Source organism: Facklamia lactis (assembly GCF_015863205.1).
Lineage (GTDB): Bacteria > Bacillota > Bacilli > Lactobacillales > Aerococcaceae > Facklamia > Facklamia lactis.
Map to the genome: position 1 here is coordinate 115,343 of NZ_JACBXQ010000004.1, position 115,343 is coordinate 230,685.

A 115,343-nucleotide genomic window follows, 5' to 3' on the forward strand; every position below is an offset into this window, starting at 1 on the left:
CATCCGCTCCATGCTTATCCGCTAATTCCAAAGCGGTTTGTTCTACTCTTAAAACATGATTAAAACGCCAATCTGAAAGATTATGTCTTAAACGGTCAATTAATTCTTCACGAGAAATATTAATAATATTCCTTTGATATACTATGTTTTTCATGCTTCACCTACTTACACTTTAGCGTTGTACAAGCGATGCTTATAAATATATTCTTCGACTGTCTGAGGAACTTGATACCGAATTGATTGATCCAAATAAACTCTTAAACGCACCTCACTAGATGAAATATCAATCAGAGGACTGTCCACCCAAATAATTGGATAGTTATGTAAATAAGGAGGTTCTCCTGGGCGCTGAACACCTACAAATTGAACCATTCGTACCAATTCATTAATACCACGCCAACTTGGGAGATCATTCGCGGAGTCCCCACCTATAATAAAGAAAAAATCAGATTCTGGATAATTTTCAATGAAATAACGCATCGTATCGATGGTATAGTTTTTTCCTCCTCGATTAACTTCATAAGGCTGTAACTTAAATAATCGATTACCGGCAATCGCTTTTTGGACCATTTGAATACGATGCTGAGAAGCAATTGTTTGCTTGCCAGGCGCATGAGGTGGCTTAGCCGTTGGCATAAACCAAACTTCATCTAAATCTAATTGTGTCCCTACTTGTTCTGCCATGATTAAATGGCCTAAATGAGGCGGATTAAACGTCCCTCCCAAAATGCCAATCCGATGGCGACCAATCACTGAAGGCTCCTTTACTTCTTGCGTCATCGTAAAACATGCCATACCATCGCTGAAATTAACAGAAGTTTTTTCTGTGATCATCATCCGTTGGAGGTGCTCCTTTCTACTTCAATTCTGCTAGTTCCGCACTGATTCTCTGATATTTTGTCTTACTAGATGGTCTATAAAGAACAGCAGTATTACCAATCGTTTGAACAATTACCGCATTAATTTTTTCAGCTATTTGTTGAGCTGCTTGATCGATTTCTTCATCAGAATTTTGTAAAATATTAAATTTCACTATTTCTCTCTTTTCAATTGCTGACTCAATTTGTTCAATAAACACTTGTGTGATACCGAGTTTCCCGACCTGAAATAAAGCTTTCTCTTTTTGTGCGATCTTACGTAGAAATTTCATTTGTTGCTTACTTAAATCTTCCATTCTCTAACTATTCTCCTTAAATCATTGATTTTCTAATCGATACTCCAACACCTTTTGGCAACCAAACCCTTAGATTGACCTTGTGGTTTGCAGTCAACCAGCCAAGACCAGAAATAGCTAAATCTTGATTCTCCTCTAAATTTAAGTCTTTTGGGTAGAGTTCAGGAAAAGTAGGTTGTTGATCTTTATAAGGTGGACTCAGCAAGCCGCCTTGATGTTTATCATAAAATTCATCTGCCACCTCTAACTTTGTTCGGTGGAGATAGGCTTCATTTGAAAGATAAAAAGTAAAGGCCGTCTTTTGCCCTGAAACAAAATCAATCCTTGCGACACCTCCAACAAAAAGTGTTTGACCAGAATTCATCTGAAAGGTTCGTGGCTTAATCGGCTTACTTGGCAGCAAAACTTTCATTCCCTTCCGGTCAAGAAAGTGAGCCAATTGATTATCCCGAATAATCCCAGGTGTATCAACGATTCCCGTCGTATCTGTTAAAGGAATATGAATTAAATCTAAAGTAGTCCCAGGAACATTAGACGTCGTAATAATCTCTTTCTCTCCACCATAATGCTGGATTAACTGATTAATTAGAGTGGATTTCCCAACATTAGTCACTCCAACTATATAGACATTTTTATGGCGAACTTCCTGGTCAATCATTTCTATTAGTGGCTCCAAACTATTTCTTTTATTTGCTGATAATAAGAATATTTCTGCTGGTTTTAAACCCATTTGATACAGAATTTCCTTGAGCCAATGTATGATTTTCGACGGCTTAACTGATTTTGGTAATAAATCCATTTTATTAGCTACCACTATAAAAGGTTGATTGCCAATGAATCGTGATAATCCTGCGATAATACTACCTTCTACATCAAAGATATCTACAACCATGACTACAAACGCTTCATCTTCTGCAATTGTTGAAAGCTTCTCTAAGAATAGATCATCCGATAAGGAAAGATCTCCAATCTCATTATAATTTCTTAAACGAAAACAACGTTGACAATAAAATTGTCCCTGCTCCAACCCTTTCGTAAAAGCAGTCAAAGGTAAATATCCTAACTTACTGCTATCAGCGGATTGAATAGGAATTCCACATCCTATACACTGATAAGTTGTTTCATCGATTTCTTGACTCAATACTTTCTCCCCAATCTGACTTACGGTCAATTCCAATTATTTTCAAAGCTATTTTTTCAATATTGCGGTTAATGATTGTATAGATACTATCATGTTCAACAATCGGTTTAACCAAGATCACTTTTAATCCCAATCGTTTTGCTCCTATCACATCCGTCATGATTTGATCTCCTATAACCACAACCTCATCACGTTCTAACTCCATATACTCCATTGCTAACTTGAAATTACGACGAGAAGGCTTGAATGCTCCTGCTTTATATGGAATATCAAGGGGTTCAACCACTCTCTCTACCCGATGATTATAGTTATTAGATAATATAAAAATTTGAATCCCTGCCTGTATGAACTCTTGGGCCCAATTTTCTAACTCTTTAGTATGATCCAACTGATCCCATGCAATGAGAGTATTATCAAGATCTACAATCATCCCTTTAATATTACGTCTCTTAAGATCTTCAGGATGAATTAAATAAATAGAATTAATGAGATAGGTAGGTGTTAAAAATTTTTTCATCTGCTCTCCTTATTCCTTCTCACTCTCTAAATGAATGTAAGTGAGTAATCATATTGATATTATAGCATAAGTCTCTTAAACAATAGATGAATAGGAATCAATTTCTTGTAGAATAAAATAAAATTCTTGACAAAAGAAAACACAGCTCCTAAGAACTGTGTTTTTTACTTACAACTTAACCTAATAAATCATATATCTCAATTGCTACAAGATCTACATTATCAAATCTAAAAACAGTTCCTGTTGCTGACTCTGTCATTTCAAATGCGTCCTCACTAGGCAAATAAACGACTTGACATTTCTCAACACCATCCAGCTCAAAACGACGTACTTCCGGTTCATCAGTAGCCTTTGTCATTGTTTCTAGACGCTGTATAATACCTGTTATAACTGAAGCTTTCATTTTAGTACTCCCCTATCTCCATACAAAACCAAATGCAAATGTTATACAAGGTATAGTAACAAAATGAGGTGAAATTGCAAGAATAAAGTCTCTATACTGTGACTACCACCATAACTTTATTAGTGCTTGGGTTCCAGCATCCTCTAAGCCTGCATCAGCAAGCTCTTGATAAAGTTCTAAAGCTAATTTAGTTCCTGGTAAGTCAATTTTATATTCTTGAGCCGCCTCTAAGGCGATCCCTAAATCTTTTATAAAGTGTTTCACAAAAAAACCAGGGCTGTAATCTTCCTTTAGAATCCGAGGACCATAATTTGATAAAGACCAATTGTTAGCAGCACCTCCAGAAAGGGTATCAATCACTTTATTAAGATCTAAACCACTGGCTTTAGCATATCGCAAAGTCTCTGTCATTCCTGTCATAGTTCCAGCAATCATAATTTGATTCGCAGCCTTAGCATGTTGACCCGCCCCAGCACTTCCATGATAAAAAATATTGCTAGCAAAACAGTCTAAAATTGGACGCACACTTTCAAGCCCTATGGCTTCCCCCCCAATCATAGCAGTTAAGCGACCTTCACGAGCACCTAGATCCCCTCCTGAGACTGGTGCATCCAGAACGATTACTCCCCGTTCTTTTCCTTGCTTAGCTAGCTCAATGGCGAGTGAGGGCCGGCTAGTGGTCAAATCCACAAAAACCTGTCCAGGCTTGCTACCTTCAAAAAGACCAGATTGCCCTAAATAAACTTTTTCTACATCTTCTGGATAACCTACAATTGTTAACACATAATCACTTTCAAACGCAAGTTCTTGAGGGGTATCCATCCATTTGGCGCCTTCTGCAATCAGACTTTCTGCTTTTGATCGTGTACGATTGTAAACATTCAGATGATAGCCAGCTTTTATCAGATGCTTCGCCATTGAATGTCCCATTACCCCTAGACCTATAAAGCCCACACTTATATTTTCAGACATTATTCTTTCACTCCAATCATTATTTCTCTAATAATCTTCTTCATTCGTAAGAAAACCCCATCAAATAATCTTCGGTCATAGCCTGAGAATTCTTCAATCGTTTGATAATAATAAGACTCTACATCATCTGCAAATTTTTCAGAAGAAATTGCATATAAATTATCAGTATCAATTTCTCCAATTCGACCACTCTCTTGATCCTTCATAAAATCTCGACAAGCATCGATTAGAGGATAGTCATCATTAAATAAGACTCCAAAGCTTTTTTGGCACATAATCGTTTCTAAATAGTCATTACGTTTAGCAATAATTGGGCACCGATTAACAATTGCTTCAAGGTAAGTTAACCCTTGAGACTCTGATTCGCTTGCATTTAAATATAAATCTGCTAATTGATAATATTGACTCACCTTCTCATGTTCAACAAATCCAACAAAATCTATCTCTAACTGATGACGCGCATTATATAATTCTAACTCTTCTCGTTCTGGCCCATCCCCCGCTACAATCAAACGTAATTTGGGATCTCGTTTCTTAAGTTCAGCATAAGATTGAACCACTTCAATCAAATTTTTTTCTTTTGACAGCCGAGACAAGGATAACAATACTTTCTCATCAGGTTGAATTTTCAATTGCTCTCTTAGAGAATCACTTTTTTCTGGCTGATACGGCGGAATCTTAACTCCTGTTGAAATTACACGGATAGGCACTGTAATTCCATAATTTTCCAAAGTTTCTTTAGTCAATTGACTAGGAGCAATGATACCATTACTTAAATTACAATAATACCTCGAAATCATGCGGACATGCTTAGCCTGAACTAACAATCCATCTAAGATATAATGCGTATAATTTTCATACATTGTATGGTACGTATGAATATTGGGGATCTTCAAACGATTAGCGACATACTTACCAGCCAGCCCCATTGAAAATTCAGTGTGAGTGTGAATAATATCCAAGTCCATGGATCGAGCAATTTTTAAACAGCGGTCAAATCCTTTATAAGCAATTCTACGATCAGAAAAGCTTAAAAAAGGAATACTTGAGACCCTTACAACATCTGCTTCAGCACGCGCATTAGGATCCGTTGTGGTAAAAATAATAACCTCATGCCCTTTAGCTCTTAGTTCTTCAGTCAAAACTTTAATGGACGTTGAAACTCCACTTAATTGGGGAAAATATGTATCCGTAAACATTCCTATTCTCATAAATACACTCTTTTCTATTGATGATCAGTCATGCATTCACTTCTAATTATAAATAAAATTTTTAGGCTTGCCACCCTAATTTTACGGATAATTCATCACAATAAAAGAGGCTTTAGTCCTAAAGTATTTCTCCAGGACTAAAGCCAAAATCTTTTATCTACTAATATATTCATTCACCAAATCGACTACCTGACTTGAATTAGCACATTCAGTAGTAGCTCTATCAGCTAATTCTTTCATTGCTTTAGTATCTAATTCTGAAATTAATTTTCGGGTTTTCAAAATGCTAGAAGCAGACATTGAGAATTCATCCAATCCTATACCTAACAATAACGGTACAGCTGTTTGATCCCCAGCCATTTCACCACACATCCCTGCCCATTTACCTTCTTTATGAGCGGATTCAACCACAAATTTTACTAAGCGCAAAATGGATGGATGATACGGCTGATACAAATAAGATACTTTTTCGTTCATTCGATCTGCTGCCATCGTGTATTGAATTAAATCATTCGTTCCTATTGAGAAAAAGTCGACTTCTTTTGCTAACTGATCAGCATTTATTGCAGCTGCTGGAATTTCAATCATAATTCCTACCTGAATATCATCTGCCACATCTTGACCATCTGACAAAAGATCTTTCTTTACTTCTTCAAAAATTGATTTAGCTTGTTGAAATTCCTCAAGCGTTGCAATCATCGGAAACATGATTCTCAATTTTCCATGAATAGAAGCCCGTAATAAGGCACGTAATTGAGTCTTAAACATTTCAATCTGATCTAAAGAAACCCTTATTGCCCGGTAACCTAAGAAAGGGTTCATCTCTTCAGGTAATTGTAAATAAGGAAGATGTTTATCTCCACCGATATCCATCGTTCTTACCACGACACCTTTATTCTCCATCGCCATCAATACTTCTTTATAAGCTTGATATTGATCTTCTTCCGTTGGAAAATCACTTGCATCCATATAAAGGAACTCTGTTCGATATAAGCCGATGCCGTCTGCTCCATTTGCTAGAGCGCCTTTAACATCTTTAGGCGTTCCAATATTAGCCGCTAACTCTATTTCTACTCCATCTTTAGAAACGGATGAAGAATCGATTAACTGTTCAAGATCCTTACGATAAGTTTGATAGTCTTTTAACTTTTGACGATACTCGGCTAATTCTTCTGCTGTTGGTTCAAGGATAATAATGCCTTCTATTGCATCGACAATTATCATCTGTCCATTCTCAACATTCTGAGTAATCGAATCCGTTCCAACAATCGCTGGAATTTCAAGAGAACGCGCCATAATAGCAGAGTGAGACGTTCTCCCACCAATATTCGTTACAAAGGCTTTCACATAATCCCTATTCAATTGAGCTGTATCACTCGGTGTTAAATCACGAGCCACTAAAATAACTTCTTCATCAATGGTTGAAGGACTAGCTAATGTAACTCCGAGCAAAGCTGCCAGTATTCGCTGAGATACATCCCGAATATCTGATGCTCTTTCCTGCATATATGGATTATCTTCCATCGCTTCAAACATACCAACAAACATATCAGACACTTGAGTTAGTGCTGCTTCTGCATTGAATTTTTCTTCTTGAATTACTTGATTAATTTGGGCTAGAAATTCTGGATCCGATAAAACCAATAAATGTGCATCAAAAACTTGCGCCTCTGCCTCACCCAGTTGAACAAGAGCCACTTGGCGAATTTTTTCAATTTCGCCTTTTGCTTGTTCAACTGCAGCTGACAAACGCGCTTGTTCATGATCAGTGTCCGTAACAGACACTTTTTCGAAAGATAGGTCTGGATCCACTAATAAATATACGGGTGCTATCGCAATCCCATCACTAGCCGCAATGCCAGTTAATTTATCAGTCATTATTCAGATAACCCCTCATTTTTCATTGTCTCTTTAACAGCTTCAATCGCTTCTTTTTCATCGGCGCCTTCAGCAGTGATCGTCACATCCGCTCCTTGGCCTACACCCAGTGACATCACACCCATAATCGATTTAAGATTAACAGATTTACCTTTGTATTCTAAATTGATTTCTGATGAAAATTTGCTAGCTGACTGAACTAATAAAGTTGCAGGGCGAGCATGAATACCTGTTTCTGCAATAATTCGAAAATCTTTTTTCTCCATAATGTATCGTCTCCTTATTTAACATTCTCTTTGAGTCTTGAGTGACCCATAACTCAAATAAAATAGCTCTTGACTCACTGATTGGTAAGCCATATTAAACGCTATCATCATTATACACAAAAAAACTAATGAATGCGATACAAAACGTCCTATCCTTTTTGAACTTAAAATTCATCGTTAGGATTTTTCTTAATAGTTTTGGGTTTCATTTTGTTCAAGCACTCAAACCATTGCCTTATCTTCTCTACCGTTTCAAAATGTTTTATTTCGCACCCCAAAGTTTTCTTACCTTAACCTTTCATGAAAAGGTTAAGACTTTACAATTACATCAATTGCATTAATTCTATTTCAGGATGTTTATCTTTGAACCAATTTTCTGCAAACTGATTTTCAAACAAAAAGACCGGATTGTCAAAGCGATCTTTTGCTAAAAGATTACGACTAGAGGACATTTTAGGATCTAAATCTTTCTCATCAATCCATCTCGCAATTTTTGATCCCATCGGTGTCATTTCAACTTCTGCATTATATTCATGTAACAAACGATATTGAAAAACCTCAAATTGTAATTGTCCTACCGCTCCAATAATATACTCTTCAGTATGGAATGTTTTATATAACTGGATGGCTCCTTCTTGAACTAACTGTTGAATTCCCTTATGGAAAGATTTCTGCTTCATAATATTTTTAGGCGCTACCTTCATAAATAATTCAGGTGTAAACTGCGGCAGTTCTGGAAACTGCACCTTACGATTCCCATCATAAATCGTATCCCCTATTTGAAAATTACCCGTATCATATAATCCGATTATATCTCCAGGATAAGCATCTTGAACTTCTTCACGAGCATCCGCTAAAAATTGAGTCGTATGAGCCATTCTAATCGTTTTACCTGTTCGATTCAAAACGACATTCATTCCTTTTACAAATCTTCCTGAAACAATTCGAACAAAAGCGATGCGATCACGATGGGCAGGATTCATGTTGGCTTGAATCTTAAAAATAAACCCTGTAAATTGTTCATCGACTGGGTCAATTTTAGTATTATCTACCGTAACAACAGTAGAGGGTGCAGGAGCTAGATCCACAAATGCATCTAGAAAAGTTTGAACGCCAAACCCTGTCAAGGCTGATCCAAAGAAAACAGGAGTCAATTTCCCTGAATTAATAGCTTCTCGGTCAAACTCATTTCCAGCTTCATGTAATAACTGAGCATCTTCAATCGCTTGAGTATAAATCGAAGATTCTTTGAATTCATGATTTCCATTCGCTTGACCTTCTTGATCTAGCGGAATAAAAAGATCCTCTTCTTCACTCTTGCGAATCTCTACACGCTGATTATAGAGATCATATAATCCTAATAAAGTTTTCCCCATGCCCATTGGCCAATTCATCGGGTAGGCATCAATCCCTAGAACTTCTTCTAATTCTGCAACAAGATCTAATGGTTCTCGTCCGTCGCGGTCTAATTTATTCATAAAGGTAAAAATTGGAATCCCTCTGCGACTCACTACTTCAAATAATTTTTTGGTTTGAGGCTCTATCCCTTTTCCGGTATCCACTACCATCACAGCCGCATCAACAGCCATCAAAGTACGGTAAGTATCCTCAGAAAAGTCCTCGTGCCCAGGCGTATCTAAAATATTAACTTGAAAACCATCATAATCCACTTGCATGACTGAAGAGGTTACCGAAATTCCCCTTTGCTTCTCGATCTCCATCCAATCAGATTTAGCAAACTTATTAGATTTCTTCCCTTTCGCCTTTACCGTCCCTGCTTCTCGTATTGCTCCTGAAAAAAGCAATAGCTGCTCTGTAATAGTCGTCTTACCAGCATCCGGATGCGAAATGATCGCAAAAGTTCGTCTTCTCTTTACTTCTTCTTCTATCTTCTTATCCATCTTTAACTCCTTTTGCTTTGAAATAAATAAGACAAATGAACGAAAGCTAAATAGCTTTCGTTCTTCATCAATTATTCGCTATCCTTGAGCCCGTTTAAAGTCAACCAACTTATCATCTTTAACTTTTGCACCAGACTCATTTTGAATCACTTCTTGAATAAGACGTTGCAATTCTTGTTTTTCTTCTTCTGATAATTGATTCTCTGGCCCCATTGATTTAGCTTTAGCCTGTTCGACCTCAAGATCTTTATCTTTTTCATAGTGATCGACTTGATCCATGAATCGATTTACTTGCTTACTCGGAAAAACAGACTCAAAGTTTGTCTGAGAAATAAACTCCTCATATTCTTGAACCATGCCTAACATTTGATTCTGCATCTTGACAAACCGCTCTTTCAAATCAACACCTGTTGTCACTAGTTCACGGCTATATTGGCTCAAATTCTCTTTATATTGAGCTACTTGTTCATTCGTTCGAGCTAAGATCTTCTCAGCTTCTTCTTCTGAATCAGAGATAATTTCATTTCCCGTCTTACGCGCATCCACTAATCCATCTTTCAAAGCTGATTCAATACTTTGATAATAATGTAATTTTTCTTCCATCGCTTGAAGTTTTTGCTCTAAAGTATTTTGTTTAGACTCAAGCTCTTTTATTTGTTGGTCTTTGTATTCTACTAATTGATTAACTTGCTTACGGTTATAACCAAAAATGTTAACAGACACTTCACTGATTCTCTCCATAAGATCACCTCTACTTTCTTACACATCAATTAATCTTACCAAAAATTAATGCGTTTGAATAGTATCTCCTTCAAGAATCATTTACTTCATTGGCGTCTCTAAATAAGTTTCAATCAAATCCTTAGTAGCAATAACTGAAGTGATATGAGTTCGTTCATAAGCATGGCTTGCATCAATCCCCGCACCAAATAGTCCATGACGAACATCCGCTCCAGCACGCATAGCAGCCGAAGCATCACTTCCATAGTAAGGATAAATATCCACCTTATAAGGAATATTTTTTTCTTCACATAAAGTCACTAATAAATTACGTAATCCTAAATGATATGGACCCGAAGCATCTTTAGCACAGATTGATACTGTATATTCATCCGATGTCTGGTCATCTCCTAAAGCTCCCATATCAACCGCAATATATTCTTCTACTTCATCTGCTATATTAGAATTTCCTCCATAACCAATTTCTTCATTATTAGAAATATAGAAATGAGTAGTATGAGCGAGTGGTAAGTCCCCTGCTACTATTCTTTCAATAGCTTCCATTAAAAGCACCACACTGACTTTATCATCAAGATGGCGAGATTTAATATAACCTGACTCTGTAATTTCTGCTCTTGGAGCAAAAGAAATAAAGTCCCCTACTTTAATTCCTAATTTTTCAACATCTTCAGCAGAAAAGACCGGATAGTCGATGCGTATCTCCATGTTCGTTTGATTTCTCTCAGCTGTATCCACATCACGATAAACATGAACACTCGTTTGATGCATTAAAATCGTGCCATCAAACACTTTGCCAGAACTAGCAGAATGAATTTGACAATAAGTTCCTTCAACTGCATTAAATTTAAACCCTCCAATCAGGTCTAATTTTAAACGACCATCCGGTTTAATCGCACGAACCATTGCCCCCAAAGTATCCACATGAGCAGTTAAGAAACGCTGACGTTCCTGATTTTGACCTGGTAACGTTATCATTAATCCACCTTTAGGTGTCAACTTATACTGGATATTCTTTTGATCAAGCTTATCCATGATGTTCTGCATGATTTCGACAGTATTCCCTGTTGGAGAAGCTATTTCGGTTAATTCTTTAATTTTTTCTAATAAAACTTTGCCTTCTTGATCTAACTGATAATTTATTTCTACCATATTCTCACTCCTTATATCATGCACCCTATACACCTAGTCTTTAAAAATTCTCACTTAGTGTAAGCGCTTATTATTACTATACAAATTGTTCTGTAAATACTCAAATAGAATTTGATAAGAATTCTATTTGTTTCTCTTCATTTTTCTTATTTTTATCAAAAAGTACTAATTTCTGAAGAAGCTATTGAGCATACTTTTTTAAAAATAAGAAATAAAAATACGGGCGATCGAAAAATAAATAAAGACAGAGGTCAAGTCACTTAAGGTTGAAATAAAAGGACCACTAGCAACTGCAGGATCAAAACCAAATTTCACCATTAATTTAGGTATTAAAGAACCTGCTATATTTGCTACAACAATAGCGCTTGCCATCGCAATTCCAATAATCAATCCTAAGAAGAAATTACCTTTCCATATTCCAGCAACTAGTGCGATTGTGGTTCCTACAACTAATCCCGTCACCACTCCTGTTAATAATTCAAAAGAAAAGGATGAAAAGAACTCATCGTCTTCATTCTTATTAGTGAGTTTTCTAATAGCGACCGCTAATGATTGAGTTCCCGCATTCCCAGCTGTTCCTGTAATTAAAGTTACAAAACTGGATAAGACGGGTGCCGATGAAATAAGTCCTTCAAATTGGCTAATCAAAGTAGCCGTTCCCATTCCTAAAAACAATAGTGTCACTAACCATGGCAATCGGCTTTTAGAAGCATCAAATGGACTATCATGCGTTTCATTAACATCAACTGCCGCTAACCCAGAGTAATCACTATCTGCTTCCTCTTGCATAACATCCAACACATCGTCAACGGTTATAATTCCTAGCAACTCATGATCAAATCCTACGACTGGCAAGGCTAACAAGTCATAGTCTTGAACCATTTTTGCTACTTCAACTTGGTCATCATTCACTTGTACCGAAATTACCTTCGGATTCAGCAACTCACTAATTAACCGATTGTCATCATAAATAATAAGATCTCTTAGGGAGAGAACCCCTTTTAATCGTTTATTCTCATCTATCACATATACATAATAAATTGTTTCCGCTTGTGCAGCCGCTTCCTTTAAATGTTCATAGGCTTGTTTGATTGTATAATCTTCTTGAATGGCCACAAACTCAGTTGTCATAATCGCTCCGGCTGTTTCATCTAAATAATTAATCAATTGGGAAATTTCCCGAGCGGATTTTGGGGGCATTAAATGCATATAGAGGCTAACCTTTTCTCTATTATCAATATTATTTAAAACGTCTACCGCATTATCTGCATACATTTCACCGAGAACAGCTGCTGCATAGACATTCTCCATTTCAAGGAAATATTCTTCACTCAAATGTAAATCATCACCTTCTAAAGCATCAAAAACATCTGCCACCTCACTTGGTGCCATATATTGATAGACTTTATTACGTTCATCGGCATCGAACTCTGCAAATATCTTTGCTTGGTCATAATTGTGAAGAGCCTGAAATTCTGTTCGGAACCGAGTCATTCTATTATTGTGTAACATTTCCTTAAAACTGGATACACTTTCTTCAAAGGTTCTCTCAAATACTTCCATTTCGCATACCCCCTAATTATATTGTTGTTCTGTTATCCATTCTTGCATATCGTCTGGCAGCGAAGCTTTAAAGATAAGACTCTCTTCTGTAAAAGGGTGTTTAAACCTTAGTTCTCCACAGTGCAAAGCTTGACGATTAACAATGGATGAATGGGGCCCCCCATATAAATCGTCACCAATTAAAGGACCTCCCTTATAGCTTAAATGAACCCTAATCTGATGGGTTCGCCCTGTGTGTAAACGCAACCTTAAATGAGAGCCTGAAGCAAATTGTTCAAGGCACCAAAATTCTGTTTTGGCATATTTTCCGGTTTCATGAACTCGGCGACTGATCAGCGAATCCTCTGCTCTTGCAATTGCTGCTTCAATCACACCATGATCTTCCCAGTCAATTCTTGAAGACAAAGCATTATAAAACTTATATACCTTTTGATTGCGAACCTGTCGGTCCATTAAAGCATGAGCTAAGCGGTGTTTTGCAATAATCATCAAGCCCGATGTATCTCGATCTAGACGTGTCACAATATGAATCACTTGATCTTGATAACCTCTCTGTTGATAGTATCCTCTAACTCGATTAGCCATCGAAGAACTAGGGTTTTGCATCGAAGGAATCGAAACCACCCCAACAGGCTTATTCAAAATCAATAAATCCTTATCTTCAAAAACAATATTTATCGGTTCCAAAGAAGGTTTTACTGAATCATGGCCATATTCAATCGGAGCGATTAATTTTATATGATCTCCCTTACGAACCGTAAAACGAGTAGCTGTTGGAATATGATTCAGCATAATTTGACCTGAATACTTGATATCACGCATAAAAGCTCTAGGTAACCCTTGTCTCGACAAAAAATCTTTAATCGTCATTTCTTCCTCTTGATCATAATACCAATTTAATTCCACTCAAAATCCCTACTCTTTATATTTATTCTTTATGCTCTAACTTATTTCCCAAAAAAGCTTCTTCTACTCGATCCCAATAATGACGATGACGAAAACTAGCAAATTGAATTCGTTTTTTTGATAACTGCAAACGAATAGAGCGAACCGTTTGGTCTGACCAGAATAAATTGTCAATCGTTAAATCAACCGGTTCTTCTTGGTGCGCTAATTCTAAGTCAAACCACTCATCAGGTGGTAACACGATTGGTGAAGATAAGGTTCGATAGATGCGGTTATTCACCGAAGCCATCTCTGTCATCTGTATAGCATCCAAACATGGGTGAATCACGGCACCTCCCAACGACTTGTTCATTCCTGTTGAACCCGTTGGTGTTGCTACACAAAGCCCATCACCGCGAAAGGTCTCAAAAAAACGATCATTAATATTCACATGGCATACCATGGTTTTGCGGTGAGAACGTAAAGTACATTCATTCAATGCTAGATACGTTTTTTTCGATCCGTCCATCATATTTATTTGAACATCCAAAAGAGGATAAGAAACAGATTCTTCTTCATTAGCTAAGATACTAGCCACAACTTGCTTGATTTCATGCCCCATCCAGTCCGTGTAGAAACCCAAGTGTCCTGTATGAATCCCAATAAATTGGCTAAACTCTATTTGCTTCTGAAAATGGTGAAAAGCTGACAAAAGCGTTCCGTCTCCACCAATTGAAACAATATAATCTGCTATTTCTCCCTCTTCTATTACCTGCAATCCCACAAGATCTAGTTCCAACAATAAATCTTTAGCAATTTTTGTAGATATGTCCTGATCATTTGCAAAAATGGCTATTTTTTTCATCTCATCACCCATCCTTTTAAATCCTTAAGAAGAATTTACTTCGAATCAAACAGTCGAGTAGCTTCACGAATTTCCTCACGGATTGCGCTCATTTCACCATCTAATAAAAATGCTGCTTCTGACGCTGTTTGAAGTCTCAACAAAATCTCTTCTGGATATTTTCCGTCGTATTTATAATTTAAAGAATGTTCAATGGTTGCCCAAAAATTCATGGCCAAAGTTCTAATCTGCACTTCCACAATCACATTGGTAATTCCAGAGGCTCGTTCAACAGGGTATTCAATTACTAAGTGATAAGAACGATAACCACTTGGTTTATGATTTTTTATATAATCGCGAATCAAGATGACCTTAAAATCCTTTCGATTCAACAATAACTCTGCTACTTCATAAATATCTTCTACAAATTGACACATAATCCGAATTCCTGCAATATCTTGGACTCCTACTAAGAAGTCTTCAGGTGCAATTTTTCGAACATCCATTTTTTCTAGAATACTTTCCTTGGTCTTTACTCGACCTGTGACAAATTCAATCGGCGCGTGCTGATCGATGTCTTGGAATTCTTTCCTAATATTTTTCAATTTCACTTTTAACTCTTCAACAGCTTGCTCATAAGGCGCTAAGAACAAGTCCCAATCTTCGATGAAATCATCCTTGATCATTGGCTTATCCTCCCTTTTTAACACTTTTTCACACAGCTAACATTTTATCACAAACAAAAGAATAATCGTATGCTAAATATTCTATTTGCATTTTTTCTCCATTTATAGGAGACTATATGTTTGAGTGGAATAATTGTCATACTTCAAGCAAATTATTATTAGCATGTCTCTATTTGTGGTAGGATAATATTGAGTAAAAATATGTACAATCACTATATAAAGGAGGGATAGTAATGGGACGATACCTAATTGACTATCAAATTAATGGTCAAGCAAAATTTTTTGATTTTTTTTTATTTGTCAATCCGTTGGGACGTAAATGTTACTATTCTGAACAAGAAATTGCTCAAGCAAAAGAACTCATCTCTTCAAGAGTAGAAATTAATATCCTCTGTATCCACAATGAATATATATTAAATGATTTTATGGCAAGGATGGGCATCCATCAGTCAAACTTGACCTTAAGAAATGAAATTTATACGATGCTTTATCGTGCTTCACTTGCGTTCAAAGCCGCGAGTATGCAGGGGAAAAAACGCGGCAGGCGTTTCCTTACTGATTTTCAGCAAAAAATTCAAACTGATTTGCATCTTTTTGATAATGATTTTATTATTGATGTTGCTGAAGAAGCAAAATTAGATATCGATCTTTTTATCGACGATCTCCAATCTGATTATGTAAGAGATCTCTACTTAAATGACCTAAAAATTGCTCATAGCATGGGCGTCAAAATCACTCCATCCTTAGTAATCTTTGATTCTATGCAAGACCGAGATGGAATTATTGTCGAAGGCAGCTTTACTTATGATGAAATCCTAGATTTACTAGATGAAATGTTAGAAAATCAATGCCAAAAATTGCACCATAAAAAACAAGCATCTCCCGTTGAACTTAATATCATCCGAAAAAAATAATTTTTCTAAACTCAGTCATTTTCTCGCTAAAAATGGCTGAGTTTTTGACTTTTGAATTCTTTCTCCCCATAAAAAAAGAACAGACAGGGTTATCCCCATCTATTCTTATCCATCTTTATAATTATGCTAAAGCCTTTTTGGCTTCATCAACTAACGCCTCAAATGCTGCTGTATCATTAACCGCAATATCTGCCAACATTTTACGATTTACTTCTACACCTGCTTTTTTCAAACCATTCATCAATACAGAATAGCTCATACCGTTTTGACGAGCAGCTGCATTAATACGAGTAATCCATAGGCGACGGAAATTACGTTTAGTTTGACGACGGTCCCGATAAGCATACATATAAGATTTCATTACTTGTTGCTTAGCAGTTTTAAATAATTTTGATTTTGCTCCGTAATAACCTTTGGCTAATTTTAATGTACGTTTACGACGTTGACGAGTTACATATCCACCTTTTACACGTGCCATATTTTTCTTCCTCCCTTATTCCCTATAAGCTTGCTATTTGTTGCTTAATACGTTTCATATCTGATGCAGAAACTAAGCCTGATTTGCTTAATTGACGTCTTTGTTTCTTAGTTTTCCCGTGAAAACGGTGAGATGTAAATGCGTGAGATCTTTTCAATTTTCCAGAAGCTGTCTTTTTAACACGTTTAGCTAATCCACGGTGAGTTTTTTGTTTTGGCATAATAATCCTCCTAGTTTTAATCTTAATTATTTTGCATCTGATAAAGGTGCTAGCATAATAAACATACTGCGACCTTCCATCTTAGGTTTAGATTCGACTGTCGCTACCTCTTTTGTATCTTCAATAAAGTCTTCTAGAACATCACGTCCTAGATCCTTATGAGTAATCGACCGACCTCTAAAACGGATGCTCGCTTTCACTTTATCGCCTTTTTCTAAAAATTTAATTGCTTGACGTAATTTCGTTTGATAATCATGATCATCAATTGAAGGACTCAGCCGTACCTCTTTAACGTTCATGACTTTTGTGTTCTTACGCTGTTCTTTTTCTTTCTTCTGCATCTCGTAACGATATTTCCCATAATCCATAATCCGAGCTACCGGTGGTTTGGCTTGTGGCGATACGAGGACCAGGTCTAAATCAAAAGACTCAGCAATTGTTAAGGCATCCTGCAGCGATTTCACTCCAATTTGTTCTCCATTATCACCAATCACACGCAATTCTTTTGCGCGGATCTCTCCATTAATCAATGCTTCTTTAGCGATATGAGTCCACCTCCATAGTATTTATGAGTTCCAAGTATAAACAAAAACAGCCCATCTATTATAGACGCGCCACCTCTTAATTCTATGAGCACACTAAAAATGAGCTCGATAAAACTATTAGCCCTGCACACTAATGCCCGGCGAGAAACGGTCGTCTCTACTTGTTATCTCAACTCATAAACAATAACACATCAAAAAAATAATTTCAAGCATAATTTTTTATCATTTTTTAAGACTTTCTTTTTCAGAAAATGTTATAATACAGAAGATGCAAATCTCATTAATAATATAGGAGTTTTTCAATGTTAAGAAAGCCTTTCTTTTTGTTACTATCTAGTAGCTTACTTTTAGTAGCATGTGACAATTCTCAGCCTGAAACATCCGAACAACATTCTCAAGAACCTGATCAACAGCTCGAAAACAACAACCAATCACAAGATGATCAACTTGTGAATCTAAGTCCTGTTCAACAGGTTTCCGAAATTGATTTAGATGTACTGTTAGCTGATTCTCAAGAATCTGAAAGCAACTCCTTTACTGTTAGTGATGAAACACAAAATAATCAATCAGGGATAGATTATAGTCAATATGCAAGTATTGACGAAGTTATTCAGGACCTCATTCGTGAGTATAAATTTCCCTCCGATCAATTAGGAATCATGTATTCAAATTTCGTTACCGACGAAAACTTTGAACTCAATCCTGATTGGATCATTCATGCTGCTTCTACTAATAAAGTGGGGTCAGCTGCCATGTTCATCGATCTCATTGAATCTGGAGAACTGTCATGGGACAGTCAAATTCCCTTTTCCGAGGACTACTATGAGGAAGGAGCGGGTAATATCACTAATAATCCATTCGAATCTTCCTATAGTTTAGAAGATCTTATTTATAATTCAATCGTCTTTTCAGATAATACTGCTTGGAATACACTGATCAATTACTATTCTAATAATTACGGCAGTTTCCAACATGCACTCATTGAAAAATCGGGAATTAGTCAGGTTTCAGATGAAATTTATAATCTCAATTACGGATCCCCTCGATCTCTAAACGAAATACTGAAACAAGTCGCCACGGATCCTAAATATGAAAAATTAGTAGCCTATATGGGAATGGCCCAACCCAATATACGCTTTCGTCTCCATGTTGACGAAGGAATGGCCACTAAATATGGGCAATATGAAGAAGGCTACCATGACACAGGCATTTATTTCGAGAATGGAGAACCCGTCTATACCCTTGTTTTAATGTCACGTAGCTTAGGCATGATCGACTCCTTTATGGGAGACTTAAATCTACGAGTAAATGAATGGTATCATTATCAAGAGAGCAAGAACAGTTAAATCAAAAACAACCGCCAATTAATTTATTTGGCGGTTGTTTTTGATATTTCTTCTAACATATTAGGCGTGATGACAACAATGGCTAAAAACATATAGCCCATCTGTACCCAGAAAACCCCTACATCCATTAAACCATGAAAAAGGACGGTGGCAAAGGTTGCTACTACTAATCCTATTTCAGGCCTAATATCTTGACGCAAAAGATGATGACTTAAAATTCTAAAATAATGAGTAAATGCCATTATCAAAATGATCAGACCCACTAAACCATAATTCGCCATCGTATCAATCAGCAATTGGTGGGCATGCATCTTCCCTCGGTCAGCAAATAAATAATAAAAATTAACAAAAGTAAAAGGGCCTCTCCCAACAATCGGACTTGTTATAAATAACTTCCACCCAATTTCCCAAATAGCAAAACGATCTGAAAAGCCATAAGCTAGCGTGGTAAAACGAGGGAGTAGATCAGGCTTGATAACAAGCATAGCAATAGCCATTGCCATAATGAAACCCAAAATCCAAGCAATTTTAGGTTTCAGGAAAAACACCATAGTGACCATTCCCACAACGACGGTTGGGATCGACCACCTTGATCCAGTTAAAATTAAAGCTAATAAATTCATAAAAATGGCTAACAAAGAAAGTAACTTGACTCTCTTTGAATCATATTTATATAACAGATAAATAGCGATCACAATGACCATCGCAATAAACAAGCCATAATAATTGGGATTAAACAGCGTTGCTTCCGCGCGTGTCTGTGGATTATGATATTTAAAAATATACAACAAATCATAACCTTGACTCAAAACATCTTTTGTATACTTGAAATAGGATAATAAAGCCAAAGGAATACTCCCCCAGACAAATATTTTCAAGTTTAATAAATACTGGCGAACCGTGACATACCTTTTATAATATAAAAATAAGAGAGCATACAAAAAGATCACGATCGCTATCATCGCCCCCATATAATTTCTAAAGGATATCGCGATGACAAAAGTATAAAAAGCAAAAATTGATAACCAACCTAATTCTTGAACGTCTTCTTTTAAGCTACTTCTATGCCGATAAGCCAATATAATCATCACGATCAAAGTAACAGGGCCACAGATATAGACCGGCAACAAAATGGACAGGCTGATGATTGAAAATAAAGTCATCTCATCCCCATCTTCTCGAAAAAAATTTAAGGCTCGTTTCATTTGCCAACTCCCAAAAATCAAATAATAATATTTATTAATGCTAAAAGATAGATGATTCTCTTTTACCATACAATTGTGGTCATTCAGTAAGTTTAGTGCTAACGATACAATAATACTTTATAGATAAAAATTCAAGTATCCTTCAAAACCCTTTATTTTCATTATGAATTTATTGCGTCTCATTATTGCCCCTTTTTTAATAAAAGCAAAGATTTTTATACTATATTGTGTTAAAATATTTTAGCGGATAAAACACGTGTAAAGTTTAATCTTAAATTTTATTTTCGTTAATTATCACACCAGATCAGCTGGCTGACTTAGGAGAAAATTATGGAAAACTTATTTAATAAACAACAAAGACGACAATTAGAATTAATCAAATTTCTCTATCAAAATCAAGAATGGCTTTCATTCAAACAGATTCAAAAAGTTATTGATTGTTCATCTCCTATTATTAAAGAAGATTTAAACCATTTCAATAATAAATTTTCTGAATTTTTAAAAATCCACATTACCAGTAATGGTGCACTTGCATGCTTTGAACCCAATATTTCTTTTGAACATTTGTTTGCTCATTACATGTCTGAAGCTACCCCATTTCGGTTGCTTGAATATATTTTCTACTATCCTCGTCAAACAATTGAAGAACTCGCAGAAGTCCTATACACCAGCTCTTCTACTATTTATCGAATGATACAAACGATTAAATCGGAGCTGGAAAAAAATTATGCTATTTCAATCACTACTAATCCCGTTACCCTTATCGGAAATGAAGTGAAAATTCGTAACTTTTACGCCGAATTTTTCAATTTTTCAGCCTTGGTAACTGAGTGGCCATTTTTTCATCTAGAAAGAAATATTATTAACCAATTTATTTCTGTACCCATGAATTTGATCAACTCTCAATATTCTTTTGCTCAAAAACGCCAAATAGCCATTCTGGTAACCGTTAATATTACTCGAATTCAACAAGGAAATTTCGTTTCAGATAAACTCATCTTTCCTGATCGGCACCACCTTTATCAAGCACTCATTAAAAATAAACACTTTGCGAAAACACTCGCTGATTACGAGGAAAGATTCGACCTAACGCTGGACGAGAGAACGATTATGCAAATTTTCTATAATTACTTACATGTTGGAGTGGCTCTGTCATATGAAGAATTACAAAACGAAGAACGTTTCGCTAACTCTTATCAATCACTTCAGAAACTAACGCAAGATTTATCTAAAGATTTTGACTTAACATTAGAACAATCAGATCTCCTAATTTTATCTTTACACAATGCAGCTAGAATGCAAGGGTATACCTTAGGTTATTATCCTCTTCTGATTGATATGAAATCACGTTTTAAAAACAGTGCGGCCGCTATTTATCCCATTTTCTTTAAACAAGTAGAACAATATCTCGTCCGTTATCTAGAAGTTTCTGGCATTGAACCCCAAAAAAGGCTGATCAATTATCTGGTCTATGTTTTATATACTCATTGGCCCTCTTTATTTAACAACTTTATCCAAAAAACTTCTAAGCCCAAATTGCTAATTTTAAGCAAATATGATTTCTTCCATGAACATTTAATTCGAGATATCATTGAAGTGCATTTTGGTAATATGGTCCAAATCGTCTCTTATAAATCGAAAGAGCTTAATCATAATGACCTCGAAAATGTTGATGCAGATATTATTATCACAAATTTTACAGTAGATAAAATAAAAAATAAAAAAGTCATCTGCTATCACAATTTTCCTTCCCTTACCGTTATGGAAAACATTCAAAAAGCAATCCTTCAATATCGCTATAACATTTACAATGATTTAGATCTTTTTTAACAAGATCATAGGCAAGCACTATTCATGCTTGCCTACGATATTTTCTTTCTTTTTTATCTCCTCTAATAAAGCTTGACATCCACGATAAACATCCTGATAAGTTTGTTCAAAATCTCCCGTATACCAAGGATCCGCAATATCGCTTTCTTCTCCAGCAAAAGATAATAATTTAGCAATTTTTGCCTTACTTCTCCCCTGGTCAAACCGCTTGAAATTTCTCATATTGGACGCATCCATCCCAATGATATAATCAAACGATAAATCACTTTCTTGCAAAGGACGACTATATATCCCTTCAACGCCAATCCCTTCCCTAGCTAATCGTTCTTTCGTTCCGGGATGGACAGGATTTCCAGCTTCCTCATCAGAAGTTCCAGCTGAATCAACATAAAAATGTTCCTCTATCTCTTCCTCCTTAAGCAAGTTGCGAAAAACAGCTTCAGCCATTGGAGAACGACAAATGTTACCTAAACAGAAAAATAAAACTTTTACCATTTTTTCCCTCCTTCTTTATTTTCCATTCTAACAGACTCTTAAAATTATGAATATTCTATGGACTTTTTGAAAATTTGCTAAAGAGATTGGAAAATCCTTAATGATTCGTTATAATAAAGAATAGTTTATTAGGCAAAGGCTTTATTTGCCTAAAATTTTTATGTAGATATCAAAAGGGGGCCAATTAAATGGCGAAGCCAACAGGCTTAAAGCTTAAATGGAAAAATCAACTATGCCTTATACTAGTCCTTTGCTTGAGTTTAACTTATCCTCTCACTGCTATGGCGCAAGTTGATGAAGAAAACTTATCTAAATCTCCAAATCTTTCATTAGATGTTAATGAAATGGTAGAATATGAACCACTCCCTATGCCAGAGGATTATCCAAATGATCTCAGTAAGTTTTTTGACGAAAACGTCGATGCCAGATCCTTTGTAGTGGTCGACGGTGAAACTAATCGCATTTTGGCAGAGAGGCAATCCAATGTTCCATACCCTATTGCTTCGATGTCAAAAATCATGTCTGCCTATCTTGTTCTTAAAGCTATTGATGAAGGTAAAATAGATTGGGATACCGAAATCGAAGCTCCCGCTGAAATAACAGATGTTCTTTCAGATAATTTAGAACTTTCAAGTGCATTTCTTGTAGCTGGTGAAAAATACACAGTCAAAGATCTCTTATATGGAGTAATGATGGTATCAGGAAATGATGCAACTTCTGTCCTAATGTGGCACTTATACGGCTCTGAACAAGAAGGAACCCAGGCTATTATTGATCAGCTCCACCAATGGGGATTTATGGACTTCAAATTCTATACAACTTCAGGAGTTCCAAATTTATACTTACCTGAAGACTGGTGGATGCCCGGTTCTAATAAGACCAATGAAAATACTATGTCTGCTCAAGATATCGCCTTGGTTGCTCAAAATATTATTACTGAGTACCCTGAAATTTTAGAAATCACTTCTGAAATGGAGTATATTTTTAAAAAAGGAACCGATCAGGAAATGACTTTCACAAATTCTAATCAACTTTTACCAGGTCAAGCTCATGGGAGAGACGGCATTAATGGACTTAAATCTGGCTCTACCGATGCTGCTGGTAAAAACTTTGTGGCTACTGGTGAAGAGAATGGACGCGAAATCATAGCCGTTGCCATGGGAGTCTTTCCCAGGGAAGATGGAGTAGAAACTACCTCCTATTGGGATATCGAAATTCTATTAGATGGCTTACTAGAATATCCAGATTTATATAAAAACGAAGTACTTCCTACCAACACTAAACCCACTCAAGAGCAGCGACAAGCTGAGATGTTGTCTGAAGAAGCTTCTGAATCTGGGGATGAAACACAAGATGAGAGCCAAGATGAAACAAATAAAAATACTAATCAACGAAATAATCCAATCACCAATTTCTTTGGTCGCATTTTTAAGTGGTTCAATTAAACAACAAACACAAAAACTTCCAGTTAAACTGGAAGTTTTTATTTTACTTTATTATTGAATTCTACTCTTTCGATTAATATCCTTTTTTAAATCATTAATAAATTGTTCTAAAGAAAGAGAATCAGTACTATCTTCACTATAGCGACGAACATTAACGTTTCCAGACTCAACTTCTTGGTCACCGATAACTAATTGATACGGTACTTTAGATGTCTGTGCTGAACGAATCTTATAACCTAATTTTTCATTTCTTAAATCCATCTCTGCTCTAATGCCATGAGATCTTAATTCTTGATAAATTTCTTCTACTTTATCCCCATGCGCCTCTATATTAACCGGTATTAAAACAACCTGCACAGGAGCCAGCCATGTTGGAAATGCACCTTTGTATTCTTCTATTAGAAATGCTACAAAGCGTTCCATCGTTGAAACAACCCCTCGGTGAATCACGACTGGACGATGATCATTCTGACCGTCTTCTCCCACAAAAGTTAGGTCAAAACGCTCCGGCAATAAGAAATCTAATTGAACAGTAGACATTGTTTCTTCCAAGCCAATCGCTGTTTTAAACTGCACATCTACCTTAGGGCCATAAAAAGCAGCCTCTCCATCAGCTTCAAAATACTCTAATCCAAGCTCATCCATTGCCTCTTTAAGCATTCTTTGAGCTTTTTCCCACATTTCATCATCGTCAAAGTATTTTTCAGTATCGTTAGGATCGCGATATGATAAACGGTAGCGATAATCTGTAATTCCGAAATCTTCATACACTTCTGCTATTAAGTTAAGTACACGCTTAAATTCATCCTTAATCTGGTCAGGTCTTACAAAAATATGAGCATCATTAAGTGTCATCTCGCGAACCCTCTGTAAGCCTGATAAAGCCCCGGACTTTTCATAACGGTGCATCATACCGAGCTCAGCAATTCGAATCGGTAATTCACGATAAGAGTGAATCTCGTCTTTATAGATCAACATGTGGTGCGGACAATTCATAGGCCGCAATACTAACATTTCACCGTCTCCCATATCCATCGGAGGAAACATATCATCTTGGTAATGGTCCCAATGTCCAGAAGTTTTATAAAGATCATGTTTTGCCATGATCGGAGTATACACGTGCTGATAACCTAAATCAATTTCTTTGTCCACAATATAGCGTTCGATCACTCGTCGAATAGTCGCCCCATTTGGTAACCAAAAAGGAAGTCCTGAACCTGCTTCTTGACTTATCATAAAGATTCCAAGTTCTTTCCCCAGTTTACGATGGTCTCTTTCCTTTGCTTCTTCTCTTAAACGTAAAAACTCATCTAATTCAGCTTGTTTGAAAAAAGCTGTTCCGTAGACCCTTTGCATCATTTTATTGTTGGAATTACCTCTCCAATACGCTCCAGCCAATGATAATAATTTAAAAACCTTGATCTTACCAGTAGATGGGAGATGTATACCACGGCATAAATCTGTAAAATCTTCTTGAGTATATACTGTAATGGTCTCATTTGCTGGCAAATCGTTGATCAGTTCTTGCTTATAAGGATCATCCTTGAAGATTTCTAACGCTTCCTCCCGCGAGACCACTCGTCTTTCAATCGGATAATTAGCAGCAATTATTTTTTTCATTTCTTTTTCAATTTTAGGTAAATCTTCTTCTGTTACTTGTTCTTCTTTATCAGTATCGTAATAAAAGCCTGTTTCAATCGCTGGCCCCACTCCAAAATGAATACCAGGATATAATCGAGTCATTGCATGAGCCATTAAATGGGCAGCGGAATGACGCATAATTTCCAAAGCTTCTTCACTTTTATCAGTAATAATTTCAATTGTTCCATCTTCTTCAATAGGGCGATTATGATCAATTAATTCGCCATTTAACTTTCCAGCTAAAGTTGCTTTTGCAAGAGACTTTGAAATGGACTCTGCAATTTGATCAGGGGTCACCCCTACTGAATACTCTCTCACATTCCCATCAGGCATCGTCAATTTTATCATGATTTTTCCTCCTTAAAAATACAAAAAATCCCATTGATCACAGGTTGTAATCAATGGGACGTCATCATTTACGTGGTTCCACCCAATTTTATTATTGACAAACAATAATCTCAACGAGTTAACGCCTCAAACGTCTCAACTTACTACACATAAAGTGTTTAGGAAGAGAATAACAAAAAGTGGTAATAAGCAATTATCATCAAGACTTTCCACCATACAGTCTCTCTCTATAGATGAGGGAATTGTTATTGTGCTCTTTTCTATACTAATATTTTCAATTCTAATTCTTATTTAATCATCAATCAATCTAAAAAGCAAGTTTTACTTACCAAAATTCCAAACTCTAACTAATCCAACAAAAGTTACTAAAATTGCTAAAATCATTGGAAATAGTAAGGCTACTTGAGCCTCTTTGAAATAATATAAGAAAGCCACTACTATCTGGATCAACAACGCAATAAATAAAACCGTCACAATAAAACGTCTTTCACTCACCAAAACTTCTGGATCAAATTTTCTATTATTCATCTTCTCCTCCTCATTGGCGATTAGCCAACCGTCGATTCTGCCCACTTAAAGTTTTTTCTTTAGCAAGATAACGGACTCTTTCCATAATTCGTTTCGCTTTCATTGGTTCATCAGCATCTCGGATTGAGGACAGATGCATTTCTAATTCCCGCATTGAAAAATTAGATGTAAAAAAAGTCGGTAAAGATTCCTTCATACGATGTTCTAAAATAACACCTAATACATCATCTCGTAACCAAGCAGAATTAGATTCAGCCCCAATATCGTCTATAATCAAGACTGAAACCTGTTTAATTTTAGAAACGGTATCAAACAAGCGACTATCTTGGCCAATTAATGACTTTAATTCCGATGCAAAAGTTGGGTAATGAATCATTGTCACAGCAATTCCCATAGCAGCTAGACCATTAGCCAAGGCCCCTAATAAATAGGTTTTGCCCACACCAAAAGGGCCCGAAATATACATGCCTCGTGCATATTGAAGTTTAATCTGAACCGCTTCTAAAAATTCAGAAATCTCCTCCATTAATTGTCGTCTCTCAATGGTTGAAAGATCATATTGATCCAATTGAGCCTGCTTAACATCTTCAGACATCATCCGATTGTCAATAAGAGACTGATAATGACGGATTTTTTCACTTTCTAAATATTCCTGTGTTGGAACATAGGTGACATCGATGTAGTTATAATTAATAAAAAGTTCGGGTTTAAAACCTGGATTTTGCCCTAATTCGCCCCTATCAATCGCTTCTTTCTCTCGCATAAACTCATTAAGCTTCGACATACTATTCGAAATCATTTCAACAGACAAACTGTCTTGGTGATCATGAATGAATTGTTGAATAGCAGGGTACGCCAAAATCTGCCGATTCATTTCTTTACTGGTGCCTGCTTGAGGTAACCTTTTCTCAATTTTTTTTAGGATTGACCCCAATGTTTGCATGCTAATTCACATCCTTTTTCAATACTTGTCTAAGTCTTTGACGTAAAGCATCTTCACTCTGCGGATCAGCCTGTTGGTCTTTCTCAGCCAAACTTTCTATCTGATCTGTCCGTTCTCCTTCAGAAGTAGACTGTTCTTTTAGCCAAGAAGGGATCGTTTCCTGTCTCCGTGACTTAGCTTTTGTCTGTGACCATGAACTTTTCTGCTGAATTTGCTTATTACGCATTTCACTTTGTTTTTCTTTCATTTGTTTTTGAGTTAATAAATAGTCTAAGGCTTGGGCTGGGTCCTTAATATTTTGTTGTTGCCATTCATTAGCCGTACGACTAGAAAAGCCCTTCTCAAAAGTAGGTCTTCTCCGAAAAACAATCAGGTAATAAATCAACATATTCAGTACAGCATCCGATAACTTCGAGCGTTGAGATAAATCCCTCAAATAAAACTGTTCCTCACTCGTCACAAACCCTCCCGTACTCTCCTTCATTTGTTGCAAAAAGTTAGCCGGTTCTAATCCTTCACAAATGATCACAATATCCAGTTCTTCATTCGTAAAATGAGGATATTGGTTAGATAATTCTTCTTTACGAAGAGTGTCTGCGTCATGTGACTGATTTGATTCTAGCTGCTGGGGTTCAACCCCTTGCTTTCTAGGAGAAAAATACTGATATTTTTGGGCATATGTACGCAAATTCCCTATATCAATCTGTCCAGTTAGCGCATTTTGTGCTAACTTTGTGACTTGGGCCATTGCCTGTTCATCTAATTGAAAATAATGACCTATCATTGCAACCTGTTCTAGAATTCCATGACTCATGGTATTGATGTCCACATTATCCGACTGAAGAATTTGAAAATAAAGATCAAAATTAAAATCAATCGTTTCTAGATCCACCATTTCTTGATTTGGATTTACTGACTCTTTAAATTGAATGCCTTCAATCGCTTCCATCAATTCCTGTCGACGAACGGACAAATTCATATCACTATAAACCGCTGTAAATGGCTGGCTTATCTCACTTAGATGACTTAGGTCTAATTCCTCTTGTCGCCAATTTTTAATTAAGGAATAATAGGCTTCATCTCCAATTTGATAGAATAAAACGGTCGACAATTGTGGATGTTTAAAAAATCCCTCTGCCGTTAATGGAGCCTGTATATCATAAATCAAGGTCTGCCTTTGATAACTTTCATGAGAAGCTTTGTCGCGATAGGTTTTAATTAAACCCACAGCTTCAAGTTGTTGACGCGCCTCATCGATATCCTTAATTCCAATATTCATCGCTAATACAAGTCGAGAGTGCATCTGTCTATAGCTCCAATAGCCCTCCTCAAGTGGTTGATTAATCAACGTTAAATATAAACCTAAACTTTCTGTTCCCACAATCGGTTGATATAATTGAGTTAAGATCTGTAATTGGACTGTTGTTAAAACATGACAAATTCTAACTTGAAAAGGCTGGTAAGGATTAATCTGTACTGTCATCTTTGTCTGACTTTGATTTAGTTATATAACTGGTCGGGTTTTTCTGATCTAAAGCCTCTAGCTCCTTAATAAACATCTCTCTCGATTGAAACTCTCGATAAACACTTGCAAATCGAATATAAGCAACCTCATCTAGTTCCATTAGCAAAGGCATCACAAACTCTCCAATTTGTTTACTCGGTATTTCTTGGTCACAGGTTTCTCTCATTTGGCTCTCAACCTTAGATACTAATTCTTCCATCTGCTCTCTGGAGATAGGTCTCTTTTCAGCCGCACGTACAATTCCTCGTAGAAGCTTATCTCGATTAAATTCCTCACGTGTTCCATCTCGCTTTACAACTAATAATGGCGTTCTTTCTATTCGCTCATAAGTATTAAAGCGAAAGCCACACGCTATGCATTCACGTCGACGACGAATTGAAGTCCCATCCTCAGCAGGTCTCGAATCAACAACTTTTGATTGTTGCCGATGACATTTTGGACATTCCATCAAAGTCCCTCCTCTCCATTACGTTCCTTAAAATCATTAAGTAAACTTATTATAACTTATTTAATACTTTCTGTAATGCATCGTCTACTTGTTCATGCATTTGTTGGATTGTTGTTTCGCTCGATATCACTCGATCTGCCCATTTCACTTTGTCTTCAATCGGCCATTGACTATGAATTCGATCTTTGGCTAACGCTTCCGATAAAAGATCACGAGACATCAAACGTTTCAATTGCAAACGATGTGACGCATAAATTAACCAAACTTCATCATAATCCGCACTTTTCTCTGTTTCATACAAAAGTGGAACTTCTATAAAAATAATAGGTTCCGCATACAGTTGTATTTGTTTTTCTAATTCATTGAAAATGAGTGGGTGCATGATTTCATTCAATTGATTTAGCAACTGCTTATCAGAAAAAACTTTTTCGGCCAATTTTTTCCGATGAAGTTCTCCACTATCATCCAGAATTTCAGAGCCAAAATTCACTACCAAGGCTTCTAAACCTGGACTCCCAGGCTTTACAACTTTTCTTGCTATCTGATCTGTATCGATTACTTGATAGCCTTTACTGCGAAGATATTTAGCAACTGTCGACTTTCCAGTTGCAATACCACCGGTCAGGGCAATTCTATATGGCATCATTCTTTCCCCTAATTATTATTTTATTGGTTGACAATTTGGACAAAAATGCGTCCCCCGCTGTCCTAACTTTATTTTTTTGATTGTAACACCACAAAGTTCACAAGGTTGACCAGCACGACCGTACACTTTTAAGTTTTGCTGAAACTTACCAGCTTCACCTAATGAATTGCGATAGGTGCGAATAGATGATCCACCTGCTGCTACAGCTTCTTCAATCACCTTCATAATTGCTAGATGCAAAATATTAATTTCAGATTCTGATAATTGATTTGCAAACGTGCTAGGATGTATTCTTGCTCGAAAAAGAACTTCATCAACATAAATATTTCCTAAACCAGCTACCACCTTCTGCTCTAACAGAACAGTTTTTATGGGACGTTTGATTTTTGAAAGCTTCTTTGCAAATTCTTGAAGATGAAACTCTTCTACAATAGGCTCTGGTCCTAATTGTTTTTGTTCAAAAAATTCTTGTAATTGATTCTTGGCTACAATTTCCATTCGGCCAAATTTACGCACATCTTCATAATCTAACTGACTTCCATCCGTCAATATAAATCGTACATGTGTATGTTTGTTTCGAGTATAATTTGTTAGTTTTTCTGAAGAAAAATAACAATATTTCCCTTCCATCCGTAAATGAGAAATCAAGAAAAGGTCTGATAAATAAAAGATCAAATACTTTCCTCTACGTCCAATTTCTAATATTGTCTGACCCTTTAATTGAGCTACGAACTCTTCACATTCAATAGGGCTTTCGGCTCCTACAATTCTTGGCCAATCAATCAAAACATCACGAATTGTTTTACCTTTTACTAATTGATTTAATCCCATCATCACGGAGTTAACCTCTGGTAATTCTGGCACTTAATCCCTCCTAATCATTCTCCATTATACTTTATTCGAATCGTTCCTGCATATAGCAAGAAGAGACGAGAGTTCTCCCCTCGTCAATCTAAATAATTTTTTATTTAAAGAATGGGTCCTACCTTTGCCTAACGATTATGATGTCTTCTAATAAGGATTAAAAGGAAAAAGATCACTAATGATACTATCGACAAAAGACTTCCGATTATTAGCCCTTTTGGAATAAAAGTCATTTCTATCTCATGGTAGCCTGCTTCAATTGGAAAGGCTAATAATGAATCCCACACAACCTGAGTCTCAACTTTTTGACCATCTACCTTCACTTGCCAACCTTTATCAAATGGGATTGAGGTGAAGACCCACGGACTTTCTTCTATCTTAATACTTCCCCGAACATAATTAGACCCCCAACTTTGCAATTCCAAACCTTCTTGCTTTCTAGCTTTTACAAGTTTTTCAAACTCTTTTTGATTAAACCTTACTACTTTTAAGTTTGTCAAATTAAACTGGCGGTCGGCCTTAATATCAATTTTAAACTCAAGTTCTTGTCCTTGCTCTTGATAAGCAATATTAAAGAATTGATCTGATCCAAACTTTGAACGGTAATCAAACTCTTCACCATTTAAGTATAATTCTACTTCGGATTCATGAGTCGATAAACTTTGTGGAATTGTAATAAAGTAGGCATCATCTGTATCAGCTGTTAAGGTAATTCTCATGCTACTTTCTTTACTTGGATCTTCTCTAGAAAAAATTTGATCTCCATTTTCCGTAAGTCCCTGCTTTAAATTACTCACTTCTTTTTTGATCGGTACTTCCTCAAAGAGAAAATCTTTACTTCCAGTCAGAGCTTGCCCTATCGCATTTTGATTTAAAATAGGCATATTATCGAGTAAAGTCAGATCCATTGCTGCATCACTAATTCCAAATGCAATTGGTAAAGTATGTTGTACCTGATATAAAGAGAAACGATCGGTCGCTCCCACTAAATTGTCTGGCTGAATAACGTCTTTCCTTGTCACATCCGTTGGGAAAATATAAGTTTCATCCATTTCTTTCTGATTATCAGTAGAAAAAGATTCATTATTAACAAAATATTTCACACCTAATAAGGCATCTGTTAAAGGAGTCCCATAGTAATAAACAGAAGCATCGATTCCTGAGTTCCCTAAACGCTCATACAAATCCCGAGTGGTTCCTTCTAAACTGGAAGAAAAATTGGTTAAACCTGGATAATTAAACGTCATAGGATCATTTTTAGAACGATAGAATGTTTTTGAAATGCGATAAAAATCATCCTGACTAGGCCGAATTTCGTCTATTGCCTGATCAATCACACTTAGCGCATTCTCAAATTTAAACGCATTATTGTGATTAATATCTTCCTGAGAATAATAAGCATTCACTCCTAGTTCAGTGAATGTCAAGAAGATAAGCAATATCCCCTTTAGAACTGACCCCTTCACAAAATAAAGAATGAGACACACTAAGCCAAAACATAAGGCCGACAATTGTTGCTGTTCTGCTGATAGAAAAGTATAGTCTTTAGCTATTACGATAGCGTGAATCATAAACATCAGACTTAAGCCAATAAAGACATCGTGACTTTTAATCAATCGTTTTTGTAATCCTTGGAAAGCTAAAACCAAAAGAAAGAAAATGACAATCCATGAAAAACGATAGAAAAAGCCTGCAGGATTCTGTCCCATATGCCAAATTTTACTTGTAAATTCATGTGTAATTGAAAAGAAAAAGATCAGAAGTATAACTAATGACGCTACTTTATGACTGCGTTTTATCTTATCAGATATAAAATAAATAAAAGTTCCAAAAGCAGCTAGTGATCCCATATAAAGATTTGGTAAATTAGGGCCTGACGACCAAGACTGGTTATCAAAAGCACCAATCATATATTTAGAGAAAATATCCAACGGATTAATTTGCAGCTCCCAATCAAATGAAAGAGTAGATTCTAATGCTGCTTTGGAATTTAGCAAATTGTAAATGTTAGGTAACATCAAGAAGGCAGATAAGCCAATCCCTAAAAGAGAATACCCTCCTAGCCTCATTACTTTACCTGTCAAAGACTGGATTGAATGATTTTGTGAATGAATAAATAAATAATAAAAAGTATACATAAATATAAATAAGCAAATCATATAGCCCATATAATATTGGATAACCATCGTAATGGCCAGAAGAAGGATATACTTAATAGGACTTTTTCCGTCTAGCAATTCCTCTAGAGCCACTAATAATAAAGGCATTAACCATAGCGCATCCATAAAAATAGGGGCCATTTGATAAGAAACTGCGAACCCATTTAAGGCATAAGCAGAAGATAAAGCAATCGTTAAATAGGGGGATTCCTGACCATTATGTCTCTTTACGAGATAGTAAGCCATGGCCAAACCCATTGCGCCATATCTCAACCAAACAGAAATGAATACTGCATAGGAAATATGATCAACAGGAACAAGCAGATAAATAAGATTAAAAGGGCTCATCAAATAATAGGCCCAAGCCCCTACCATATTACCACCTAATGATTTTGTAAAAGAATAGAAAAAACTGCCCCAATCACCTGATCGAATAGTATTCCGCATAAAAATATACAGGTCCACAAATTGTTGATTAAAATCGATAGCTAAAAAAGATTTCGTCCCAAAAGGATAAAAATCATTAAAGAACCATGCTACTAACATAATTAATAAAGGAGCCAACCCACTCCACAGTAAAATTGAAAATTTATTTTTTCTCACTAGTCATCCACCTCGATATTGCTTTCTTCAATTATGTAATGAGGACGTCCTTTCACTTCATAAAAGATCTTTCCAATATACTCACCTAGGACGCCTATTGAAACTAATTGGACCCCTCCAAATAAAACAACAGTAAAAATTGTCGTAAAGTAACCCGAAACAGCTGTTGCAGGACTAATAATATAAGAGATAAAAAGCCAAAGAACATATAACAAAGCAATCGCAATACACACAAGGCCTAATGCAAATATCATTCGAAGAGGTTGATTTGAAAAAGACAAAATACCATCTAAAGCATAGTTTAGCGATTTTTTAAATGACCACTTGGTCTGCCCCGCTTCTCTTAACTCATTATCATATTCAATCACAGTACTCTTAAATCCAATCCAGGAAAAAAGTCCTTTTGAAAAGCGATTATATTCCTGCAAAGACGTTATAGCCTCAATAGCTTTACGTGATAGCAAACGAAAATCAGAAACCCCATCTGTTAGTTGAACTTCCATTAAATCATTCGCTACACGATAAAATAAACCGGCAAACAAATTAGTGGAACGTTTCTCTCCTCTTCTTGTCCGTTTGGCATTAACAATGTCATAACCTTCCTGGAATTTATCTAACATTTCTTTGATTAACCTGGGTGGATTTTGTAGATCACCATCCATTATAATAACAGCCTCACCCGTTGCATGCTCAAAACCAGCCAACATGCCCGATTCCTTCCCAAAATTTCGACTAAAAGAAATATATTTCACTCTTAAATCATTCTGAGCAATTGATCGCATATGCTCTAAGGTTCGATCACTCGATCCATCATTAATATACAGGAGCTCAAATTGATAATCCTTTAGCTTATCAAGCTCTTTGGTTAGTGTATTGTGAGTTTTAACAATCATCTCTTCCTCATTATAGAATGGGATTAAAATTGTGATTTTCATTCCCTCGCTCCTTACATTTCACTGATTTTAAGCTTCAAAATATATTTTTCTAGTTATAAAGTTAAAGGCCATTACCACAATACCTACAAGAACTTTAGATAGCATTACTTCTAGATGCATCCAATCAACAAAAATCGCCAAGCCCAGTAATGTGATCAATAAACCGGCCACACTTAAAATAAAAAAGGCAATGAATTCCTTGTGCCTCTCCTCATTTCCAAACTTACTTTTAAAAACAAATTTCATACTCATATAATAATTGTAAAATGTTGCTATCACAAACGCAATGGTAGCAGCAATCATATGATTAATATTTAAATGATAATTTAATACATATAAGATGACCATATCCAATAAAGTGGCGGTCCCTCCAACAAAAACAAAGCGAATAACCTGTGCTAATATTCTTTTCATAGTGTCCATCCTTAATTAATTTTCCATACAGGGCATATTATATAATAATTTAAGTTTAGATTCATCCTTGTATACTTTTACTCTTTTCAAAATGAGTTCGTTATAAACGATGCTCCAAAGCTCTATTGTCATATATAGTATGCTAAACTTCCTAAATAAAGCATCAGAAAATCCGCCCTATCCTAGAAAGTTTTTCCGTTTATTTCAGAATAAGCTAAAATCTCTTTAAAATAGACAAAAATTCTCTTAGAAAAAGCTCCCCTGCCTATTGAGCAAAAAATCAGAAAAGCAGATATCCCCATCTGCTTTTCTGATTTTCAATGAATTCTAGCCCTATTTTAATTCATACCAATTCTTACCACTTGCGCAATCAACCTTTAAAGGAATAGAAAGTTGAGCAGCCCCCTCCATTACTTCTGGAACCAATTGAGTCAATCTCTCCATTTCTTCCTTTGGCCCCTCTAGAATCAATTCATCATGCACTTGTAAAATAATTCGTGATTCCAATCCTTCTTTTTCAAGATTCTTCTGTAAATTGATCATTGCAATTTTGATAATATCCGCTGCTGTCCCTTGAATCGGGGAATTCATAGCAGTTCTTTCAGCAAAAGATCGAATGTTAAAATTTGAAGCACTAATATCAGGTAAATAACGTCGGCGATTAAACAAGGTTTTTACGTACCCATTTTCTTTGGCTTCTGCCACAATCTCTTCCATATACTGTGCAATCCCTGGAAACTCTTCAAAATATCGATCGATAAAAGCTTTAGCCTCTTTTCGAGGTATATTTAAATTCTGAGATAAACCATAATCAGAAATACCGTAAACAATGCCAAAATTTACAGCCTTGGCTTGACGTCGATAATCAGCTGAAACTGGTTGATCTTCTGGCAGGTGAAAAACCCTTTTAGCTGTAGCAGAATGAATATCTTCACCGTTTATAAAGGCCGCTTTCATATGCTCATCATTGGATATATGGGCTAATACCCTTAATTCAATTTGCGAATAATCAGCACCAAACATCAACCAATCTTCTTGACTAGGCACAAATGCTTGACGAATCAATCGCCCCTCTTCTATACGAATTGGAATATTCTGCAAATTAGGATCCGTTGAAGAAAGTCGCCCAGTTTGAGTAAGTGTCTGCACAAAACGGGAATGAATTTTACCATCTTCCTTTATATAAGGAGGCAAACCGGCAAGATAAGTTGACTGAAGCTTAGCAATTTGACGATAGTCAAGAATAGCTTGCACAATCGGATGCTTAGCCAATAACTTTTCAAGAACATCGGCTGCTGTCGAATAACCTGTTTTTGTTTTCTTCAGAACAGGTAGCTCTAGTTTTTCAAACAGGATAACTCCAAGTTGTTTGGGAGAATTAATATTAAACTTCTCTCCAGCCATCTTGTATATTTCATCTTCCATCTCTTTTATACGAGAAAGAACTTGATCATTTTTTTCCTCAAGTGTTGTTTGATTTACCTTAACTCCTATAATTTCTAATTGAGCTAAACACTTAGCAAGAGGTAACTCCATCTCATAATAAAGATCCGTCATCACTACCTCATCTAATTTAAGCAGTATTGGTTCCTTCGCAAGATAAAGTGCTTGTAACTTTTTAGCAAGATGTTGATGAAAAACACCTAACTCCTCTGGCACCTTCTTTTTGACTCCCTTGCCATAAACTGCTTCATCATAACTAACAGAAACAGAAAGATCCAATAGATTAACAATATCTGCAAGTTCCTGAGCATTATGAGTATCTACTAAGTAAGTCGCAATCAAGATATCCATATCGAGTCCTTCAAGTTGGCAATCATATCTTGATGCAATCACTGCCTCACGTTTATAATCGTAAAAGATTTTTAATGCCTGAGGATTAGCTAACCATTTTTTAAAAATTGAACTCTGAAAGGCAATGTCTTTCTCCATAATATACACTTTTTCAGTTAAAGGATCCGCCCAAGCTACTGCCTGAATTTCAGCAATATGATAATTATCTACCAATGTTTCCGAATAATAAACAGCATAATCAGGTAAGACTTCGCTCGTAATCTCATCTGTCTGTTGCAACGCTACAATCTCATAATCTGCAAACTGCTTATCATCCTCAGTTTGACTCGTTACATTTAATGAATCCCCTTGGATCTGTTTCAAAAAGCTATTAAATTCCATATGGCGATAGAAATCAACCAGCGCTTCTATATTTTTTTCTTTCCAAACTAGATCATCCATGGCAATTTCGATCGGTGCATCTTGTAAAATTTGCGCCAAATCTTTACTCATATAAGCTTCTTCTTTATCGTTAATAATATTTTCTTTCATTTTTGAAGCTTTTAATTCATCTAAACGATCATACATATTTTCTAAAGAACCAAACTGCTTTAATAATTTAACGGCAGTTTTTTCACCTATACGAGTAATACCAGGGTAATTATCTGAAGAATCTCCCATCATTCCTTTCATATCCACAATTTGATTAGGAGTAATTCCCCACTTCTCTTTAATCACTAAAGGAGTATAAGCTTCTAGATCAGAAACCCCTTTGCGCGTAATATATACCGTCACATGATCACTAGCTAATTGAGTTAAATCTTTATCACCAGAGATAATCACTACTTTATCATCGGCATCTGCTTGAAAAGCCAGCGTTCCAATGATATCGTCAGCTTCGTAATTAATTAAATCATAGTGTTTAATCCCATATGCATCTAATAACACTCGAAAATACGGCATTTGTTCCTTAAACTCACTCGGGGCTTTTTGCCTACCCGCTTTATAATGATCATACTTTTCTGTACGAAAGGTTACATCACTTTTATCAAAAGCAACTAACACATGACTTGGCTCAAACTCCTGTAAAACATTATCTAACATACGATTAAATGAAAAAAGAGCATTCGTATGTAAGCCTGCTTTATTCTTGAATCGTTCAATATCTAAAATAGAATAAAAAGAACGAAAAGCCAAACTGGAGCCGTCAATTAACATTATTGTACGATTAGACATTATTTTTCCTACTTTCTATACAAATAGGCCAACACACAGGTTGGCCTTAGATTGATATTCTATAAAGTGGTTAAATTCAAAGAGCCGTATGCATCTTCAAACTGTCTTGCTAGGTTGTCTATATCTCCTGCACCCATAAATAATAAAACTTCATCCTGATACTCCATCAAAGGAGAAAGATGATCGGTAGAGATAATTTCAACCTTCTCATTAATCATTTTTGCTAGATCTTGGATGCTAATTTCTCCTTCTGTTTCACGAGCTGAACGAAAAATGTCCACCAAATGAACATGGTCAGCTAAAGATAAAGAATCTGCAAATTCTTGCAGTAAAGCAACCGTTCGACTAAAAGTATGAGGCTGAAAAATTGCAACAACCCGACGATTTGGATATTTTTGTTTAGCAGCATCAATCGTCGCCTTAATTTCACTTGGATGGTGAGCATAGTCATCAATCAAAATTAAATTTTGGACTTGTTTAACGGAGAAACGACGCTTAACTCCTTGGAAAGTGGCAATATGTTTGGCAATATCTTCAGCCTTAAACCCTTCTAAAAAGAGTAAACCAATAACTGCCAATGAGTTTAAGATATTATGTTCCCCATAGGATGGAAGGTGGAAAGAGCCAAATCTTTGCCCCTTAATATAAACTTCAAACTTAGACCCATCTTCATTTCGTTGTATGTCATTGGCATAAATATCATATTGATCATTCAGCCCATAATAATAAATCGGAACAGATGCCGTAATATTTTTTAAATAAGGATCTTCACCGCATGCAATAATCGCTTTCTTTGCCTGTTGGCTAAATGATTGAAAAGCGCCAAAAACATCTTCTATAGAACGATAATAATCAGGATGATCAAAGTCTACATTTGTAATAATGGCATAATCTGGTTTATAAGCAAGAAAATGGCGACGATACTCACATGCTTCTAAGGCAAAATACTCCGCTGTTTCATCCCCTTTTCCAGTTCCATCACCAATTAAATAACTAAGTGGCGCAAGATTTTTTAGGGTATGGGACAGTAATCCAGTGGTGGAAGTTTTTCCATGTGATCCTGTAACCGCAATACTAGTATAATCATTAATTAATTCCCCTAAGAAGTCGTGATAACGGTAAATAGGTAAATTCAGCTCTCGTGCTCGCACCAACTCTGGATGATCATCACCAAAAGCATTTCCTGCAATAATTGTTTGCCCTTCACGAATATTATCTGCAGAAAATTCTAATAGGTCAATTTGGTTATTCTCTAGTTCTTGTTGAGTAAAAAAGTATTTCCCTACATCGCTTCCTTGTACTTTATATCCTTCACCAAATAATATCAAAGCGAGTGCAGACATTCCCGAACCTTTGATTCCTACAAAATGGTAAATAGTATCTTTACTAATCAATATACTTCCCCCTTATTCGAACAGCAAAAATGATTCTTTATCCTTGATTAGACGCAATAATACTTCACGATTAACTTGAAGTTTTTTCTCTTCATCACGATATTGTGCCTGGATTCGTCCAACCGTTTCTAAGGAATGATCAATATTATCCAATCTTTCATCTATTTCACGGTTTTCTTGGCTTCTTAAAAGTTCCTGATGATGACTGAGACTTCTCGGCAATGAATCATTATAACTCTTTTGACGTTCTAAATCTAGTTTAGAACGCTCATTTAAACGTTCGATTAATTTTTCTTCCTGCAAGAGATGTTCATTATTCTTTTTTGTTTTTAAAAAAGGAATCTGCTCCTCATTTGTTACTTTCAGAGTTGGATCCGCTTCTTCCGAAGAAATTCTTTGGTCCCTTTCCTCAGCTTGGTTTTTAATAAAATTCCTACCCGCTTGTGGATGTTTACGATGAATGGCGGGTTCTTCTAACGATCGATCCACAACCGATCGCCTGGTCATTCCTTGTCTAAAATCGCGTTTGACTTTGCTCTTCTTATTCTGATAAAAAACAGGCCCTTGATAATCTCCATCCTTGATCATTCATATGCCTCCTATTTTGGCAAATTTACACGTAAAGCGTCTTTACTTCTTCCAAGGTTTGTCCGATTTCTGCCTTAGTAGTCAATTCCCAAATGCCTGGATAATTTTCTAGTTCTTCTAACCCTAATTCTCTCGTAGAACAAATCATACCGTTTGATTGAACTCCTCGAAGTTCACCTGGCCATATGATTAATCCTGATGGCATCACGGCTCCTGGCTTCGCCACTAAGACCTTTTGTCCTTGAGCTATATTGGCCGCACCACAAACAATTTGCAATACCTCATCTTGTGAGATGCGAGTCTTGGTAATATGCAGATGATCAGAATCTTCGTGTGGAACACACTCTTCTACTAACCCCACTACAAACTTTGTTCGATTATCCACACTAATCACATAATCGAAAGCGTTCGCTTCTAAAAGCTGATTAAGTTGTGTCACCTGGTCAGAAGTCAGCAATACAAGACCGTTGCCATCTGGAACAAAATATTCAGAAATCCTATGAATATTCAATCCCACAATTTCTCCATTTGTCTTATCTTTAATTTCTGTTATTGGACCTCTACTTTCTGATATCAAGTGAGCTCCATCAGCATTGGCACAAGTTAAAAGTAAAACATCGCCAATACCCTCTGGATTATAAAAAGCTAACCAATTTCTCATATTCTCATTATCTCCTATGCCTGAATAATTGTCTCGTATGTCGTTTGATCAAAATTTATGACTAAATGTTGTAAAAACTCTTTTGCTGCTTCGTAATCCTCAACTTTGAAAAGCGTCTGATGCCCATGAATATATCTCGCTGGAACACCAATAACAGCACTTGGTATTCCATCATTCATGGTATGGGCAGCGCCTGCATCTGTCCCACCCTTAGAAAAGAAATATTGATAAGGAATATTATAACTAGAAGCAGTATCTTGGATGTATTCTCTTAAGCCATTATGAGTAATCATTCCGGGATCCTGCACTCTCAATAAGAACCCTCTACCTAATTGTCCCTCACTGGTGGTTTCTTTTTCTGTATCATTGGCAGGTGAACAATCCACTGCAATAAATACATCTGGTTGAAATTGGTGCACCGCACCTCGCACCCCTCGAAGACCAACCTCTTCTTGAACAGTGGCTCCTATAACGAGTTCATTAGGTAAATCTTTGCCTTGAATCTCCCGTAATGTTTCGATCACAACTGCACAGCCATAACGATTATCCCATGCTTTACAAATAATCGAATCTTCGTTAGCAGTCCGGACCGTTTCGACTGCTGGCACCACAGGATCTCCCGGTCTAACCCCATACTCTTCAGCCTCTTCTTTACTATTAAATCCTGCATCAAAAAGAACAGAGTCAGCCGATAAAGAGTCTTTTTGATTCCCATCTCGCAATAAGTGAGGAGGGACTGCTCCCGAAACAACCGGGTAATCTCCGGCTTTAGTCTGTAAAGTAAAACGTTGAGCAGAAATCACATAGGGATTCCAACCTCCAATTGGGGTCACTCGCATCAATCCCCGATCAGTCACTTCCCGAACAATAAAACCCACTTCGTCCATATGAGCAGCGATCATTAGACGTGGAGCATGATTTTGCGAGCTCTTTTTAATACCAAAAATATTTCCAAGTCTGGATTGGTGAATTTCATCTACTAATTCTGTCATCTGGTCTTTCATATACTCTCGTATGCGACGTTCATGACCAGAAATACCCTGTAGTTCTGTTAATTCTTTAATTAATTGATACGTACTCTCATTCATAGTAATTGTGGCTTGGCCACATCCCCCCTCATCCCACTTTAATCTAATTGTTATCTCTATATATTTTGGCATAAATAGGCTTTAAAAGCAATTCAGTAGCGGAAGGCAGCTTTCTATGCTTAATTCTTCTTTTATGTTATGATTCGTTTACAATTAGTAGCTTAAATACGGGAGGATATATATGTCAAATAAGCAAAACAGCAATTTAATTGGAGCACTTGTTCTTGTATCAGGAATGATTATTGGTGCGGCAGGAGCAATTTTTTATAAAGAAAACAGACCGATGAATGCAGGCAAGATTCTGGAAAATGTTAAACAAATTTTCGCTACTGAAGGTGAAATTATAGGTTCATGGATTGATTATGATGCCGTTGAATATACTGGTTTTGATTCACAGCCACTGGTCTATGTCGGTGGGATTACGCGAATGGAAAAAGGAAAACCTGTACATTACTCATTTTCTGCCGACATCTATACAGGCGAAATTTTGAACACATACACGACACATTAGCATTTTTTATAATAAATGATTGACCGAACATTTCTAGACGTTATAATTTGTAATCGCTTACCGATTAATGACCTCTTCCCTGTTCGGCTATTTTGTGATGGTAAAATAATCGTCTTATAAATAAGAGTTGACCAATATTCTCTATTTGATAAAATAAAGCTTATTGACTAAAGAGAAAGGAGCGAGTGAATGTATCATAATACAGATGAATGGCAAATGACCCCCCTAGATGGGAACACAGGACAAGCCTACATGGGTGTGAGTCAGAATGAGAAAGTTTTCTTCAAAAGAAATACCTCTCCTTTTATTGCCGCACTCGCTGCTGAAGGCATTACTCCTAAACTAAAGTGGACTCAAAGAACCTATTCTGGGGATGTTTTGACTGCTCAAGAATGGAAAGATGGTTACTTGCTGACTAAAGAAGACATGGGAAGTGAAGCTGTAATTCAACTGATTCGTTCAATTCATGATAATCACTCTCTTTTAAATTTATTAAAGCGAGCGGATGCAGAAGAATTTTCGCCAAAAGAATTACTGAATTTATATTATAAGGATCTACCGATTTCTCTACAAAATCATCAATATTTCAGCAAGGTCGCTCAACGACTAGCTGAAACAATTGATAACGATTTTATGACTGTCACTTATGTGATATGCCATGGAGATTTAAATCACAATAATTTTTTAATGTCTGCTAACAATCATCTTTACCTAGTAGACTGGGATAATGTTAAGATTGCTGATCCTTTATATGATATTTGTTTTCTACTTTGCCGCTATTTCCCACCTAGCGAATGGATCTACTGGTTTAATGCCTATCAATTTAAGCAAACCGACTCATTTTATAAGCGAGTCAAATGGTATAGTATCTTGGCTTGTCTCAATCTTATTAAGCAATATTTTAGTGAAGATCGAAATTACCAATTAAATGAGACTGTCTTGTTACTTAAAAATATCTATGAAAAATAAGGAGTCATTATGCGATTACGAAATAAACCCTGGGCACCGGATAAACTTGCCTCTTACCCTCAATATATCTCAAATAATCCTCAAGAATTGAAAGGTAAATGGCAAACCCGATTTGAAAAAAAACAAGATATTTTTATTGAAATCGGTTCAGGAAAAGGCCAGTTTATTGTAGGCATGGCCGAAAAATATCCTGACTTTAATTTTATCGCCATCGAACTTCAAACCAGTGTCATTGTTTCGATTTTAGAAAAGCAAATCGACAAAAAACTACCTAATCTTCAGTTAATCAATGGGCACGGTGGAGATCTATTGGACTTTTTTGCTCCTGGCGAAATTAGTCGAATTTATTTAAATTTTTCAGATCCCTGGCCTAAAACGCGGCATACCAAACGCCGTTTAACATCACCTGATTTTTTAGAACTTTACCGAAACATTCTGCCGGACGATGGTGAAATCCATTTTAAAACTGATAACATGGGGCTTTTTGAATATTCTCTAGCTTCACTCAGCCAATTCGGTTACGTTTTTCGCCAAGTCTGGCTAGACTTACATCAAAGTAATTTTACGGATAATATTGAAACTGAGTATGAACAAAAATTCTCAGCTAAAGGTCAAACAATCTACCGACTTGAAGCTTATTGGCCCAATAATAAAACACAGCACTGAATATAATCAGCGCTGTGTTTTATTATCGAAATTTTATTTTTGACTTAAGAGCTTTTCGAACTCACACAATCTCTCTTCAAAAACGTCTAAAGTCGCTTCTATATATTCCGATTTCGTCATATCTAATCCAGCATCTTTCATGGTATTAATTGGGTACTTCGAAGAGCCAGATTTTAAGAAATCAAGATAATCATGCAAAGCTTTACTATCTCCTTGATATATTTTCTCTGCGAAAAAAGTAGCTGCTGAAAAACCAGTCGCATATTGAAATACATAATAATTATAGTAAAAATGGGGTATACGAGTCCACTCTAGCGAAATTTCAGAATTCGAATTCACCGTGTCTCCATAGTATTTAGCATTTAAAGAGCGATACTGATCTGAAAGATACTGCTGTGTAAGAGGAGTTCCTTGAGCATCTGACTGATGAATCAAATGTTCAAATTCTGCAAATTGGCTTTGACGGAAAACAGTTCCTTTCACACCATCTAAAAAATGATTTAAAATGAATAAGCGCTGATCTGGAGCATCATACTTGTCTAGCAAATAATAGGTCAATAAGTTTTCATTCGTTGTCGAGGCAATCTCTGCTAAAAAGATTGGATAGTTTCCGTAAACATAATCTTGTTGCTGATGACTTAAATAAGAATGGGCACTATGACCAAGTTCATGTACTAATGTATATAAATGATTAATACTGTCTTGCCAGTTCATTAAGATATACGGTTTAGAATCATAAGTTCCAGATGAATAGGCTCCTGATCTTTTCCCTACATTTTCATATAAATCGATCCATCTCTCCGCAAAAGCCTCTTGAATAATGCCAAGATACGCTTCCCCCATTGGTCTCAACGCTTCTAACACGATCGTCTGTGCCTCATCGTAAGTTATTTTAATCGACTCTTCTCCTAATAGGGGCGTATACATATCGAACATTTCGAGCTGGTCTACTTCTAATAAATCTTTACGCATCTTGACATAGCGATGAAGTAAATTCAATCGTGAATGCACAGCTTCCAGAAGCGTATCATAAACTGATTCAGGAATATTATTCTCAAACAATGCAGCATGACGAGCTGATTCAAAATGCCGCACTTTCGCTAAATAATTATGGAGTTTAACTTGTCCTGATATTAAACTAGCAAAGGTATTTTTAAATTGGTCATATACTGTGTAGTAAGCTTTAAAGGTTTCCTGTCTTACACGACGATCTGTACTTTCAAGCATCTTACCAAAAATAGAATGGCTCAACTTAACTTCTTGACCGTTTTCATCTTGAATAGTGGGAAAAGACAAATCAGCGTTATTTAATAAGCTAAAAGTTTTGCTTGCTGTTTCAAAAGCATCATTTGCTTGTGCTAAGAGCAATTCTTCTGACTGACTTAAAACATGTGGACGAAAGCGTAGAATATTATCCAAGAAATGACGATATGGCTCTAATTCGCTATTTTCTGCTAAAAATTGATCCATCTTTTCCTCTGAAATTGATAATATTTCAGGCTCAAGAAACGCAATATTTTGGCTAAGTTGACTATATAAGAGTCTAGTTCTTGCTTCCAAACTCTGAGCAGCTGAATCAGTCTGATCTTGATCGTAAATCAGATGCGTATAGACATAAAGATGAGCCACTTTTCGCTCAACTTCAAAATAGAAGTTAAGCGCTTCTAGTAACTGTTGACTACTTTGAGCTAAAGTACCCTCATATGTTTTGACCTTTGTCACTTCTTCTTGAATTTTTTGAAATTCACGCTCAAATTCTTCCAAACTTGCAAACATCGTAGATAAATCCCATGTATATTTTTCTGCTATTTCTGATCGTTGTTTCACTTTTTGACTGGTCATCCCAAAACTCCTCCCGATAGATAATAATATAATTTTATCATATAGCTTATCTTTTTATCATTAAAAAGTCTTATATTCATGATCCGTTAACACTTTGTTGCTTGTATACTTCCCATAAACACCGACAAACATAATCAGCAGAAACTTCTAGTAAAGGCATGTCCCTCCAAGTCATTAATTTTCGGTTCATAAGTCCCAAAATATAGATTTTAAAATCATCAAAATTATTAGCCATTAACCCTCTTCGATCATACTCAAATTTCCAAACCCAAGCCCAAATATACCAAGCAGGTTCTTGAAAAAAAATTATACGCCAACGTTTTTTTAAGCACCATTGAGGTATTTGGTCTAAGTAAATATTCTTTTGATACAAATTAATTAGATATTTTCTATAGGAAGGGTTTTTACTAATTAATGAACTTCTAGCTGCCTTTTTTTTATATTTTTTCCCAATAAAATGCTGTAGTTTTACAAAATTTAAATACTGAGGCTCTTTTAATAATGATATCCAATCTTCCCCCATTTCTACAGCAAAGCCGGTTGTATAATAATTTTCATTGTAGTAGATCACAGGGAAGTTATAATAAATAACCATCTCTTTTCTCGTAATGTCTAAGCATACGATATAAAAATGCCAACTTGAATTATATTGTAAATTTCTCCAAATCCATTCTGATTCCTGGTGATCTAAAAAATATTGGTGATCAATCAACCAAAAAACATTCCCTGTCCACTTCCGATAAGCTCTCTGTCGAGTCTGTAAACAACTTGCGGAAATAATTGACCGCTGATATTCTAAAATTACAGGCTGTTGTTGATTCGTAATATATACATCGACAATCTGATTAATCTTTGGAATAGGGTACTCCATTTGTACAGATGAATAAAATTGTTGACTCATTTTACATAACAATAGCTTTCCCTTTCGATGCTCCTTACTTTCTCCCTTATTCGCTATTTTAAGCTGTTTATCTCGTCCAAGCTCCACATTCTTTTGAGGCAAATGCCTGAAAAAATTCCTACCATTTTTCTTAATAATTAGACTCATTCTTTGCCCGCATTGAGGACAATAGTAACAATTTCCCAAATTTGCTTCACTAGCATAAATTAAAACTCCCTCTAGATCTAATGCCGCATACATAAAAAATCCCCCTTATAAGTAATTAAACTTACTTCAGGAGATTGCGTTATTTATTAACTTAAAATTGACTTCCAAAAAAGCTGATTGCATCTTCTTCCCTTAATAGCTGACCATGCTCAATCAACACTGAGGAAGTAACTGGTACGGTTTCCCCATATTCGAATAAAGAGAAAAGCTTATTGATAGTTTGATATTCTCGAGCAAAGGATTCTAGATTATGAAGAACAAGATAATAATGATGGTTCATCATATATAGATCTGATTGGATTGCCAAATCTGCGATTTCACGGGCTAAATGTAAAAAATCTTCGAGCTGACCAAAGATCACCACTTCTTCTGTTTCTTCTTCAGTATCAACAGTGTTTTCTTCAGGTGCATATTCTGGATTAAACAGATTTAAAACAGAATCAATCGTTTCTTTTTCATCTACTCCGGCTGCTTCACTGTTTGAGTCCGTTGTGGCCTCGGCATTCTCTTTCTCAGCCTGCTTGGCTAATTTCCGTTCTCTCAAACGTTTGGTTAATTCATCTTCCCAAATTTCATCCATCTCTTCTAAATTAGCTCGACTTATATATAACTCTAGACCTTCACTATTAGGAATCACTTGAAATGTAACGGCTTCAGTATCGTGGAAGTGTCTATCAACATCAACTTCTTCCAAAATTGAATAGAAAAACTTTTCAATTCTTGATTGATCACCAATCAAATCAAGAAAGTCAATTCCTCTTTCTTCAAGATCCTCAGTATCAATCAACACTTTAATTAAGTCATCATTAATATGTTCCATTTCCATAGTCGGTCACCTCCACCTACTACTATTATACTACTAATTACTAGGCTTACCAATACTTATGATAAGTGTTTACCATCATAGCAAAAATAAAGGTTCCTTTCAAGTTAGCAATATGTAGCTTAGCAGACCTTCCCTTTATATTCAAGTTTTAAATGCTACGGTTAGTTTATAAAAAAAAGAGTCCTAAACGGACTCTTTTGAATAGACAGTTTCTTAATTATTCATTAACCAAAGCACGAGCCTTTTGAAGCTCAAGAGCTCTAACTTCTCGTGGTAAGAATCGACGAATTTCGTCTTCATTATATCCGATTTGTAGACGTTTTTCATCAATAATAATTGGTCGACGAAATAACCCTGGTTGTTCTTGAACCAGTTGATAAAACTCGTTCAGCGGTAAATCACTCAATTCTACATCTAATTCTGAATAAGCTTTAGAACGAGTCGAAACAATATCTTCCGTTCCTTCTTCAGTCATACGAAGAATGTCCTTAATTTCTTGTAGTGATAAAGGTTCTGTAAAAATATTACGTTCTTCATAAGGAATGTTATTTTCTTCTAGCCACGCTCTCGCTTTTCTACATGACGTACAACTTGGAGTTACATACAATGTTACCATAAAAGATCTTCCTCTCTTGCATAAACATGTTTCTCACTATTCTGTAACTGTCATTCTTAAATAATTGTGATCCACAATTCAATATAAAAGTGTTACACTATAATTATCAAAATAATTTCACAATGCACAATCACTTTTACAATTAAAATTATATCATCAAAATTTCGATAACACAAGACAAATTCAATCAATACAGCATTTATTAGAAAATATTATAATAAAATTCTTTAAATATTTTTAAATAGTTTGTGAATTTTTATCTAGTTATCTTCTCTAAATATGCTTAAGGCGCTGAAATAGGGTATAATAATTGAAAGTGATTTAGTGAAATACAATATATGAACATAGAAAGAGGTCAATCAATGAAAGAAGCAATTTTTTCTGGAGTCCAACCCACTGGAATTCCTACTATCGGTAACTATATTGGAGCAATGAAGAGCTTCGTCAACTTGCAAGATACATTTCAGGCAACATACTGTGTCGTTAACCAACATGCTATCACAGTCCCTCAGGATCCTCAAACTCTTCGTCAACAAACGAAACAATTAGCTGCATTATATCTTGCCATTGGCATAGATCCTAAAAAATCTACTATTTTTGTTCAATCAGATGTTCCTGCTCATGCTCAGGCCGCTTGGTTAATAACTTGTCAAATTGGCTTAGGCGAATTAGAAAGAATGACTCAGTTCAAAGATAAAGCTACTAAGCAAGAAGCTGTTACTGCAGGTCTCCTATGCTATCCCGCGTTAATGGTGGCAGATATTATTCTCTATAAAGCTAAATTTGTCCCTGTAGGCGATGACCAGAAACAACATTTAGAACTAACACGTAACTTTGTGGATCGTTTTAATAATCGCTTTGGAGAAAATATTTTAATAAAGCCTGAAGCAATCTATCCTAAATCAGGTGCACGCATAATGAGTTTACAAGACCCCACTTGCAAAATGTCAAAATCAGATAAAAATGAAAAAGCATTTATCCTATTACTAGATCAACCTCAACAAATTATAAAAAAAGTAAAGTCAGCAGTTACTGACTCCATTGGATTAGTTAACTATGATAAAGAAAAACAACCAGCTATCAGTAATTTATTAGAGATATATTCAATTTTCAGTGACCGATCAATTGAAGAGCTAGTGAATGAGTATCACGATGCTGGCTACGGTCGCTTCAAATCAGATCTTGCCGATCAAATTGTTTCAATCCTTGAACCTATCCAAGAACGCTATCAAGCCTTACTAAACAGCACTGAACTAGATGATATCCTATTAAAAGGTGCCAATGAAGCCAACGAAATTGCTTCCGCTACGCTCAGTCAAATGGAAGAAATAATGGGAATTGCCTACCGTTAAAAATAAGCAACAGAAGTTTAACTTCTGTTGCTTATTTTTCTTGACATTCCTCACAGACACCATAAAAACTAACATCAATCGATTCTAAGCTAAAGTCAGTTCTTTTCTTTGCTCTTGTAAATAAGTGATCAACTTGCTCAACTTCAAAATCAACTATTTTCCCGCAACTTTTACAAATTAAATGTGCATGTTGACGGTCAATAAAATCATAACGTTTAGTCGCATTTTCAAAAATTAATTCATGTACATAACCAAATTCCACAAATGTCTTAAGATTATTATAAACGGTTGCTAAGCTCATTCCAGAAAAATCTTCTTTTATATCATCATAAATCATTTCAGCAGTTGGATGTGTAGGATGAGATATAAGATATGTCAAAATTGCTCTTCTCTGTGGGGTGATTCTTACCTTATTCGACTGAATCTCAGATAAAATATGATCCACTTTATCTTGTATTTCTTGATCTCGTTTCATTTTGCACCCCTCTTTCTTTTTTAAAATTATACCAAAGCTGCCACTTATTTAAAACCATTATCAATGAAAGACACCTAGGTTCGCTTTATTTCATTCTAAATACTTGAATTATTTTGAAGATTACTTAATATATAATTAAAAACTACTTTGAGGAGCATACTTATGAAAATCGGTGCGCGAGTTCTTAAAACAGGACTTGCAATAACTTTGTCCATATATATCGCAAATTTTATACTGCCCACAGGCTACGGGACACTTGCTGCTATTGGAGCAAGCTTATCAACTAAGCCTTCGATTAAAACCTCCTTTGAAACTTTGGTATCGCGAATTATTTCTAATATTATCGGAGGCATCATCGCTGTTGCAATGATGTATGCTTTAAACACTTCACCGATCACCATTGGGATTACATGCGTTGTCACTATTGCCGTCCTCAACGCTCTCAATATGAGTAATGTTATTCCATTATCAGTGGTAAATATTACCGTCATTATGTTAGGTAAAACTGAAAATTATTATAGTTATGCCTTAATAAGAATCTTAGAAACAACCATCGGAGTTGTCGTGGCCTTTATAGTTAATTGGCTGATTTTCCCACCAAAATATGATCGTACTTTTTTTTCCGTTCTTGAAAGCACCACTCTTGAAGTTTTAATGCTTCTGAGAGCAGCCTTGAGAAAAAATACTGAGTTCTCAACTCTCAACACCGATCTTCAATGGGCACGAGCTCGCATTGATAAATTTAAAGAACTTTTTCAGCTTTTGCGACAAGAGTGGCTTTTCACTCCCAAGCAGAGAATAGCTACAAGCCGGAAACTAGTTGTTTATCGCGAAATGGGACGAGCCACTAGCCTTGCCATTGAACTTTTGGATGCTCTTCATCGTAATTCTCAAGTTTATAATGACTTTCCACTAGAAATGCGCAGCCGTTTTCGAAGAAGAATTGAAACGCTCATGTCAGCTCATGAACAGATACTTCTAAAATTTTACGGTAAAGTTGGAATAGATGAAGTAAATTATATGTCAATGAAGCTAGAACATCGTGACGAATATATTCAAATGTTTTTTGATCATGTTCGTACTGATACTGGCATTGATACTGAAAGCTTTATTAGAGGCGGAAATAGTATCATAGAGATATTAGCAGCAAGTATCCATTACGAAGAACAATTAAATAGGCTCAATCATATTGTCCGACTCTATAAAAAACGACATGACCATGAAGAAATTCCTTTTCAACATTATGATGAAACTAATTAAAATAGCAGACAGAATTGATCAGATATTTTCGAGTTTCAAAAGATTAGTACTTTTAAATCCGAAAAACCAATCAAATTCTGTCTGCAGTTCTTTTAAAAAATAACAACTGGCATACCATAATCAATTAATTCATAGACTTGCCCCATAATACTTGGGGGGGTATTAATGCATCCTAAAGATCCACTATAGCGATAAGCCTCGCCTCCGAAACTTCCCTGCCAGTTAGCATCATGGATTCCTTGAGCTTGATCATCAAAGGCTATCCAGTAGGAAACAGGTTGCTGATATTCTCGATCATAACGAGGATTATACCCCACTAAGACAGAAGGACTCTCTTTATTCCATACTTGATAAGCACCTGGAATCGTATCTGTTCCGGTTTGGCCACTTACAATTGGTGTTTCTAAAACGAGTTGATGATCATGATAGATTAGCATCATCTGATTAGTTAAATCTACTTCTACATAGTGGGATCCAAACTCATCCTCTTCTTCATATCCTGCCCCAATAATTGTAGGCTCTCTTATTATTTCAACCCCATTTTTAATGTCTTCTAAGATATTTTTAGCTTCCTGATGAGAATCGATATACCACCCAAAAGTTCCTGGTTGAACTGTTACTTGTCCTTGATAGGTGGATTGAAATTCATGGGTTTGGTAACGGCCCGCGTATTGCGGATTAATTTCTTCATCTATATATTTTTCAATTTGGTCAAGACTTATCGTTAGTTCACTATTCTCGTCTATATTTATCCATGACACAATTTTTTCAGTTGGAATCTCTAAAGAGTTATCGGCAAATGCTAAAGTCAATTTTGTCTCTAACATTTTATCAATTTTTGTCATCTGTTCTTGTAATTTTGGGCTTTTTTCTGTCAATTTAGGTTGTATATAAGCATTTTCTAAATCTAAAGTCGAAGTTTTATCGGCAAGCGATTTAGAAATCCCCCTAGCTAAGGACTTAGCGTTAACTTGTTTTCCATAAATTTCGGGCTTGATTTTAAAACTCTCACCCTCTTTCACAATTTGAGCATCCTGACTTGAATCTCTTTTCTCCATATCAATCCCTAAATGATTGACAACTTGTTCTAAAGCTAAGAGATCACATTCAATCTTTTCTTCAAAATCATCCATAACATTGGTCTTCTTGAAATAATACAATGGCCATGCCAACGAATTTTGCCTCATAATTGCTTCTTGAACATTTGCCTTAATATTTAATACTTTGGGATTCAATTTACTCATTTCAACTTCCATTATTTCTTCATCTTGCTCAAAAAGTGTTAATTTTTGTTGCTTTAAATATTCTTGAACCCTTAAATCAGCTACTTCTCCATTCATTTGACTTGCCAAAACAGGTCCTATATATGTTCGAGGCATTAAAATATCTTGATAAACAAGAACTCCAATAAAATAGAAAACGATAATAAAAAATAGACTTCCAATCAAAAATTGACTTTTATACTTTTTTCTAACTGTATAGTCATGTTTTTCTACCATGAAAGTTCACCTTCTATTCTATTTTAAAATTTTTTCAAAATATTTTATGTGCAGTCTCCGCTTTTGTTTATTATACCTAATTTATGAGTTGACTACTAGCTAACATTTTATAATCATATTATACTATTAAAAATACTTTTATTTCGAGTATTAAACTAATTTAAGCACATTTTTTCAAATATAGAAAGCACAAGGATCTATAAAGTGTAATGACCCCCTAAATCCTTATTAGGATTTAGAGGGTCACTTCATCTAACCTTATGCTTTCTCAATTTTTATTCTTGGAGTCCTTCAGGTTTTGTCGCATGCTCTTCAAAAGCAAATTTTAAAACTGGCTTACGTGACGCTGCCGCTTCATCTAAACGACGAACTGGTGTATTATGTGGTGCTGACTGTACTAATTCTGGATTCTCAACAGCTTCTTGAGCAATCTTAATCAATACATCTGCTACATAATCTAAATCACGTTTAGATTCTGTTTCAGTCGGTTCAACCATTAAACACTCTTCAACAATTAATGGGAAGTAAGTTGTTGGAGCGTGTACTCCGTAATCTAACATACGTTTCCCAACATCCTTTGCATTAACCCCATACTCTTTCTTGTGACGAGTTAAATTCAATACAAAGTCATTTTTATTAAATGATTCAAATGGCGCATCAAAATGATCTTTAACTAATACGCGCAAGTAGTTAGCATTTAATACCGCATCTTCAGATGCACGACGAAGTCCATCTGGTCCCATAGCACGAATATAAGAATATGCACGCACATTAACCCCAAAGTTACCATAATTTCCTTTAACACGTCCAAAAGATTTTTCAGGCATTACAAAAACATACTTGTCTCCTTCTTTTGCAACGTTTGGTCCTGGTAAGAATGGAGCAAGTTTTTCCACAACTCCAATTGGTCCTGAACCTGGCCCCCCCCCACCATGAGGTCCTGTAAAGGTTTTATGTAAGTTTAAGTGACAAGCGTCAAATCCCATGGCTCCTGGAGATGTGATGCCCATAATCGCATTCAGGTTAGCACCATCATAATATGCTAGTCCTCCTGCTTCGTGGACGATATCTACAATTTCCTTAGCATCTCGCTCAAATAGTCCTGCAGTAGAAGGATTAGTAATCATAATTCCAGCTGTATCTGGACCTACTGCTGCTCTAACAGCTTCTACATCAATAATTCCTTCTGGTGTAGATGGTAATTCAATTGTTTCAAATCCAGCTACCATAGCTGTTGCAGGGTTAGTACCATGAGCAGAATCTGGAATTAAAATCACTCGGCGTTGCTCTAATTCGCCAATTGATTCAAAATACGCTTTGAAAGCTAATATAGCAGCTAATTCACCTTGCGCACCTGCCGCTGGTTGTAAAGTAATCGTATCCAATTGAGTAATCTCTTGCAAACTTTCTTGCAATTCATACATTAATTGTAAAGCTCCTTGAGCTGTTTCAGGATCTTGTAAAGGATGAATATTAGCAAAACCATCCATTGCAGCAATATTCTCATTCACTTTTGGATTATACTTCATAGTACATGACCCTAAAGGATACGGTCCTGATTCAACACCGAAGTTACGGTTTGATAACTGAGTATAATGACGTAAAATTTGTAATTCTGATACTTCTGGAAGTCTCGCTGGTTCTTTTCGAGAATATTCTCCTAGTTCTGCATCCAAGTCATATTCTTCTACTTCAGATTTTGGCATATCATAGCCTGTATGCCCTTGCGATGATATTTCAAAAATTAATTTATCATAGTCTTGTAAAATCATTATTTAGCCACCTCCGCTAATGCAGATACAAAGCTATCCATTTCAGCTTTTGTACGCTTTTCAGTTGCACATAATAAATAAACATTCTCTTGACCGAAGGCCTTTGAAGCATCATACCCGCCAACAAAACCTTTCTCATGAAGGGCCTTGTTAACTTCTGTAATATCTTTATCCAATTTCACTACAAATTCATTGAAGAATGGTTTAGTATTTAATACTTCAAAGCCTTTATCTTGTAATTGCTTAGCTAAATAATGAGCATTGTTTATATTGGCTTGTGCAAGTTCTTTAACTCCTTCTTTACCATACGCTGTCATCGCAATCGATGAAGCTAAAGCATATAATGCTTGGTTTGAAGAATAGTTTGATGTTGCTTTTTCACGACGAATGTGTTGCTCACGCGTTGATAATGTCATTACAAAACCACGCTTGCCTTCTTCATCAACCGTTTCACCGACAATACGAGAAGGGATTTTACGCATTAATTTATCGGTAACAGCGAAGTATCCACAGTGCGGTCCTCCAAATGACATTGGAATTCCAAATGGTTGTACATCGCCGACTGTAATATCTGCACCTAATACACCTGGTTTTTCTAATTTACCTAGTGCAAGCGGATTAGCTACCACAATTAAAAGTGTTTTACTTCCTTCTAGTTCCGCTTTAATCGCTTTAATATCTTCAACCGAACCAAAGAAGTTAGGATATTGAACGACCACAGCTGCTACTTCTTTATCCAATTTCGCTTTTAGATCTTCTATATCTGTGATATCATTCTTAATTGCAACTTCTTCCGTAGCATAACCTTTACCAAAACCATATGTAGTCACGGTTTCAATGGCTTGAGGATGTACACCCTTAGAAATCAATACTTTATTAGATTTTTTCACATGTGAAAAGGCAAGGTTTGTAGCTTCAGCAACCGCATTATACCCATCATATAAACCACAGTTTGCTAGATCCATACCCGTCATTTCCGCAATCATTGTTTGCCATTCAAATAACGCCTGTAATTCTCCTTGTGAAACTTCAGGTTGATATGGCACGTATGCTGTTAAAAATTCTTGTCGCATAATCAAATGATTTACAATTGTCGGAATATGGTGATCATAAGTACCGGCACCAAGGAAATATGGTTTTTGGCTAGCTGTTGTATTTTTAGCTGCCATTGAGCTTGTCTCTTTTAATAATTCGTATTCTGATAAAGCTTCTGGTAAATTCATAGTTCCTTCGCGACGTACATTTTCTGGAACGTCACTAAAGATATCCATGATATCTTTAACGCCAATTTTTTCTAACATCTCTTGGCGATCTTGATCAGTATTGGGTAAATATCTAAAATTTGCCATAATCTGCTCCTTATATCTATAATTTCTTTAATAGAATCATTGAAATCGATATCATTCTTAGTGAAAGATTAGAGCGACCCAAAGGCCACTCTAATCTCTAAGTAGAATGTATTTAAGTAATCTTATTCAGCCGGCTCTTCAGTTAAGAATGCAGAAGTATCAATATCTTCTTCAGCTTCTAACTCAAAGAACCATCCTTTACCTTGTGCATCTTCGTTCACTGATTCCGGAGCATCTTCTAATTCTTCATTGATTGCTACTACTTTACCAGCAAATGGAGCATTAACTTCAGAAACTGATTTTACAGATTCAACTGTAACAATTTCTTCATCTGCATCGAACTCATCATCTACTTCTGGTAATTCAACGTGAACAATATCACCTAATTGTTCAGCTGCGAACGCAGTGATTCCAATACGCGCACGATTTGGTGCTACGATTTCAAGATATTCATGTTCCTCTGTGAAAAATACATCTGCCATTAAAAAAACCCCTTTTCATATAATTTTTATGTTTTTATTTTAACAAAATTCTCAGAAAAATGAAAGTACTTTCATTAATTAGTTAGCTTTGTGAACTGCTAGCCAATCTTTTTTTGTTAGCTCTGCTTCTACTTCTTTCCCACGCACATCAATAATAATTTTATCTCCAACCTTATAGTCTGTTGGGACACGTACAAAACCAATCGGGAATCCGAAAGAAGGAGCTTTTGTACCTGAAGTAACTACTCCTATCACTTCACCCTCTTGATTTTTAACTTCCATGCCATGGCGAGGAATTTGCTTGCCATCTACTTTAAAGCCTCGAGATGCTTCTTTCTTATCACCAGCTCGATAAGCAGCGATGGCTTCTTTACCAATATAGTCTGCTTCTTTATCTTTCGGAACTGCAAAAGCAATTCCTCCGGCAATTGGATTGACAGATTCATCAAAGTCATTACCATATAAAGGTAATCCCGCTTCTAAACGTAGTGTGTCACGAGCCCCTAAAGCACACTCTGTCACACCTAAATCTTGGCCTTCTTCTACTAGCTTTTTCCAGATTGTAAGCATGTCAGCAGCAGGAATGTATAATTCGAACCCTTCTTCTCCAGTATATCCTGTCCGAGAGATTTGAACCTTTTCAACCCCAGCTACTGTTTGATCAGCTTTATAAGAATAATATTCAATCGAAGCTAAATCTGTATCTGTAAGACGTCCTAATAGTTCTTCTGCCTTTGGTCCTTGTACAGCAATCAAGCCCCAATCATATGTTTCATCAGTAATTTCTACTTGACCATCTTGATTGTGATCCACCATCCAATTCACAATTTTCTCACGATTTGAACCATTAGGAGTTACAATTAATTCGTCTTCATTTCGACGATAGTAGATCATATCATCAAGCATACCGCCGTCTTCTTTACAGACAGCTGTATATTGTGCTTTTCCATCATAAGTAATTTTGCTTACTTCATTTGTTATTAAACCATTCCACCATTCAAAAGCATTAACTTTATTCGTTTTTACACGAACTTCTCCCATATGTGAAGCATCGAATAAACCGACTGCTTCGCGGACAGCCTTATGTTCTTCCGCAATCTTACTAATTTGGATTGGTAATCCCCATCCGCCAAAGTCAGTAATTTTGCACCCTTTTTCAACATAGTAATCATACATTGGTGTTTTCTTTAATCCATTTGCATCTGTTTGTACTTCTGTCATTTTTAACACTCCTTCTTAATTTTAAGGAACAAGAATCTCTTTTACCTGTGCGTATAACGCATCGGCTTTCGCTGATAAATCAGCGACTTTATTATTTGCTAAGTCAAAATATTCTTGCTTAACGGCTTCATCTTTAATTTGACCACCATTGATATAAAGGTTCAAGCTTGAAGCATGAATAGCTGAACGTAACATTTGAAGTCCAACCCCTACATCTGAAATGATCATTTTTTTAATCAACGGGATGACTTCTTCAAATCCAGTTAATATTTTTTCAACTTCATTTAATAAATCAATCGGAGGGCGGCTCGCAATTTTTAAGCCTTCTTCCATAGCTTCATTTCGCGCAGCAATTTCTTCATCGGTTGCTTTAGGCATTCCATACGCTTTAGATAAAGGCTCAAATTCACTAGCATCTCGATCAATAATCTCAATGAAAATCTGCTTGCTTTTCTCAAAATCTTCTATTTTTTTTAATAGAAATTCATGTTCTTGTTCAGACATTTTCTTGTTTTTTGAGAAAATCATCGCCATCAAGATTGCTCCAACACCTAATCCAGCTGTTACTCCAGCTGCTGCACCGCCACCTGGCGTTGGTGCATCAGAGGCTAACTGATTGATAAATTCTGTAACTTTTAATTCTTTCATACTAACACCCTACTCTACATTATTGAGTAATTTAGCACCTTTTACCACTTGTGATGCCAACACCCCTGTAGTCACTGATCCTACGCCACCAGGAACAGGTGTAATGGCGCTGGCCTTAGGTTCCACTTCCTCAAAGCGAACATCACCTGTTGCTTTACCATCTTTATAACCAAACCCAACATCAATGACAGTAGCTCCCTCTTTAATATAATCAGGCCCTACTAATCCCAATGCTCCTGTGGCAGAAACTAGAATATCCGCTAAAGTGGTATGGAGCGTATTATCTTTTGTATAAACATGGGTATTGGATACTGTTGCATTACGATTAGATAGCATGACAGCTAATGGCTTTCCTACAACGGGTGAAGATCCTACAACACAAACTTCAGCACCTTCTAATTCATAATCATAGTAATCTAATATTTCAATACAAGCTTGCGCTGTTGAAGGCGCCATAGCAGTAGGATCATTATTAATCAATTTCCCTAAGTTTACAGGATTTAAAGCATCCACATCTTTAAATGGATTTAAGCGTTCTGCAATTTCCGCACGTTCAATCCCTTCTGGGAACGGTTGCATGATGATAACACCTGAAACAGACTCATCTGCATTTAATTCGTCAATTATTTTTAATACATCTTCAGTTGTTTTAGCCTCTAATTCTGTACGAGCTTCTGCATCGATTCCGCATTTCTCCATAACCTTAATAGCATTCTTCTCATATGCCATTGACGATGGATTCTCATCTACCCGAAGAACGACCAATTTAGGAACGATTCCTTGCTCACGTAAAGCATCTGCTTCTTGCTTTGTACGTTCTCGAATTGCTTTTCCAACTTCTTTACCATCTAATATTTTGGCCATAATTATCTCCTTTTATTAATAAATAGAATAAAAAAAGTCGAACGGGCATGAATAATCCCGCCCGACTTTAGACAATCAAAATATTACAAACTATTTATCCTAGAATAATCCTTCAATATTACCTTTTTCATCAACATCAATACGATTTGCTGCTGGTTCTTTAGGTAATCCAGGCATCTTCATGATATCACCTGTTAAGCACACAATAAATCCTGCACCAGCAGAAACAGTTAAATCACGAATAACCACCTTAAATCCTTCTGGCGCTCCTACCAATGCTTTATCATCAGAGAATGAATATTGTGTTTTCGCCATACAAATCGGTAGGTTCCCCATACCTTGGTCTGTAAATTGTTTAACTTTCTTAAGTGCAGCTGGAGTAAACTCAACGCCTGCACCACGATAAATTTTTGTAACTAAAGCTTCTACTTTTTCTTCGATGCTTGTCTCTAAATCGTAGGCAAACTTGAAATTATTCTCAGCCTCTGCCGCTTCTACAACAGCATTCGCTAAATCAACTGCTCCTTCTCCACCATTAACAAAGTGAGTAGAAAGAACCACTTTAACTCCCACTTTTTCACATTCTTCACGTAATGCTTCGATTTCAGCTTCTGTATCAGTTGGGAACGCATTAATAGCGACAACTGGATTTAATCCAAAGACATTTTGTAAATTGTCAATGTGACGTAATAAGTTAGGCATACCTTTACGAAGGGCTTCAACATTTTCTGGGCCTAATTCTTTCTTATCTACTCCACCATGCATCTTAAGCGCGCGAATTGTCGCAACAACAACAACTGCATCTGGCTTAATTCCTGCTTGGCGAGCTTTAATATCGATAAATTTCTCTGCACCTAAATCTGCTCCAAAACCAGCTTCTGTAATGGTGTAGTCAGCATAGTTCATCGCTAATTTAGTTGCAATAATTGAGTTACATCCGTGTGCAATGTTCGCAAATGGTCCACCATGAATGAAAGCAGGTGTTCCTTCTAACGTTTGAACAATATTAGGCTTAATTGCATCTTTTAATAAAGCAGTCGCTGCACCAGCTCCATTGATATCCTTCACTGTTACAGGTGAATTATCTTTACGAGTATAAGCAACAATCATGTTACCTAATTTTTCTTTTAATTCAGCTAATGAATTTGATAGACAGAAAGCTGCCATTACTTCAGAAGCTACAACAATGTCATATCCGTCTTCACGAGGAACCCCATCAGCGCGACGTCCAAGACCATTAACAATATTTCGTAGTTGACGGTCATTCATATCTACAACACGGCGCCATACAATACGATTTACATCAATGTCTAGTGCATTCCCATGATGAATGTGGTTATCTAATAAGGCAGCGATCAAGTTAGTAGCTGCACCGATCGCATGGAAATCACCAGTAAAGTGCAGGTTAATATCTTCCATTGGAACTACTTGGGCATATCCACCACCAGCAGCCCCACCTTTAACACCAAAGACTGGTCCTAATGAAGGCTCACGCAAAGCAACAGCTGTCTTTTTACCAATTTTTGATAAACCATCTGCTAGTCCGATAGAGGTAGTTGTCTTACCTTCACCAGCAGGAGTTGGAGTGATAGCAGTTACTAAGATTAATTTCCCTAGATTATTATCATCCATGTCTAATTGAGTAAAATCAATTTTTGCTTTGGTTTTACCATACGGTTCTAACACTTCGTTAGAAATCCCTAGCTTAGCTGCAACTTCTTCGATAGGTTGCAAGGTAGCTTCTTGTGCGATTTGAATATCTGTCTTCATTAAATCTATTCCTCCTTTAGATAAATCACATAGTTTCTCTATGCATAAACCATCATACCATAAATTTTTAAAAATCGCTTACAAATCTATCACAAAATCAATTTTTAATTATTATTAAAGATAATAACTATCTTGAAACAGGTGCTCATTTTCTGAAAAGCGCTACCATATTACCTAATAAAGTAAAAATAACGAATTAGAATTCGTTTTCATTTCACGATTTTATATAAGGAAGTTGTTCTCAAATTATTGAATTTATTTTGCATCTTTTTATTTTCTTCACAAACCTATTTGATTAAATTGCTACCACCTTATACATTCTAGAATTTTGATAGCCTAAAAGAACTTTATAATAACCAGCTAATTTTTCATCAATTTCTTTATTTCCTGTATACACCAGCAAGGGGTTACCATTAAGAGTATTGAGTTTACCAGGAGTCGCAACAATAATGATATCTTTTTTGTTTAGCTTCGCTAACACTTTATCTGATAATTGATGATTCCCTCTGCCAAATAAATAACCTTGTCCTCCCATAGGAGTCACAATTAATTTACTAGGAGAGTCTCCGATAATATCCAAAATCTCCTGCTCATAAACATCTTTTTTAATCATTTGCTTATTTTTAATAATATCAATACCGAGCATTGTGGGCTCTAAACCTAATTCTAGCATTACAGGCGCAACACTAGAGCCGGATCCCACGATATAATAGGTATCTTCCTGCATATTATCAATAATGTCTAAAGCGGCCGAGATTTGCGCATTTTCATCAGACTGAGGGGTCGGAGATTTAAGATTCTGCAGATGGCTTTCATCATAAGGAACACTGAGGTACCCATAAACTTTGGTGAGGATCTCATCTCTCCTAAAAGCGGATTCTTCTATATCAATTACTTCTTCATCCTTTAACGCCATTTTTTGATTTTTTAAATATTTTATAGCTAACTGTCCAGCGTGCTCAGGTGTTGTAGCATAGACCGGTGAGTGAATCTTCACCCCTGCCGGAATACCGATAACTGGTATATCTAAATTTGAAACCGAAGCAATATCCCGAGCCGTTCCATCTCCCCCTGCAAATAAGATTAAATCCACTTCAGCTTCAATTAGTTTTTCTGCAAGCTTCAAGGTATCTTCAGCTTGACTTTCTCCTTCAATCTTATGAATCACTTCATAGGATAGCTGAGCTTCTTCTGCTATATTTTCTCCCATCTCTCCGCTAGCTACAAATAACTTAATATCCTCTTTTAACTCATCTAATGATTTTAAAGCTTTCAAGGCTTTACTAGGCGCCTCCGGATGGGCTCCTCTTTTAAGAGCTTCTTCTAAAACTAATTTCCCATCTGTTCCTTTCAGTCCTACTCTCCCCCCCATACCTGCAATAGGGTTAATAACTAGACCCAACTTTTTCATCATATCTCTCCTCTCTTCAATATTTTTAATTATAGAGCGTTTTCATATTTTTGTCATGTTTAATCGGATGTTGCTATTTTACAACTTCATCATTTACTTCTATAATCAAATTGACAGAAAGGAGACTCCTATGAAAAATAAATTAGAATTTCTTTGGAAATTATTCTGTGCAACCTTTCTACTAAGCGCCTTAACTTTTGGCGGAGGATATGTCATTGTCTCTCTAATGAAAGATCGATTTGTTAATGATTATCATTGGATTGATGATGAAGAAATGCTCAACTTGATATCCATTGCCCAATCTTCTCCCGGACCTATCGCTGTCAATGCTGCAATCATCATCGGCTATCAATTAGCCGGTGTATTAGGAATCCTGACAACCGTGATTGCCACTGTTCTTCCTCCTTTTGTTATCATTTCAGTTATTTCACTCTTTTATCAATCATTTAGTCAAAATCAATGGGTGGCCCTAATTCTAGAAGGAATGCAAGCAGGTGTTGCTGCGGTGATTATTTCTGTTGTTATTGAAATGTGTAATGGAATTATCAAAAAGAAAAATTATTTACTAAACGGGATTATGATTGTCACTTTTATAGCTGTATATTACATGAACATTGACGTTTCAATCATTATTCTTTTTTGTCTCTGCATAGGGATTTTAATAAATTTTTTTGATAAGGAGAAATCTCATGATATATAGCCAACTCTTTATAACCTTTTTTAAAATAGGCGCACTCTCTTTTGGGGGAGGTTATGCAGCTCTTCCTTTAATTGAGAAATTAGTGGTCCATCAAGAGAAATGGTTAACCCTTTCAGATTTTACAGATTTAATTACCATTTCACAAATGACCCCCGGCCCTATTGCAATTAATGCAGCTACTTTTATTGGTTTGCAAGTGGGTGGGGTACGAGGCGCTATCATTGCGACATTTGCCTGTATCCTTCCTTCTATCATCATCGTTAGTATATTAGCACTTCTATATGCTCGCTATCAAAAATTAGACTTAATGCAGAATATCCTATCCATTTTACGACCTGCTGTCGTTGCACTTATCGCCAGTTCAGGTTTATCAATTTTAATCACCGCTCTCTGGAGCAATCAGACCCTACATTTGAGTCATATCAACGGCATATTGTTAGTCATTTTTATTCTCGCTTTTATAGGAATACGTAAGTTAAACTGGAATCCCATCTTGGTCATGCTTGCTTCTGGTCTCATTAATTTAATCATGAATCTTATATAAAAAAAAACCACCTATTAGATGCAAATCTAACAGGTGGGAATTTTTGAACATTTATTCATTCAATGGCAATTATTTGAATATAACATAAAAGGACGGAACAATTCCTAAGAAACGATAAGACACATTTCTGATAATCCTGGAGAAAAATATCGATACGATAAAGCAATTGCTTCGTCTAATTTGTCCTATCCACCTCTCCCCTCTATCTAAAAATTAATATCGCTGTGTATTTCAATAAGTCGCTCTATCTTTAGAATAAAATTGAATTTACTTGTTCAGCTTTCTCGTCTATCCATCTTTCAGCTTCTTGCATGGCTTTTGTTTCTTCATTAGCTTTCTCGATTTCTTCCTGAGCCATTCGTTCCTTCTCGTTAATAATAGCTAAGTATTCCTCTAGCGTTATACCATGATTATAAATATATTCGGCATGGTCAAAGCCAACATATCGAATATGCCATGGTTCATAATTATAACCTGTAATATCTGTTTTCCCTTCTGGATAACGAAGAATAAATCCATATAAATAAGCATTTTGAGCTAACCAAATTGCCGAATCATAATAGCCGTAATCTCCTGAAAGTCCGCCTCCTATGCTCGTCCAATCATCCCCTAACATATCAATAGCTAATCCTGTTAAATGCTCTGACGCATCTACCGGAGCATAATATAGATTGGTCCAATACATTGCTTCTTCTTGACTTAAACCTTCTGATAAATAAGAATTAATGCGAGCTTGTCGATTATTCTCTTGCTCAGTCTTTGAACGATAACCTGAAACAACAGAAAAAATATGCCCTTCTTCTGCAGCTGCTTGAAGTAAGGAGTCAAAATAATCAACAATTAAAGCAGAATAAGGCTGACCATCTGCCGAGTAAGCTAGGTCAGGCGCCGAATCTTCGTAACTTGGATTGTCACTATTAATTAGAATTAGAAAAGGATCCCCCAAATGAGCAGATTCAGGCAGTTCTTTAATTAAGGTCGCCAAATCAGCTTGAGAATTCGTGGCTTCCACCTCTTCAATATTAGGTAAATGATAATTTGATTCTGCCCTTACTTCTTGACAGAAAAATAATCCCCATCCCATCAAGAGGCACGCATATGTAAGCAAAAACATCCTTCTTTTTTTCATTTTCCACCTCTTTTTTTCTCTTATTCATATTCTAACAAAAAAGTATATGATAGGTAATTTATAATGGCTTAATTTTTTACCTCAATCAAATAAAAATAGAGATCTATGAATGTAATCACAGATCTCCACATAACTTTTTATTAAATTCTCCGCTTAATAGCTTGAAAAATATAATGACTAAAATAATAGAGACACTCTATTAAAGGCAATTTTTCAATATTACGATACGTATTCCAAGTTCTCTTGATAGCTCCCCATTTATTAGACGAAATAGAGCCTTCAACTTGGCGATAATAATTCAAAACTTGATCTAAACCATAGGCTATCACAGCTCTTTCACGCATCAACATTAACCAAGTTGCAGTATCTTGTCCTTTTCGAACGAGTGGCATTCTAAAATCACCTAATGCGTCCCTATCAATCATCACAGTTGAGCAAGCAATCGCTGTATTTTTGAGTAACCCATAATAATCTAACCGTTCAGGTAAAACAACAGATTCCTTGAGTATCTCTCCACTCTCATTAACCAAAGCAAAGTTGGTATAAGTAAATAGATAGTTCTGCTTAATCATAAATGCCAATTGCCGAGAAAGTTTTTCACGATGCCAACAATCATCACTGTCAATAAAAGCAATAAAACGTCCTTTTGCAATGTCCAATCCCTTATTGCGTGCTTCTGCTGCTCCTAAATTTTCTTTTAAACTTATTAACTTAAACCGCGAATCAATTGCTACATATTTTTCAATCATTATTCGACTATTATCTTGACTACAATCATCCACCAAGATTAATTCCCAATTTTGATAGGTTTGTTGCTGAACACTCTTAATGGTATCCTCTATAAAGCGTTCTGCATTATAAACAGGAGTTATGATTGATATCAAATTATTTTCTTCTGTATACATAAATAACTCCTTATATGATATGAATAATTTTTACCTGAGCAGGATATAAATTCGCCAACTGTCGCTCACGATGATACCACGCTTTATCCGTTAAGTGGCTTTGAATTAAAATAACAATTTCATCTAATCGCTTTTCATTCTTATAGTCTGACAAGCTACAAAGTTGGTTATTAAATGAATGGTCTGGATCCCCTTTACTCTGTTGGCGTAGAACGACTCGTTCAATATTAGTAGGTGTTTGAATAAGTTGCTCTAAGCTCTTATCCTCTTTACCATGTTGACTCATAAAGTGATGATCATGGTAATCCCAAGCATAATCAAAGGCATAAATAATTTTCTTTTTGCCTAAATGAGACAAGAAACATAGTAAGGAGGTTAAGGCCGTTCCAATCATTAATCCCAAAATACCGTATATAAAATGGCTTTTTGCTTCAGCTGTTCGAAAAGGAGTCAACGTTTCTTGGCTCGGCACCTCTTCGGTTAATTCAATCGGAATTACTTCTCCCTTTACAGGCTCTTGGACAAAACTAATTTTATTAGGTCCTAAAAATGGTAGCTCTTCTTTTCGCATCATATCTGCATATGCTTTTGCAATTTTCAAATTGTCCTCAGTTTTTTTTCCTACTAAGAAGCGCATCGTAATGACATTCGAGGAAGCATCTCTTATACCAGCTAATCCCCCTCTAAATTCATTTGTTTTATACATTTCTAATTGCTTTTCATATTCTAACCACTGACCAAACTGGATACCCGTTTTTTGTTCAATTTCTGAAACTATTTCTGGCGCAGAAAAATAAGCATCAAATAATTCTGCCGTCGTAAAAATACTGCCATCTTCCATGGTCACAACAATCTGAAAAGATGCTGGTTCTTGGCTATAGATTTCTGATAATTGTTGATAGGCTTCTTGATTATCTCGATATAAAAAACGATTAATAAAATAGCGCCCTCCTACGGTCAAAACAGATACGATAACTGCTCCCATCATAATCCGCCAAAAATAGTCTTTAAAAAAACGCCAAAATTCACTTACAATAGTTACTAAACTCATTTCTTTCCTCCTCTGTATACCGCAGGTTCCCCACAAGATAGTAAGACTGATCTATCACTTTAATAAAAGCGATGATTAATCCAAAAAATACCCAATGCCATTCAATCAACATATTGTTCGCACTTGTTATACTAGCAAAAATAAAAATAAATAGAAAACCTAACAAGATATAGGCAACCTGAGCTAATTGCCCATTTGCAAGCGAAATTTTTTTCAAACGAAGCATCAGGCTGTAATATCCCCAAACATATAGGAGAAAGGCTACTATACCATTACTCACCAGAATTTCTAACCACCAATTATGCATATTGGTAATAATATTTGTTGGCCAAAACCCTCTAACTTCAGCCCAATGCTCTACATTCCCAGACCCAACCCCTAGTCCAAAAGTCTCAACTAAGAAAAGTAAGCCATTCCGCCAAATATTTAAACGTTTTGTATCTCCAGATAAGGCTTTCGCTGGACCACCAAAATAAATAATTGAAAATATTTTTTCTCGTATACTAGGCAACAAGAACAATAATAGCGCCATTGCTAAGCCAGCTATACTCACCATCCACCAAAACTGCTTCAAAGTAAAATCTATTTTTAATGAAACAATGCTTAAATATACTGTAAATATCAGCATACATAGCAAGGACATTCTTGATCCGCTTTGGAAAATCAAAAAAGCTGCCAACAAGTAATGCACGAGATACATCAATCTAAAACTGAGCTTTCTAGAAAAAGTATACAAAATCATACAAACAGCTAGATAGGCTAGGAGCATCGTCGCATAATCATTTTGATTAGCAAATGTAGTAATAGGGATCCGTGTCCAAGGTTGACTAGCAAAAGTTCCATATTTATCTAATAATTCCAAATCAGCGAATAAATAATGATTAGTCAAAATTTCAAGATAGCCCCATATCACCAAAAGAGTCATCATGAACCACGAAGCCTGGATCAGGCGTACCCAATCTTGTATGCGCTGTGTCCAAAAGTATAAAGCCACAATGCTAGAAATTCCTACGGTCATTAAAAAAGTAGCTTGTATCCAAGAGCTAATGTTTTCTGCCCATAATCCTGTGATGGTTCCGATTAACCACCAAACAAGATAAACCCATAGCATCCTGGTCGCATGAGATTTAGCCAACAACTTAATTTCGGAATGCTTCCAAAAAATTTGAAGAGCTAAAACGATCAAACTCCCTATCGCTAATACCCTGTAAATAGTTATTTGAGCAATAGGTGTCGGTATCGCTAAAATTTGGGATCCTAGGAAAACACTCATTACTAATAATAAAAGATATCCAAACATGAGAATCCCCCCTTTTACTAATTAAAATCCCATTCTTCTGGTTGCTTAATAATTTTAAGCGTATCTTGAATCGTTGAAAACTGAACTAATAGGCAACCAATTCCAATCAGAAAAGTCATGATCAGTCGATTATCCATATTTACAGCATTAATTATTGAGGCAAAAAGCATCAAGAGAATAGTGAGAAAATGCTTACGTTGATTAAAATAAAAACCTGTTCGACTGGAAAAAAAAGTCCTCGCTGTATAGAACATGATATACGCCCCACAAGAAGCCGCAGCAGCTCCTAATGCACCATATTGTGGAGTCAACCACAAATTAAGTCCAAAGCTCGGTATCAATGTTAGTACACTTACTACTATATTCAAATAAGTCTTTCGAGAGAAAACAATCCCAAGCGTTGTTGTTTCAGATAAAGTATACATAATATGCGGGAAGCTTAACAAGCCTAGAATATATTTAGTAGGTTCATACTGCTTACCTACAACTAACATGACCAGTGGACGAAAAACTAAAATTGCGAAAAACATGCCGGTTAAAATAAATAAAAGAGCATCTGAAATGTACTTAAAATGTTTTATTGACTTCTGCTCTTCATGCCATCGATAAGCAGTCGGTGTCCAAAATGTAGCAAAGGCAGTCTTTAAAATTCCAATGACATTCACAATTCCAATTCCTGCCGAATAATAACCTAATTCTGTTTTATTTGATAATGTTTTCAGCATAAAATTGTCTGCCAAGTTTAAGACTGAGTTTAAAGACATAGCAAGCATCAGAGGAAATCCAAACTTTAATAATTTCAGGAGCAAAACTTTATCTAAGTTAAAACCGATTGGATTTAATAAGTCACGATAGCGTATAAATAATAGCCCATCTCCTAATAATTGACCTACTATCATTCCTAAGACAATCACCCTAAAATCTCGTACTCCCAAGAGAACGAATCCAATTGAGACAATAAAAATACTTAATTTCAGCAAAATAGTAAAAGCTGAATATTCTTTCGCCTTTTCTTGCATCCGAATCGACAGCAAAACAAATCGTTCTATAATCATCGCTAAAAGCATCCAGCCACTTAAAATAATAATATAGCCATATTTGCTATCTTCAAACATCCACATAGAAAGTTCTTGATTAAAGAACATCGCAATTAAAGCAAAAATTGATCCCAAAACAAAAGGGATCAGGCTTGCTTGTTGAAACAAATATTTCTTGTCTGAAATTTGATGAAACTCACGTGAAAAACTCTGATCTAAACCAACATAAATAAAATTTGGTAAGTAAAGCATCAAAGTGCGATAAAGTCCCGAAACACCATATTCATCTGGCAACATCAATCGTGTCAATATTGGAATCTGAATAATGGAAATAAGCGCTCCAATAATGGGTCCCATAGAAAATCCCATTAAACGTTTTAAAAAATACTTCATACCCTACCTCTAATCTAATTGATAATGGTTTAATTTACCGTCTAACATTTGTCGAAACAAGCCACAAGCTGCTTGATTAGAAAAGGCTTTGGATTCGATGACGTGGCGTCGTTCTTCTTGACTCACAACCGCTGTTCGGTTCCCTTTAATTAATTCAAATAATTCTTGAATCCAAACACTGGGTCCTTCTTCCAAAGCAAGTCGCTCAACCAGCCCAAATCCCAAATCCACTTCATCAGTAACTGCATGACTCACCAGAACAGGTACTCCAGCAGCTTGAGATTCAATCGTCACCGTTCCAAAGCCTTCCGAAAAGGAAGGTAAAACGATCGCATCTAAAGCCCCTAATACATCATAAATGGGAGATACTCTCCCAAGAAAAGTGACAAATGCAGCAATCCCCATCTTTTGCACTTGCTCTTTCAAAGCATTCTCTAAGCGACCACTTCCTATTACAAATAGATGAATCGGCTGACCTAATTCCACACTTTTTTGAACCAGCTCAAAAGAAAAACGATGATTCTTAACAGCTTCCAAACGCCCAATATGACCCACAAAACAATATCGTTCTCCAAATTGCTCCTGCCATTTATTTTGAATCATTTCTTTATTTCTACCACTGTTAAGGAATGGCTCGTGATCAATACTATTAGGAATTACAACGAAGGGCTCATGTTTTTTCAAACCATACAGTGACTGAATAGCCACTCTGGAACACCCAACCGCTTGACTAGAGCATTTACGGTTCACCATTCTACTCACCTTTTGTTCTACCCCCTTATAAAATGGAGACACCTCACTTTGATACTGGTAATGAGCGTGAATGTAGAAATGCTTTTTCAAATGATTCAAATACTCTCTTACTAAATAATAATAAGCCAAAGATCTATAACCTGAAATATGACAATAAACCGCATGATACTCTTTTCCCTCAATCGCACCAACGAAAGACTGTTGAAATTTTCGCCAGCCTTCCCTTTTCGGATTCAATAGATATCCGACTTCTCCTCCGGTACTTTCAATTTGCTCCCGAAAAAAATCAGGAACAGAATCATAGGTCACAACATCAAAAATCAAATTTTCATTTTCTGCTGCTAGAGATAAATTATAAATAAAAGAAGAAATTCCGCCTCCAAAAGAAGACATAATATGCAAGATTCTTTTCTTCTCCACTATAATAACCTCCTTCTATCAAAATCTTGTTTAATTATAAATGACTGCCAGCTGTTCCGATAGCTTCTCAAAGTCTATCTCTCCCTCTTGATTTGTATCATCAAGCGACATCATCTCTTCTTGCTTAAAAAGGCTTGCAAGCCAAATTTCTAAAACTTGTCTAAACGACAGATTCGTTTTCACGGCGCCTTGTAACAATGTTAAATTTTCAACTAAAGAAGGAATATTCTCCCAACTAAAGATAAGAGATACAATTTTTTCAAAGGAACAACACTTTAGCTCTTGATTAGTTTGATCGGATAGAAATTGTTTAGTTAACAAATTGTCTGGTGATCGCTTAAACTGTTGTTCAATTTGGTCAAAATCAACAATCGCAATAAAATCAACTGCATGCTGTGTTAAACTTGAGAACAAATGATTTAGCCCCTGAATCCCTTCTTGATGAAAGAGATCGCCAATAGTCTGTTGTTGATACTGATCACCCTCAATTATATGATCTATTATCGTATCGGAGTCAAAATTCAACCTCAACATTTGGCCTTTTCTTGGAGACCATGAATACCAGCTGACACATGCTAGTTCTCTTTTGCCTATTCGCCCTGCATCTGGATAAGCATAACCAAGAATAATTCCTTCAACCGCAGGATCAGAAAGACTAAAAAGGCTCTTATTATAGGCTTGTTTCATAGAGTCTTCCTCATCCAAATTCACAATATCTTCACTTAAAAATCCATCTATCGGTTGATAAGCCTGCTTTATATGTTGAACTTGGTTTAACAACAAAGAGCCAGCTACCACTAATATAATCATTATAATAAAACAAGCTAAAATCCTTTTACTAAAAAACAGAGACTTAACTGCCCTATTCTTCCGACTCATGGCTACCTCCCCTTAACATCCCCATGACCACTTATAATTCTTCATAGCCATTAGGGTTCAAGTTCTGCCAATGCCAAGAATCTCTACACATATCAATGATATCCTTATCTGCCGTCCAAGATAAAACTTTTTTAGCTCGACTTGGATCAGCGTAAGCACTCGCAATATCTCCGGGTCTTCTCTCAACCACTTGATAAGGAATATCAATCCCATTCGCTTCTTTAAAAGCTTTAATAAGATCCAAGACACTGCAGCCTTTCCCAGTTCCTAAATTATAAATAGCTACTCCCTGTCGATTAAGGTTATCTTCAATAGCCTGTACATGACCTTTGGCTAAGTCAACCACATGAATATAATCCCTAACACCCGTACCATCTGGTGTCTGATAATCATTTCCATACACCTGCAACATCGAACGCTTGCCGATAGCTACTTGCGTAATGTAAGGCATTAAGTTATTAGGAATCCCTTGTGGATCCTCTCCGATCAGACCAGATTCATGTGCCCCGATTGGATTAAAATAACGCAATAAACTTACCGACCACTCTGAATCAGATTTTACAAGATCTTGAAGCAGCTGCTCATTTACAACTTTAGTATAACCGTATGGATTACTAGCCGATGAAATAGGCATCTCTTCTACAAATGGCACCGGATTGTCTTCTCCATAAACCGTTGCGGAGGATGAAAAAATAATGTTTTTTACCCCATATTGTTTCATCATTTCAAGTAATGAAATTGTTCCACCAATGTTATTATGGTAATATGCCAAAGGTTTGGCCACTGACTCTCCGACTGCCTTATAGGCTGCAAAGTGGATCACTAACTCAATATCATGCTGATCAAATACAGTTGACAGTGCCGGTTGATCCAAGATGTCCGCTTCATAAAAAGTAAAACTCTTGGAGGTAATGCTCTTAATACGCTTTAAAACCACTGATTTACTATTTGAGAAATTATCGACCACTACCACTTCATAATTATTATCTAATAACTCAACAACGGTATGGCTACCTATATATCCTGCCCCACCTGTCACTAAGATTGCCACGAAACCATCCACCTTTCTTATAACAGAAATCACTGGCTCTCATTATAGCATAATTTTAAAAGAGGATAAGCGACTTCATAAAATCTTCTATAAAGGACAAAAAGTTAATTGAATTCCACAATTAGTAAGAAGTTTGCTATAATTATCACGACAAATAAGCTAATAAAAAAGGAGGTACAAGAAATGGCTGAAGCTTTAATTGTATTTGCAAGTTTAACAGGAAATACCGAAGAAATGGCAGATATTATTGCAGAACGTTTAGAACAGCATGGTGTGACGACCGATGTTGTGGAGGTATTACAAGCAGATGCTGAAGAATTATTAGAATACGAAGCAGTCTTAATCGGATCCTACACTTATGGCGTCGATGGTGTTTTACCTGACGAGATGCTTGATTTCTATGAAGATATGGGACAATTAGATTTATCTGATAAAGTGTTTGGAGTTTTTGGATCAGGTGACACATTCTATGAGGTATTCTGCGCTGCTGTTGATCACTTTGAAAAACAATTTATTAATTGTGGTGCCCAACAAGGTGGCACATCTTGTAAAATTAATCTCAATGCTGAGGAAGAAGATATCATAAAATTACATGCCTTAGCAGACGGAATTGCGGAAAAATTGAAAGCCAAATAAGAAAGAAGGACACTATCATGCTAGAAAATTTTGATCATTTATTACAAAAATATGCTAATCTAATTATCCATAAAGGAATTGCTGTCACAAATGGTGACTACGTCTTAATAAATAGCGACATTGATCAAGCTCCCCTTGTACGCTTAATCGTTCAAACAGCCTATCAAGCTGGGGCTGAATCAGTAACTGTTAACTGGGCTGATGACGACCTAACCCGTCTCAACTATCAGTATAAAAGCGAAGAAGCATTGACTAATATCCCACAACACCGAATTGATGAAGGTCATTACTTCTTAAACAAAAAAGCTAAACGAATTGCTTTACGATCAAGCAATCCAAATGTCCTCAAAGGCATCGATCCTGCAAAGATTAATTCAGCTCAACGCGCTGCTTCTGAAGCTCTAAAAGAAGTTAGAATCGCTACTCAGGCAAATCAAGTTTCTTGGATTGTCGTTGCTGGAGCTGGAGCTGAATGGGCAAAATTAGTATTTCCTGATTTAGCAACCAACGAAGAACAAATCGATGCTCTTTGGGATCAAATATTTAAGACCACTCGAATCTACGAAGAGGATCCGATTAAAGCATGGGATGAACATGAAGCTCGACTCAACGAAAAAGCCAACTTTTTAAACGAAAAACAATTTGATAAACTTCATTATACAGGTCCAGGCACAGACTTCACAGTTGGTTTACCTAAGAATCACATCTGGGAAAGCGCTGGTTCCTATAATGAAAAAGGCGAAAAATTCATTGCAAATATGCCAACTGAAGAAGTATTCACTGCACCAGATGCACGAAGAGCCGAAGGCTATATTTCTTCTTCTAAGCCTCTTGCTTATGGTGGAAATGTCATAAATGAAATGAAATTTCACTTTAGCGAAGGTAAAGTAACAGAAGTCTCTGCTAAAGAAGGAGAGGAAACACTGCGTCAACTTGTTGAAGAAAATGATGGTTCTCGTTCATTAGGAGAAGTCGCTTTAGTTCCTCATCAGTCCCCTATCTCCCAATCAGGCATCACCTTCTTTAACACCCTATTCGACGAAAATGCGTCTAATCATTTGGCTTTAGGACAAGCTTATGCTTCATCCGTTGAAAATGGAACCAAAATGACGCAAGATGAACTAAAAAAAGCCGGTCTCAACCGCTCAAATGTTCATGTCGATTTTATGGTTGGAAATGCCGACATGAATATTGATGGTATCCTTGAAGATGGAACGATTATCCCAATTTTTCGAAACGGAGAATGGGCAATTTAAATTAAAGCTAGGAGGTAGTTAGTATGGTAAATCAAAATGATTTCAATTCAACTATTGAAAAAGAAATTACCAAGCAACTACAGGAAATCGATCGCCATGTTGATCGCACAGGTTGGCCACTCTTAATTGTTGGAGTCAGTATTTTCTTTCTATTAGTTTATCTTTTTATTACAGTCTTTAGTATTCCAACAAGTGAAGAATACCACGGTAGTCAAGCTGCTATTACTGAGCGGATTGATTCACTCGAACAGCGAATAGACGAACTAGAATCAGAAATCGAATCATTGAAATAACGGAGCATATTATGAGACTATTACATATTAATTCATATTTTTCAACTTCTGGTCTCTTTAGTCAACTATATGATCGTCAGGTGGAAATGGGACATCAAATCCAAGTTTATGTTCCAATATCCCATCAATATCCACAAGAAAAAATCGCTGCTAAAGGATCTTACACCACTATCAGCCGGTGCTTTAATCAAATAGAACGCTATGTGTTCCCAATAAAGCACAACAAAATTTGGAAAGATTTAGAAATGAATTATCATTTCGGAGACTTAGACCTTGTACACGCCCATTCCCTTTTTTCAAATGGTTGGTTAGCTCGTCAAATTTATTTAAAACATAATATTCCTTACATCGTAGCCATACGAAATGCTGATGTTCGCACTTTTTTTGAGCGCGCCCCTTGGTTAAGAAAAATTGGCCTAGATGTGATGCGAGATGCCCAAAGAATTATTTTCATTTCTCAAAACGCCTATAATGAAGTCTACAATAAATATGTGCCTCCCAAAGAATATGCTAGCCTAAATGAAAAAACGCAGGTCATCGCAAATGGCATCGAGGATTTCTGGCATGAAAATCAATATACCAAAAAAATAACTGAAATTCACCAGCCTTTGAGATTTGTTTCTGCGGGTAAACTAACAAGTGGTAAACGTTTTGTTGAACTTGCTGAAATGTTAGAAGAATATGCTCGTATATATGGCCCAGTTGAGCTTCATATAGCAGGACCCTCATGGGATCCTAAAGTTGAAGCCCAGTTAGAAAAATATTCTCATGTACATTATCATGGCCCTCTATCTAAAGAAGAAATGCGGAATTTATACCGCAAAATGGATATTTTTATCCTACTATCCTATCCAGAAACTTTTGGACTAGTTTACCCAGAAGCCATGAGTCAAGCTTTGCCGGTTATTTACACAAGAGGAGAAGGTTTTGACTCTTTCTTCAAAAATTATCAAGTGGGTGTTTCAGTTGATCGATTTAATCAGATTGCTTTAAATGAAGCCATTCAATACATCTGTAAATATTATCCACAAATATCCAAAAACGCTTCGCAAGGAATATCCTACTTTAAATGGGATCGAATTGTTAAAGAGTATGAAAAGATTTATCAAACAGTTTCATAGAAAAAAGCTACCCTTAATTTCTGGGTAGCTTTTTTCTATAGTTCTTGCTCAGTCATAATGATAGGCCCTTCTTTTGTTATCGCTAAAGAGTGCTCATATTGGGCACAATAGCCGCCGTCACGAGTCCGAGCCGTCCAACCATTTTTATCCATTTTCATTTGCCAAGTTCCTGTCGTTACCATCGGTTCGATCGTAATCGTCATTCCTTCACGAAGCCGTTGGCCTTTTCCTTGAATCCCATAATGAGGGATACCAGGATCTTCATGAATAGTCGGGCCGATTCCATGACCTATAAAGTCTCGAACCACCCCAAACCCTTCACTTTCAACATAAGATTGAATAGCATGTCCTATATCTCCAATTCGATTCCCAACTTTAGCCGCTTCAATCCCCAAATATAAGGATTTTTTTGTTACTTCAAGTAATCGTTGATGCTCTTCCGAAATCTCACCCACAGCATAACACCAGCAAGAATCAGAAATCGCGCCTTTCAAATCAACACAAAAATCAACCTTTACAATATCTCCAGCTTTTAATTGATAGCGAGAAGGAAAGCCATGACAAATCTCATCATTGACACTAGTACATGTAGCAAATTTATATCCTTCATAGCCAATTTGTGCCGCCACAGCTCCAGCTTGTTCAATTCTATGATGAACAAACCGATCAATATCAGCTGTCGTCACTCCCTCTCTGATAAAATCTCTTAAAGCTTGATGAATACTTGCTAAAATTGCACCCGATTCCATCATAGCTTTTATTTCTCTTTCTGATTTAAGTGAAATCATACTTTTCCTACTTTCTAATTAAGCTCATAATAAAACTTATATCATCTTTCTAAGACAAGCTTTCATTTCTTTTCCAATTGATAATTAAAAATCCTGCTTCTCGATCTGTTGACAAATTCTGAATAATTTGATAACTAGAGCACACCTTTACGGAAGGCTCTATTCTGAATTCTCCATTCTGATCTAACAATGAATGAAAGAGATAGGTTTGAATCGATACCTCTTGATCAAACAATAGCTCATGGCCATATTTTATCCCTAAGCTTTCGACTTGATACTCTCTCAATAAGTCAAATGGTAAGGCTTGAAGACACCAACGAAGATAAACTAAATTGTTGACATGGTTATTCCCATCAATATCTTCATCTTGGATCTGATAACCACGGTCAGAATAAATAGTCATTTCTTCAGGCAGTGAAATTTTTTCCATTCTTTGATATTGACTGGAGTCCACTAAATCTAAAGCCTTAATGCGACTATCGGGTATTCGCCCCATTTTTCTTGTTTTCAAATTAATGACAGAAAATTGAATCTGAAATTCCATCAACAAGTCTTCTTTTGATCGAACCGAAAACCATCTATCCACAAAAAAACGATTAGCATTTACTAATCTGGTTTCAATCTCAATTCGATCTCCCATTTTTGGCAATCGATAGACTTTAAAATGATTCTGGGTGATAATCCATGACAAGGGTGCTGTTAGAATGGGCTGATCTAAAAATTTATTTACTAAACAGTCATGCTCTCCAGACGTTTGTAAAACGTCTTTCATCAGCCGAGAGAAATCAAATTTATTGTCTATATCAGATAAAAAATATTCTTGTGTAATGATATAGAAAGCTTTGTACTGCTTTATCTTAGCCAAGTGTTCCATAATTCACCTCTCTAAATCATTATATCAAAAGATAAAAAATAAAACAGCCTACTAATGTAGGCTGTTTTTTTTAAAGTGCTCGAATTTATCTTGTTTGTTTTAAGATAAAGGATACAATCATAATCAATAAAATTGAACCAATTAAAGCAGGGAAAATAGCAATATCTGCCATCACTGGACCAAAGGAGAAGAATTGTCCTCCCAACCAAGATCCTAACATACCTGCAATAATATTCCCAATTACTCCACCAGGAATGTCTTTACCTAAAATAACACCAGCTAACCAACCAATAATTCCACCTACAATTAATGTTAAAATGATTCCCATAATTTTACCTTCTTTCTTAAAAATAATTATCTCAACTATGTCCTAATTATAAAACATCCTAAGCTTTCTGACCAGTAATATGCTCACCGAATATATCTACATTGACTTCATTAAAATAAAAACAAAAGAAAGCTTATCAAGTATAGCTGTTTAGTAATTGACCAGTGTCTGATTACTTCCCTCTACTTGATCAATGGTTTCGTCATAATAATTTAATAACGTTCGTGTTGCATGTTCCCAAGAATATTTTTCTGCTTCTTTTCGTGCTTTCAATCCCATTTGTTGCAATTTTAATGGACTGTCTAAAATTCTTAAAGCATCCATTAATGATTCCGTGTTTTTAGACTTAAAAATTTCTCCCGTTTCCCCAACTTTAATCTGCTCGAGTGTGGGGCCGTTTTCTGCTGCAATAACAGGAGTACCGGAAGCCATCGATTCTGAAATCACAAGCCCAAATGTTTCAGATATAGATGGAAAAATAAAAGCATCCCCCGTTGCATATGCTCTGGATAAATCTTCTCCATTTAAGAAGCCAGTAAAAGTTGTTTTGGTTCCTGCAAACACTTCTTCTAATTCTGATCTTGCAGGACCATCTCCGACAATCGCTAAGCAAACATCATCACGATACTTAAAAATTTCTACAAGTTGGTCCAAATCCTTCTCTGCTGCTAAACGCCCCACATAAACTAATAATTTTTGATCGTTTAAACCAAAAGTCCATCGATGATATAATTCAGGGCATTGATATTTGGGATGTCGAAGATCTAGATCAATTCCTCGTGGCAAAACCCCTTGAACACTAATTTGTTCTTTCAGCAATTCTTCTTTTAGACTTTCCGAAACAGTAATATTATAATCTGCAGATTGGTGCCAGTATCGAATATAATCCCAAAGAACCGGTTTAAGTAATGGTAAATGGTAATGATCCAAATAATCAGGCACATGTGTGTGATAAGATGCAATCAAAGGGATTCCCATTCGTTTGGCATATTTGACAGCCGATGTGGCCATCAAAAAGGGATTGACCGCATGAACGATATCAGGGTTAAAGTCTTCTATGATCGTTTTCATTTTTCTTGATGGGAGTCCCCACGGACGTGACTTATAAAGTGGAAACGTAAAGGTATCCATTGTCTTAACAGGAATTCCGCGATGTTCTCTTATGCCAAGATCTGGGGAAACAATCAATAGTTCATGCCCCAATTCTTTCATAATAACTGTCATATGCGCTAGACGCGTGCATATCCCATCAGTGGCCGGTACAAATGTTTCAGTTGCAATTAAAATTCTCATTCCATTACCCCTTCATTCATATCATCCTCGATCATTTAACGCTACTTCCTTATTATATATGAAATATGATGATATATTGTAAAGTTTATGTAAAGATTTTGTAAATTAGTCTTTGTTATCTTTACGTGGCATCCCAATGTTCTTCTTCCTTGCATAGCGTTGCTTTTTCTTTTTTGGGTTTCTCTTTTTTGCTGGTTTTGCAAACTGATTTTTATTAAATTTTTTATTTGAAGCCAGTATTTGTTCTGCGGGCATTTCAATGATCGGTTTTTCTTTCAATAATTTTCGTCCATAAATAATGCGTGTCTCTAATTCAATCGGACTGTTCTGCAAAATTTTCAATAAATCTCGTGCCTCTTGCTGATTAACCAGAGAAATAACGGTCCCTTCTTTTCCCATCCGACCCGTTCGGCCTGAACGATGCAAATAGGTATTCTGATCTTGAACCCTATTAAAGTGAATAATATAAGGAACATCCGTTAGATCCAAACCTCTTGACGCTAAGTCGGTTGTAAGTAAAAACTGCGTTTTTTTCTGTTCAAACATTGCTAGAGCCAATTGTCGCTCTGTATTAGAAACTTGGCTGTGAAGAACAGATATCCCTAATCCTTCATACAATAATTTGGCTGCAACCATTTCCAGTTCATTTATTTGTTCAAAAAAAACGATTGCCTGCATATCTTCAAGTTGCGATAACCGGCGGAGCTGCATTACTTTTTCTCGATTCGATGTTTCAACCAGATAATGCTTTGTTTGTCCCTCTACTTCTTCACTTCTGACTTCTACTAAAGAAAGGTTCTCTATCCGACCATACAAATAACGTTCCAAATCGTCATTTTTTGTAGCAGAAAAATAAACTCGATGAATATCCCGCATTAAACTTTCTTCAATTATTTCAATTTCTTTAAGAGTTTGACTACGATCTGCAAATAAATAATCGGCTTCATCATAGACAACTGTTTTAACAGAATGAACTTTTAACTTAGCTGTTTGCTTTATTAATTCCAGAAAACGACCAGGAGTGGCCACTACAATTTCTGGTTTCTCTTTCAATCGTTCAATTTGACGCTTCTTATTCGCTCCACCAATTAAACTCTGACACTTTATTCCGACTGCAGATGCCCATTCATCAGTCACAACATAGATTTGCTGGGCAAGTTCTTGAGAAGGGGCGAAAATAATAACTTGTAATTGATTATTGGCCTCTACATTTACCAATAAGGGCAGAAGATAAGCTAATGTCTTCCCTGTACCAGTAGGTGAGATCGCTATTAAAGATCGCTGTGTCAATAAATATTCAAAAACTCTTTCTTGAATTAAACTTGGTTTTTTAAATCCATTTTTATTCCAAATTTCTCTAAGTTCCTGAGGTAATTTTTCAATCATATATTACTCCTCCTGATAAATAGAACGGTTAAAGGTCGAAAACCTTTAACCGTTAGACTCATATCCATTAATACAACTTTGCTGATTGTCTGAGCAATTCTAAAATCTGTGTCACTTGTAAAGAAAGCTGTCGCCAATTTTCATAACGAATCTCTCTATGAACGTTCTTGGTGTTTTCAATCATCTCAGCAAAAGTCAACAACTCATCATACATTGGATTAGCTGGCTGATAATCAACCAATTGGACTTGTTCATCATATCGATTGATCAACTTTGCTTTAGTAATTCGCGAAATATCTTGAATAACAAATGTTTCTTCACCAATATAAATCTCGCTTGGTAACTGTGATTGAGCGGCCTGAGAGACAAAGATAGAAACTTGTCCCTTTGGATAGACCAAGACAACATTTCCATAGAGATCAATTTGATTCTCGTCATCAATTGCATGATAACGTACTGACTTCGGCATCCCAAATAAATCGACCGCAATATATAAGGGATAAATCCCTAAATCCATCAAAGAACCTCCATGAAATTCAGAATTAAATACATTCGGTGGTTCCCATTGGTTTTCTCTTGCTTCAATATATGTATCAAAGCGTGACGAATATCTCCCTATATTAAAGTTAGCCCCCACAAAAGGATGAGTATTCTCTTGCAGCTTTTGTTTAATAAGAGGCCGCAATCGGCTATAATTCCGACTGTGATAATGCTTGACTGCTTCAAAAACATATACTTGATGGCTATCTGCTGCATCATAAACTTCATACCATTGAGCAGAAGAGGTAAAGATAGGCTTCTCAACAATTACATGCTTGCCAGCCTGAACTGCTTGAAGAGCTTGTTGAGCATGAAGTGAATTGGGACTTGCAATATAAATGACATGAATTTCAGGATCAAATAAAATATTGTTAAGCTCATTGGTATAATAATCTGCTTGATGTTCTTTAGCAAAATGTTTTGCCGTATCAACATGCCTTGAATACACGGCTTTCAAATGATAACGTTGCGTTAATTTTGCTGCTTGAATCATTTGCTTCGTAATCCACGAACTACCAATGGTGGCATAATTTAGCATGGTAAATTCCTTTCCACTTTAAATATCTAATTTTTTAATTGTTCTTCATCAATATTAGTTAAATATTGGTTAATACTATCAAGCGTCCCCTGCAAGCTTCCTTCTTTAAAAGGTGAATTCAAACCTGCTAACTCTACAATTTCAGTAAAAGTTTTAGTTCCTCCTGCTTTACAGATTGACAAATAATCATGCCACGTGTTGGGATCATGATCAATTTGACTTCTCTTCCAAAATTGAAAAGCACATACTTGCGCAAGTGTATAATCAATATAGTAGAAAGGAGAGGTAAAGATATGAAGTTGTTTAAACCACCAGCCTCCCTCTTCATAAAAAGGATTCGTATCATAGTTTTTCCATGGATTATAAACTTTCTCTAAACGCCGCCAGGTTTGACGTCGTTCTTGAGGAGTCATTTCAGGATGTTCATATACTTCATGTTGAAAGTGATCTACTAGAACACCGTAAGGTATAAATAAAATGGCATTAGCTAAGTGTTGATATTTAAACTTCTCGATTTCTGCACCAAAGAATCCTTTCATCCATGGCCACGTTAGAAACTCCATTGACATTGAGTGAATTTCACATGACTCTAATGTCGGCCAAACAGCTTCTGGTGTTTCTATCCATCGTGATTGATAGACTTGAAAAGCATGGCCAGCCTCATGCGTTAAAACCTCAACATCTCCAGCAGTTCCGTTAAAATTAGCAAAAATAAAAGGTGCATCGAAATTTGGGATATACGTACAGTATCCGCCTGAGTTTTTCCCTGCTTTAGACTCTAAATCCAGCAATCCGTTATCTACCATGAAATCAATAAATTCGCCCGTTTCGGGTGATAATTCATGATACATTTTCACAGCCTGTCTAACGATTTCTTCTGAACTTCCTTCAGGTTTAGGGTTACCGTTAGGAAATTGCAATGCTAAATCAAAATATTGTAGATCCTTATATGCCAATCGCTCTTTTTGACGCTGTATTAATTGTTGAGCTAGTGGAACCACATTTTTTTGAACTTCTTGACGATAAACTTCAACATCTGAGCGATCGTAATCTAAACGAGCCATTCTAGCATAGCCCACCTCTACAAAATCTTTGAAGCCAAGTTCTTTAGCAATCTGATCACGAGTTTTAACCAGTTGATCATAAATACGATCAAACTCTTCTAAGTGAGCCTGGTACCAATCAGTAATTAGTTCTGACGTTTCTTGACGCTCTTTGCGATCAGCTGACTGAGTAAAAGCAGCTATACTTGACAAATTATAAGTTTTCCCTTGATATTCAATCTCAGCAGAAGCTTTCAGCTTACCATACTCTGATACCAAACGATTCTCTTGTTGTAACAACGGAATAATTTCACTTGAGAAAATTTTTAATTGGTTTTCAGCTAATAAGAAAAAGGTATGTGGCAAATGCTGCTCAATTTGTTCTCGCAATGGGGACTCTAACACAGCACGATAATATTCACTAACCCACTCTTCAATAATAGGAGTCTGCTCATCCCAAAAATCTGTTTCCTTCTCATAAAAATCGTCTCGTGTATCTACCGAGTGACGAATTGAAGTTAAAGTAGAAGCTGTTTCGATCTCTCTTTGCAATTCTTGCACTTTTTTAATTGCTGATAAAGCTTCTTCATTATCATTCGCCTCTCGGATTCTTTTGACTTGCGCTGTAAATGTCGCTTGCACCTCTTGCATATCCGGACGTTGATATTCATATTCATTAAATGTCATGATCTCACTCCTTAATTATCTGTAAGCATAGTATAGCATAGGTCGATTCAGAAAGGACTGATCATTTTCTAAACTTTTAATAAAGAATTTGTTATAATAAACGTGTTTATAAAGGGAAAAAAGGATACATCTTTATGGAAGAAAAAGTTCAATTTAAAGGACAGGTTACCTACCAAAAAATTATTAAGGCCAGCCAACCAACCCTGGTCTTATTTAAACTGAAATTACTTGACCACCCTCTTAACCCACCTCTTTTAATAGGCCAAGAAATCACTGCAATAATCGCTAGGAAAGCTTTAACTTTCATGTTAGATGTTTCAAAAGATGACCAAATTGTTATATTTGGTCATTATAATCAGCGAAAACAATTAATTATTGAAAAATATTTGATTGAAAGTAAATCCAAAATCAAAGAACTGAACCATATCCACAAATATCCCAAACGTAAAAACACTTAATTTAAACAGGGAGGTTATTATGACAAAAGAACCTTTTTCAAATGAAATTTCAACTCCAAATAAAGCCCAAATCGAAAAAAAATTAGCAATTCTACCTGATCTTCCTGGCTGTTATTTAATGAAAAATGCACAAAATGAAATTATATATGTTGGAAAAGCCAAAAACTTAAAAAACCGTGTGCGCTCATACTTTAGAGGAGCTCATGATACAAAGACCACTAAACTAGTCTCTGAAATCCACTATTTTGAAACCATTGTCACTAACAGTAATAAAGAAGCGTTGATTCTGGAAATTAATTTAATTCAAAAATATAAACCGATCTATAATATCAAACTAAAAGACGGAACCATGTATCCCTATCTCAAAATCACTCGAGAAAAAGACCCCCAACTTATTATCACAAATAAAGTACTCAAAGATGGTGGCCTTTACTTTGGTCCATTTCCTAATGTAAATGCCGCTACTTCTACTCAACAATTACTTCATAAAGTATACCCTTTAAGACGATGTGGTAAAAATGAAAAGAGAGCTTGTTTCTATTACCATATTGGACAATGTATCGGCTGCTGTGATCACCCCATTCAGCCTGAAATCTATCAAGCACAAATCACCAATATAAAGCGATTCTTCAATGGCGATGTTTCTGCTATTAAAACTGAACTTAAACAAAAAATGTTAAGTGCCGCTGAAAAGTTAGAATTTGAGCAAGCTGCTGACTACCGTGATCAAATTGACTATATTGAGACAACTGTTGAAAAACAACACATCATGAGCCAAGATTACGATAACTTAGATGTCTTTAATTACTACTATGATCGAGGCTGGCTTTCCATCCAAGTTTTTATGCTTCGTCAAGGTTCTATTCTAAAACGAAAAGCTGCCATGTATCCAACCTATAGCGAGAAAGCTCCCGAAGAGGAAGTTACCACTTATATCGCTCGATTCTATACCGAACAAAATCATATTATGCCTAAAGCCATTCTTACTCCTTCTGATGTTGACAAAAAAGTACTAGAAGAAATCTTTAATGTTCCTGTTCAGACACCTCTTAGGGGTAAAAAGAGAAGTCTACTTGAACTATGTGAAAAGAATGCTAAATTATCGCTAGATGAAAAGTTCCGATTAATAGAATTAAGTACTCGCAAAACCATTAAAGCTGTTGAAGAGTTAGCTGATCTACTAAACATTCCACAAGCAAATTACATTGAATCTTTTGACCACTCTAATATTCACGGAACTCATTCTGTTTCTGGAATGGTGGTTTATCAAGAGGGTAAACCAGATCGAAAAAACTATCGGAAATATAAAATCAAAACGGTTGAGGGAAGCAATGAGTTCGCTCATACTCAAGAAATCATTCGACGGCGCTACACCAGATTACTGAAAGAAAATAAGGCGCTCCCAGATTTAATTCTTATGGATGGTGGTATTATTCAAACAAGAGCTGCTCGTGATGTCTTGGAGAATGAATTAGGTCTGGCAATCCCTGTTGCAGGTATGGTCAAAAATGATAAACATAAAACAGCAGCCTTAATCGATGGCTACAAAGAAGAAATGGTTGAAATGAATCCTCATTCACAAGCCTTCCATTTTATCCAAAGAGTCCAAGAGGAAGTTCATCGGTATGCGATTTCCTATCATCGTCAAGTTCGATCCAAAAATCAATTCGGTTCTCAGCTAGATTCTATCGAAGGCGTAGGACCAGCCACACGCACTAAATTACTCAAGCATTTTAAATCGCTCCACAAAATCAAAGAGGCAAGCCTAGAAGATTTACGTGCCTTGGGTATTACTCGCCCGGTTGCCAAAAGAATTTTAAATAAATTACAATGAAAAGAAAAATAAACTTCTCTCAATGAGAGAAGTTTATTTATTTAAATGAATATCGGTAGGATCAATGTCATGAGAAACAAAGAGCAAATTGGCAACATTTTCTATAGCTGCTGCTTTGTCACGCGCTATCACTAAATCGACTAATTCACAATGAATCAGCGCTGCTTTAACGAGCCCATTTTCAAGATTATTAATCATATAATTCACGTGCAAAACACTCACCTGAGTGATTAATCCTTTAATCGTTGCATATACTAAGCGATAAAGAGGATTTCCCGACATCTCAATTAAACAATAATGAAATTGATAATCTATTTGATTAAACCGCTCAACATCATTCGCTTTAGCAGCTTCCATCATTTGATCAGCCAAACGACTAAATTGCAACAATTCCTCATCACTTGCTCGATCAATTACATGAGCAACACAGATCTGCTCAATCTCAATTCTAAACTCTTTCACATAAGGATACAATTCCGTATATTGGGAGAGTATCTGACTTGGAAAAGCCATAATATTCGCAAACTTACGTTCTTTGACATATGATCCTTTTCCTACTTTTGTTTCAATCAATCCTAAAGTCTCTAACTTGGTTAATGCCGTTCTAATGGTTAATCGACTCACCCCAAAAGATTCCGCTAATTCATTCTCACTAGGAAATTTCTCTCCTGCTTTTATTTCTCCAGATAATATCTGATCAATTAAGTGTCCCATCACTTCATGAGCAACATTGATCTTTTCAATTTTATGTACCATAATAAGTCTCCTCATTATCTTCTTAACATGTTTCATCATAACATAAGCTTAAACAAAAACAGAATGATTTAAATTTTAACAAAATCATTTCAAGCATTGACAAGCGCTTTCATTATTGTTAGAGTAAACGCATAACCTGTATGACAACTTACAAGTGGTGAAAAAGGCTTAATTTCTCACCTTATATTGTAAAGGGTTACAGTGCGGGCTAATTATAGTTGTGCCCCCTTATAATGGGGAGAAAGGCGGTGAAACTCACACAACTCCATGCAAGATTTAGTAAATAACGCTTTAGCCAGATAGTTTTCATTTCCATCTGTGCTGCATAGAAAGTTATTTATATTTATGTGACGCTTTTACTTAAATCCCAAATATACTGGAGGTTAATATGTCTTTATCTAATAAAAAGGGGTTCACTTTAGGGTTAGTACCCCGTATCATTATCGCAATCGTTGTTGGGGTTATCATTGGACAAATCAGCTTTGTGCCAGAAGCATTTATTCGTGTATTAGTTACATTTTCTGGACTTTTTTCAAGTTTTTTGAATTTTATTATTCCATTGATGATTGTTGGTTTAGTTGTTAAAGGAATTTCTGATTTAACTGAAGGTGCTGGTAAGCTATTAGGCGTAACCGTCGGAATCTCTTATACCTCTACCTTAATTGGAGGTTCAATCGCTTATGTAGTTGCTAATCTTCTATTTCCAATGTTCATTACTTCTGAAACGATTGAAAAAGTCACGGATGCTGGAGAAGGCCTCGAAGCTTTCTTTGAAATTCCCCTTACTCCGATGTTCGATGTCACAGCCGCTATTATCTTTGCCTTTATGATGGGGCTTGGTATTTCTTGGCTCAAAGGTAAATATCCAGAAGAAGGATTATCAATATATAATGTTTTCTCAGGCTTCGAAAAGATTATCATGAAGGTCCTTGAGCTTGTAATTGTTCCAATTCTACCGTTCTATATTCTAGGAAACTTTGCTAATCTATCTTATTCCGGAGCAGTCTTTTCAATTTTATCCGTCTTCTGGCGTGTATTCATTATTGTAATAGCTCTCCATCTGATATACGTTTCTTTAATGTTCATCGTCTTTGGAGGTTTGGCTGGTAAAAATCCATTTGCTTGTATCAAAAACCAAATTGCCGGTTATATGACAGCACTAGGTACTCAATCTTCTGCTGCCACTATTCCCGTCAATGTTGAATGTTCACGTCAAAATGGTGTGTCTGAAACTATCGGAAATTTCGTGGTTCCTTTATGTGCTACGATTCACTTAGCAGGTTCAATGATTACAATTACCAGTTGCTCAATAGCTGTCTTAATGATGTATAGCATTCCTTATAACTTTGTCACCATCATTAGCTTTATCATGGTTTTAGGTGTTGCAATGGTCGCTGCTCCTGGGGCTCCAGGTGGAGCCATCATGTCAGCCTTACCATTCCTACCGATGGTTGGCATTGCCACGGATGCGATGCAACAGCTTATGATCAGTTTATATATTACCCAAGATTCATTCGGTACAGCAGCCAATGTTTCTGGAGATAATGCAATAGCGATTCTTGTTGACCATTTCCATAAAAAATGGAATAAATGATGTAAGCGCATAAAAAAAGAGTTATAATAAATCTAACATGTCTCACTGGTTTAACAAAAGAAAGGAAATTTTTATGACATCAAAAAATTTAGTAAAAGTCCTTGAAGAAAGTCTTCAAGATTTGAGGGATAAAGGTCTATATAATCAAATTGATACTCTTGATGAAGCAAACGGTCCTGAAATTTCAATTGAAGGAAAAAAAGTAATCAACCTATCTTCAAATAACTACTTAGGCTTTGCTACTGATCCAGATTTAATTGCAGCTGCAAATAAGGCAACAGAAGAATACGGTGTAGGAGCAGGAGCAGTTCGTACCATTAACGGAACACTTAAAATTCACAATGAATTAGAAGCAACCTTAGCTAAATTCAAAAAAACTGAAGCCACAATTGCTTTCCAATCAGGATTCAACTCTAATATGGGTGCTATCCCAGCTGTTATGACTAAAAAAGATGCTATTCTGTCTGATGAATTAAACCATGCTTCAATTATTGATGGTTGTCGTCTGTCAGGTGCTAAGATCATACGTGTTAAGCATCAAGATATGGAAGATTTACGTGCTAAAGCCAAAGAAGCAGTTGAATCTGGTCTCTATGAGAAAATCATGTATATTACTGATGGTGTCTTCTCTATGGATGGAGATGTTGCCAAATTAGACCAAAGTATTGATATTTGTGAGGAATTTGACATTATCACTTATGTGGATGATGCGCATGGTTCAGGTGTAATGGGTAAAGGAGCAGGGACTGTAAAACACTTCGGCTTATCAGATCGAGTAGATATCCAAATGGGAACTTTATCTAAAGGTCTTGGAGTTGTAGGTGGCTATGTAGCTGGTAAACAAGTTCTCATTGACTGGTTAAAAGTTCGTGGTCGTCCATTCTTATTCTCGACTTCATTAACACCTGGTGCCGCAGCCGCTGCAAAAGCTGGTGTTGAAAAGTTAATGACTTCCGATGAGCCGGTAACCAAACTATGGGATAATGCAGATTACCTAAAACAAGGTTTAGTAAATCTTGGTTTTAACATCGGTCATTCTGAAAGTCCAATTACTCCTTGTATTGTTGGTGATGAGAATTTAACACAACAATTCTCAACACGCTTACGCGAAGAAGGCGTTTATGCTAAATCAATTGTCTTCCCAACAGTTCCTCGTGGAACAGGACGAGTTCGTAATATGCCTTCTGCTGCTCATACTAAAGATCAATTAGATCGTGCACTTGCTATCTATGAAAAAGTTGGAAAAGAACTAGGCATTATTTAATCGCTTGATAGAACAAGAAAGAAGGTTAATTATGACAAAAATTTTAGTTACAGGATCCCTTGGGCAAGTTGGCTCTGACTTAGTCATTAAACTACGTGAGGATTATGGGATTGACAACGTAATCGCTACTGACCTAAATGAAAATCCGGATTCAAAAGTTTGTAATGAAGGTATTTTTGAAAAATTGGATGTGCTAGATGTTGATGCCTACCGAGCTTTAGTTGAAAAATACAATGTCGATACAATCTTTAATTTAGCCGGTGTCCTATCAGCTGTTGGAGAAGCAAAACCAATGGTATGCTGGAATGTCAATGTTGGGGGTGTTATTAATACTTTAGAAATTGCTAAAGATCATAATTGTAAAGTATTAAACATCTCTTCTATTGCAGCATTTGGCCCTTCAACTCCATTAGATAACACACCACAAGTTACCATTCAGCGTCCAACTACCATGTACGGAGTGGCTAAAGTAGCCAGTGAACTACTTTGCGATTACTATCATCATAAATATGGAGTTGATACTCGCGCTGTTCGTTTCCCTGGCATCATCTCTTACGCAGCCCTACCTGGTGGGGGAACAACAGACTATGCTGTTGAAATATACTATGAAGCTTTAAAATCTGGTAAATATACTTCATTTATTGACAAAGGAACCCATATGGATATGATGTATATGCCTGACGCTATCGGTTGCCTCATTCAATTAATGGAAGCAGACGGAGATAAGCTAGTTAACCGTAACGCTTACAATGTTAGTGCCATGAGTTTTGACCCTGAGGAAATTGCTGCTTCTATAAAAAAATATATCCCAACTTTTGAAATGGATTACGATGTAGATCCTCTTCGTCAAGGGATCGCTGAATCTTGGCCAAATTCCTTAGATATCAGTTGTGCTAAAGAAGAATGGGGCTTCCATACAGATTATGACTTAGATGCGATGTCTCTCGATATGTTGAAAAATTTATCTGAAAAATTAAATATTCCTTTTGAAGGTTAATATCGATCTTCGTTACTCAATAATTACTTTTATAAAAATACCGACCTGACGTAAGTCAGGTCGGTATTTTCTATTGCTTAATAATTTCTGCACCAAAAGGTAATAAGGCTAGTTGAGCTAATTTTAGTTGCTGTTTGGCAAAAGGAATTCCCACAATCGTTAAAGCTAAAATTAAAGCACTTAGAATATGCACCATCGCTAATTCGATTCCTCCAAAAACCAACCATACAATATTCAGAATTAATGATGCACTTGAATCGTGGTAGATTATTTTTTTCCCAAAAGGGAAGAATGACATCTTAGCAAGTTTAAAACACTGTCGCCCAATCGGAAACCCTACAATCGTTAATGACCACAGAACTCCTATCAATAACCAGCCTAATCCATTCCACACTCCACCAAATAAAAACCAAATAAGATTTCCTAAACAGGACACTGTCATCCTCCCTTTCCCTCTAACATATGAATATATTACGATTCAAAAGAGGAGTTAACCTCGGTCATAAGCCCCATTTAAGTCCGATTTATGCCTTATATATTCAAAGACAGCAGCCGCTCCCATCCCACCGCCAATGCACATTGTAACCATTCCATATTTACTTTGTGATTGCTTCCTCATTTCAGCTAACAAGCGAGCCGTTAAAATAGAGCCCGTTGCACCATTAGGATGTCCTAAGGCAATCGCTCCACCATTCGGATTAATAATATTCTGATTCAAACCTAAATGTTTAATCACTGCCAGCGCTTGAGCAGCAAAAGCCTCATTCAATTCTATTAGATCAATGTCTTCTATGTTTAAGCCTACCAAGTCTAAAACTTTAGGTATCGCATATGCTGGACCTATCCCCATCATATCAGGTTCAACTCCCACCACTTTATACCCCATAAACTTTGCAATAGGTTGAATCCCCAATTCTTTTGCCTTACTTGAAGACATTAGGACGACAAAACTTGCCCCATCGGAAATTTGTGATGATGTAGCTGCTGTTACTGTTCCTCCCTGTTTAAAAACATTGGGCAACTTTTTTAATTGATCCCGATTGGTATCAGAGCGGATTCCTTGGTCTTCTTTAAATGTCATTTCAGTCACATACGGCCGACCTTCATGAAATTTTACATTTTTTACTTGAACGGGAATAATTTCATCCTCAAATCGCCCATTAACTTGAGCATGATAAGCTTTTCGATGGCTTTCAACAGCAAATTGATCTTGATCGGCTTGACTAATGCAGTACTTTTCTGCTAAATTTTCAGCAGTCAATCCCATCGAAGTGGAAAGGTGTCTTCCATTTTCCTCTAAAAATAAATTATTGGTCATCTCTGGATTATTAAATGTTGTTGTACTTAAAAATTCTACTCCACCTGCTACCAGAATATCGGCTTGCTTTGCCATGATGGCATTCGAAGCGATCGCAATTGCTTGAAGACCTGAAGCACAAAAGCGATTAACGGTTTGACCAGGGATTTGCTCACTCAGTCCTGCACGTAAAGCGATACGCCTGCCTATATTCATTCCTTGCATGTTTTCTGGTATCGAGCATCCCACCACAATATCCTCAATCATTTGGCTTTCAAAGGATGATCCGACCCTGGCAATAACCCCTTTTAGTACTTGTGCCGCAATATCTTCTGGACGCTCATAATAGTAAGCTCCCCCTTGACGTCCTTTACCTATAGGGGATCTCCCGTAAGCTACAATATACGCTTCTTCCATAATATCCCCCCTAATTATGTAAAGGCCGTCTATTTTTCATCCAAAATGTCATTCTTTCTTGAGTTTTTGGATGATTCCATAGAGCCATAAATTGTTCTTTTTCTATTTCTAATAAATATTTTTGATTTACAATCGTTCCAAGTGGAACATTTCCTCCAGCCAAAACATCTGCGATTGAACGCGCAATGACACAATCGTGCTCAGTAGCAAAGCCTCCTGATAACCAATTTCTTAATTGTCCCTCTATAATGGCCTTAAAGTCACTCCCTAGAACCGCATATTCCATGCTGCCTTCTCCTATATAGCCATACTTAGCTAAGAATTCTACCTCCGCAATAGCCGAGCGTAATACATCTTGCTTTCTTCGCACGATTCGATCAGTCTGCCTTAGTAGTCCCAAGTTAAGAGCATCATAAGCATTTTTAGAAACTTTCCCATAAGCAACTGTTAGAAAATCAGAGAACAGTTCTCGCTTTGTTTCATAACGTGACATGTGACTACGGTAAACTCGATCTGCTAGTTCTGTTAAGCCTCCACCACCTGGAATCAAGCCTACTCCCACTTCTGTTAATCCAATAAAAGTATCCGCTGCAGCGACTACTTTAGGAGAGAACAGAGCTATTTCTGCCCCCCCTCCTAAAACATGGCCATGGATTGCAGTTACTATCGGCTTAGAACTATGTTTTAATTTAGTAACCATTTTCTGTCCCATGTTTAAACTCTTTTGTAATTGCAAATGATTCATATTCTGCATGGTATGAATATCAAAACCCACAGAAAAATTTTTTTGTAGATTTGCTACGACCATTCCTTTTACCGCATTAGTCTGCAAATAATCGATAGCTAGTATGATATCTTCCATTAAGCCAGGTGTAATAACAGATTTGGGTGTACAAATTATAAGAAGTAATACCTGCTCAGAAGTCTTAACAAACTGACTTTGTTGATCATGATCCCAAATAACGCTATCTATCAAATCATCTCGCAGTTTGACAGACTGCGGTTCACATTGTTTGGAATAAAAAGCCTGTCCTCTTTCTTGAATCCATTTAGGCAAGGGCCCCACTTCATCTTCTATTCTTTTTTTTACGCGTTCATAGCCCATCAAATCCCAGATTTCAAAAGGTCCCCACTGCCAGTTATATCCCCATACCATAGCCTTATCTATATCTTGATAAGAATCGCAAGCATATCCTACATTGATCGCTGCATAGTACATCACATTCCTAATCGATTCCCACATAAACGTTCCAATTTTATCTTCTGAGTTAAAGATCACTTCAAAATTATCCTGAGCTTTCTTAGACTTTAAGTGATTAAAGATATCCAATTCTGGAAAAACAAATGATTCATAATTTTCCGTCTCACCATTAAAAAAGTAGCGCTGATTTTGTTTTTTCTTATAATAACCTCCATTTGTTTTATCACCTAAATATTGATGAGCTAATAACAAATCAGGAAGAGACCTTTTCTGAAAGAACAAGCGCTCTCTTTCATCCTTACTGTAATAATTAAACGCAGCAGCTGATACATCAATTCCTGTTAAATCGCTTAAGCGGTAAGGCCCCATTTTACTGCGACCAATATAAGCACCGGAAATTGCATCAATCATTGGAATTGGCCACTTCTTAGCTTCTCCTCGGGCCATAATTTCATGATTAGCGTAAAAACCAATTCGATTAGCCAAAAAGCCTGTGACATCTTTTGCTTTGATAACTTCTTTATTTAAAATCTCTTTCACAAAAACTTCTACCTCAGCCAAGACGCTCTTATCGGTTTCCTTATTAGCAATCAACTCCACCATACGACTCGAATGCACTGGAGTAAAAAAATGTAAGCCAATAAAAAACTTTCTCTGTTGACTTGATAAAACTTCTGACAACGTATTAATGGACAGACTGGATGTATTACTCGCTAAGATTGTTTTCGCCGAAACAATTCTAGTCAAAGATTTAAATAACTTTTTCTTAATTTCTAAATCCTCTACTATTGTTTCAATAAGCATATCACTGTTTTTGAGGGCTTGTTCAGCTTGGCTAAAATGCAAATAATTGATCTGTGAAATAGAACTCGGACGAAATAATAATTGATTTTTAGGATTTCGTATATAATCAAGTGGTTCTAAAGGGAGCTCTTCAGGACTCTGAGCGGTCATATTTATCAAGTTTACGGATAACCCCATATTAATCAAATACGCAGCAATTTGTCTCCCCATGCTCCCCGATCCAAGGACACTGACTCTATGAATATTCATTATTGTCTCTCTTTCTCTATTAATTGGCGATATTCACCGGCTAATTGGAATTTCATCACTTTTCCAGCAACTGTTTCAGGTAAGGAACTTCTAAAGAAAATTCGCTTAGGAGTTTCATATCCTGCGAGCTCCTGACGGCAAAATTGAATGAGTACCTCTTCACTTATTACTTCTCCTTCTTTTAACACAACAATCGCTACTACCATTTCATCCCATTTTTCATCTTTTATTCCAATGACTGCTGCTCTTTTAACAGAAGGGTGAGAACTAAGAATCGATTCTACTCTTAATGTTGAGACACTCTCTCCCCCAGTCTTAATCATATTTTTTATCCGATCTACCATAACTACCAAGCCATTCTCATCATACATTCCACGATCTCCCGAATGGAACCATCCATTTCGTATTGCTTGCTCAGTTGCTTTTTGATCTTTATAATAACCTGAAAAATTAATTGGAGAACGGTAGACAATTTCGCCCTGTTCATAAGGTTCATTGATAATTTGATCATGCTCATCTACAATCACCGCTGCCAAACTTGGATCTGGGATTCCTACATAATTTTCAAAAGGTGCAAACTTTCGATAAATTGCAGGATACCGATCATGTGGAAAACGATAACCTGCTATTGCTTCAGTTTGCGCAAACGATTCAAAAATATTTACGTGATGGCCACATATTTCTTTTAAAGCATCGTGATATTTAGGCTCCAATGCTGCATATCCATACAAAATTGAAGTTAATGAAGAAAAGTTTAAAGAATAGCAATTGCTATGATAATGATCAACAAGATCGTATACCATTGCTGCAGAACCTGCCCAGAGTGCTGTTGGCTTTTCCTGACTAATAGCTTGACAAAGATCGTTAATATTGTAGTTGCGCCCCATAATAAACGTTCCACCTGTTAAAAAAGCAGATCCTGGCAAAGTTTGATCCGCTACATGATAAATCGCAGGCAAAAAAGAGATCACTTTATATTGCCACTCTCCAAATAGAGAGGTCCCTAATTTCATTCCATAGTTATAGGCTGCAAAATATGTATAATGATGCGAAATCATCACACCTTTCGGCATAGAAGTAGTGCCAGATGTAAACAATATTTCCCAAATATCGTCCCCATGAATTTCTATCTCAGGTGACTCTTTTGAAATATCCTTAATAAAGTTCTTAAAAGAGCATTCATTGAACTTAATATTTCCTTTAACCGGAATCACCACATCAATATTAATTTGTTTTCTCTCTACGACTTTTTGAACTCGGTTAAGATGTTCATCATCGACAATAATCATTTCGGGCTCTGTTAAATCAAGGATATATTCTAATACATCATCAGCGAGCATAGTATTCACTGGCACATTCACCATGCCTGCTTTAGCAACTCCTACTTTTGCTAGATAAGCTTCAACAGAATTATCACAAAAGAAAAAAATCCGATCTCCTCTATTTAATCCTGCTTTAAGTAAAGCATTGGCAAATTGGTTAGCGAGATTATCTGCTTCATGATAACTTACACGCTCATATTCCGGGTAAGCAAAAGCTCCTTTCCAGGCCACAATGGCTTCTTGATTTGGATTTCCTAAGGAAACTCTCTCTAACATATCTCCCACACTAACTCGATCCCAACGATGATTACGTTTACGATTATACAACGAATGAACATCTAACGACATTTGAACAACTCCTTTATAAATATTTTCACAAACATTTTACCATATAATCAGTCCTTTTACATCGTTTTTCACAATATATAAACATCTGGTTTTTTTGAGAATATAGCCTTCCTTTTTCATATTTTGCTTAACTAAAAATAATTTTCAGCTTTTCAGCCATAAACGATTTAACTTGAATCATTCTCTATTTAATTTATAAATTCATTCAAAAAAAAGACAGTAGCTTTACACTACTGACCTTTAACTATTTATAAAAAGATAGACTTTCAAAATAAAATGGAATTAACACTTTAATCGTCTCCTCTATCCATTCAGAGAACAACTTTTCATTGGAAAGTATCTTACTTCCTCTATCCTCTTTACGGCCTAACATGAATTCTGCCTTTTTTACTTTGATTAATCGTTCAAAAATTTCTTGATAATCAACAGCAGATTGTTCAATATAATAAAGTTGAGTATGATCAGGTATTACGACAAAATCATCCGCTAATTCTTGAAAGCTCCCAGCTTTTTTCTGCCATTTTGCAGCAATTTCTTTTTCATAAAGTGGATTATCGATTAAAGCAAGTCCTACAAATACATACTGAACATTAATAAGAATTTGAAAGTGTGGAAATTTTTTATATCCTCTGGTATTTCCGCCAATTGCTACCCAAGTACTTTCAGGCGCATAGACACTTCTTCGGCGATGTTGGGCTAAATGAACGGGTATGGGGGGCTCTAACTTCGAATCTGTCACAAGTTGATTTGAAATTTCCCCACCATAATGTTGCCAGATTGGGTGAATGATTTCTCGAATTCCTTTCATACAAATTTGAAGATCTTCTATTTCAAATATTTTAAATACTTCTTCATCTATTATTATTTTATTTTTCAAATTAATCCCTCAAATCTATTCACAATGGTCTATTCTACTACTGAAGATTCAGGATAAAGGTTTGGATTAGCTTCTGGCATAAAAGTAAAGCCTTCGCCATCAACCTGCTGAATTGCATTTACAGCCATAAAAGCCTTTGGATCTAAACGACGAATAATTCGCTGAACTGCCATCAACTGCCGATTGGAAACCACAATATAAAGTATCTTACGATCATTACCCGAATAAAATCCATAGCCATTAAATACGGTAACACCTCGTTTAACATTCTCCACAATCTCTTTTCCAATCTCTTCATAATGTTCAGAGATAACAAAAATAGCATTTTTAGGATTGTATCCTGTAATCCAAAAATTCAAAATTCTGCTTGTCAACAAAATTCCTATAATAGAAATAACGCCTTTTTCTAAACCAATCACAAAAATAAGCGAGGTCACGATGATTGCATCGGTTATTAACAAAGCATTCGAAACACTGATTCCAAGAAATTTATTTATAATTAAAGCTATAATATCGGTTCCACCAGTCGATCCACCACCTCTAATGACAATTCCTAACCCTGAACCCATCAATACGCCAGTTACTAAAGGAGCTGTTATTTGATTGTCAGGTGTAAAAGCGGGTACATGAATATGTGCTAAATAAAAAGACAAAGCCACAACTGAAATTAAGGTGTAAATAATCGTCATTTTATCTAATAACTTCCAGCCCAATATTAATAAAATAAGATTCGCCACAAAAGCTGTCATCGGAATATTAAAATTCAGTGTATAATGAAGAAAGAGGGTAAAACCGGTCACTCCACCTTCTCCTAATTCATTGGGTAAAGAAACCATATTTATTGAAATTGCAACTAACATAGTTCCTACTAAAGTCATTACAATTGATTTTGCAATTTTTTTCATCTAAGCACTTCCCTCTCTATCTCAATATTACTATTATATCAGAATAAAGAAGTTGAACGGATTAAGATGTTAACGTTTTTATCTAACTCAAGTTCTCTATTTATCATATTTTTTTCATTTTATTCTAAAAATAGTCGTCATATTCTCAACTCTCTTAACTTGCTTAACCACATATTTGATAAAATTATTCTCCACTCAAAAAGAGTAGTGACTATTTATAACTCATAATCACTACTCTGAATTGATCTAATTACATCTTTTCCAATTTATCCAAGATTAATTGGTTAACTACCTGTGGATTAGCTTTGCCTCTTGTTTGTTTCATAACTTGTCCAACAAAGAATCCTAAAGCCCGATCTTTACCATTTTTATAATCTTCAACTGATTTTGGATCACCTTCAACAATTTCATCAATGATCGGTTGTAACTTAGCTGGATCGGACAGCTGAGCCATTCCCCTTTCTTCAACAATAGTAGCCGCATCTCCACCTTCCTTAGCTAGGATTTTGAAGAGTTGTTTAGCGATTTTCGAAGAAATTGTTCCTTCATCAATTAATCGTATCATTTGAGCTAGATTAACAGGTGTTAGTCCGATATCAGTAAGTTGAATCTGTTCAGAATTTAAATAGGCTGAAACTTCACCCATTAACCAGTTTGATGCTTGTTTAGGATCTGCTCCTTCTAAGATTGTTGCATCAAAGAAGTCGGATATTTCTTTTTGCAAAGTAAGAACCATCGCATCATATTCAGGTAAATCATACTCTTTAATATAGCGAGCTCGTCTAATTTCAGGCATTTCTGGAATTTCCAATTTTACACGATCAACCCACTCTTGACTAATCGTCATTGGTGGAATATCTGGTTCTGGGAAATATCGATAATCAGCCGCTCCTTCTTTACCCCTCATAAGAATTGTCTGCCCTGTTTTCTCATCATAACGACGTGTTTCTTGAGTTATTTTGCCTCCAGAACGTAAAATATTGGCTTGACGCTTCTCTTCATACTCTAACCCTTTGCGAACGTAGTTAAAAGAATTCAAATTCTTGATTTCTGTCTTAGTTCCAAACTCTTCTTGGCCAAAAGGTCTAAGCGATATATTTCCATCACAGCGCAATGATCCTTCTTCCATCTTCACATCAGATACACCCGTATACATAATTCGCTCACGTAAAGCTTCTAAAAAAGCATAGGCTTCTTGAGGGGAACGAATATCTGCTTCCGTCACAATTTCAATTAAGGGTGTTCCTTGCCGATTTAAATCGACATATGAATACCCATCTGTTCCGTGTGTATTTTTTCCCGCATCTTCTTCTAAATGAACTCTCTCAATTCGAATACGACGAGTTTCACCTTCTATTTCAACATCAAGATAACCATTTGATCCGACTGGTTGATCTAATTGTGAAATCTGATAAGCCGCTGGGCTATCAGGATAGAAATAATTCTTACGATCAAACTTCATTTGCTTAGCTACTTGACAATTTAACGCTAATGACGCTTTCATTCCATATTCAATCGCCTTACGATTACCAGTTGGTAAAACACCTGGATAAGCCCAATCTTTCTCATTAGTATTCGCATTTGGAGCTGATCCAAAACCAACAGGAGATGATGAAAAAATCTTAGAGTTCGTCTTTAATTCAACGTGGACTTCTAATCCAATTACAGTTTCAAAATTCATCTTTTTCCTCCTATAATTCTGGTTTCTTTTGATAGAAATCATGTGCTTGTTCAAAAGCATGTCCTACTTGGTATAATATTGTTTCACTTGACGATGGCCCCGTTAAAGCCATTCCAATTGGTAGTCGATTATTATCAAATCCAGCTGGAATAGATAAACTTGGTATTCCTGCTAAGTTAATAGGAACTGTTAATAAATCAGCCACATACATCTCTAAAGGATCTGTGATCCGTCCTCCTAATTTAAAGGCCGTGCTTGTTGTCACTGGACCCATTATAAGATCATAATCTTCAAAAATTTTCGCAAAATCTTGCTTAATTAATGTTCTAACCTGTGCTGCTTTTTTGAAGAAAACATCATAAGCACCGGCACTCAAAGAATAGCTTCCAATCATGATCCGACGCTTTACTTCCTCTCCAAACCCTTCATTTCGTGATTTAGTATAAATCTCATCTAAATTATGCGCTTCTGTTGAACGATAGCCATATCGAATGCCATCAAATCTTTGTAAATTAGATGAAGCTTCGGCCGAAGCAATAATATAATATACATTCACCCCATATTCAGAATGTGGCAAACTCACCTCTTCTACAATCGCTCCCTCTTTTCTAAAAAAATCGGCTGCTCTATCGATCGCTTGGCGAACTTCAGGGTTAATTGCATCAGAATGATATTCTTTCGGATAAGCAATCTTCATTCCTTTAATTGATTCACCAATTTTACTCGCAAACGTTTCATTGCAATTCGGTAAAGTCGTTGCATCATTGAGATCGTGACCTGCTATTGCTTGAAGTACCCTTGCATTGTCTTCGACAGTTAACGTCATAGGACCCACCTGATCTAAACTAGAAGCAAACGCAACCACTCCATGACGAGACACCCTTCCATACGTAGGCTTCATTCCTACTATCCCCGTATATGAAGCGGGTTGACGGATGGATCCCCCAGTATCGCTTCCTAATGAGGCTGGAACTTGACGCGCAGCTACTGTGGCTGCAGAACCTCCTGAAGAGCCACCTGGTACACGCTCTAAATCCCACGGATTGTGCGTCGGATGGAAATATGAGTTTTCAGTTGAACCTCCCATCGCAAATTCATCCATATTAAGCTTTCCAATAACAATTGCACCAGCTTTTTTCAGCTGTTTAATCACAAACGCATCATATGTGGGAACAAAATTTTCTAACATTTTACTGGCAGCAGTTGTTGTAAAACCTTTTGTTAAAATATTATCTTTTACCGCTACTGGAACTCCATTTAATTGTGGTGCCCCGTCTGCATATCCAATTTTATCAGCTTTTGAAGCCGCTTCTAGGGCCGCTTGTTTATGATTTTCGTAATGAATAAAAGATTTAACCTGCGATTCTGTAGCTTCAATACGCTGATAAATCGAATTTATCAATTCTACTGCTGTAAATTGACCGTTAGCTAACCCCTCTTGTATTCCTTTAATTGTATCTGGAAAATTCATTTTAAGCTCCCTCCCCTTCTTCAATAATCACTGGCACTTGAATATATCCATCTTGGGAGGATGGTGCATTATTTATTAATTCATGATAGTTCTCATTTGGAATAGCCTGATCTTCCCGGTAAACATTCTGTAAATCATTGCCATGAAAAGTTGGGACAACATTCTCTGTATCTACTTCTTGAAGATGTTCGACTAATTCAATAATCCCTTGAATTTCAGGTGTCACTTTATCTAAACTCTCTTCATCAAAACTTAATTTAGCTAAATGAGCGACATGCTTAATTTCTTCTCTACTAATCATTTATATCCCCCTTACCTATTGTCTAAAAATATGTGATTGAAATTCTTGTTGACCCGCAGGTCTTCCAACATAGGCTTCCACACCCGTATTTGAAATGATTTTTATCTCTATTGCTATATTTTCCGGTAAATGTGTTTGAGCCATATCCATCACATATTGCGTGAGCGCCGTTACTTCTGTAATTTGATAAAATTGGGTCACAATTTCAATATCTAATGTCGACAAGTTTTCATCAATATATAAAGCTTGTCCTGATATTCCGTTAAGATTAGGGAAAAAATTCCGGACAGCAGAAGAAAAATTATCAAAATAAGCATACTTTTCTCCTTCAACCCCTGCTTCTAATTGCGGTAAAGCTACCCGATATTCATTCCGATCTGTCCAATCCGACACTGCGTTCCCTTCACGAGATATACCATCTGAAACAAAAGTTCCACCCACAATTTCTTCGGCAGGAGATTGACGATAGATCCCCACAACAATAGGAATCGAGCGCAATTGTTCAGTAGATCTCAGCCTTCCTACTATGATATTCGCATAAGCACGTCCTCGTTCACGCATCTCCCCCATAGAAATTTCTTGTTCGTATACGACTCCTTCTGGATCGGTATATTGATAGGTAGAATTCATCGATAGGCCTATAACGATCCCACCTAATTCAAACCCTTCTTCCGTTTCAACCATGATGTTCTTTTCCATAATTTGTGACAAATAAATAGGGGTAGATTGAACTTCCGTTACAGCTTGTTCATTTTCATCATCTTCATCTTCTTCGATAATGCTTCCGGTTTCATCTACCATTACTTCTTCTCCTGTATCCGTAATCGAAATTTCACCTATTTCTTCCGGATCATCGGCAGGTGAAACAGACTCTTCTTCAGAAGATTCTAAAGGAATTTGTTCTGCATCAGAAGGAATAGCAGGATTTAGCCCCTCAGGATTTTCTTCAGACTCTCTTCCAACCCAAGAGGTAAGGGTCTCTTCATCAATCAATTGCCCCTCCTGAAGATAATACTGGTCAGTAGGAAAGACCTCTCTTCCCAATCTTAAAAGTCCTTCTTCAAAGGCAAAAGCATTTCCCGTTGAAGATAGAGTATAATCTGAACTAGCTGATGCACCAAGTTGATATTTCCCATCAGTGATAACCGCTCGATAGTTTTCAGAAGATAGCTGATTGGCAGTTGTTTGAACACTAACCGTATCTGGATTCGGAGTGGTTTCTTGTTCGTCTTGAGCATCTAAATTATTTAAACAGCCTGATAGCAAGCTCAGTATAACCATCAAGCTAAACACTTTTAGTTTTTTATTCATTTTCAACTCCACTTTCTGCTAGTTTTTGAACAAAAGTTGCTTCGTCTATTATTTTGATCTTCAAGCTCTCAGCTTTAACTAACTTACTGCCAGCTTGCTCTCCAGCAATTAAGAGATCTGTTTTACTAGAAACACTATTTGTGACGCTTGCCCCCAAACTTTCTAGAATTTCCTTAGCTTCTGTTCTTGTATAGTGTGACAAAGTTCCCGTTAAAACAACTGTTTTACCTAACCATTCGGATGAAGGATCAATCGATGAAGACTGCCCATGAAAACTCATTTGAACTCCAGCTCTCTTCAATTTATCGATCAATTGTTGACTATCCGCTTGGTTAAAATATTGCACCAGTGACTTACTGATCATCGGTCCAATCCCATCAATATCACTTATTTCTTCCGGGCTAATACGGCTGATTGCTTCTATTGTACCAAATTTTTGCGCAATTAAGCGAGCAGCTTTTGCTCCCACATGCCGAATTCCTAACCCAAAAAGAAGTCGTTCAAGTGAATTACTTTTAGAAGCTTGGATTGCTAGATACAAATTATTTGCAGATTTCTCTTTAATTTTATCCAAGGTTAATAGATCTTCTTTTGTCAGATAATACAGGTCTGCTATATCCTGTATTAATTGATTCTCTAACATTTGATGGATGATTCTTTCACCTAAGCCCACGATATTCATCGCTTGCCTTGAAACAAAATGACTAATTTGGGCTAGTCTTTGAGCAGGGCAATTAGGGTTTATACATCGAATCGCCACTTCACCCTCTATTCTTTCCAAATCAGTATGACAGGCTGGGCATTTCTTTGGAATAGACAGTTTCTCTGTTGGTTCTCGCCTTTGATCAATCATAACTGCCGTAACTTCAGGAATAATATCTCCTGCTTTATGAAGAGAGACGATATCATTTATCCGCAGATCTAAATTCTCAATAAAATCTACATTATGCAGACTGGCTCTTTGAACAACAGTACCTGCTAATTGAACAGGTACCATCTTAGCAGTTGGGGTGATTACTCCCGTACGCCCCACTGTCCACTCAACATCTAGAATGCGTGTTTCAGCTAATTCTGCTGGAAATTTATATGCAATCGCCCAACGAGGCGCCTTAACAGTATAGCCTAAGTCTTGTTGTTGTTTTATATCATTCACTTTAATAACGATTCCATCAATTTCATATACCAAATCATGACGTATTTCAGAAATCTTGTCAATATAATTCAATACTTCATCAAGCGTACGGCAAATCTCTCTTAGTGGATTGGTTCTTAAACCTAGTTCCTCGATCCGTTGAAATAATTCCGCTTGAGAAGCTATCTGATGTTTCCCACTATTGGCTAATCCATACATAAAAACATTCAATTTACGTTCTGCTACCTTCTTGGGGTCAATCTGCCTTAATGCTCCAGCAGCAGCATTCCGAGGATTTGCTAACGGTACCAGCCCCATTTCATCTCTTTGCTCATTTATTTGAAGAAAAATATCTTTTGGCATATATGCTTCGCCACGAAATTCAGCAGAAACCTCTTCCCTTAAACGCAAAGGTATGGCTGGGATCGTTCTAAGGTTGTTCGTAATATCTTCGCCAATATTACCATCGCCACGTGTTGCCCCTCTTACAAACTGCCCATCTTCATAAGTTAAGGCAATTGCCAAGCCATCAATTTTACATTCACACATCCACTCTAGATCTTGTCCGACTATCGACTGAACCCTTTTAATAAACCCTGCGATATCTTCTTTATTAAATGCATTACTCAAAGAATACATAGCTTCAGCATGACTAACTTTTGAGAAGCCTTCCAACAATTGATCACCTATTCTTTGGCTAGGAGAGTCAATAGTGATCCATTCAGGATGAAGTTTTTCAATTGTTTCAAGCTCATGATACAACATATCATATTCCTGATCTGAAATCAGAGACTGATCCAAGACATAATAATGGTAGGCATATTCATTCAGTTGATTTTTTATTTCATCTAAACGCTCGCGTAAGTCTTTATCCATTAGCTAGTCCCCCTATTCTTCAACCTTACTAATCGGAGCAAAAGCTGCCATTAACTGTTTTACACCTTGTTCAGGAAAAGCAATTTTTAATATCTGATCTTTAGAGGTAGAATCAATACTCACAACCGTCCCTTGCCCCCATACTTTATGCATCACCTTATCTCCAACATTCCAATCCAAAATCATTTTTGTATTTTCTTTGTCTGAATTTTTCGCTCTTGTTTTAGTCACACGCTGGGAAGTAAATGGTCGTTTCCCTAGCTTAACTTTTGATGCTTGAGATTGTGATGGATAAAATGAGTTATCTTGTAAGGGTAATCCTACTTTTTCTAATAACAGAGGATCGATTTCATCAATAAAACGGCTGATAAGGTTTTGCTGATAGCGTCCATAAATTAGACGATTCTGAGCAGCTGTTAGATACAATAAATTTTCAGCTCGAGTCATGGCTACATAGGCTAGGCGGCGTTCTTCTTCCATTTCTTCATTGTCTTCAAAAGCACGATACGAAGGAAATAATCCTTCTTCCATCCCTACAATAAAGACAACCGGAAATTCAAGCCCTTTTGCCGCATGCATGGTCATCAAAGTTACAGCTGATTGAGTTTCTTCTTCCGTTTTATCACTTACTAAAGATAATTCTGTCAAAAATAACGTTAATAATGAAGCCTGTTCCTCCAGTAAACCTGGGAGATCCTCTGTTTCTAAGAATGCTGGATTGAACAAGTCGGGTGTTATCTCCGGCACAAAATTAACTTGTGGATTTTCGTCTGACTTAATAAGATCTGGATCACTTTCTTTTAAAGCTTCATGATCTTCCTCATCAAATTGTCTGGTCACAGAAGCAAATTCTTCTAGGTTTTCCAAACGAGTCTGACTTTCTAAATCTCCTTCTTCAACTAATGCTTGAGTATAGCCGGATTGCTCCCAAACTTGTTCCACTAATTCTGTAATCGTTAAATATTTAGCCTGTTCTTGTAAATTCGCAATCATTTGAGCAAACTCTCGCAATTTATTCTGAGCACTAGACGATAAATTAGAATGAACAAGCTCTGGAATTGCTTCAAACCAAGAACTTCCGATAGAGTCAGCAAACAGCGCCAATTTTTCAATCGTTGCATTCCCGATTCCCCTTTTAGGAACATTTACTATTCGGTTAAAACTTAAATTATCAGTAGGATTATCAATCAAACGCAAATAAGCTAAGGTGTCTTGAATTTCTTTTCGACCGTAAAATTTAATCCCACCAATAATTTTATAAGGGATATTAGCTTTTAGCAACTGCTCCTCAATCGTCCTAGATTGTGCCTGTGTCCGATACAATACCGCAAAATCAGAATTTGTAAGTCCTAATTGATCTTTATTCTCCAGTATCTGTTGAGTAACATAACAAGCTTCATCCGTATCATTGTTGGACCGATAAAATTTAATCTTCTCACCCGTATTTTTATCAGACCAAAGTTTTTTAGCCTTACGATTATAATTATTTTTGATTACGCTATTTGCAGCATTAAGAATATTTTGAGTAGAACGATAATTTTGTTCCAAAAAAATTACTTTGGCCTCCGGATAATCCTTTTCAAAATTCAAAATATTTTCCATATTGGCACCTCGCCAACCATAAATACTTTGATCTGCATCACCAACCACACAAATATTCTTTAATAAACCAGCTAATAGTTGTACAAGTCGGTATTGACTGTCATTGGTATCTTGATATTCATCCACATGAATATACTGAAATTTCTGTTGATAAAACCGACGTACATATTCATGATTTTCTAGTAATGTTACCGTATTTAAAATAAGGTCATTAAAATCCATTGCATTCGCGGCTTTGAGCTTTTCCTGATATTTAGCATAAACTTTCGCTTGGATCTCTTCAACAAAATTTCCAGCTTGTTCTGTATACTGTTCAACAGAACATCCTTCATTCTTCGCTTGATCAATCACCCAAAGAAGCTCTTTCTCTCGAAACTGTTTACTATCCAAATTCAACTCTTTCAATACTTGTCTCATAAGTGTTTGCTGCTCACTTTGATCTACAATCGAAAAATTACGCTGATATCCTACCATCTCGCACTCACGTCGTAAAATTCGGACACACATTGAATGAAAAGTTGAAACCCAAATTGAATCAGCCTCCGATCCTACTAAGGCGCGTACTCTTTCTTTCATCTCATTGGCCGCCTTATTTGTAAAGGTAATGGCCAATATATTCCAAGGATTCACTGCTTTATTTTCTAATAAATAGGCTATTCGATGCGTTAAAACTCGAGTTTTCCCTGAACCTGCTCCTGCTGCAATCAACAATGGCCCTTCTACGGTTAAAACTGCTTCTTTTTGCCGATCATTTAATTGCTGAATTCTTTCCATCAAGCTCATTTAATCTCTCCATTCCCCTTCTACAGTATCTGTACTATTATAACAAAAAAAATAACGAACATATATCCCTTCCCCAATTCGTCTGCTATTTTTCAATAAAAAAAAGCTAGTGTAAACACACACTAGCATTATTATACTGTTTAATCAGGTTTATATAATTCGGTTACCTCAATTTGTCGATCACAGGAAGATAATGAATCTCCCGTAATGATCACTTGACCATCTAAATGATTAGCTGTGGAACTTGGTTTATTCACAAACACAAAACCCCAATCCGTTCTAGCCATTTGTTGAATCATTACATTCGCAAAATTCAACTGTTCAATTGGTATGGAAACAGCCGCCTCACTAATGGGTGAGAGTTCTGGCAAAGGTAGTCCCACCAAAGCTCTCATGCACGCTTCAAAATGAGAAATTGACATGGCACCAATGGTGAAAACAGCCGCTTCAGATAAACCAATACTTGCATGATTAATATAAATCACACCTGCTGAAGTAATAAAAAATTCCAAAGTTAAAGAACCGATTAAAGATAAAGATTCTGCGATTAATTGACCTAAACGATTGATCTCTTCTTCTACAAAACTTTCAACTCTTGCTGGATATCTCACTTGAATTCCAATAATATCTCCCTTATCAATCAATTCAAAAGGTGGATAACATAACATATCTCCCCGCTCATTTCTTACTACGGTTAGAGATACCTTTTTTTCTACTGGAATCCATGCTTCTAAGACACATGTACCATAATCAACCTTCCCCTGAGCATGTTCCAAATCTTCCTCATTATAAAGAATGATATGATCATGCGCTCCGGGTAAATGCCTCTGTCCTGATTTTAAAATACAGGGATAGCCTATATATTCAACAGCCTCTTTGATATCTTCTAATGAGGTCACCATAGAAAAAGGCGCGACTAAGCTTTTAGTAGAATCTAAATAGACTTTTTCAATCAACCGATCTGTAGTGATAGCAATAAGATCTTCTGATAAAGATAAATTAGTATGATCCGCTAATAATTGAAAATCTCTATTCGATAAAATCCCTACCTCTACGTACACTAAATCTACCCTTTTTGCAAACTCGATCAAAATCGCATCAGAGTATACTTCTACCACCATTTGAAAACTTGCAAATTGCTGAATTGGATTCTGCTGATCTTGTACTAAACTCGCTACACGATAGCCTAAACGACCCGCTTCTTGAGCCAAAAGAGCCGATGTTAAAGATGATCCAATAATCCCAATAGTAGCTCCTGGATAATGTCTCTGGGTCATGTAATTCCCCCTCTATTTTTACACATAGTCGTGAAGCTATCATACCATATATTATGCTTTAAGGTTAAATATTCTTTTCCTCAGTTGTAGTATTTTCCTGATCATATTGATCTAAATCCCAATTTTCGATCAATTCAATAATTTTATCTGAATAGGTTGGATCAGTAGCATAACCTGAACTCTGTAAGCCCTTAGCTTGTTCTTGATAACTTTTCCCCGTCAGAACTGCATCATATTGACCAGGATCCCAAGTAGTTCCACCACTTATCAAGACCGCATGTTCTCGCATAGAATCGCTCCACGAACTATAAACTTTAAATGGCTCATCAACTTCGACCCATTCACCATCCACATACTCCAACGTTGGATAAATCGCCTTATTCGGATCATCTGGACTTGTTTTAACCCCATATAAATTATAATGCTCACTGGCTAACTGGCTCCTACCAAAATCAGACTCTAGCATGGCTTGAGCTAATGAAACCGAAGCCAGCACACCATATTCTTCTTGAAGCTCTTGAGCTGTTGGAACGATTTGAGCAATAAATTCTTCTTCACTTGGGTAAGCCTGATCACTAATAAAATCAGGAAACGATTCAAATTGTGATGGATGAGACAACCATCTCCACATTAGACCCATTAATAACACAAAAATAATTAAAATTAAGAAAGCAAAATATCCTGCTCTACGGAAAAAATTTTGCCACCAATTTTTAAAATTTCTCTGCCACTTTTTCCGACTTTTTGACCACGAACTATGTCCACTCTTATACGTACGCGGTTTATTTTTGCGTGCTTTCTTGACCAATCACTTCACCACACTTATTGTTTATTCCTCACTATTATCTTTCAATCTTTCACTTTGGTCATCAAACCATTGTAGGAGTTTTACCTCATCTGTTTCAATTTGTTGACGTAAAATTCCTGGCAATCGAATCTCAATGATATCATTGTAGCCCCAAAAATTATATTCTGCAATCAATTGTAAAATAGTAGTATTAGCTTTATCCGAATAACTCTCGCTGTGATGCCACTCAAGTCTTACCATCCCATGATTGACCCAAGTCTTAGCTATTTGATATTTCAAATATAGATATTCTGGAACTGGATTAGCCATGACATCAGGCATAATTTCAGCATTACGAACAACTTTTTGAACTAGCATCCACTCATAATCAGTAAATAAAGTAGAGAGTATCTGGATATTCTCAAATTTTAACCCCTGCTCACCCTTTTTCCATCGATCCCAAGATTGGGGACTTATTCCTAACTTTTCATGATAGAAAGCCTTTTCTGATTGGTACTTTTCCTTTATGACGTAGACAACAATTTGAACTAGTGCTGGATTCATAACATCACTCCTTTTCTTTATTATACACCTAAAGGGTGATAGCTCAAAAGGTTAATCATCAAAAAAAGCATTTTTTGTAGTACACTACAAAAAATGCTTCATTATTTCTATCGACGAATCATTAGTAATAGGACCATTTCCCATTTTCATCTTGATACCAAGTGCCTCGGCGATATTCATCTCCAAACCAATAATAATTATCAGTCTGTTTCCCTTCATACAAATTGCTAATATTTTCTCCTGATGGCGAAATTTCAGCAGTCGTTTCATTATCAACAAGAGTTACTTGACTCGCTTCCCGATTTGATTCTTCACGCGATTGCGCTTCTGCCTCTGCCCGAGATTCAGCTTCTGCTTGAGCACGTGATTCAGCCTCCGCATTGGCTTCTTCCTCTCGTGATTCGTCTTCAGATTGTTCTCGATCTTCCGTCGTCTGACCCTCTACTATATAATCTAGACTTTGACTAATTGTTTGCTGAATAGCAGTATTCATACTAGCTGGATCTTCTAACTCATCACTCATAATCACATAAATTATAGGCTTTTCAGATGTTTCAATGATTCCAGAATAATGCTGGACATTCGTATTGGCATCTGAGGTTAAAAGTTCAAACCTTCTTTCCACTAACTCATTCTCAGCAGGGAATTTCTCAGACATAGGAGATTGAAGGAGTGCCTCTTTAAACATTTCATCTCGTTCTTTATCAATCAGTTGATTATTAGCTAATTTCTCTAGCAACTGTCCGATGTCAGTAGCATTAGTCATAGCCCCAGAGATATAATTCTCTCCTTCTACCGCTAAAGGAGCATTCATTCTTGTTGTAAAATACCCGGACTCTTTTAGCCAATAATTAAATTGATTTACACCTTCTGCTAATTGAACCAAATGATTCATAGCACTCGCATCACCTTGTTGAATAGTCAAATCGATCAGTTCTTGAACCGTATACTCTGTCGCATCACTTGTAGCGACAGTCCCAAAATCACCTGAAGCTAATAGTTGGTCATTAAACTTCACTGTATCATCCAATTGAACCTTATTATCTGCAACAAGCTCATATATTCTTTGGAGAATAAACCAACCTATCAAATTATCAGCTTCCACTGCCTTACTATCATAGACAAATGGTGACTTCTCATCCTGAACATGAACAAATAGCGAAGCATCTCCTTGCTCATTTAAGTTTTCTTTTGCAATCTTGCTTAACTCTTGAGCCTTTTCTTCATCGAGATCTTTACTCGGCACATCATATGCAACACTATCACTGAAACCTTCCGTCTCAATGAGGAGCGCTTGTTTACTCGTGTCTTCTCCCACAACGGATAAAGCAGGATCAACAAAACTTATAATTAATTTCTTGCCTTCTTTTAATAAAGAATATTCATCATCCAACTTAATTTCAGTGTCATTATATTTAACTTTAAAATCAAAAGTATTTTGATCAACTTTCGACAGCTCTTGGTCAAAATCTAATTCCACCCTGATTGTTGGGTAGTCATCCACGTTAACCTGGCTACTTTTCACTTGATATAACTGGCTTTCATCAGACTGTTCAGGTTTTCCTTCTGATTCAGAACTTGGATTTGAAGACTCCTTTTCTCCTTCTCCTGCAGACGTTTCATTTTTCTTTTTAGCTTCTTGATCAGTTGCTGAGTTTTCTTTTGCTACTTCTTCATCCTGATCATCATTCGCTTGTTCTTGCTGTGCTCCCTCTTCTATCGCTTCAGATCCCGCTAAATTAGGCGAATCCTGGTGCTCTTCTGGCACTTGACGCAAACTACTATGATTTGGAGCAAAATACTCTTTCATTTTACCAATAATGCGTGGTGCAAATAAAAACAGTAAAAAGATTAAAGCAAAAGCTAACAACAATTTTAGAATAGTGGCAAGTACGCTTCCTCCTGATCGTTGTTTTGTTTTAGGAACAATATATTCCTCTTCTTCATCATAATCTTCTTGATAACTTTCTTGATTAGCAGTATATGGGTAAGCAAAAACTTCATCTGCACGCTGCTTGAAGCTTTCATCCTCATCCAATCCTTGATCATGACTGGCTCTATTGACTTTTTGATAATTTTCTTGAGCCTGTTCTTCAGCTTCAGCCATCTCTTTATCTAAACTTCTGCGAGGAATTGGTTGAATCGGTGTAGACTCAGGCTTAGGAACGGAGTCCCCAGCTTTCCTTCGACTTACCCTATCTTCTCTTCCTACTTTAGATGATGGTTCATACTTTACATTCGATTCTTGTTTTTCGATCTTATCTTGTTTAAATTCCTGTTTATCAGCCGAATTAAAATGGTATCCACAATATGCACACTGTGTCTTACTTCTTACTTTTCGGCCGCAATTTGGACATTGCATGTTGTTACCTCCTATATTTCACTCTGTAACATTTACATCTTTATTCACGCTATTATTGTAGCATATTCTAGAAGTTAGGGACAATCCCCATTCCTTTAATCCACTCCCTTGAGAGCTTCAACCATATTGATTTTCCTTATTTTACCATGCATTAATAACATTACCAAACTTGAAAAAACTAATGTTAACACAATAGATATCCCATAACTTCTCAACGATATCCTAGGATAGAATAGCATATCTTCCATTTGCATCTGCTTCATAATTAAATGAGTCAATATTCTACCTAAGCCTAAACCAATAAGCGAAGCAAAACATGTTATATACATAATCTCCTCATAAACATACAAACTAATTTCTTTAGAATAGAAACCTAATACTTTTATTGTAGCAAGTTCTTTAATACGCTCTTCAATATTAATATTAGTTAGATTATATAACACTATAAAAGCAAGTCCTGCCGCCGCTATAATTAGTACGAGCGTAATCAAACCCAAACTGTCCATCGATTGACTCGCCATGCTTCGGACGGTGTCGGTATTTACAATTGTTAAAACATGTTCCAAGTCTCCAATAGTATCCTCTAATTGATTCACATTCACTTTATCATGATAGTTAACGAGCAAAGCATTTCCATGGACTTTCTTCTCAAAAATTTTATTAAAATCGGATGATGACATATAAACATAATGTAGAACATAGTTCTCAATCACTCGATCAATATTTAACGAGTATTCTTGCGCATCCTTTTCTAGCAACAATTGAGATCCCTGTTCTAAATGATAAAGCTCTGCTAAACGCTCAGTCACTAAGGGGCCTGTTTGGTCGAGCGATAAAAGCCTTTGTGGCTCCTGCCGTGTATGAAGACTAACAAATTTATTAAAATCCTCAGAACTCCCCAAGGGAACTACAAGGTTAATCTCATTTTCTATTCCATTTATACCATTACTTGTAAATTTTTGACTATAAATAGGAATTGTGTTCTTTACTCCAAAAGTAGCTGCCACTTTCTCTAATATTTGAGCAAGTTGATATGCCGTCAAGTCTTCCTCTAAATAAATGGTAGCATCATATGACTGAATACTATCAAATTGTTTAGATACAAGTCCAGAGATGGTGTCACTAATGCCTAATCCTGTTGTAATCAACATTGTACAGCCAGACACTCCAATCAGGGTCATCAAATTTCGGCCTTTATAACGAAATAAATTACGAAGCGCCATCTTCCGATTGAAATTCAACCGGTTCCACAAAAATGTCAAATTTTCTAACCAGATTTTCTTTCCCTGTTTAGGCGGTTCTGCTGTTAATAAATGCGCTGGTGCTTTCTGCAACATTTTAATCGGAGTATAAACTGCTGGTAAAAGTGCACACATCAAAGATATACTGAAAACTATCAGATTCCACCGATTTGACTCTACTACTTTCACTTCATCAAGATAAAACATTAAATTATAGGCACCAATAATCAGCGGAGGGAATATTTTATAGCCTAAATAGATACCCAAGATGACTCCGAACAAACAGGCTAAACCGGCATAAATCATAAATTTACTAATAATTTGACGATTAGAGTATCCCATTTGTTTCATTGTTCCCATATAATTTCTCTGCTCATAAGCCATTCTTTTAACCGTTGAATACACTACTAAAATCGCAATGGCAAAGAAAAAAATGGGAAAAAGATTCGCAATGACATTTAGTTTTTTTGCATTATCAAATAAAGTATTATACGAGCTAAAATTTTGTCGATCGTTTACCTCATAAGTAACCTTTGTAAGCTCTGATTTAGCTGTTTGTAAATCAAGTACTCCTAATTCCCCTTGTCGGATTCCTAATACACCTTTTTGAATCCCTTCTCTCAAGCTTTTTCTTCCTTGCACAATGGCTTGATGAGCTGACTGAAGTTGATACCTAGTATAATTTGATTGAGATTGACCTTCTAATAAGCTACCAACACTTTCAGACTGATTCTCCACCGGACCATTCAATTTTATTGTCGCATCATTTTGTTGAAATACATTTAGTTCAGTCTCAGCCATCTGAACCAACCCATTATCAAATTCTTCAAGCGCAGCATCTAGTTGCTCTTCTTCTGGTCCTATTTTTTTATAATTGTTCAACAAGTGATAGTTATGTTTAAGTAAGTCTCGTTCCAATTCATGAATCTCATTATCAAAAACACTCTGACTACTCTCTAATTTCTGTTGAGGACGGTCAAGTAAGATTTCTTCAATTTCTTGTGTCATCTGGTCAAGCGCTCGGTGATATTCCTCCGTATAAGAAGAGAAGTGATTTCCCTTTAGCCACCACAATACTTCGGTTGCAATATTGGATTCAACTACATCCTCAATTACCACGCCAAAACTGGTATAATTCATCCCACGATTGACACGTTCGAAATAAATAGGCATTTCAACAAAGCCTACTACTGTAAAATGTTCATTTGATAATGTTGGAACCTGTATATTTGTAACTGAGTCAGGATAATGTTGATTGATTAAATCAAAGCTTTGATCTTTCTGATCTTGAAGAATTTCAACTGAACTTCCAACTTTAATTGGTTGCTTAAATTCCTTATTGAGAATCTCAAGATATTTCGCATCCAAAACTATTTCATTTTTTGAACGAGGCATTCGCCCTTCAACCAGCTTAAAATAATGGTGCTTTTGATTAGGTTGATATGAATATAGCTTAATGGCCTGTTTCGACGTCTCTAACGTTGCATAGACCGAAGAGATAGCTTGCCATTCAATTTCACTCATCGAATCCAGCAAGTCCAAATCTTTTTGATTAAAGCCTTGGAGAGATTCTATTTTTCCATCTGGCATATCATATTTTTCATAGTAGTCACTCGCTATTTTAACCATAGAGGGGCCGGTAGCTTTAATTCCAATAAAAAAAGCAACCCCTAAACAAATAATAGCAAAAATAGAGAGAAATCTAGGGAAAGACTTCCGTATTTCACGTAACGTATCTTTATATATAGGATTCATCTATTGCTTGTCACTCCAAATTCTTACCATTGTAAATCCATCACATCAACAGGTTCTGGATTTTGTTCAATAGATTCAACTTTTCCATTATGAATTCTGATCACTCGGTCAGCCATACGCGATATTACAGTATTGTGAGTAATCACAACAACCGTTGTATGTGTTTGCTGACATGTATCTTGCAATAATTTCAATATTTGTTTCCCGGTCTCATAATCTAAAGCTCCTGTAGGCTCATCACAAAGTAATAATTTTGGTTGCCCAGCTAAAGCTCTTGCGATCGAAACTCTCTGCTGTTCCCCCCCTGAAAGTTGTGCAGGAAAATTATCGACACGATGGCCTAGACCTGCTGCTTCTAAAATATCGCGAGGATTTAAGCTGCTGTTCGAAATGTTTACCATCAATTCCACATTTTCTTGAGCGGTTAAATTAGGAACAAGATTATAGCTCTGAAAGACAAATCCGACATTCTTCCTTCTAAATTTAGTTAATTCTTTAGCAGAATAATTGGCAATATTTTCTCCATCAATTATGACTTGACCTGAACTTGCTTGATCCATTCCACCAATAATATTTAATGTTGTTGATTTCCCTGCCCCTGAGGGACCTAAAATGACAGCAAATTCCCCTTCCTCAATAATAAAACTTACACCGTCGTTAGCACGCGTAACCACTTCACCACTCCAAT

At 36.3% G+C, this 115,343-nt stretch carries 105 protein-coding genes (2 of these 105 running past the window's edge); 20 read left to right on the plus strand and 85 right to left on the minus strand.

Translation table 11 applies throughout. From position 1 onward, the window contains the following. The 17 genes from yqeK to yjbM all read right to left on the minus strand — a co-directional run. A protein-coding gene (gene yqeK, locus HZY91_RS07375; protein ID WP_197115640.1) for a bis(5'-nucleosyl)-tetraphosphatase (symmetrical) YqeK crosses the window boundary here: on the minus strand, positions 1 to 154 show its beginning. The gene continues 461 nt to the left of window position 1, outside the view; only the first 154 of its 615 coding nucleotides appear in the window; it begins with the start codon at positions 152 to 154; its stop codon lies off the left edge, out of view. An 11-nt stretch (positions 155 to 165) separates the two neighbouring features. Continuing rightward, entirely contained in the window at positions 166 to 795 is a 630-nt protein-coding gene (locus HZY91_RS07380) for a nicotinate-nucleotide adenylyltransferase (RefSeq protein WP_197115761.1), read from the minus strand. 61 nt (positions 796 to 856) lie between these two features. Further along, positions 857 to 1,174 carry a YhbY family RNA-binding protein gene (locus HZY91_RS07385; RefSeq protein WP_197115641.1) on the minus strand — a complete coding sequence of 106 codons (318 nt, stop codon included), beginning with the start codon at positions 1,172 to 1,174 and terminating at the stop codon, positions 857 to 859. 16 nt (positions 1,175 to 1,190) lie between these two features. Then, complete coding sequence (gene yqeH, locus HZY91_RS07390) at positions 1,191 to 2,315, minus strand: ribosome biogenesis GTPase YqeH (RefSeq protein ID WP_197115642.1); 1,125 nt, start codon at positions 2,313 to 2,315, stop codon at positions 1,191 to 1,193. Then, the gene (locus HZY91_RS07395; RefSeq protein ID WP_197115643.1) at positions 2,296 to 2,832 is read right to left on the minus strand and encodes a YqeG family HAD IIIA-type phosphatase; all 537 of its coding nucleotides are present in this window, start codon (positions 2,830 to 2,832) and stop codon (positions 2,296 to 2,298) included. Before HZY91_RS07395 ends, yqeH begins: the two co-directional genes overlap by 20 nt. A gap of 175 nt (positions 2,833 to 3,007) precedes the next feature. After that, positions 3,008 to 3,235, minus strand: coding sequence for a YkuJ family protein (locus HZY91_RS07400; protein ID WP_197115644.1), 228 nt, complete (start codon positions 3,233 to 3,235; stop codon positions 3,008 to 3,010). 102 nt (positions 3,236 to 3,337) lie between these two features. Further along, on the minus strand, positions 3,338 to 4,195 hold the full coding sequence (locus tag HZY91_RS07405) for an NAD(P)-dependent oxidoreductase (RefSeq protein ID WP_197115762.1): 858 nt from the start codon (positions 4,193 to 4,195) through the stop codon (positions 3,338 to 3,340). Positions 4,196 to 4,206: 11 nt separating this feature from the next. Further along, the gene (locus HZY91_RS07410; RefSeq protein ID WP_197115645.1) at positions 4,207 to 5,418 is read right to left on the minus strand and encodes a glycosyltransferase family 4 protein; all 1,212 of its coding nucleotides are present in this window, start codon (positions 5,416 to 5,418) and stop codon (positions 4,207 to 4,209) included. 153 nt (positions 5,419 to 5,571) lie between these two features. Beyond that, on the minus strand, positions 5,572 to 7,296 hold the full coding sequence (gene ptsP, locus HZY91_RS07415; protein ID WP_197115646.1) for a phosphoenolpyruvate--protein phosphotransferase: 1,725 nt from the start codon (positions 7,294 to 7,296) through the stop codon (positions 5,572 to 5,574). Further along, complete coding sequence (locus HZY91_RS07420) at positions 7,296 to 7,562, minus strand: phosphocarrier protein HPr (RefSeq protein ID WP_197115647.1); 267 nt, start codon at positions 7,560 to 7,562, stop codon at positions 7,296 to 7,298. Before HZY91_RS07420 ends, ptsP begins: the two co-directional genes overlap by 1 nt. Positions 7,563 to 7,885: 323 nt before the next feature. Beyond that, on the minus strand, positions 7,886 to 9,463 hold the full coding sequence (locus HZY91_RS07425) for a peptide chain release factor 3 (protein ID WP_197115648.1): 1,578 nt from the start codon (positions 9,461 to 9,463) through the stop codon (positions 7,886 to 7,888). A gap of 78 nt (positions 9,464 to 9,541) precedes the next feature. Next, complete coding sequence (locus HZY91_RS07430) at positions 9,542 to 10,204, minus strand: DivIVA domain-containing protein (protein WP_197115649.1); 663 nt, start codon at positions 10,202 to 10,204, stop codon at positions 9,542 to 9,544. An 81-nt stretch (positions 10,205 to 10,285) separates the two neighbouring features. Next, entirely contained in the window at positions 10,286 to 11,353 is a 1,068-nt protein-coding gene (locus tag HZY91_RS07435) for a M42 family metallopeptidase (RefSeq protein ID WP_197115650.1), read from the minus strand. 198 nt (positions 11,354 to 11,551) lie between these two features. Beyond that, positions 11,552 to 12,916 (minus strand): magnesium transporter, encoded by a 1,365-nt coding sequence (gene mgtE, locus HZY91_RS07440; RefSeq protein WP_197115651.1) that lies wholly within the window; start codon positions 12,914 to 12,916, stop codon positions 11,552 to 11,554. 12 nt (positions 12,917 to 12,928) lie between these two features. Next, positions 12,929 to 13,822, minus strand: a complete 894-nt coding sequence (locus tag HZY91_RS07445; protein ID WP_197115652.1) for an RluA family pseudouridine synthase — start codon at positions 13,820 to 13,822, stop codon at positions 12,929 to 12,931. A 22-nt stretch (positions 13,823 to 13,844) separates the two neighbouring features. Then, entirely contained in the window at positions 13,845 to 14,666 is an 822-nt protein-coding gene (locus tag HZY91_RS07450) for an NAD kinase (protein WP_197115653.1), read from the minus strand. Between the two features lie 35 nt (positions 14,667 to 14,701). Next, positions 14,702 to 15,331 carry a GTP diphosphokinase gene (gene yjbM / locus HZY91_RS07455; RefSeq protein WP_197115654.1) on the minus strand — a complete coding sequence of 210 codons (630 nt, stop codon included), beginning with the start codon at positions 15,329 to 15,331 and terminating at the stop codon, positions 14,702 to 14,704. 233 nt (positions 15,332 to 15,564) lie between these two features. Here yjbM and HZY91_RS07460 point away from each other — a divergent pair, with 233 nt between their 5' ends. Continuing rightward, a complete protein-coding gene (locus HZY91_RS07460) occupies positions 15,565 to 16,245 on the plus strand; it encodes a DsbA family protein (RefSeq protein ID WP_197115655.1) in 681 nt (226 codons plus the stop codon). 121 nt (positions 16,246 to 16,366) lie between these two features. Here HZY91_RS07460 and rplT read toward each other — a convergent pair whose 3' ends face one another. The 3 genes from rplT to infC are packed head-to-tail and all read right to left on the minus strand — an operon-like array spanning position 16,367 to position 17,473. Beyond that, positions 16,367 to 16,723: a 50S ribosomal protein L20 gene (gene rplT / locus HZY91_RS07465; protein ID WP_197115656.1), complete on the minus strand. Its 357-nt coding sequence runs from the start codon at positions 16,721 to 16,723 to the stop codon at positions 16,367 to 16,369. Between the two features lie 22 nt (positions 16,724 to 16,745). Next, complete coding sequence (gene rpmI, locus HZY91_RS07470; RefSeq protein WP_197115657.1) at positions 16,746 to 16,943, minus strand: 50S ribosomal protein L35; 198 nt, start codon at positions 16,941 to 16,943, stop codon at positions 16,746 to 16,748. A 26-nt stretch (positions 16,944 to 16,969) separates the two neighbouring features. Next, on the minus strand, positions 16,970 to 17,473 hold the full coding sequence (gene infC / locus HZY91_RS07475) for a translation initiation factor IF-3 (RefSeq protein ID WP_218957775.1): 504 nt from the start codon (positions 17,471 to 17,473) through the stop codon (positions 16,970 to 16,972). A 317-nt stretch (positions 17,474 to 17,790) separates the two neighbouring features. Here infC and HZY91_RS07480 point away from each other — a divergent pair, with 317 nt between their 5' ends. Further along, a complete protein-coding gene (locus HZY91_RS07480) occupies positions 17,791 to 18,834 on the plus strand; it encodes a serine hydrolase (protein WP_197115658.1) in 1,044 nt (347 codons plus the stop codon). A gap of 23 nt (positions 18,835 to 18,857) precedes the next feature. Here HZY91_RS07480 and HZY91_RS07485 read toward each other — a convergent pair whose 3' ends face one another. Further along, entirely contained in the window at positions 18,858 to 20,039 is a 1,182-nt protein-coding gene (locus tag HZY91_RS07485) for an O-antigen ligase family protein (protein WP_197115659.1), read from the minus strand. A 330-nt stretch (positions 20,040 to 20,369) separates the two neighbouring features. Between HZY91_RS07485 and HZY91_RS07490 the strand changes: the two genes are divergently transcribed. Further along, complete coding sequence (locus HZY91_RS07490) at positions 20,370 to 21,869, plus strand: AcpB/EbpR/MafR family transcriptional regulator (RefSeq protein WP_197115660.1); 1,500 nt, start codon at positions 20,370 to 20,372, stop codon at positions 21,867 to 21,869. A gap of 18 nt (positions 21,870 to 21,887) precedes the next feature. Here HZY91_RS07490 and HZY91_RS07495 read toward each other — a convergent pair whose 3' ends face one another. After that, positions 21,888 to 22,364: a low molecular weight protein-tyrosine-phosphatase gene (locus HZY91_RS07495; RefSeq protein ID WP_197115661.1), complete on the minus strand. Its 477-nt coding sequence runs from the start codon at positions 22,362 to 22,364 to the stop codon at positions 21,888 to 21,890. A gap of 188 nt (positions 22,365 to 22,552) precedes the next feature. On the opposite strand from HZY91_RS07495, the gene HZY91_RS07500 reads away from it, so the two are divergent. After that, positions 22,553 to 23,809, plus strand: a complete 1,257-nt coding sequence (locus HZY91_RS07500; protein ID WP_197115662.1) for a D-alanyl-D-alanine carboxypeptidase family protein — start codon at positions 22,553 to 22,555, stop codon at positions 23,807 to 23,809. A gap of 51 nt (positions 23,810 to 23,860) precedes the next feature. Here HZY91_RS07500 and thrS read toward each other — a convergent pair whose 3' ends face one another. The 15 genes from thrS to pepA form a co-directional block, all read right to left on the minus strand. Then, positions 23,861 to 25,798, minus strand: a complete 1,938-nt coding sequence (gene thrS, locus HZY91_RS07505; protein ID WP_197115663.1) for a threonine--tRNA ligase — start codon at positions 25,796 to 25,798, stop codon at positions 23,861 to 23,863. Between the two features lie 321 nt (positions 25,799 to 26,119). After that, on the minus strand, positions 26,120 to 26,326 hold the full coding sequence (locus tag HZY91_RS07510) for a hypothetical protein (protein WP_197115664.1): 207 nt from the start codon (positions 26,324 to 26,326) through the stop codon (positions 26,120 to 26,122). 10 nt (positions 26,327 to 26,336) lie between these two features. Next, positions 26,337 to 27,269 carry a primosomal protein DnaI gene (gene dnaI, locus HZY91_RS07515; protein WP_197115665.1) on the minus strand — a complete coding sequence of 311 codons (933 nt, stop codon included), beginning with the start codon at positions 27,267 to 27,269 and terminating at the stop codon, positions 26,337 to 26,339. A gap of 1 nt (position 27,270) precedes the next feature. Then, positions 27,271 to 28,752 (minus strand): DnaD domain protein, encoded by a 1,482-nt coding sequence (locus HZY91_RS07520; RefSeq protein ID WP_197115666.1) that lies wholly within the window; start codon positions 28,750 to 28,752, stop codon positions 27,271 to 27,273. Then, positions 28,736 to 29,242: a transcriptional regulator NrdR gene (gene nrdR / locus HZY91_RS07525; protein ID WP_197115667.1), complete on the minus strand. Its 507-nt coding sequence runs from the start codon at positions 29,240 to 29,242 to the stop codon at positions 28,736 to 28,738. Before nrdR ends, HZY91_RS07520 begins: the two co-directional genes overlap by 17 nt. 49 nt (positions 29,243 to 29,291) lie before the next feature. Beyond that, positions 29,292 to 29,885 (minus strand): dephospho-CoA kinase, encoded by a 594-nt coding sequence (coaE, locus tag HZY91_RS07530; RefSeq protein WP_197115668.1) that lies wholly within the window; start codon positions 29,883 to 29,885, stop codon positions 29,292 to 29,294. A gap of 18 nt (positions 29,886 to 29,903) precedes the next feature. Continuing rightward, a complete protein-coding gene (mutM, locus tag HZY91_RS07535; protein ID WP_197115669.1) occupies positions 29,904 to 30,752 on the minus strand; it encodes a DNA-formamidopyrimidine glycosylase in 849 nt (282 codons plus the stop codon). Between the two features lie 128 nt (positions 30,753 to 30,880). Further along, complete coding sequence (locus tag HZY91_RS07540; protein ID WP_328752368.1) at positions 30,881 to 33,514, minus strand: YfhO family protein; 2,634 nt, start codon at positions 33,512 to 33,514, stop codon at positions 30,881 to 30,883. Further along, on the minus strand, positions 33,514 to 34,449 hold the full coding sequence (gene pgfS / locus HZY91_RS07545) for a glycosyltransferase PgfS (RefSeq protein ID WP_197115670.1): 936 nt from the start codon (positions 34,447 to 34,449) through the stop codon (positions 33,514 to 33,516). Before pgfS ends, HZY91_RS07540 begins: the two co-directional genes overlap by 1 nt. A gap of 27 nt (positions 34,450 to 34,476) precedes the next feature. After that, complete coding sequence (locus HZY91_RS07550; protein ID WP_197115671.1) at positions 34,477 to 34,863, minus strand: GtrA family protein; 387 nt, start codon at positions 34,861 to 34,863, stop codon at positions 34,477 to 34,479. Between the two features lie 333 nt (positions 34,864 to 35,196). Continuing rightward, positions 35,197 to 37,872, minus strand: coding sequence for a DNA polymerase I (gene polA / locus HZY91_RS07555; protein ID WP_197115672.1), 2,676 nt, complete (start codon positions 37,870 to 37,872; stop codon positions 35,197 to 35,199). A gap of 59 nt (positions 37,873 to 37,931) precedes the next feature. Beyond that, positions 37,932 to 39,266, minus strand: a complete 1,335-nt coding sequence (gene murC / locus HZY91_RS07560; protein ID WP_197115673.1) for a UDP-N-acetylmuramate--L-alanine ligase — start codon at positions 39,264 to 39,266, stop codon at positions 37,932 to 37,934. 12 nt (positions 39,267 to 39,278) lie between these two features. After that, positions 39,279 to 39,854 (minus strand): hypothetical protein, encoded by a 576-nt coding sequence (locus HZY91_RS07565; protein WP_197115674.1) that lies wholly within the window; start codon positions 39,852 to 39,854, stop codon positions 39,279 to 39,281. A gap of 25 nt (positions 39,855 to 39,879) precedes the next feature. Then, complete coding sequence (ytpR, locus tag HZY91_RS07570) at positions 39,880 to 40,515, minus strand: YtpR family tRNA-binding protein (RefSeq protein WP_197115675.1); 636 nt, start codon at positions 40,513 to 40,515, stop codon at positions 39,880 to 39,882. Between the two features lie 14 nt (positions 40,516 to 40,529). Beyond that, positions 40,530 to 41,603, minus strand: coding sequence for a glutamyl aminopeptidase (gene pepA / locus HZY91_RS07575; RefSeq protein WP_197115765.1), 1,074 nt, complete (start codon positions 41,601 to 41,603; stop codon positions 40,530 to 40,532). A 181-nt stretch (positions 41,604 to 41,784) separates the two neighbouring features. Between pepA and HZY91_RS07580 the strand changes: the two genes are divergently transcribed. The 3 genes from HZY91_RS07580 to trmB all read left to right on the plus strand — a co-directional run bounded on the left by HZY91_RS07580 (position 41,785) and on the right by trmB (position 43,749). Then, entirely contained in the window at positions 41,785 to 42,114 is a 330-nt protein-coding gene (locus HZY91_RS07580; protein ID WP_197115676.1) for a hypothetical protein, read from the plus strand. A 189-nt stretch (positions 42,115 to 42,303) separates the two neighbouring features. Further along, positions 42,304 to 43,083, plus strand: coding sequence for a phosphotransferase family protein (locus HZY91_RS07585; RefSeq protein ID WP_197115677.1), 780 nt, complete (start codon positions 42,304 to 42,306; stop codon positions 43,081 to 43,083). Between the two features lie 9 nt (positions 43,084 to 43,092). Further along, positions 43,093 to 43,749, plus strand: coding sequence for a tRNA (guanosine(46)-N7)-methyltransferase TrmB (trmB, locus tag HZY91_RS07590; protein WP_197115678.1), 657 nt, complete (start codon positions 43,093 to 43,095; stop codon positions 43,747 to 43,749). A gap of 33 nt (positions 43,750 to 43,782) precedes the next feature. On the opposite strand, the gene pepF is transcribed toward trmB, so the two are convergent. From pepF to spxA, 4 genes are all read right to left on the minus strand, one after another. Further along, positions 43,783 to 45,591: an oligoendopeptidase F gene (gene pepF, locus HZY91_RS07595; protein ID WP_197115679.1), complete on the minus strand. Its 1,809-nt coding sequence runs from the start codon at positions 45,589 to 45,591 to the stop codon at positions 43,783 to 43,785. Positions 45,592 to 45,667: 76 nt separating this feature from the next. Continuing rightward, positions 45,668 to 46,732 carry a competence protein CoiA gene (locus HZY91_RS07600; protein WP_197115680.1) on the minus strand — a complete coding sequence of 355 codons (1,065 nt, stop codon included), beginning with the start codon at positions 46,730 to 46,732 and terminating at the stop codon, positions 45,668 to 45,670. A gap of 58 nt (positions 46,733 to 46,790) precedes the next feature. Continuing rightward, positions 46,791 to 47,525, minus strand: a complete 735-nt coding sequence (locus HZY91_RS07605; RefSeq protein ID WP_197115681.1) for an adaptor protein MecA — start codon at positions 47,523 to 47,525, stop codon at positions 46,791 to 46,793. 217 nt (positions 47,526 to 47,742) lie between these two features. Next, on the minus strand, positions 47,743 to 48,141 hold the full coding sequence (gene spxA / locus HZY91_RS07610) for a transcriptional regulator SpxA (protein ID WP_197115682.1): 399 nt from the start codon (positions 48,139 to 48,141) through the stop codon (positions 47,743 to 47,745). Positions 48,142 to 48,503: 362 nt separating this feature from the next. Here spxA and trpS point away from each other — a divergent pair, with 362 nt between their 5' ends. Further along, positions 48,504 to 49,493, plus strand: a complete 990-nt coding sequence (gene trpS / locus HZY91_RS07615; protein ID WP_197115683.1) for a tryptophan--tRNA ligase — start codon at positions 48,504 to 48,506, stop codon at positions 49,491 to 49,493. Between the two features lie 31 nt (positions 49,494 to 49,524). Here trpS and HZY91_RS07620 read toward each other — a convergent pair whose 3' ends face one another. Continuing rightward, a complete protein-coding gene (locus HZY91_RS07620; RefSeq protein WP_197115684.1) occupies positions 49,525 to 49,968 on the minus strand; it encodes a Fur family transcriptional regulator in 444 nt (147 codons plus the stop codon). A gap of 162 nt (positions 49,969 to 50,130) precedes the next feature. Here HZY91_RS07620 and HZY91_RS07625 point away from each other — a divergent pair, with 162 nt between their 5' ends. Next, positions 50,131 to 51,228 carry an FUSC family protein gene (locus HZY91_RS07625; protein ID WP_197115685.1) on the plus strand — a complete coding sequence of 366 codons (1,098 nt, stop codon included), beginning with the start codon at positions 50,131 to 50,133 and terminating at the stop codon, positions 51,226 to 51,228. 92 nt (positions 51,229 to 51,320) lie between these two features. Here HZY91_RS07625 and HZY91_RS07630 read toward each other — a convergent pair whose 3' ends face one another. The 9 genes from HZY91_RS07630 to HZY91_RS07670 form a co-directional block, all read right to left on the minus strand. Further along, the gene (locus HZY91_RS07630) at positions 51,321 to 52,727 is read right to left on the minus strand and encodes a L,D-transpeptidase family protein (protein ID WP_197115686.1); all 1,407 of its coding nucleotides are present in this window, start codon (positions 52,725 to 52,727) and stop codon (positions 51,321 to 51,323) included. 275 nt (positions 52,728 to 53,002) lie between these two features. Then, on the minus strand, positions 53,003 to 54,499 hold the full coding sequence (gcvPB, locus tag HZY91_RS07635) for an aminomethyl-transferring glycine dehydrogenase subunit GcvPB (protein ID WP_197115687.1): 1,497 nt from the start codon (positions 54,497 to 54,499) through the stop codon (positions 53,003 to 53,005). After that, positions 54,499 to 55,848 (minus strand): aminomethyl-transferring glycine dehydrogenase subunit GcvPA, encoded by a 1,350-nt coding sequence (gene gcvPA / locus HZY91_RS07640; RefSeq protein WP_197115688.1) that lies wholly within the window; start codon positions 55,846 to 55,848, stop codon positions 54,499 to 54,501. The genes gcvPB and gcvPA overlap by 1 nt, the downstream gene beginning before the upstream one ends. Before the next feature lie 122 nt (positions 55,849 to 55,970). Then, positions 55,971 to 56,330, minus strand: coding sequence for a glycine cleavage system protein GcvH (gene gcvH, locus HZY91_RS07645; RefSeq protein WP_197115689.1), 360 nt, complete (start codon positions 56,328 to 56,330; stop codon positions 55,971 to 55,973). 78 nt (positions 56,331 to 56,408) lie between these two features. Next, positions 56,409 to 57,551 (minus strand): glycine cleavage system aminomethyltransferase GcvT, encoded by a 1,143-nt coding sequence (gene gcvT / locus HZY91_RS07650; protein ID WP_197115690.1) that lies wholly within the window; start codon positions 57,549 to 57,551, stop codon positions 56,409 to 56,411. Between the two features lie 21 nt (positions 57,552 to 57,572). Continuing rightward, a complete protein-coding gene (locus HZY91_RS07655) occupies positions 57,573 to 58,199 on the minus strand; it encodes a cyclodeaminase/cyclohydrolase family protein (protein ID WP_197115691.1) in 627 nt (208 codons plus the stop codon). Between the two features lie 9 nt (positions 58,200 to 58,208). After that, positions 58,209 to 59,063: a bifunctional 5,10-methylenetetrahydrofolate dehydrogenase/5,10-methenyltetrahydrofolate cyclohydrolase gene (locus HZY91_RS07660; protein ID WP_197115692.1), complete on the minus strand. Its 855-nt coding sequence runs from the start codon at positions 59,061 to 59,063 to the stop codon at positions 58,209 to 58,211. Positions 59,064 to 59,162: 99 nt separating this feature from the next. Beyond that, positions 59,163 to 60,833 (minus strand): formate--tetrahydrofolate ligase, encoded by a 1,671-nt coding sequence (locus tag HZY91_RS07665; RefSeq protein ID WP_197115693.1) that lies wholly within the window; start codon positions 60,831 to 60,833, stop codon positions 59,163 to 59,165. 295 nt (positions 60,834 to 61,128) lie between these two features. Beyond that, complete coding sequence (locus tag HZY91_RS07670; protein WP_197115694.1) at positions 61,129 to 62,244, minus strand: ATP-NAD kinase family protein; 1,116 nt, start codon at positions 62,242 to 62,244, stop codon at positions 61,129 to 61,131. A 130-nt stretch (positions 62,245 to 62,374) separates the two neighbouring features. Here HZY91_RS07670 and HZY91_RS07675 point away from each other — a divergent pair, with 130 nt between their 5' ends. Both HZY91_RS07675 and HZY91_RS07680 read left to right on the plus strand, forming a co-directional pair. Next, a complete protein-coding gene (locus HZY91_RS07675; RefSeq protein ID WP_197115695.1) occupies positions 62,375 to 62,944 on the plus strand; it encodes a chromate transporter in 570 nt (189 codons plus the stop codon). Beyond that, positions 62,934 to 63,488, plus strand: a complete 555-nt coding sequence (locus tag HZY91_RS07680) for a chromate transporter (RefSeq protein WP_197115696.1) — start codon at positions 62,934 to 62,936, stop codon at positions 63,486 to 63,488. Before HZY91_RS07675 ends, HZY91_RS07680 begins: the two co-directional genes overlap by 11 nt. A 250-nt stretch (positions 63,489 to 63,738) precedes the next feature. Here the strand turns inward: HZY91_RS07680 and HZY91_RS07685 are convergent, their stop codons facing one another. The 8 genes from HZY91_RS07685 to galE form a co-directional block, all read right to left on the minus strand. Next, the gene (locus HZY91_RS07685) at positions 63,739 to 64,617 is read right to left on the minus strand and encodes a M15 family metallopeptidase (protein ID WP_197115697.1); all 879 of its coding nucleotides are present in this window, start codon (positions 64,615 to 64,617) and stop codon (positions 63,739 to 63,741) included. Between the two features lie 140 nt (positions 64,618 to 64,757). Continuing rightward, entirely contained in the window at positions 64,758 to 65,522 is a 765-nt protein-coding gene (locus HZY91_RS07690; RefSeq protein ID WP_197115698.1) for a glycosyltransferase family 2 protein, read from the minus strand. Between the two features lie 10 nt (positions 65,523 to 65,532). After that, entirely contained in the window at positions 65,533 to 66,573 is a 1,041-nt protein-coding gene (locus HZY91_RS07695; protein WP_197115699.1) for a hypothetical protein, read from the minus strand. After that, a complete protein-coding gene (locus HZY91_RS07700; RefSeq protein ID WP_197115700.1) occupies positions 66,548 to 67,873 on the minus strand; it encodes an O-antigen ligase family protein in 1,326 nt (441 codons plus the stop codon). Before HZY91_RS07700 ends, HZY91_RS07695 begins: the two co-directional genes overlap by 26 nt. 17 nt (positions 67,874 to 67,890) lie before the next feature. After that, on the minus strand, positions 67,891 to 69,303 hold the full coding sequence (locus tag HZY91_RS07705; RefSeq protein ID WP_197115701.1) for a lipopolysaccharide biosynthesis protein: 1,413 nt from the start codon (positions 69,301 to 69,303) through the stop codon (positions 67,891 to 67,893). Between the two features lie 9 nt (positions 69,304 to 69,312). Further along, the gene (locus HZY91_RS11155) at positions 69,313 to 70,476 is read right to left on the minus strand and encodes a glycosyltransferase (protein ID WP_197115702.1); all 1,164 of its coding nucleotides are present in this window, start codon (positions 70,474 to 70,476) and stop codon (positions 69,313 to 69,315) included. 30 nt (positions 70,477 to 70,506) lie between these two features. After that, complete coding sequence (locus HZY91_RS07715) at positions 70,507 to 71,355, minus strand: hypothetical protein (protein ID WP_197115703.1); 849 nt, start codon at positions 71,353 to 71,355, stop codon at positions 70,507 to 70,509. Positions 71,356 to 71,386: 31 nt separating this feature from the next. After that, positions 71,387 to 72,406, minus strand: a complete 1,020-nt coding sequence (gene galE, locus HZY91_RS07720; RefSeq protein ID WP_197115704.1) for a UDP-glucose 4-epimerase GalE — start codon at positions 72,404 to 72,406, stop codon at positions 71,387 to 71,389. 183 nt (positions 72,407 to 72,589) lie between these two features. Between galE and HZY91_RS07725 the strand changes: the two genes are divergently transcribed. The 4 genes from HZY91_RS07725 to HZY91_RS07740 are packed head-to-tail and all read left to right on the plus strand — an operon-like array spanning position 72,590 to position 75,712. Further along, entirely contained in the window at positions 72,590 to 73,042 is a 453-nt protein-coding gene (locus tag HZY91_RS07725; protein ID WP_197115705.1) for a flavodoxin, read from the plus strand. 14 nt (positions 73,043 to 73,056) lie between these two features. Then, a complete protein-coding gene (locus HZY91_RS07730) occupies positions 73,057 to 74,298 on the plus strand; it encodes an aminopeptidase (RefSeq protein WP_197115766.1) in 1,242 nt (413 codons plus the stop codon). Between the two features lie 23 nt (positions 74,299 to 74,321). Further along, positions 74,322 to 74,591, plus strand: coding sequence for a hypothetical protein (locus tag HZY91_RS07735; RefSeq protein WP_197115706.1), 270 nt, complete (start codon positions 74,322 to 74,324; stop codon positions 74,589 to 74,591). A gap of 11 nt (positions 74,592 to 74,602) precedes the next feature. Beyond that, the gene (locus HZY91_RS07740; protein WP_197115707.1) at positions 74,603 to 75,712 is read left to right on the plus strand and encodes a glycosyltransferase family 4 protein; all 1,110 of its coding nucleotides are present in this window, start codon (positions 74,603 to 74,605) and stop codon (positions 75,710 to 75,712) included. Between the two features lie 35 nt (positions 75,713 to 75,747). On the opposite strand, the gene map is transcribed toward HZY91_RS07740, so the two are convergent. From map to HZY91_RS07775, 7 genes are all read right to left on the minus strand, one after another. Further along, positions 75,748 to 76,500, minus strand: coding sequence for a type I methionyl aminopeptidase (map, locus tag HZY91_RS07745; RefSeq protein ID WP_197115708.1), 753 nt, complete (start codon positions 76,498 to 76,500; stop codon positions 75,748 to 75,750). Between the two features lie 49 nt (positions 76,501 to 76,549). Beyond that, the gene (locus tag HZY91_RS07750; RefSeq protein ID WP_197115709.1) at positions 76,550 to 77,374 is read right to left on the minus strand and encodes an acyl-ACP thioesterase domain-containing protein; all 825 of its coding nucleotides are present in this window, start codon (positions 77,372 to 77,374) and stop codon (positions 76,550 to 76,552) included. Positions 77,375 to 77,459: 85 nt separating this feature from the next. Then, positions 77,460 to 77,702, minus strand: a complete 243-nt coding sequence (locus tag HZY91_RS07755) for a GlsB/YeaQ/YmgE family stress response membrane protein (RefSeq protein ID WP_197115710.1) — start codon at positions 77,700 to 77,702, stop codon at positions 77,460 to 77,462. A gap of 150 nt (positions 77,703 to 77,852) precedes the next feature. After that, positions 77,853 to 78,995: a glycosyltransferase family 4 protein gene (locus HZY91_RS07760; RefSeq protein ID WP_197115711.1), complete on the minus strand. Its 1,143-nt coding sequence runs from the start codon at positions 78,993 to 78,995 to the stop codon at positions 77,853 to 77,855. 105 nt (positions 78,996 to 79,100) lie between these two features. Next, positions 79,101 to 80,381, minus strand: coding sequence for a DEAD/DEAH box helicase (locus HZY91_RS07765; RefSeq protein WP_197115712.1), 1,281 nt, complete (start codon positions 80,379 to 80,381; stop codon positions 79,101 to 79,103). A gap of 67 nt (positions 80,382 to 80,448) precedes the next feature. Beyond that, entirely contained in the window at positions 80,449 to 81,459 is a 1,011-nt protein-coding gene (locus HZY91_RS07770; protein ID WP_197115713.1) for a Gfo/Idh/MocA family protein, read from the minus strand. Positions 81,460 to 81,485: 26 nt separating this feature from the next. Then, complete coding sequence (locus HZY91_RS07775) at positions 81,486 to 83,189, minus strand: M3 family oligoendopeptidase (RefSeq protein WP_197115714.1); 1,704 nt, start codon at positions 83,187 to 83,189, stop codon at positions 81,486 to 81,488. Between the two features lie 134 nt (positions 83,190 to 83,323). Between HZY91_RS07775 and HZY91_RS07780 the strand changes: the two genes are divergently transcribed. Together HZY91_RS07780 and uvrC are read left to right on the plus strand one after the other, a co-directional pair. Then, positions 83,324 to 83,647, plus strand: a complete 324-nt coding sequence (locus HZY91_RS07780; RefSeq protein WP_197115715.1) for a hypothetical protein — start codon at positions 83,324 to 83,326, stop codon at positions 83,645 to 83,647. 19 nt (positions 83,648 to 83,666) lie between these two features. Further along, on the plus strand, positions 83,667 to 85,481 hold the full coding sequence (gene uvrC, locus HZY91_RS07785) for an excinuclease ABC subunit UvrC (protein WP_197115716.1): 1,815 nt from the start codon (positions 83,667 to 83,669) through the stop codon (positions 85,479 to 85,481). 33 nt (positions 85,482 to 85,514) lie between these two features. On the opposite strand, the gene HZY91_RS07790 is transcribed toward uvrC, so the two are convergent. After that, positions 85,515 to 86,237, minus strand: coding sequence for a FadR/GntR family transcriptional regulator (locus HZY91_RS07790; RefSeq protein ID WP_197115717.1), 723 nt, complete (start codon positions 86,235 to 86,237; stop codon positions 85,515 to 85,517). 388 nt (positions 86,238 to 86,625) lie between these two features. Between HZY91_RS07790 and HZY91_RS07795 the strand changes: the two genes are divergently transcribed. From HZY91_RS07795 to HZY91_RS07805, 3 genes are all read left to right on the plus strand, one after another. Beyond that, the gene (locus HZY91_RS07795) at positions 86,626 to 87,831 is read left to right on the plus strand and encodes a dicarboxylate/amino acid:cation symporter (RefSeq protein WP_197115718.1); all 1,206 of its coding nucleotides are present in this window, start codon (positions 86,626 to 86,628) and stop codon (positions 87,829 to 87,831) included. Between the two features lie 73 nt (positions 87,832 to 87,904). Beyond that, positions 87,905 to 89,095 carry a glycine C-acetyltransferase gene (locus HZY91_RS07800; RefSeq protein WP_197115719.1) on the plus strand — a complete coding sequence of 397 codons (1,191 nt, stop codon included), beginning with the start codon at positions 87,905 to 87,907 and terminating at the stop codon, positions 89,093 to 89,095. Between the two features lie 31 nt (positions 89,096 to 89,126). After that, positions 89,127 to 90,092: an L-threonine 3-dehydrogenase gene (locus tag HZY91_RS07805; protein ID WP_197115720.1), complete on the plus strand. Its 966-nt coding sequence runs from the start codon at positions 89,127 to 89,129 to the stop codon at positions 90,090 to 90,092. Between the two features lie 70 nt (positions 90,093 to 90,162). On the opposite strand, the gene HZY91_RS07810 is transcribed toward HZY91_RS07805, so the two are convergent. The 18 genes from HZY91_RS07810 to HZY91_RS07895 form a co-directional block, all read right to left on the minus strand. Beyond that, entirely contained in the window at positions 90,163 to 90,528 is a 366-nt protein-coding gene (locus HZY91_RS07810) for a YccF domain-containing protein (protein WP_197115721.1), read from the minus strand. Positions 90,529 to 90,582: 54 nt separating this feature from the next. Further along, positions 90,583 to 91,806 (minus strand): thiolase family protein, encoded by a 1,224-nt coding sequence (locus tag HZY91_RS07815; protein WP_197115722.1) that lies wholly within the window; start codon positions 91,804 to 91,806, stop codon positions 90,583 to 90,585. Positions 91,807 to 91,816: 10 nt separating this feature from the next. Beyond that, a complete protein-coding gene (locus tag HZY91_RS07820; protein WP_197115723.1) occupies positions 91,817 to 94,060 on the minus strand; it encodes a 3-hydroxyacyl-CoA dehydrogenase/enoyl-CoA hydratase family protein in 2,244 nt (747 codons plus the stop codon). After that, entirely contained in the window at positions 94,060 to 95,730 is a 1,671-nt protein-coding gene (locus HZY91_RS07825; RefSeq protein WP_197115724.1) for a class I adenylate-forming enzyme family protein, read from the minus strand. Before HZY91_RS07825 ends, HZY91_RS07820 begins: the two co-directional genes overlap by 1 nt. 244 nt (positions 95,731 to 95,974) lie before the next feature. Beyond that, positions 95,975 to 96,607 carry a DUF1054 family protein gene (locus tag HZY91_RS07830; RefSeq protein ID WP_197115725.1) on the minus strand — a complete coding sequence of 211 codons (633 nt, stop codon included), beginning with the start codon at positions 96,605 to 96,607 and terminating at the stop codon, positions 95,975 to 95,977. A gap of 29 nt (positions 96,608 to 96,636) precedes the next feature. Further along, positions 96,637 to 97,512: a YitT family protein gene (locus HZY91_RS07835; RefSeq protein ID WP_197115726.1), complete on the minus strand. Its 876-nt coding sequence runs from the start codon at positions 97,510 to 97,512 to the stop codon at positions 96,637 to 96,639. A gap of 250 nt (positions 97,513 to 97,762) precedes the next feature. Further along, positions 97,763 to 99,193: an Asp-tRNA(Asn)/Glu-tRNA(Gln) amidotransferase subunit GatB gene (gene gatB / locus HZY91_RS07840; RefSeq protein WP_197115727.1), complete on the minus strand. Its 1,431-nt coding sequence runs from the start codon at positions 99,191 to 99,193 to the stop codon at positions 97,763 to 97,765. Between the two features lie 10 nt (positions 99,194 to 99,203). After that, positions 99,204 to 100,664, minus strand: coding sequence for an Asp-tRNA(Asn)/Glu-tRNA(Gln) amidotransferase subunit GatA (gene gatA / locus HZY91_RS07845; RefSeq protein WP_197115728.1), 1,461 nt, complete (start codon positions 100,662 to 100,664; stop codon positions 99,204 to 99,206). 1 nt (position 100,665) lies between these two features. Further along, positions 100,666 to 100,965: an Asp-tRNA(Asn)/Glu-tRNA(Gln) amidotransferase subunit GatC gene (gene gatC, locus HZY91_RS07850; protein WP_197115729.1), complete on the minus strand. Its 300-nt coding sequence runs from the start codon at positions 100,963 to 100,965 to the stop codon at positions 100,666 to 100,668. A 15-nt stretch (positions 100,966 to 100,980) separates the two neighbouring features. Further along, positions 100,981 to 102,276 carry a CamS family sex pheromone protein gene (locus HZY91_RS07855; RefSeq protein WP_197115730.1) on the minus strand — a complete coding sequence of 432 codons (1,296 nt, stop codon included), beginning with the start codon at positions 102,274 to 102,276 and terminating at the stop codon, positions 100,981 to 100,983. Beyond that, positions 102,269 to 104,284, minus strand: a complete 2,016-nt coding sequence (ligA, locus tag HZY91_RS07860; RefSeq protein ID WP_197115731.1) for an NAD-dependent DNA ligase LigA — start codon at positions 104,282 to 104,284, stop codon at positions 102,269 to 102,271. The genes HZY91_RS07855 and ligA overlap by 8 nt, the downstream gene beginning before the upstream one ends. Before the next feature lie 12 nt (positions 104,285 to 104,296). Then, positions 104,297 to 106,669 (minus strand): UvrD-helicase domain-containing protein, encoded by a 2,373-nt coding sequence (locus HZY91_RS07865; protein WP_197115732.1) that lies wholly within the window; start codon positions 106,667 to 106,669, stop codon positions 104,297 to 104,299. Between the two features lie 140 nt (positions 106,670 to 106,809). Further along, positions 106,810 to 107,946, minus strand: a complete 1,137-nt coding sequence (locus HZY91_RS07870; protein ID WP_197115733.1) for an ATP-grasp domain-containing protein — start codon at positions 107,944 to 107,946, stop codon at positions 106,810 to 106,812. A gap of 64 nt (positions 107,947 to 108,010) precedes the next feature. Continuing rightward, positions 108,011 to 108,754 (minus strand): glycoside hydrolase family 73 protein, encoded by a 744-nt coding sequence (locus tag HZY91_RS07875; RefSeq protein WP_235991524.1) that lies wholly within the window; start codon positions 108,752 to 108,754, stop codon positions 108,011 to 108,013. Positions 108,755 to 108,775: 21 nt separating this feature from the next. Beyond that, on the minus strand, positions 108,776 to 109,297 hold the full coding sequence (locus tag HZY91_RS07880) for a hypothetical protein (protein ID WP_197115734.1): 522 nt from the start codon (positions 109,295 to 109,297) through the stop codon (positions 108,776 to 108,778). A gap of 121 nt (positions 109,298 to 109,418) precedes the next feature. Then, positions 109,419 to 111,659 (minus strand): serine hydrolase, encoded by a 2,241-nt coding sequence (locus tag HZY91_RS07885; RefSeq protein ID WP_197115735.1) that lies wholly within the window; start codon positions 111,657 to 111,659, stop codon positions 109,419 to 109,421. A 95-nt stretch (positions 111,660 to 111,754) separates the two neighbouring features. Continuing rightward, positions 111,755 to 114,655 (minus strand): ABC transporter permease, encoded by a 2,901-nt coding sequence (locus tag HZY91_RS07890; RefSeq protein ID WP_197115736.1) that lies wholly within the window; start codon positions 114,653 to 114,655, stop codon positions 111,755 to 111,757. 23 nt (positions 114,656 to 114,678) lie between these two features. Further along, positions 114,679 to 115,343: the 3' portion of an ABC transporter ATP-binding protein gene (locus tag HZY91_RS07895; protein WP_197115737.1), read on the minus strand. 37 nt of this gene lie beyond the right edge of the window; 665 of the gene's 702 nt are visible here — the last part of the coding sequence; its start codon lies off the right edge, out of view; its stop codon occupies positions 114,679 to 114,681.

Bases quoted from the DNA above. Each gene is read 5' to 3' on its own strand.
- HZY91_RS07380 (WP_197115761.1), bottom strand. From the start codon at position 795: ATGGCATGTTTTACGATGACGCAAGAAGTAAAGGAGCCTTCAGTGATT.
- HZY91_RS07385 (WP_197115641.1), bottom strand. From the start codon at position 1,174: ATGGAAGATTTAAGTAAGCAACAAATGAAATTTCTACGTAAGATCGCA.
- HZY91_RS07395 (WP_197115643.1), bottom strand. From the start codon at position 2,832: ATGAAAAAATTTTTAACACCTACCTATCTCATTAATTCTATTTATTTA.
- HZY91_RS07400 (WP_197115644.1), bottom strand. From the start codon at position 3,235: ATGAAAGCTTCAGTTATAACAGGTATTATACAGCGTCTAGAAACAATG.
- HZY91_RS07410 (WP_197115645.1), bottom strand. From the start codon at position 5,418: ATGAGAATAGGAATGTTTACGGATACATATTTTCCCCAATTAAGTGGA.
- ptsP (WP_197115646.1), bottom strand. From the start codon at position 7,296: ATGACTGATAAATTAACTGGCATTGCGGCTAGTGATGGGATTGCGATA.
- HZY91_RS07420 (WP_197115647.1), bottom strand. From the start codon at position 7,562: ATGGAGAAAAAAGATTTTCGAATTATTGCAGAAACAGGTATTCATGCT.
- HZY91_RS07425 (WP_197115648.1), bottom strand. From the start codon at position 9,463: ATGGATAAGAAGATAGAAGAAGAAGTAAAGAGAAGACGAACTTTTGCG.
- HZY91_RS07430 (WP_197115649.1), bottom strand. From the start codon at position 10,204: ATGGAGAGAATCAGTGAAGTGTCTGTTAACATTTTTGGTTATAACCGT.
- HZY91_RS07435 (WP_197115650.1), bottom strand. From the start codon at position 11,353: ATGGTAGAAATAAATTATCAGTTAGATCAAGAAGGCAAAGTTTTATTA.
- mgtE (WP_197115651.1), bottom strand. From the start codon at position 12,916: ATGGAAGTATTTGAGAGAACCTTTGAAGAAAGTGTATCCAGTTTTAAG.
- HZY91_RS07450 (WP_197115653.1), bottom strand. From the start codon at position 14,666: ATGAAAAAAATAGCCATTTTTGCAAATGATCAGGACATATCTACAAAA.
- yjbM (WP_197115654.1), bottom strand. From the start codon at position 15,331: ATGATCAAGGATGATTTCATCGAAGATTGGGACTTGTTCTTAGCGCCT.
- HZY91_RS07460 (WP_197115655.1), top strand. From the start codon at position 15,565: ATGGGACGATACCTAATTGACTATCAAATTAATGGTCAAGCAAAATTT.
- rplT (WP_197115656.1), bottom strand. From the start codon at position 16,723: ATGGCACGTGTAAAAGGTGGATATGTAACTCGTCAACGTCGTAAACGT.
- rpmI (WP_197115657.1), bottom strand. From the start codon at position 16,943: ATGCCAAAACAAAAAACTCACCGTGGATTAGCTAAACGTGTTAAAAAG.
- HZY91_RS07480 (WP_197115658.1), top strand. From the start codon at position 17,791: ATGTTAAGAAAGCCTTTCTTTTTGTTACTATCTAGTAGCTTACTTTTA.
- HZY91_RS07485 (WP_197115659.1), bottom strand. From the start codon at position 20,039: ATGAAACGAGCCTTAAATTTTTTTCGAGAAGATGGGGATGAGATGACT.
- HZY91_RS07490 (WP_197115660.1), top strand. From the start codon at position 20,370: ATGGAAAACTTATTTAATAAACAACAAAGACGACAATTAGAATTAATC.
- HZY91_RS07495 (WP_197115661.1), bottom strand. From the start codon at position 22,364: ATGGTAAAAGTTTTATTTTTCTGTTTAGGTAACATTTGTCGTTCTCCA.
- HZY91_RS07500 (WP_197115662.1), top strand. From the start codon at position 22,553: ATGGCGAAGCCAACAGGCTTAAAGCTTAAATGGAAAAATCAACTATGC.
- thrS (WP_197115663.1), bottom strand. From the start codon at position 25,798: ATGATAAAATTGACGATGCCTGATGGGAATGTGAGAGAGTATTCAGTA.
- HZY91_RS07510 (WP_197115664.1), bottom strand. From the start codon at position 26,326: ATGAATAATAGAAAATTTGATCCAGAAGTTTTGGTGAGTGAAAGACGT.
- dnaI (WP_197115665.1), bottom strand. From the start codon at position 27,269: ATGCAAACATTGGGGTCAATCCTAAAAAAAATTGAGAAAAGGTTACCT.
- HZY91_RS07520 (WP_197115666.1), bottom strand. From the start codon at position 28,752: ATGACAGTACAGATTAATCCTTACCAGCCTTTTCAAGTTAGAATTTGT.
- nrdR (WP_197115667.1), bottom strand. From the start codon at position 29,242: ATGGAATGTCCAAAATGTCATCGGCAACAATCAAAAGTTGTTGATTCG.
- coaE (WP_197115668.1), bottom strand. From the start codon at position 29,885: ATGCCATATAGAATTGCCCTGACCGGTGGTATTGCAACTGGAAAGTCG.
- pgfS (WP_197115670.1), bottom strand. From the start codon at position 34,449: ATGAAAATCACAATTTTAATCCCATTCTATAATGAGGAAGAGATGATT.
- HZY91_RS07550 (WP_197115671.1), bottom strand. From the start codon at position 34,863: ATGAAAAGAATATTAGCACAGGTTATTCGCTTTGTTTTTGTTGGAGGG.
- polA (WP_197115672.1), bottom strand. From the start codon at position 37,872: ATGTCTAATCGTACAATAATGTTAATTGACGGCTCCAGTTTGGCTTTT.
- HZY91_RS07565 (WP_197115674.1), bottom strand. From the start codon at position 39,854: ATGATCAAGGATGGAGATTATCAAGGGCCTGTTTTTTATCAGAATAAG.
- ytpR (WP_197115675.1), bottom strand. From the start codon at position 40,515: ATGAGAAATTGGTTAGCTTTTTATAATCCAGAGGGTATTGGCGATGTT.
- pepA (WP_197115765.1), bottom strand. From the start codon at position 41,603: ATGAATGAGAGTACGTATCAATTAATTAAAGAATTAACAGAACTACAG.
- HZY91_RS07580 (WP_197115676.1), top strand. From the start codon at position 41,785: ATGTCAAATAAGCAAAACAGCAATTTAATTGGAGCACTTGTTCTTGTA.
- HZY91_RS07585 (WP_197115677.1), top strand. From the start codon at position 42,304: ATGTATCATAATACAGATGAATGGCAAATGACCCCCCTAGATGGGAAC.
- trmB (WP_197115678.1), top strand. From the start codon at position 43,093: ATGCGATTACGAAATAAACCCTGGGCACCGGATAAACTTGCCTCTTAC.
- pepF (WP_197115679.1), bottom strand. From the start codon at position 45,591: ATGACCAGTCAAAAAGTGAAACAACGATCAGAAATAGCAGAAAAATAT.
- HZY91_RS07600 (WP_197115680.1), bottom strand. From the start codon at position 46,732: ATGTATGCGGCATTAGATCTAGAGGGAGTTTTAATTTATGCTAGTGAA.
- HZY91_RS07605 (WP_197115681.1), bottom strand. From the start codon at position 47,525: ATGGAAATGGAACATATTAATGATGACTTAATTAAAGTGTTGATTGAT.
- spxA (WP_197115682.1), bottom strand. From the start codon at position 48,141: ATGGTAACATTGTATGTAACTCCAAGTTGTACGTCATGTAGAAAAGCG.
- trpS (WP_197115683.1), top strand. From the start codon at position 48,504: ATGAAAGAAGCAATTTTTTCTGGAGTCCAACCCACTGGAATTCCTACT.
- HZY91_RS07620 (WP_197115684.1), bottom strand. From the start codon at position 49,968: ATGAAACGAGATCAAGAAATACAAGATAAAGTGGATCATATTTTATCT.
- HZY91_RS07625 (WP_197115685.1), top strand. From the start codon at position 50,131: ATGAAAATCGGTGCGCGAGTTCTTAAAACAGGACTTGCAATAACTTTG.
- HZY91_RS07630 (WP_197115686.1), bottom strand. From the start codon at position 52,727: ATGGTAGAAAAACATGACTATACAGTTAGAAAAAAGTATAAAAGTCAA.
- gcvPB (WP_197115687.1), bottom strand. From the start codon at position 54,499: ATGATTTTACAAGACTATGATAAATTAATTTTTGAAATATCATCGCAA.
- gcvPA (WP_197115688.1), bottom strand. From the start codon at position 55,848: ATGGCAAATTTTAGATATTTACCCAATACTGATCAAGATCGCCAAGAG.
- gcvH (WP_197115689.1), bottom strand. From the start codon at position 56,330: ATGGCAGATGTATTTTTCACAGAGGAACATGAATATCTTGAAATCGTA.
- gcvT (WP_197115690.1), bottom strand. From the start codon at position 57,551: ATGACAGAAGTACAAACAGATGCAAATGGATTAAAGAAAACACCAATG.
- HZY91_RS07655 (WP_197115691.1), bottom strand. From the start codon at position 58,199: ATGAAAGAATTAAAAGTTACAGAATTTATCAATCAGTTAGCCTCTGAT.
- HZY91_RS07660 (WP_197115692.1), bottom strand. From the start codon at position 59,063: ATGGCCAAAATATTAGATGGTAAAGAAGTTGGAAAAGCAATTCGAGAA.
- HZY91_RS07665 (WP_197115693.1), bottom strand. From the start codon at position 60,833: ATGAAGACAGATATTCAAATCGCACAAGAAGCTACCTTGCAACCTATC.
- HZY91_RS07670 (WP_197115694.1), bottom strand. From the start codon at position 62,244: ATGAAAAAGTTGGGTCTAGTTATTAACCCTATTGCAGGTATGGGGGGG.
- HZY91_RS07675 (WP_197115695.1), top strand. From the start codon at position 62,375: ATGAAAAATAAATTAGAATTTCTTTGGAAATTATTCTGTGCAACCTTT.
- HZY91_RS07680 (WP_197115696.1), top strand. From the start codon at position 62,934: ATGATATATAGCCAACTCTTTATAACCTTTTTTAAAATAGGCGCACTC.
- HZY91_RS07685 (WP_197115697.1), bottom strand. From the start codon at position 64,617: ATGAAAAAAAGAAGGATGTTTTTGCTTACATATGCGTGCCTCTTGATG.
- HZY91_RS07690 (WP_197115698.1), bottom strand. From the start codon at position 65,522: ATGTATACAGAAGAAAATAATTTGATATCAATCATAACTCCTGTTTAT.
- HZY91_RS07695 (WP_197115699.1), bottom strand. From the start codon at position 66,573: ATGAGTTTAGTAACTATTGTAAGTGAATTTTGGCGTTTTTTTAAAGAC.
- HZY91_RS07700 (WP_197115700.1), bottom strand. From the start codon at position 67,873: ATGTTTGGATATCTTTTATTATTAGTAATGAGTGTTTTCCTAGGATCC.
- HZY91_RS07705 (WP_197115701.1), bottom strand. From the start codon at position 69,303: ATGAAGTATTTTTTAAAACGTTTAATGGGATTTTCTATGGGACCCATT.
- HZY91_RS07715 (WP_197115703.1), bottom strand. From the start codon at position 71,355: ATGAGTCGGAAGAATAGGGCAGTTAAGTCTCTGTTTTTTAGTAAAAGG.
- HZY91_RS07725 (WP_197115705.1), top strand. From the start codon at position 72,590: ATGGCTGAAGCTTTAATTGTATTTGCAAGTTTAACAGGAAATACCGAA.
- HZY91_RS07735 (WP_197115706.1), top strand. From the start codon at position 74,322: ATGGTAAATCAAAATGATTTCAATTCAACTATTGAAAAAGAAATTACC.
- HZY91_RS07740 (WP_197115707.1), top strand. From the start codon at position 74,603: ATGAGACTATTACATATTAATTCATATTTTTCAACTTCTGGTCTCTTT.
- map (WP_197115708.1), bottom strand. From the start codon at position 76,500: ATGATTTCACTTAAATCAGAAAGAGAAATAAAAGCTATGATGGAATCG.
- HZY91_RS07750 (WP_197115709.1), bottom strand. From the start codon at position 77,374: ATGGAACACTTGGCTAAGATAAAGCAGTACAAAGCTTTCTATATCATT.
- HZY91_RS07755 (WP_197115710.1), bottom strand. From the start codon at position 77,702: ATGGGAATCATTTTAACATTAATTGTAGGTGGAATTATTGGTTGGTTA.
- HZY91_RS07760 (WP_197115711.1), bottom strand. From the start codon at position 78,995: ATGAGAATTTTAATTGCAACTGAAACATTTGTACCGGCCACTGATGGG.
- HZY91_RS07765 (WP_197115712.1), bottom strand. From the start codon at position 80,381: ATGATTGAAAAATTACCTCAGGAACTTAGAGAAATTTGGAATAAAAAT.
- HZY91_RS07770 (WP_197115713.1), bottom strand. From the start codon at position 81,459: ATGCTAAATTATGCCACCATTGGTAGTTCGTGGATTACGAAGCAAATG.
- HZY91_RS07775 (WP_197115714.1), bottom strand. From the start codon at position 83,189: ATGACATTTAATGAATATGAATATCAACGTCCGGATATGCAAGAGGTG.
- HZY91_RS07780 (WP_197115715.1), top strand. From the start codon at position 83,324: ATGGAAGAAAAAGTTCAATTTAAAGGACAGGTTACCTACCAAAAAATT.
- uvrC (WP_197115716.1), top strand. From the start codon at position 83,667: ATGACAAAAGAACCTTTTTCAAATGAAATTTCAACTCCAAATAAAGCC.
- HZY91_RS07790 (WP_197115717.1), bottom strand. From the start codon at position 86,237: ATGGTACATAAAATTGAAAAGATCAATGTTGCTCATGAAGTGATGGGA.
- HZY91_RS07795 (WP_197115718.1), top strand. From the start codon at position 86,626: ATGTCTTTATCTAATAAAAAGGGGTTCACTTTAGGGTTAGTACCCCGT.
- HZY91_RS07800 (WP_197115719.1), top strand. From the start codon at position 87,905: ATGACATCAAAAAATTTAGTAAAAGTCCTTGAAGAAAGTCTTCAAGAT.
- HZY91_RS07805 (WP_197115720.1), top strand. From the start codon at position 89,127: ATGACAAAAATTTTAGTTACAGGATCCCTTGGGCAAGTTGGCTCTGAC.
- HZY91_RS07815 (WP_197115722.1), bottom strand. From the start codon at position 91,806: ATGGAAGAAGCGTATATTGTAGCTTACGGGAGATCCCCTATAGGTAAA.
- HZY91_RS07820 (WP_197115723.1), bottom strand. From the start codon at position 94,060: ATGAATATTCATAGAGTCAGTGTCCTTGGATCGGGGAGCATGGGGAGA.
- HZY91_RS07825 (WP_197115724.1), bottom strand. From the start codon at position 95,730: ATGTCGTTAGATGTTCATTCGTTGTATAATCGTAAACGTAATCATCGT.
- HZY91_RS07835 (WP_197115726.1), bottom strand. From the start codon at position 97,512: ATGAAAAAAATTGCAAAATCAATTGTAATGACTTTAGTAGGAACTATG.
- gatB (WP_197115727.1), bottom strand. From the start codon at position 99,193: ATGAATTTTGAAACTGTAATTGGATTAGAAGTCCACGTTGAATTAAAG.
- gatA (WP_197115728.1), bottom strand. From the start codon at position 100,664: ATGAATTTTCCAGATACAATTAAAGGAATACAAGAGGGGTTAGCTAAC.
- gatC (WP_197115729.1), bottom strand. From the start codon at position 100,965: ATGATTAGTAGAGAAGAAATTAAGCATGTCGCTCATTTAGCTAAATTA.
- HZY91_RS07855 (WP_197115730.1), bottom strand. From the start codon at position 102,276: ATGAATAAAAAACTAAAAGTGTTTAGCTTGATGGTTATACTGAGCTTG.
- ligA (WP_197115731.1), bottom strand. From the start codon at position 104,284: ATGGATAAAGACTTACGCGAGCGTTTAGATGAAATAAAAAATCAACTG.
- HZY91_RS07865 (WP_197115732.1), bottom strand. From the start codon at position 106,669: ATGAGCTTGATGGAAAGAATTCAGCAATTAAATGATCGGCAAAAAGAA.
- HZY91_RS07870 (WP_197115733.1), bottom strand. From the start codon at position 107,946: ATGACCCAGAGACATTATCCAGGAGCTACTATTGGGATTATTGGATCA.
- HZY91_RS07880 (WP_197115734.1), bottom strand. From the start codon at position 109,297: ATGAATCCAGCACTAGTTCAAATTGTTGTCTACGTCATAAAGGAAAAG.
- HZY91_RS07885 (WP_197115735.1), bottom strand. From the start codon at position 111,659: ATGCAATGTCCAAATTGCGGCCGAAAAGTAAGAAGTAAGACACAGTGT.
- HZY91_RS07890 (WP_197115736.1), bottom strand. From the start codon at position 114,655: ATGAATCCTATATATAAAGATACGTTACGTGAAATACGGAAGTCTTTC.